The organism is Streptomyces sp. NPDC111520, assembly GCF_055635295.1.
This window is the reverse complement of record NZ_JBVKBW010000008.1, coordinates 112829-225447: the sequence shown is the minus strand read 5'-3', so window position 1 is coordinate 225447 and position 112619 is coordinate 112829. Positions and strand designations below refer to the sequence as shown.

102 protein-coding genes and 6 tRNA genes (1 of these 108 cut by a window edge) are annotated in these 112619 nt (G+C 73.9%); 70 read left to right on the top strand and 38 right to left on the bottom strand.

What is annotated here, in order from left to right:
* The 10 genes from pafA to ACZ7MY_RS20960 all read left to right on the top strand — a co-directional run.
* A protein-coding gene (pafA, locus tag ACZ7MY_RS21005) for a Pup--protein ligase (protein ID WP_431952161.1) crosses the window boundary here: on the top strand, window positions 1-717 show its 3' portion. Its footprint begins 645 nt before the window's first position; 717 of the gene's 1362 nt are visible here — the last part of the coding sequence; its start codon lies off the left edge, out of view; the stop codon is at window positions 715-717.
* A gap of 112 nt (window positions 718-829) precedes the next feature.
* Window positions 830-1816, top strand: a complete 987-nt coding sequence (locus tag ACZ7MY_RS21000; RefSeq protein ID WP_499603896.1) for an FKBP-type peptidyl-prolyl cis-trans isomerase — start codon at window positions 830-832, stop codon at window positions 1814-1816.
* Between the two features lie 39 nt (window positions 1817-1855).
* Window positions 1856-2227: an FKBP-type peptidyl-prolyl cis-trans isomerase gene (locus tag ACZ7MY_RS20995; RefSeq protein WP_499603547.1), complete on the top strand. Its 372-nt coding sequence runs from the start codon at window positions 1856-1858 to the stop codon at window positions 2225-2227.
* Window positions 2228-2422: 195 nt separating this feature from the next.
* Window positions 2423-3409 (top strand): helix-turn-helix transcriptional regulator, encoded by a 987-nt coding sequence (locus ACZ7MY_RS20990; protein WP_499603545.1) that lies wholly within the window; start codon window positions 2423-2425, stop codon window positions 3407-3409.
* An 18-nt stretch (window positions 3410-3427) separates the two neighbouring features.
* Complete coding sequence (locus tag ACZ7MY_RS20985; protein WP_499603544.1) at window positions 3428-4375, top strand: helix-turn-helix transcriptional regulator; 948 nt, start codon at window positions 3428-3430, stop codon at window positions 4373-4375.
* 26 nt (window positions 4376-4401) lie between these two features.
* Window positions 4402-4674, top strand: a complete 273-nt coding sequence (locus ACZ7MY_RS20980) for a hypothetical protein (RefSeq protein WP_499603894.1) — start codon at window positions 4402-4404, stop codon at window positions 4672-4674.
* A gap of 19 nt (window positions 4675-4693) precedes the next feature.
* The gene (locus ACZ7MY_RS20975) at window positions 4694-4894 is read left to right on the top strand and encodes a hypothetical protein (RefSeq protein ID WP_499603542.1); all 201 of its coding nucleotides are present in this window, start codon (window positions 4694-4696) and stop codon (window positions 4892-4894) included.
* A gap of 307 nt (window positions 4895-5201) precedes the next feature.
* Window positions 5202-5498 carry a Sec-independent protein translocase subunit TatA gene (gene tatA / locus ACZ7MY_RS20970; RefSeq protein ID WP_499603541.1) on the top strand — a complete coding sequence of 99 codons (297 nt, stop codon included), beginning with the start codon at window positions 5202-5204 and terminating at the stop codon, window positions 5496-5498.
* Window positions 5499-5610: 112 nt separating this feature from the next.
* Window positions 5611-6498 carry a twin-arginine translocase subunit TatC gene (gene tatC, locus ACZ7MY_RS20965; protein WP_499603539.1) on the top strand — a complete coding sequence of 296 codons (888 nt, stop codon included), beginning with the start codon at window positions 5611-5613 and terminating at the stop codon, window positions 6496-6498.
* A gap of 151 nt (window positions 6499-6649) precedes the next feature.
* On the top strand, window positions 6650-7543 hold the full coding sequence (locus tag ACZ7MY_RS20960) for a diacylglycerol kinase (protein ID WP_499603537.1): 894 nt from the start codon (window positions 6650-6652) through the stop codon (window positions 7541-7543).
* A gap of 27 nt (window positions 7544-7570) precedes the next feature.
* On the opposite strand, the gene ACZ7MY_RS20955 is transcribed toward ACZ7MY_RS20960, so the two are convergent.
* Both ACZ7MY_RS20955 and ACZ7MY_RS20950 read right to left on the bottom strand, forming a co-directional pair.
* The gene (locus tag ACZ7MY_RS20955; RefSeq protein ID WP_499603536.1) at window positions 7571-8773 is read right to left on the bottom strand and encodes a PucR family transcriptional regulator; all 1203 of its coding nucleotides are present in this window, start codon (window positions 8771-8773) and stop codon (window positions 7571-7573) included.
* Window positions 8770-10020 (bottom strand): helix-turn-helix domain-containing protein, encoded by a 1251-nt coding sequence (locus ACZ7MY_RS20950; protein WP_499603534.1) that lies wholly within the window; start codon window positions 10018-10020, stop codon window positions 8770-8772. Before ACZ7MY_RS20950 ends, ACZ7MY_RS20955 begins: the two co-directional genes overlap by 4 nt.
* Before the next feature lie 359 nt (window positions 10021-10379).
* On the opposite strand from ACZ7MY_RS20950, the gene ACZ7MY_RS20945 reads away from it, so the two are divergent.
* The 3 genes from ACZ7MY_RS20945 to ACZ7MY_RS20935 all read left to right on the top strand — a co-directional run bounded on the left by ACZ7MY_RS20945 (window position 10380) and on the right by ACZ7MY_RS20935 (window position 15679).
* Window positions 10380-11648 carry an ABC transporter substrate-binding protein gene (locus ACZ7MY_RS20945; RefSeq protein WP_499603533.1) on the top strand — a complete coding sequence of 423 codons (1269 nt, stop codon included), beginning with the start codon at window positions 10380-10382 and terminating at the stop codon, window positions 11646-11648.
* 156 nt (window positions 11649-11804) lie between these two features.
* Window positions 11805-14636 (top strand): DEAD/DEAH box helicase, encoded by a 2832-nt coding sequence (locus ACZ7MY_RS20940; protein ID WP_499603531.1) that lies wholly within the window; start codon window positions 11805-11807, stop codon window positions 14634-14636.
* Window positions 14637-15001: 365 nt separating this feature from the next.
* Window positions 15002-15679, top strand: coding sequence for a TetR/AcrR family transcriptional regulator (locus ACZ7MY_RS20935; protein WP_499603529.1), 678 nt, complete (start codon window positions 15002-15004; stop codon window positions 15677-15679).
* Window positions 15680-15700: 21 nt separating this feature from the next.
* Here the strand turns inward: ACZ7MY_RS20935 and ACZ7MY_RS20930 are convergent, their stop codons facing one another.
* The 3 genes from ACZ7MY_RS20930 to ACZ7MY_RS20920 all read right to left on the bottom strand — a co-directional run bounded on the left by ACZ7MY_RS20930 (window position 15701) and on the right by ACZ7MY_RS20920 (window position 17959).
* The gene (locus ACZ7MY_RS20930) at window positions 15701-16642 is read right to left on the bottom strand and encodes an ADP-ribosylglycohydrolase family protein (protein WP_499603527.1); all 942 of its coding nucleotides are present in this window, start codon (window positions 16640-16642) and stop codon (window positions 15701-15703) included.
* Between the two features lie 127 nt (window positions 16643-16769).
* Window positions 16770-16997: a DUF6011 domain-containing protein gene (locus ACZ7MY_RS20925; RefSeq protein WP_499603525.1), complete on the bottom strand. Its 228-nt coding sequence runs from the start codon at window positions 16995-16997 to the stop codon at window positions 16770-16772.
* A gap of 104 nt (window positions 16998-17101) precedes the next feature.
* Complete coding sequence (locus ACZ7MY_RS20920; RefSeq protein WP_499603523.1) at window positions 17102-17959, bottom strand: siderophore-interacting protein; 858 nt, start codon at window positions 17957-17959, stop codon at window positions 17102-17104.
* 165 nt (window positions 17960-18124) lie between these two features.
* Here ACZ7MY_RS20920 and ACZ7MY_RS20915 point away from each other — a divergent pair, with 165 nt between their 5' ends.
* Complete coding sequence (locus ACZ7MY_RS20915; protein WP_499603521.1) at window positions 18125-19483, top strand: cytochrome P450; 1359 nt, start codon at window positions 18125-18127, stop codon at window positions 19481-19483.
* Here ACZ7MY_RS20915 and ACZ7MY_RS20910 read toward each other — a convergent pair.
* Window positions 19452-20369 (bottom strand): 5'-3' exonuclease, encoded by a 918-nt coding sequence (locus ACZ7MY_RS20910; RefSeq protein ID WP_499603893.1) that lies wholly within the window; start codon window positions 20367-20369, stop codon window positions 19452-19454. The genes ACZ7MY_RS20915 and ACZ7MY_RS20910 overlap by 32 nt on opposite strands.
* Window positions 20370-20553: 184 nt before the next feature.
* Here ACZ7MY_RS20910 and ACZ7MY_RS20905 point away from each other — a divergent pair, with 184 nt between their 5' ends.
* The 3 genes from ACZ7MY_RS20905 (at window position 20554) to ACZ7MY_RS20895 (ending at window position 24368) form a co-directional block, all read left to right on the top strand.
* On the top strand, window positions 20554-21687 hold the full coding sequence (locus ACZ7MY_RS20905) for a quaternary amine ABC transporter ATP-binding protein (RefSeq protein WP_499603891.1): 1134 nt from the start codon (window positions 20554-20556) through the stop codon (window positions 21685-21687).
* The gene (locus ACZ7MY_RS20900; protein WP_499603519.1) at window positions 21680-23485 is read left to right on the top strand and encodes an ABC transporter permease/substrate binding protein; all 1806 of its coding nucleotides are present in this window, start codon (window positions 21680-21682) and stop codon (window positions 23483-23485) included. Before ACZ7MY_RS20905 ends, ACZ7MY_RS20900 begins: the two co-directional genes overlap by 8 nt.
* 106 nt (window positions 23486-23591) lie before the next feature.
* On the top strand, window positions 23592-24368 hold the full coding sequence (locus tag ACZ7MY_RS20895) for a helical backbone metal receptor (protein WP_499603517.1): 777 nt from the start codon (window positions 23592-23594) through the stop codon (window positions 24366-24368).
* Between the two features lie 78 nt (window positions 24369-24446).
* Here ACZ7MY_RS20895 and ACZ7MY_RS20890 read toward each other — a convergent pair whose 3' ends face one another.
* Window positions 24447-27542 (bottom strand): alpha-L-rhamnosidase-related protein, encoded by a 3096-nt coding sequence (locus tag ACZ7MY_RS20890; protein WP_499603515.1) that lies wholly within the window; start codon window positions 27540-27542, stop codon window positions 24447-24449.
* A gap of 953 nt (window positions 27543-28495) precedes the next feature.
* Here ACZ7MY_RS20890 and ACZ7MY_RS20885 point away from each other — a divergent pair.
* Window positions 28496-28948 carry a GNAT family N-acetyltransferase gene (locus ACZ7MY_RS20885; RefSeq protein WP_499603513.1) on the top strand — a complete coding sequence of 151 codons (453 nt, stop codon included), beginning with the start codon at window positions 28496-28498 and terminating at the stop codon, window positions 28946-28948.
* On the opposite strand, the gene ACZ7MY_RS20880 is transcribed toward ACZ7MY_RS20885, so the two are convergent.
* On the bottom strand, window positions 28932-29654 hold the full coding sequence (locus tag ACZ7MY_RS20880) for a gamma-glutamyl-gamma-aminobutyrate hydrolase family protein (RefSeq protein ID WP_499603512.1): 723 nt from the start codon (window positions 29652-29654) through the stop codon (window positions 28932-28934). The two genes, ACZ7MY_RS20885 and ACZ7MY_RS20880, sit on opposite strands and share 17 nt — an antisense overlap.
* A 104-nt stretch (window positions 29655-29758) precedes the next feature.
* Here ACZ7MY_RS20880 and ACZ7MY_RS20875 point away from each other — a divergent pair, with 104 nt between their 5' ends.
* From ACZ7MY_RS20875 to ACZ7MY_RS20860, 4 genes are read left to right on the top strand one after another with little or no spacing between them, the layout of a single operon-like run.
* A complete protein-coding gene (locus ACZ7MY_RS20875; protein ID WP_499603510.1) occupies window positions 29759-31183 on the top strand; it encodes a glutamine synthetase family protein in 1425 nt (474 codons plus the stop codon).
* Window positions 31184-31191: 8 nt separating this feature from the next.
* Window positions 31192-32598, top strand: coding sequence for an aldehyde dehydrogenase family protein (locus ACZ7MY_RS20870; protein ID WP_499603508.1), 1407 nt, complete (start codon window positions 31192-31194; stop codon window positions 32596-32598).
* An 8-nt stretch (window positions 32599-32606) separates the two neighbouring features.
* Complete coding sequence (locus ACZ7MY_RS20865; RefSeq protein ID WP_089229012.1) at window positions 32607-33395, top strand: 3-oxoacyl-ACP reductase; 789 nt, start codon at window positions 32607-32609, stop codon at window positions 33393-33395.
* A 53-nt stretch (window positions 33396-33448) separates the two neighbouring features.
* Entirely contained in the window at window positions 33449-34387 is a 939-nt protein-coding gene (locus ACZ7MY_RS20860; RefSeq protein ID WP_499603890.1) for a DUF2510 domain-containing protein, read from the top strand.
* 58 nt (window positions 34388-34445) lie between these two features.
* Here ACZ7MY_RS20860 and ACZ7MY_RS20855 read toward each other — a convergent pair whose 3' ends face one another.
* Window positions 34446-35648 (bottom strand): amino acid deaminase/aldolase, encoded by a 1203-nt coding sequence (locus tag ACZ7MY_RS20855; protein ID WP_499603506.1) that lies wholly within the window; start codon window positions 35646-35648, stop codon window positions 34446-34448.
* A gap of 147 nt (window positions 35649-35795) precedes the next feature.
* On the opposite strand from ACZ7MY_RS20855, the gene ACZ7MY_RS20850 reads away from it, so the two are divergent.
* Window positions 35796-37019: a hypothetical protein gene (locus ACZ7MY_RS20850; protein ID WP_499603503.1), complete on the top strand. Its 1224-nt coding sequence runs from the start codon at window positions 35796-35798 to the stop codon at window positions 37017-37019.
* Window positions 37016-38209 (top strand): type VII secretion-associated serine protease mycosin, encoded by a 1194-nt coding sequence (gene mycP / locus ACZ7MY_RS20845; RefSeq protein ID WP_499603502.1) that lies wholly within the window; start codon window positions 37016-37018, stop codon window positions 38207-38209. The genes ACZ7MY_RS20850 and mycP overlap by 4 nt, the downstream gene beginning before the upstream one ends.
* Here mycP and ACZ7MY_RS20840 read toward each other — a convergent pair.
* The gene (locus tag ACZ7MY_RS20840; protein WP_499603500.1) at window positions 38175-39152 is read right to left on the bottom strand and encodes a serine hydrolase; all 978 of its coding nucleotides are present in this window, start codon (window positions 39150-39152) and stop codon (window positions 38175-38177) included. The genes mycP and ACZ7MY_RS20840 overlap by 35 nt on opposite strands.
* A gap of 97 nt (window positions 39153-39249) precedes the next feature.
* On the opposite strand from ACZ7MY_RS20840, the gene ACZ7MY_RS20835 reads away from it, so the two are divergent.
* Window positions 39250-39984 carry an SseB family protein gene (locus ACZ7MY_RS20835; protein WP_499603498.1) on the top strand — a complete coding sequence of 245 codons (735 nt, stop codon included), beginning with the start codon at window positions 39250-39252 and terminating at the stop codon, window positions 39982-39984.
* Between the two features lie 53 nt (window positions 39985-40037).
* Here ACZ7MY_RS20835 and ACZ7MY_RS20830 read toward each other — a convergent pair whose 3' ends face one another.
* Window positions 40038-40415: a DUF1844 domain-containing protein gene (locus ACZ7MY_RS20830; protein WP_431960495.1), complete on the bottom strand. Its 378-nt coding sequence runs from the start codon at window positions 40413-40415 to the stop codon at window positions 40038-40040.
* A 339-nt stretch (window positions 40416-40754) separates the two neighbouring features.
* Between ACZ7MY_RS20830 and infC the strand changes: the two genes are divergently transcribed.
* From infC to ACZ7MY_RS20780, 10 genes are all read left to right on the top strand, one after another.
* The gene (infC, locus tag ACZ7MY_RS20825; protein ID WP_499603888.1) at window positions 40755-41450 is read left to right on the top strand and encodes a translation initiation factor IF-3; all 696 of its coding nucleotides are present in this window, start codon (window positions 40755-40757) and stop codon (window positions 41448-41450) included.
* Between the two features lie 119 nt (window positions 41451-41569).
* Window positions 41570-41764: a 50S ribosomal protein L35 gene (gene rpmI / locus ACZ7MY_RS20820; protein ID WP_319135076.1), complete on the top strand. Its 195-nt coding sequence runs from the start codon at window positions 41570-41572 to the stop codon at window positions 41762-41764.
* Window positions 41765-41862: 98 nt separating this feature from the next.
* Window positions 41863-42246 (top strand): 50S ribosomal protein L20, encoded by a 384-nt coding sequence (gene rplT / locus ACZ7MY_RS20815; RefSeq protein WP_018564305.1) that lies wholly within the window; start codon window positions 41863-41865, stop codon window positions 42244-42246.
* A 110-nt stretch (window positions 42247-42356) separates the two neighbouring features.
* On the top strand, window positions 42357-43190 hold the full coding sequence (locus tag ACZ7MY_RS20810) for a TrmH family RNA methyltransferase (RefSeq protein WP_499603496.1): 834 nt from the start codon (window positions 42357-42359) through the stop codon (window positions 43188-43190).
* Between the two features lie 45 nt (window positions 43191-43235).
* Complete coding sequence (locus ACZ7MY_RS20805) at window positions 43236-44360, top strand: sensor histidine kinase (protein WP_499603494.1); 1125 nt, start codon at window positions 43236-43238, stop codon at window positions 44358-44360.
* Between the two features lie 135 nt (window positions 44361-44495).
* The gene (gene pheS, locus ACZ7MY_RS20800) at window positions 44496-45629 is read left to right on the top strand and encodes a phenylalanine--tRNA ligase subunit alpha (protein ID WP_499603492.1); all 1134 of its coding nucleotides are present in this window, start codon (window positions 44496-44498) and stop codon (window positions 45627-45629) included.
* Complete coding sequence (gene pheT, locus ACZ7MY_RS20795) at window positions 45629-48130, top strand: phenylalanine--tRNA ligase subunit beta (RefSeq protein WP_499603490.1); 2502 nt, start codon at window positions 45629-45631, stop codon at window positions 48128-48130. The genes pheS and pheT overlap by 1 nt, the downstream gene beginning before the upstream one ends.
* 210 nt (window positions 48131-48340) lie before the next feature.
* Window positions 48341-49528, top strand: a complete 1188-nt coding sequence (locus ACZ7MY_RS20790; RefSeq protein WP_499603486.1) for a PP2C family protein-serine/threonine phosphatase — start codon at window positions 48341-48343, stop codon at window positions 49526-49528.
* 87 nt (window positions 49529-49615) lie between these two features.
* Window positions 49616-49909: a hypothetical protein gene (locus tag ACZ7MY_RS20785; RefSeq protein WP_499603478.1), complete on the top strand. Its 294-nt coding sequence runs from the start codon at window positions 49616-49618 to the stop codon at window positions 49907-49909.
* A gap of 565 nt (window positions 49910-50474) precedes the next feature.
* Complete coding sequence (locus ACZ7MY_RS20780; protein ID WP_499603476.1) at window positions 50475-53072, top strand: AAA family ATPase; 2598 nt, start codon at window positions 50475-50477, stop codon at window positions 53070-53072.
* On the opposite strand, the gene ACZ7MY_RS20775 is transcribed toward ACZ7MY_RS20780, so the two are convergent.
* Window positions 53063-53926: a 3-hydroxybutyryl-CoA dehydrogenase gene (locus tag ACZ7MY_RS20775; protein ID WP_499603474.1), complete on the bottom strand. Its 864-nt coding sequence runs from the start codon at window positions 53924-53926 to the stop codon at window positions 53063-53065. The two genes, ACZ7MY_RS20780 and ACZ7MY_RS20775, sit on opposite strands and share 10 nt — an antisense overlap.
* Window positions 53927-54362: 436 nt before the next feature.
* On the opposite strand from ACZ7MY_RS20775, the gene ACZ7MY_RS20770 reads away from it, so the two are divergent.
* Window positions 54363-55556 carry a glycoside hydrolase family 10-like protein gene (locus tag ACZ7MY_RS20770; RefSeq protein WP_499603886.1) on the top strand — a complete coding sequence of 398 codons (1194 nt, stop codon included), beginning with the start codon at window positions 54363-54365 and terminating at the stop codon, window positions 55554-55556.
* Between the two features lie 70 nt (window positions 55557-55626).
* On the opposite strand, the gene ACZ7MY_RS20765 is transcribed toward ACZ7MY_RS20770, so the two are convergent.
* The 4 genes from ACZ7MY_RS20765 to ACZ7MY_RS20750 form a co-directional block, all read right to left on the bottom strand.
* Window positions 55627-55830 carry a DUF1918 domain-containing protein gene (locus ACZ7MY_RS20765; RefSeq protein ID WP_329188854.1) on the bottom strand — a complete coding sequence of 68 codons (204 nt, stop codon included), beginning with the start codon at window positions 55828-55830 and terminating at the stop codon, window positions 55627-55629.
* 94 nt (window positions 55831-55924) lie between these two features.
* Window positions 55925-56668, bottom strand: coding sequence for a nucleotidyltransferase domain-containing protein (locus tag ACZ7MY_RS20760; RefSeq protein WP_499603472.1), 744 nt, complete (start codon window positions 56666-56668; stop codon window positions 55925-55927).
* A gap of 29 nt (window positions 56669-56697) precedes the next feature.
* A complete protein-coding gene (locus tag ACZ7MY_RS20755) occupies window positions 56698-58158 on the bottom strand; it encodes an aldehyde dehydrogenase family protein (protein WP_499603470.1) in 1461 nt (486 codons plus the stop codon).
* Window positions 58159-58654: 496 nt separating this feature from the next.
* Entirely contained in the window at window positions 58655-59113 is a 459-nt protein-coding gene (locus ACZ7MY_RS20750; RefSeq protein WP_499603468.1) for a DUF5997 family protein, read from the bottom strand.
* Between the two features lie 59 nt (window positions 59114-59172).
* Here ACZ7MY_RS20750 and ACZ7MY_RS20745 point away from each other — a divergent pair, with 59 nt between their 5' ends.
* Window positions 59173-59943, top strand: coding sequence for a LysR family substrate-binding domain-containing protein (locus tag ACZ7MY_RS20745; RefSeq protein ID WP_499603466.1), 771 nt, complete (start codon window positions 59173-59175; stop codon window positions 59941-59943).
* 127 nt (window positions 59944-60070) lie between these two features.
* Here the strand turns inward: ACZ7MY_RS20745 and ACZ7MY_RS20740 are convergent, their stop codons facing one another.
* Entirely contained in the window at window positions 60071-61729 is a 1659-nt protein-coding gene (locus ACZ7MY_RS20740; protein WP_499603884.1) for an FG-GAP repeat domain-containing protein, read from the bottom strand.
* Between the two features lie 476 nt (window positions 61730-62205).
* On the opposite strand from ACZ7MY_RS20740, the gene argC reads away from it, so the two are divergent.
* From argC to ACZ7MY_RS20710, 6 genes are read left to right on the top strand one after another with little or no spacing between them, the layout of a single operon-like run.
* Window positions 62206-63234: an N-acetyl-gamma-glutamyl-phosphate reductase gene (argC, locus tag ACZ7MY_RS20735; RefSeq protein ID WP_499603464.1), complete on the top strand. Its 1029-nt coding sequence runs from the start codon at window positions 62206-62208 to the stop codon at window positions 63232-63234.
* A complete protein-coding gene (locus ACZ7MY_RS20730) occupies window positions 63231-63419 on the top strand; it encodes a hypothetical protein (protein WP_499603463.1) in 189 nt (62 codons plus the stop codon). Before argC ends, ACZ7MY_RS20730 begins: the two co-directional genes overlap by 4 nt.
* Window positions 63416-64567 carry a bifunctional glutamate N-acetyltransferase/amino-acid acetyltransferase ArgJ gene (argJ, locus tag ACZ7MY_RS20725; RefSeq protein ID WP_499603461.1) on the top strand — a complete coding sequence of 384 codons (1152 nt, stop codon included), beginning with the start codon at window positions 63416-63418 and terminating at the stop codon, window positions 64565-64567. The genes ACZ7MY_RS20730 and argJ overlap by 4 nt, the downstream gene beginning before the upstream one ends.
* Entirely contained in the window at window positions 64564-65499 is a 936-nt protein-coding gene (argB, locus tag ACZ7MY_RS20720) for an acetylglutamate kinase (protein ID WP_499603459.1), read from the top strand. The genes argJ and argB overlap by 4 nt, the downstream gene beginning before the upstream one ends.
* Window positions 65496-66713, top strand: a complete 1218-nt coding sequence (locus tag ACZ7MY_RS20715; protein WP_499603457.1) for an acetylornithine transaminase — start codon at window positions 65496-65498, stop codon at window positions 66711-66713. The genes argB and ACZ7MY_RS20715 overlap by 4 nt, the downstream gene beginning before the upstream one ends.
* A gap of 7 nt (window positions 66714-66720) precedes the next feature.
* Window positions 66721-67257: an arginine repressor gene (locus ACZ7MY_RS20710; protein WP_499603455.1), complete on the top strand. Its 537-nt coding sequence runs from the start codon at window positions 66721-66723 to the stop codon at window positions 67255-67257.
* A gap of 79 nt (window positions 67258-67336) precedes the next feature.
* On the opposite strand, the gene ACZ7MY_RS20705 is transcribed toward ACZ7MY_RS20710, so the two are convergent.
* Genes ACZ7MY_RS20705 through ACZ7MY_RS20690 form a run of 4 tightly spaced genes read right to left on the bottom strand, consistent with a single transcriptional unit; the run spans window position 67337 to window position 70877 of the window.
* On the bottom strand, window positions 67337-68116 hold the full coding sequence (locus tag ACZ7MY_RS20705) for an SDR family oxidoreductase (protein WP_499603453.1): 780 nt from the start codon (window positions 68114-68116) through the stop codon (window positions 67337-67339).
* A 34-nt stretch (window positions 68117-68150) separates the two neighbouring features.
* Complete coding sequence (locus ACZ7MY_RS20700) at window positions 68151-68927, bottom strand: FAD:protein FMN transferase (protein ID WP_499603451.1); 777 nt, start codon at window positions 68925-68927, stop codon at window positions 68151-68153.
* A 2-nt stretch (window positions 68928-68929) separates the two neighbouring features.
* Window positions 68930-69484, bottom strand: a complete 555-nt coding sequence (locus ACZ7MY_RS20695) for an FMN-binding protein (protein WP_499603447.1) — start codon at window positions 69482-69484, stop codon at window positions 68930-68932.
* Between the two features lie 7 nt (window positions 69485-69491).
* Window positions 69492-70877 carry a ferredoxin reductase family protein gene (locus ACZ7MY_RS20690; RefSeq protein WP_499603883.1) on the bottom strand — a complete coding sequence of 462 codons (1386 nt, stop codon included), beginning with the start codon at window positions 70875-70877 and terminating at the stop codon, window positions 69492-69494.
* A gap of 282 nt (window positions 70878-71159) precedes the next feature.
* On the opposite strand from ACZ7MY_RS20690, the gene ACZ7MY_RS20685 reads away from it, so the two are divergent.
* The 4 genes from ACZ7MY_RS20685 (at window position 71160) to ACZ7MY_RS20670 (ending at window position 75969) form a co-directional block, all read left to right on the top strand.
* The gene (locus tag ACZ7MY_RS20685; protein ID WP_499603445.1) at window positions 71160-72353 is read left to right on the top strand and encodes an argininosuccinate synthase; all 1194 of its coding nucleotides are present in this window, start codon (window positions 71160-71162) and stop codon (window positions 72351-72353) included.
* 89 nt (window positions 72354-72442) lie between these two features.
* The gene (argH, locus tag ACZ7MY_RS20680; RefSeq protein ID WP_499603443.1) at window positions 72443-73870 is read left to right on the top strand and encodes an argininosuccinate lyase; all 1428 of its coding nucleotides are present in this window, start codon (window positions 72443-72445) and stop codon (window positions 73868-73870) included.
* 99 nt (window positions 73871-73969) lie between these two features.
* On the top strand, window positions 73970-74527 hold the full coding sequence (locus ACZ7MY_RS20675; protein ID WP_499603441.1) for a TetR/AcrR family transcriptional regulator: 558 nt from the start codon (window positions 73970-73972) through the stop codon (window positions 74525-74527).
* Window positions 74524-75969 carry an MFS transporter gene (locus ACZ7MY_RS20670; RefSeq protein WP_499603439.1) on the top strand — a complete coding sequence of 482 codons (1446 nt, stop codon included), beginning with the start codon at window positions 74524-74526 and terminating at the stop codon, window positions 75967-75969. The genes ACZ7MY_RS20675 and ACZ7MY_RS20670 overlap by 4 nt, the downstream gene beginning before the upstream one ends.
* Before the next feature lie 49 nt (window positions 75970-76018).
* Here the strand turns inward: ACZ7MY_RS20670 and ACZ7MY_RS20665 are convergent, their stop codons facing one another.
* The gene (locus tag ACZ7MY_RS20665; protein ID WP_499603437.1) at window positions 76019-76738 is read right to left on the bottom strand and encodes a hypothetical protein; all 720 of its coding nucleotides are present in this window, start codon (window positions 76736-76738) and stop codon (window positions 76019-76021) included.
* Window positions 76739-76886: 148 nt separating this feature from the next.
* On the opposite strand from ACZ7MY_RS20665, the gene ACZ7MY_RS20660 reads away from it, so the two are divergent.
* Complete coding sequence (locus ACZ7MY_RS20660) at window positions 76887-81305, top strand: tetratricopeptide repeat protein (RefSeq protein ID WP_499603435.1); 4419 nt, start codon at window positions 76887-76889, stop codon at window positions 81303-81305.
* Between the two features lie 66 nt (window positions 81306-81371).
* Here ACZ7MY_RS20660 and ACZ7MY_RS20655 read toward each other — a convergent pair whose 3' ends face one another.
* Complete coding sequence (locus tag ACZ7MY_RS20655) at window positions 81372-82028, bottom strand: lysophospholipid acyltransferase family protein (protein WP_499603881.1); 657 nt, start codon at window positions 82026-82028, stop codon at window positions 81372-81374.
* 301 nt (window positions 82029-82329) lie between these two features.
* Here ACZ7MY_RS20655 and ACZ7MY_RS20650 point away from each other — a divergent pair, with 301 nt between their 5' ends.
* The 3 genes from ACZ7MY_RS20650 (at window position 82330) to ACZ7MY_RS20640 (ending at window position 84771) form a co-directional block, all read left to right on the top strand.
* Window positions 82330-83523 carry a glycerophosphodiester phosphodiesterase gene (locus ACZ7MY_RS20650; protein WP_499603432.1) on the top strand — a complete coding sequence of 398 codons (1194 nt, stop codon included), beginning with the start codon at window positions 82330-82332 and terminating at the stop codon, window positions 83521-83523.
* Window positions 83524-83613: 90 nt separating this feature from the next.
* On the top strand, window positions 83614-84138 hold the full coding sequence (locus ACZ7MY_RS20645; protein ID WP_499603431.1) for a sigma-70 family RNA polymerase sigma factor: 525 nt from the start codon (window positions 83614-83616) through the stop codon (window positions 84136-84138).
* A gap of 123 nt (window positions 84139-84261) precedes the next feature.
* On the top strand, window positions 84262-84771 hold the full coding sequence (locus ACZ7MY_RS20640) for a GNAT family N-acetyltransferase (RefSeq protein ID WP_499603429.1): 510 nt from the start codon (window positions 84262-84264) through the stop codon (window positions 84769-84771).
* Window positions 84772-84778: 7 nt separating this feature from the next.
* On the opposite strand, the gene ACZ7MY_RS20635 is transcribed toward ACZ7MY_RS20640, so the two are convergent.
* Both ACZ7MY_RS20635 and ACZ7MY_RS20630 read right to left on the bottom strand, forming a co-directional pair.
* The gene (locus tag ACZ7MY_RS20635) at window positions 84779-85240 is read right to left on the bottom strand and encodes a hypothetical protein (RefSeq protein ID WP_499603428.1); all 462 of its coding nucleotides are present in this window, start codon (window positions 85238-85240) and stop codon (window positions 84779-84781) included.
* Window positions 85233-85601 (bottom strand): hypothetical protein, encoded by a 369-nt coding sequence (locus ACZ7MY_RS20630; protein WP_499603425.1) that lies wholly within the window; start codon window positions 85599-85601, stop codon window positions 85233-85235. The genes ACZ7MY_RS20635 and ACZ7MY_RS20630 overlap by 8 nt, the downstream gene beginning before the upstream one ends.
* 450 nt (window positions 85602-86051) lie before the next feature.
* On the opposite strand from ACZ7MY_RS20630, the gene ACZ7MY_RS20625 reads away from it, so the two are divergent.
* The 3 genes from ACZ7MY_RS20625 to ACZ7MY_RS20615 are packed head-to-tail and all read left to right on the top strand — an operon-like array spanning window position 86052 to window position 88673.
* Window positions 86052-87089, top strand: a complete 1038-nt coding sequence (locus tag ACZ7MY_RS20625) for a methionine ABC transporter ATP-binding protein (protein WP_499603423.1) — start codon at window positions 86052-86054, stop codon at window positions 87087-87089.
* Entirely contained in the window at window positions 87086-87805 is a 720-nt protein-coding gene (locus ACZ7MY_RS20620) for a methionine ABC transporter permease (RefSeq protein ID WP_499603421.1), read from the top strand. The genes ACZ7MY_RS20625 and ACZ7MY_RS20620 overlap by 4 nt, the downstream gene beginning before the upstream one ends.
* A 37-nt stretch (window positions 87806-87842) precedes the next feature.
* Window positions 87843-88673, top strand: coding sequence for a MetQ/NlpA family ABC transporter substrate-binding protein (locus tag ACZ7MY_RS20615; RefSeq protein WP_499603419.1), 831 nt, complete (start codon window positions 87843-87845; stop codon window positions 88671-88673).
* 34 nt (window positions 88674-88707) lie between these two features.
* On the opposite strand, the gene ACZ7MY_RS20610 is transcribed toward ACZ7MY_RS20615, so the two are convergent.
* Together ACZ7MY_RS20610 and ACZ7MY_RS20605 are read right to left on the bottom strand one after the other, a co-directional pair.
* On the bottom strand, window positions 88708-89094 hold the full coding sequence (locus ACZ7MY_RS20610; protein WP_499603417.1) for an MmcQ/YjbR family DNA-binding protein: 387 nt from the start codon (window positions 89092-89094) through the stop codon (window positions 88708-88710).
* A 42-nt stretch (window positions 89095-89136) separates the two neighbouring features.
* Complete coding sequence (locus tag ACZ7MY_RS20605; RefSeq protein WP_499603416.1) at window positions 89137-89904, bottom strand: class I SAM-dependent methyltransferase; 768 nt, start codon at window positions 89902-89904, stop codon at window positions 89137-89139.
* 213 nt (window positions 89905-90117) lie between these two features.
* Between ACZ7MY_RS20605 and ACZ7MY_RS20600 the strand changes: the two genes are divergently transcribed.
* The 5 genes from ACZ7MY_RS20600 (at window position 90118) to ACZ7MY_RS20580 (ending at window position 98707) form a co-directional block, all read left to right on the top strand.
* The gene (locus ACZ7MY_RS20600; RefSeq protein ID WP_499603415.1) at window positions 90118-90762 is read left to right on the top strand and encodes a GNAT family N-acetyltransferase; all 645 of its coding nucleotides are present in this window, start codon (window positions 90118-90120) and stop codon (window positions 90760-90762) included.
* 99 nt (window positions 90763-90861) lie between these two features.
* Window positions 90862-92076, top strand: coding sequence for a precorrin-6y C5,15-methyltransferase (decarboxylating) subunit CbiE (gene cbiE / locus ACZ7MY_RS20595; RefSeq protein ID WP_499603414.1), 1215 nt, complete (start codon window positions 90862-90864; stop codon window positions 92074-92076).
* Window positions 92077-92327: 251 nt separating this feature from the next.
* Window positions 92328-95576 carry a nicotinate-nucleotide--dimethylbenzimidazole phosphoribosyltransferase gene (cobT, locus tag ACZ7MY_RS20590; protein ID WP_499603413.1) on the top strand — a complete coding sequence of 1083 codons (3249 nt, stop codon included), beginning with the start codon at window positions 92328-92330 and terminating at the stop codon, window positions 95574-95576.
* A 1012-nt stretch (window positions 95577-96588) separates the two neighbouring features.
* The gene (gene cobA / locus ACZ7MY_RS20585) at window positions 96589-97842 is read left to right on the top strand and encodes a uroporphyrinogen-III C-methyltransferase (protein WP_499603412.1); all 1254 of its coding nucleotides are present in this window, start codon (window positions 96589-96591) and stop codon (window positions 97840-97842) included.
* 46 nt (window positions 97843-97888) lie between these two features.
* Complete coding sequence (locus ACZ7MY_RS20580) at window positions 97889-98707, top strand: TrmH family RNA methyltransferase (protein WP_499603411.1); 819 nt, start codon at window positions 97889-97891, stop codon at window positions 98705-98707.
* A 1-nt stretch (window position 98708) separates the two neighbouring features.
* Here ACZ7MY_RS20580 and ACZ7MY_RS20575 read toward each other — a convergent pair whose 3' ends face one another.
* From ACZ7MY_RS20575 to ACZ7MY_RS20565, 3 genes are all read right to left on the bottom strand, one after another.
* A complete protein-coding gene (locus ACZ7MY_RS20575) occupies window positions 98709-99833 on the bottom strand; it encodes an acyl-CoA dehydrogenase family protein (RefSeq protein WP_499603410.1) in 1125 nt (374 codons plus the stop codon).
* Window positions 99830-101014: an acyl-CoA dehydrogenase family protein gene (locus ACZ7MY_RS20570; protein WP_499603409.1), complete on the bottom strand. Its 1185-nt coding sequence runs from the start codon at window positions 101012-101014 to the stop codon at window positions 99830-99832. Before ACZ7MY_RS20570 ends, ACZ7MY_RS20575 begins: the two co-directional genes overlap by 4 nt.
* 882 nt (window positions 101015-101896) lie before the next feature.
* Window positions 101897-103135, bottom strand: coding sequence for a serine/threonine-protein kinase (locus tag ACZ7MY_RS20565; RefSeq protein ID WP_499603879.1), 1239 nt, complete (start codon window positions 103133-103135; stop codon window positions 101897-101899).
* A 207-nt stretch (window positions 103136-103342) separates the two neighbouring features.
* Here ACZ7MY_RS20565 and ACZ7MY_RS20560 point away from each other — a divergent pair, with 207 nt between their 5' ends.
* From ACZ7MY_RS20560 to ACZ7MY_RS20545, 4 genes are all read left to right on the top strand, one after another.
* Window positions 103343-103585, top strand: coding sequence for a DUF8836 family protein (locus ACZ7MY_RS20560; protein ID WP_037733380.1), 243 nt, complete (start codon window positions 103343-103345; stop codon window positions 103583-103585).
* A 264-nt stretch (window positions 103586-103849) separates the two neighbouring features.
* Window positions 103850-104053, top strand: a complete 204-nt coding sequence (locus ACZ7MY_RS20555; protein ID WP_499603408.1) for a hypothetical protein — start codon at window positions 103850-103852, stop codon at window positions 104051-104053.
* Between the two features lie 192 nt (window positions 104054-104245).
* A complete protein-coding gene (locus ACZ7MY_RS20550) occupies window positions 104246-105223 on the top strand; it encodes a phosphotransferase enzyme family protein (protein ID WP_499603407.1) in 978 nt (325 codons plus the stop codon).
* Window positions 105224-105230: 7 nt separating this feature from the next.
* Window positions 105231-105521: a TFIIB-type zinc ribbon-containing protein gene (locus ACZ7MY_RS20545; RefSeq protein WP_499603406.1), complete on the top strand. Its 291-nt coding sequence runs from the start codon at window positions 105231-105233 to the stop codon at window positions 105519-105521.
* 41 nt (window positions 105522-105562) lie between these two features.
* On the opposite strand, the gene ACZ7MY_RS20540 is transcribed toward ACZ7MY_RS20545, so the two are convergent.
* The 5 genes from ACZ7MY_RS20540 to ACZ7MY_RS20520 form a co-directional block, all read right to left on the bottom strand.
* Window positions 105563-105637, bottom strand: a tRNA-Val gene (locus ACZ7MY_RS20540).
* A 29-nt stretch (window positions 105638-105666) separates the two neighbouring features.
* A tRNA-Val gene (locus ACZ7MY_RS20535) sits at window positions 105667-105738 on the bottom strand.
* A gap of 46 nt (window positions 105739-105784) precedes the next feature.
* Window positions 105785-105856: transfer RNA gene (locus ACZ7MY_RS20530), tRNA-Val, on the bottom strand.
* A gap of 4 nt (window positions 105857-105860) precedes the next feature.
* Window positions 105861-105931: transfer RNA gene (locus ACZ7MY_RS20525), tRNA-Cys, on the bottom strand.
* A gap of 27 nt (window positions 105932-105958) precedes the next feature.
* A tRNA-Gly gene (locus ACZ7MY_RS20520) sits at window positions 105959-106031 on the bottom strand.
* Window positions 106032-106233: 202 nt separating this feature from the next.
* On the opposite strand from ACZ7MY_RS20520, the gene ACZ7MY_RS20515 reads away from it, so the two are divergent.
* The 3 genes from ACZ7MY_RS20515 (at window position 106234) to ACZ7MY_RS20505 (ending at window position 109046) form a co-directional block, all read left to right on the top strand.
* Window positions 106234-107301 (top strand): chorismate-binding protein, encoded by a 1068-nt coding sequence (locus tag ACZ7MY_RS20515; protein ID WP_499603405.1) that lies wholly within the window; start codon window positions 106234-106236, stop codon window positions 107299-107301.
* Window positions 107288-108151, top strand: coding sequence for an aminotransferase class IV (locus ACZ7MY_RS20510; RefSeq protein ID WP_499603404.1), 864 nt, complete (start codon window positions 107288-107290; stop codon window positions 108149-108151). Before ACZ7MY_RS20515 ends, ACZ7MY_RS20510 begins: the two co-directional genes overlap by 14 nt.
* A gap of 61 nt (window positions 108152-108212) precedes the next feature.
* Entirely contained in the window at window positions 108213-109046 is an 834-nt protein-coding gene (locus ACZ7MY_RS20505; protein WP_499603403.1) for a GNAT family N-acetyltransferase, read from the top strand.
* Between the two features lie 165 nt (window positions 109047-109211).
* Here the strand turns inward: ACZ7MY_RS20505 and ACZ7MY_RS20500 are convergent, their stop codons facing one another.
* Window positions 109212-109718, bottom strand: a complete 507-nt coding sequence (locus tag ACZ7MY_RS20500) for a DsbA family protein (RefSeq protein ID WP_499603402.1) — start codon at window positions 109716-109718, stop codon at window positions 109212-109214.
* A gap of 126 nt (window positions 109719-109844) precedes the next feature.
* Here ACZ7MY_RS20500 and ACZ7MY_RS20495 point away from each other — a divergent pair, with 126 nt between their 5' ends.
* Window positions 109845-110309: a hypothetical protein gene (locus ACZ7MY_RS20495; protein WP_499603401.1), complete on the top strand. Its 465-nt coding sequence runs from the start codon at window positions 109845-109847 to the stop codon at window positions 110307-110309.
* Between the two features lie 143 nt (window positions 110310-110452).
* Entirely contained in the window at window positions 110453-110587 is a 135-nt protein-coding gene (locus ACZ7MY_RS20490) for a hypothetical protein (RefSeq protein ID WP_499603399.1), read from the top strand.
* On the opposite strand, the gene ACZ7MY_RS20485 is transcribed toward ACZ7MY_RS20490, so the two are convergent.
* Together ACZ7MY_RS20485 and ACZ7MY_RS20480 are read right to left on the bottom strand one after the other, a co-directional pair.
* Entirely contained in the window at window positions 110566-111150 is a 585-nt protein-coding gene (locus tag ACZ7MY_RS20485) for a CGNR zinc finger domain-containing protein (protein WP_499603398.1), read from the bottom strand. The two genes, ACZ7MY_RS20490 and ACZ7MY_RS20485, sit on opposite strands and share 22 nt — an antisense overlap.
* A gap of 156 nt (window positions 111151-111306) precedes the next feature.
* On the bottom strand, window positions 111307-111720 hold the full coding sequence (locus ACZ7MY_RS20480; RefSeq protein WP_003959770.1) for an SsgA family sporulation/cell division regulator: 414 nt from the start codon (window positions 111718-111720) through the stop codon (window positions 111307-111309).
* Between the two features lie 190 nt (window positions 111721-111910).
* On the opposite strand from ACZ7MY_RS20480, the gene ACZ7MY_RS20475 reads away from it, so the two are divergent.
* Complete coding sequence (locus ACZ7MY_RS20475) at window positions 111911-112384, top strand: TIGR02611 family protein (protein ID WP_499603397.1); 474 nt, start codon at window positions 111911-111913, stop codon at window positions 112382-112384.
* Window positions 112385-112433: 49 nt separating this feature from the next.
* Window positions 112434-112505: transfer RNA gene (locus ACZ7MY_RS20470), tRNA-Val, on the top strand.
* The last annotated feature ends 114 nt before the right edge of the window (window positions 112506-112619 follow it).

Genomic DNA, 112619 nt, shown 5'->3' with positions numbered 1-112619 from the left:
TCCGAGACGACCATGCTGCTGAAGGTCGGGGCGACCGACCTGGTGCTGCGCATGATCGAGGCGGGCACGGTCATGCGGGACCTGACGCTGGAGAACCCGATCCGGGCGATCCGTGAGGTGTCGCACGACATAACGGGCCAGCGCAAGGTCCGCCTCGCCTCGGGCCGGGAGGCCTCGGCCCTGGAGATCCAGGAGGAGTACTACTCCAAGGCGGTGGACTTCTGCGACCGGCGGGGCATCCGCAGCGGTGTCATCGAGCAGGTCCTCGAACTGTGGGGCCGGACCCTGGAGTCGATCTCCAGCGGTGACCTGGACAAGATCGGTACCGAGATCGACTGGGTGATGAAGTACCGCCTGATCGAGCGTTACCGGGCGCGCGACAACATCACGATGTCGCACCCGCGCATCGCGCAGATAGACCTCGCCTACCACGACATCCACCGCCGCCGCGGGTTGTACTACCTGCTGGAGAAGCGGGGGCAGGCCAAGCGGATCTGCAACGACCTGAAGATCTTCGAGGCCAAGTCCGTGCCGCCGCAGACGACGCGGGCACGGCTGCGCGGCGACTTCATCCGCCGCGCCCAGGAGCAGCGGCGCGACTTCACCGTCGACTGGGTGCACCTGAAGCTCAACGACCAGGCGCAGCGCACCGTGCTGTGCAAGGACCCCTTCCGGTCGGTGGACGACCGGGTGGAGAAGCTGATCGCCGGCATGTAGCGGCGTCGGCGTGGACGACGCGGGGCCCCGTACGTGTTCGTACGGGGCCCCGCCCACGTCGTAGAGTGGCGCGCGGCCCAGAAAACGCAAGATCGACCTGATGGGGATCCCCGTGCGCCGACGCTCTCTTCTCCTCGCCGTCCCTGCCGGCCTGCTCACCCTCGCCGGCTGCGGTGACGACAAGTCCGGCAAGTCCGCGACCAGCGCCACCCCCTCGGGTTCGGCGTCCGCGACCGCGCCGGTGAAGATCGTGGACGGCCCGCTGCCGGACATCACGGCCGGTACGAAGTTCGGTGAGAAGCCGACGGTCGCCAAGGGCCCGGGTCAGCCGAGCAAGGACCTGGCCGTCAAGACGCTGGTCCAGGGCACCGGCACGACCGTCGCCGAGGGCGACTACCTCCAGGCGAACTACCTGGGCCAGGTCTGGGACACGGCGAAGGTCTTCGACAACTCCTGGGACCGGGGTGCCCCGGCCATCTTCCCGATCGGCGTGGGCCGGGTCATCCCGGGCTGGGACAAGGCACTGGTGGGCAAGAAGGTCGGCGACCGGGTCGAGCTGGCGATCCCGCCGAACCTGGGCTACGGCGCGCAGGGCCAGCCGGACGCCGGCATCAAGGGCACGGACACGCTGGTGTTCGTCGTCGACGTGGTGGACACCTTCAACGCCAAGAGCTCCGCCAAGGGCAAGGCCGTCCCGCAGAACGACGCGAAGCTGCCCAAGGTCGGCACCAACACCGACGGCGCGGCGCCCTCCGTCGAGGTGCCCAAGACGGCCGCGCCGACCAAGCTGGTCGCGAACTACGTCCTGGAGGGCGACGGCCGGCCGGTCAAGCCCACCGACACCCTGCTGCTGCAGTACAAGGGCGTGGTGTGGAACGGCGGCAAGGAGTTCGACTCCAGCTACAAGAACGGCCAGTTGGCACAGTTCCCGCTGCAGCAGCTGATCAAGGGCTGGCAGGAGGGACTGGTGGGCAAGAAGGTCGGCAGCCGCGTCATGCTCGTGGTGCCGCCGGACCTCGGCTACGGCGACAAGGAGCAGCCGGGCATCCCGGCCAAGTCCACCCTGGTGTTCAGCCTCGACATCCTCGCGGTGATGTAAGACTAGGCAGGTTGTCCGCACCTCTTTAGGAGCACGTACGTGAGCATCGAGAAGCCCGAGATCGACTTCCCCGGTGGCGAGCCGCCGGCCGAACTGGTGATCAGGGACATCTGGGAGGGCGAGGGCGCCGAGGCCAAGGCGGGCCAGAACGTCACCGTCCACTACGTCGGTGTCGCCTTCAGCACCGGCGAGGAGTTCGACGCCAGCTGGAACCGCAACTCGCCCTTCACCTTCCCGCTCGGCGGCGGCCGCGTCATCAAGGGCTGGGACCAGGGCGTGCAGGGCATGAAGGTCGGCGGCCGTCGCGAGCTGACCATCCCCGCGCACCTCGCCTACGGCAACCAGAGCCCGAGCCCGCTGATCAAGCCGGGCGAGACGCTGATCTTCGTGGTGGACCTGCTGTCGGTCTGACCGACCCGCCCGGCCCGGCCACGATCCGGAGCCCCCGCCGACCGGCACCGCCGGCCGGGCGGGGGCTCCGTCGTGCCGGGCGCCGGGGCGGGCGCGGTGGGGGGCGGTCACCGGAACCGGCCTTCGCTTCAGCCGCCGGGCCCGGCCGCGATAGGGTCCAGGCGGAGAGCTGAAGAAGGAAGAAGGTTGCGTCGAGTGGCGATTGCCAAGGCCGAGCGGCTGATGAACCTGGCGCTGTGCCTGATGAACACCCGGCGCCCGGTCAGCAAGCGGGAGCTGCGGGCGTCCATCGAGGCGTACCACGAGATCGGCTCCGACGAGGCGTTCAACCGCATGTTCGAGCGGGACAAGGACGACCTGCGCGAGCTCGGCATGGTCATCGAGACGGTGGAGAGCCTCGACGGCGAGATCGGCTACCTCGCCCGCCGCGACCGCAACCGGCTTCCCGAGATCGCCCTGGACGCCGAGGAGGCGGCCGCGCTGAGCCTGGCCGCCAAGGTCTGGCAGCAGGCGCGCTTCGCCGAGGCCGCCAGCGGCGCCCTGCAGAAGCTGCGGGCCGCGGGCGTGCCCTTCCACGACGAGGACGACGGTGACGGCGACGAGGACACCGTGCGGGAGCCGGCCGGGCACAGCGCCCTGGAGCCCCGCATCCCCACCCCGGAGCCGGCGTTCGAGCCGCTGATGGTCGCCACCCGGGAGCGCCGCGCCGTCGCCTTCGACTACCGCAAGGCCAACGCGGTGCGCCCCGAGCCGCGCCAGGTGGAGCCGTGGGCGCTGGAGTGCTGGCGCGGCCACTGGTACCTGGCCGGCTGGGACCGCGACCGGGGCGCCGTGCGGGTCTTCCGGCTCTCCAGGATCACCGGCCGGGTCCGTACCCGCGGCGGCGCGTTCACCACCGAGGTGCCCGACCACGTCGACGTCCGCGCCACGGTGGCCAGCTGGGCCGGCGAGGGCGCCACCGCGACCGCCAGGATCCGGCTGCGCCGCGACTCGGGGTACCCGCTGCGGGCCCGTGCGGTGGAGATACTCCCGGTCGACGCCGACTGGGACGAGCTGGAGATCCCGTACGGGCACGGACTGGACGCCTGGCTGGTGGAGTTCGGCCCGGACGTGGTCGTGCTGGGGCCCGACGAACTGCGGGCCGACGTCGTGGACCGGCTGCGCGCCGTCGCCAAGGGCTGAGCGGGGGAGTACGGAGAGATGGCCAACGCGATCGACCAGACACGCCGGATGCTGTCGCTGGTCACGTACCTGCGGGAGCGCCCCGGCGCCCGCGTGAGCGACGTGGCCCGCGCGTTCGGTGTCACCGAGGCCGAGCTGATCGGCGACCTGAACGTGCTGCCGCTGTGCGGCACGAGCTTCCGGGGCGGCGACCTGCTCGACATCGACACCGACGGCGAGCGGATCTGGTGGCACAACGTGGACGACGTCGCCCAGCCCCTGCGGCTGGCCGCCGACGAGGCCGCCGCGCTGCTGGTCGCCGCCCGCGCCGTCGCCAACCTGCCGGGACTGCGCGAGAGCGACCGGCAGGCGCTGCTGCGCGCCACCGCCAAGATCGAGGGCGCGGCCGGCGAGGCCGCCGGAGCGTCCTCCCGGCTGTCGGTGACCTTCGAGTCCGAGGGCAGCGTCTTCGCCGACGTCGACCGCGCCATCGCGGAGCGGCGCCGGCTGTGGATCCGCTACTACTCGCCGTCCCGCGACGAGCTCACCGAGCGCGAGGTCGACCCGATCCGCCTGTTCGCGGTCGGCCACACCTATTTCGAGGGCTGGTGCTACCTGTCGGAGGACCGGCGCACCTTCCGGCTCGACCGGGTCGCCGAGATCCGGCTGCTGGACCAGCCCAGCGACCCGCCGCGGGTCGAGCCGCGGGACCTGTCCCAGGGCCTGGTGCAACCGGCCGGCGACGACCCGGAGGTCGTCGTCGAGGTCGGCCCCGGCGGCCGGTGGGTGGCCGAGTACTACCCGCACGACCTCGCCGAGGAACTCCCCGACGGCGGGCTGCGGATCACCCTGCGCACCCCCGACCCGGGCTCGCTGCGCCGTCTCGCGCTGCGGCTCGGCCGCGACGGCCGCATCGTGTCCCCGGCCGACCTCGCCGGCAGCGCCCGGGACGCCGCCGCCCGGGCCCTCGCGGCCTACGGCGAGTGAGGGGCGCCCGCGTGGACGACCTCGACATCCTGGACACCCTCGGTGCGGTCGGCCGGGCCGGCGACCCCGCCGCGGAACCGCCCGAGGTGATCTTCCGGGCCTCCTGCCCTGAGTGCCGGACCAGCTTCGAGCTGTCCGCCGACGCCCTGCGGCTGGCCATCGGCGGCAGCCACCGCACGACCTTCTACTCCTTCACCTGCCCCGACTGCGGCGCCTCCGTGCGCAAGCCGGCCGGCGACCGCATCGTGGAGCTGCTCACCGACGGCGGCGTCCGCACGATGCGGCTGCACACCGGCTGAACCGCTACGCTCGGCTGCCATGTGGTGGCTCTACCTGTATGTCGGCCTCGCGACCGCCGGACTGCTCGTGCTCGGCGTCCTCGCCCTCCGCGTGTACGCCGAGGTGCGCGGCCTCGCCCGGCAGGTGGGGCGCAGCAGCGACCGCCTGCTGCGTGCCTCCGAGGACCTGCGGCGCGCCGCGGAGCCGCTGGCGCGCGGCGCCGGCGACCTGTCCCGCTGAGCACGGCCCCGCCGGGGGCGGCGTCCGGCCGGGCAGCGTCCGTCCCCGGCCGTACCGCCCCGGCGCCGGCGCCGGGAAACGCCGGGTAAGCGCTGTCCGGCGCACCCTCGTCGTTCCCCGTCCAGGAAGGTACGCTGCTGAGGTTGCCCCGGGAGAGCGCGGCGGGGGCGGCAACGGCAACGACGCCGGGGGATTGCCAGGCGTTTACCCCTGCACGTTACGATCGCTGCCAGAGCGGACACCGTGTCCACGGACCCGGGGTTCGCTGCTCAAGAACCCATGCCGCCTCGGTGAGAAGGTAAAGCTTATGTTCGGCAGGCTCGGCGCCCCTGAGATCATCCTCATCCTTGTCGTCGTTCTGCTGCTGTTCGGGGCCAAGCGTCTCCCCGACATGGCCCGCGGCCTGGGCAAGTCGATGCGCATCCTGAAGAGCGAGGCGAAGGCGATGAAGTCGGACGACGCCGCCGCCCCGCAGGCGCCGGCGCAGGCCGACGCTCCCACCGACGCGCAGGCCGCGCCGAGGACCATCCAGGCCGCGCCCGGTGACGTCAACAGCGCGCGTCCGGTCTCCGAGCCCCAGCAGCCGCGCCAGACGCAGAGCTGACACGACGGCACAGGTACGGGCCGCCGGCGGGGACGCCGGCCACCGCGTGAGATGAGGACCTGGGTTGCTCAAGTCTGCCCGCAGTAAGCCGTCGAAGGACCCCGAGGGGCGCATGCCGCTCGTGGAGCACCTGCGCGAGCTGCGCAACCGGCTCACCAAGAGCGTGCTCGCGATCGTCGTGGTGGCGATCGTGGCCGCGTTCTACAGCCAGCAACTCCTGGAGTTCCTGGCCTCCCCGGTGCCCAAGTGCGGTCCCGGGATCGTCAGCAGCGGCGGCAACTGCGCCATCGTCACGTTCGACTCGCTGACGGCGCCGTTCGCGCTCACGATGCAGGTCTGCTTCATGGCCGGCGTCATCGGCGCCAGCCCGGTCTGGCTGTACCAGCTGTGGGCGTTCATCGCCCCCGGCCTGCACCGTCACGAGCGCAAGTACACCTACGCGTTCGTGGGTGCGGCGCTCCCGCTCTTCCTGGGCGGCGCCTTCCTTGCCTACAAGATCATGCCGGTCAGCATCAAGGTGCTGATCAGCTTCACGCCCGAGGGCTCGTCCAACCTGCTGAAGCTGGACGGCGTACTGGACTTCACCATCCGCATGGTGCTGGTCTTCGGCCTCGCCTTCGAACTCCCCCTGCTGCTGGTCATGCTGAACATGGTCGGCATGGTCACCGGCCGCCGCATGGCGGGCTGGTGGCGCGCCGTGGTCATGGGCGTCTTCGTCTTCGGCGCCGTCGCGACGCCGACCACTGACCCGGTCAGCATGATCGCCCTGTCCGGCCCCATCGTCGTCCTCTACTTCGGCGCGGTCGCGTTCTCCCTGCTGAACGACCGCCGCCGGCGCTGGCGCAACCCCGACGCCGGGCTCTCCGACGACGAGGCCTCCGAGCTGGACCTCACACCGGAGCCGATCGGCCCCGGCGAGCGCGTCTCGGCCTCCGTGCCCGAGCAGGCAGGGCCCGTCGAGGACGGACGCCGCTCCGGCGACTTCGACGACGCGACCTGACACCGCGCGGCCCCCGGCGGGGCCCTGCCCGGACCTCCGGGCGGGGCCCCGTCGTCGTACGGCGCGGGCGTCCGGCGGCGCCGGCGGCCCCTCCGGAAGAAGGGGCGCCGGTGATCTCGACGCTCCGGCTACCGCACGGTAGGGTCCGCGCGTGACCAGCGAGATCACCATCGTCGCCAACCCCACCGCCGGCCGCGGACGGGGCGCCCTTGCCGCGGGACCGGCCGCCGACGCACTGCGCCGGGCGGGCTTCGGCGTGGGCACCGTCGTCGGCACCGACGCGGCGGACGCCCTCGCGCGAGCCCGCGAGGCCGTCGCCGAGGGCACCGGGGCACTGGTCGCGGTGGGCGGTGACGGCATGGTGTCGCTCGCCCTGCAGGCCGTGGCCGGCACCGGAACGCCGCTGGGCGTCGTCGCCGTCGGCACCGGCAACGACTTCGCCCGGGCGACCGGGCTGCCGGTACGCGAGCCCGCCGTCGCCGGGGAGGCCGTCGCCCGGGCGCTGACGCAGGGGTCCGTCCGCGAGATCGACCTCGGCCGCGTCGGCGACCGGTGGTTCGGCACGGTCCTCGCCTCCGGCTTCGACTCCCGCGTCAACGACCGCGGCAACCGGATGCGCTGGCCCAGCGGGCGGCTCCGCTACGACGTGGCGATGCTCGCGGAACTGGCCGCGCTGCGCCCCGTCCCGTACCGGATCACCCTCGACGACGGCACCGAGACGGAGGTCGAGGCCACCCTCGTCGCCGTCGGCAACGGCACCTCGTACGGCGGCGGCATGCGGATCTGCGCCGGCGCCGAACTCGACGACGGGTGCTTCGACGTCTGCGTGGTCGGGCCGTGCAGCCGCAGCACGCTGCTGCGGGTCTTCCCCCGGGTCTACCGGGGCACCCACCTCTCCCACCCCGTGGTGACCGTGCACCGGGCGGCCGCGGTCACCCTGGCCGCCGAGGGCGTCACCGGCTACGCCGACGGTGAGCCCCTCGGCCCCCTGCCGCTGACCGCGCGGACCGTCCCGCGGGCCCTGCGGCTGCTGACGCCCCGGTAGCGGGGGCGGCACCGTCGGCCCGGCCGCTCAGGCCGCGGGAGCGGAGCGGAACGCGTCGACGGCGAGGGCGAGGTCGACCAGTTCGCGGGGGCGGGTGAGGCGGCGGCCGGTGAGCAGTTCGAGACGGCGCAGGCGGTTGAGGACCGTGTTGCGGTGGCAGTCCATGCGTGCGGCGGCAGCGCGGGGCGAGCCGTCGCACTCCATCCAGGTGGCGAAGGTGCCCAGCAGGGACTCGCGTTCCTCGTCGGTGAGCTCCCGCAGCGGGCCGAGGACGCGCTCGGCCAGTTCGCCGGCGAGCCGCCGGTCCGCGGCGGCCACCACCGTCGGCATCCGCTCCTCCCACAGCGCCACCTCGCCGTCGGAGGCACACGTGGGCAGGGCCAGTTCGGCGAGCGTCAGTGCCCGGCGCAGCTCGGCCAGGCCGCGTACGACCGGGCTGACGCCCGCCCGCAGTCCGGGGACCGCGCCCAGGAGCGCGGCGAGCGCCCCGGGGGAGCGGTCGCCGAGCAGGACGACCAGGACCTCGCCCCTGCCGCGGGGCACCCGCAGCACCCGGCTGCCGGCGCCCACCGGGAAGGCGTCGTCGCCCGGTGTGCCGGAGGCCGAGGCCCGCACGCTGGTGACCGCGACGACGAAGCGGCCGTCGCCCGGCACGCCCAGGGCCTGGGCCGCCGCGCGCACGCCGAGGCTGTCGGTGCGTCCGTCCAGCAGCGCGCCGAGCACGTGGACGGCCTGCCCGCCGCCGGCGGCCCCGCCCTCGCCCAGGGTCTCCCGGTAGGCGTCCGCCAGGAGCGCCGTCGTGCGCTCCCGGAACCCCCACATGCGCGGGGCGACGTGCACCATGAGCGGGATGCCGGCGGGGTGGTGCGCGGCGACGGTGTCGACCAGCCCCTGCCACACGACCGCGCCGCCCACGGCGAAGACGTGCGTCAGCAGTTCCGGCGGCATGCCCCGCGCGGCCTGGCGCCGGCCGGCCTCGCGCACGGAGCGGGCCGCGTCGGCGTCCCGCTCCGGGTCGGCGAGCCGGTCCAGGTGCATGGTGATCATCCTCGCGAAGCCGTCCAGGGAGCAGTCGGGATCGTCGGCGTGGTCCACAAAGCCGGGGACCTCGGCGTGCAGCCGGGCCATGACCCGCTCCGACACCTCGCCGACCTGCTCCTTCATGCGCAGCGCCGCCGTCCGCAGCAGTTCCCGCACCGCCTCGTCCTGCCCCTGCGGGCGCGCCGTCACCGGGCCGCTCCCGGGTCGTGCGTCGTGCGGATCCGCTCGGCGTCCAGGGCGAGGGCCAGATGGACCACGTCCCGCGGGCGCGCCACGGAACGGCCGGTCAGCTCCTCCACCCGCCGCAGCCGCCGGCGCACGGTGTTGGCGTGGCAGAACAGGGCGGCCGAGGCCCGCTCGACGGAGCCGCCCGCCTCCACCCACGCCTCCAGGGTCTCCAGCAGCACGGTGGCCTCCGCGGCGTCGGCCTCGCGCAGGCCGCCCAGCACTCCGGCGGCGACCTCGCTCGCCACGTCCGGGCGGCGGGCGAGGAGCCCGGCCGGGTAGCGGCGGTCGAGGACGGCCACCTCGCCGTCCCGGGTGCAGGTGCGCAACGCCAGTTCGGCCAGTTCCCTGGCGTGCCCGACCTCGCCCAGCCGGTCCACCTCCGGGCTCAGTCCGGCCCGCGTCCCGGGGGGCACCTCCAGCGCCGCCGCGAAGTCGCCGACGGCCAGGTCGTCCAGCTCGGCGAGCAGCACCTCGCCGCCGGCCGGGAGCGACGCGCGGTGCACCCGTACCCGGGAGGGCACCGCGCTGCGGGGACGTGCGGGCAGCCGGACACCGGCGGCGGCGCGGACGACGGCGACCGCGAAGCGCCCGTGCCCGGGCAGGCCGAGGGCGTCCGCGGCCTCCGCGAGGCCCGGGGCGTCCAGCCGCCCGGCGAGCAGGGCCTCCAGCGCCCTGCGGCCGCGCTGCCGGTGGAACGTCACCTCGCCGCGGGCCCGCACATAGGCGTCGGCCATCAGCCGGCTGTCGCGCTCGAACAGGTCCCAGACCTCCGCCGCCGCGCGGGCGATCAGCTGCGTCCCCTCGGGACCCTGGCCCGACCCCGCCCGGACCAGCGCGAGCCACAGCGCGTCCCCGGCCGTACGGCAGGCGCCCATCATCGGCTCGAGCGGGAAGCCCTGCCAGGCCCGGCGCTCCCCCACCCAGGACAGGTACTCGGCGGACACCGCCGAGCGCCCGGGATCGGCGAGCGAGTCGAGGACGGCGGCCACCGACCCCTCGGTCTCCGCCAGGAACCCGGCCGGGGCCAGCGCGGGCTCCCGGTAGGCCGGGTGCCGGTCCCGGATCCGCTCGACGATGTGCTCCGCCACCGGCCCCACCTGCCCGCGCACCTGCGACGCGGCGGCCCTCAGCACCTCGTGGTGGCCCTGCCCGGGGGCGCCCGTGGCAGCCGCCGTGCTCACCGGACGCGTCGGCGCGGGCCTGGCCATCGGGTCTTCCTCTCGGCTCTCCGGGCGCGGGACGCGGAGCCCCGAGGTCGGCGGGCACCGCACCGGCATTCCTACCGGCTGGTAGGCGGGCCCGGAAGACAGGTGACGCAAACGTGACCGACATCCGGACGGAACCCTCACATCAGCGAACACGTGGCCGAACGGGACGGCGCGGGCGGTGCCGCTGCACAGCCCGGCGCCCGGGCCGTTGGGAACCGCGACCAGAAACGCCCCCACCCCTCGCCGAACCGGCCGTCATCTCTTCCCATGGAGCTCCCGCATCACCGGCCCCGGGCGATGGCCCCAGGCCGCGCCCGCGGCGGCCCCCCGCGGTCCCACCCTCCAGGAGCCAGCACACCGTGACCCGGAAACAGCGCCTCAGGCCCACCGTCGTCCTCACCACCGCCCTCGCCTGCGCCCTCACGGCCTGCGGCGGGGACACCGGCAACGTCGCCGACGACGGCCCGGTCGACGCGCACGGCGTGAAGATCGGGCCGGGCGTGACCGACTCCACCATCACCCTGGGCGTCCTCACGGACCTGTCCGGCCCGTACGGCTCCCTGGGCCGCTCCGTGCTGCAGGCCGAGAAGCTCTACGTCGACCAGGTCAACGCCAAGGGCGGGGTGTGCGGCCGCAAGCTCAAGCTGCTCGTCCGCAACCACGGCTACGACGTCGAGACGGCCGTCGTCCAGTACAACGGCATGGAGCCGAAGATCGCCGCGATGCCGGGGCTGCTCGGCTCGACGATCATCAACGCCCTGCTCGACCGCATCGAGGTCGACGACCTGATGACGACGTCGCTGGGCTACTCCTCGGTCCTGCTCGGCCAGGCCGCCCTGACGACGATCAACTCCACCTACGACGTCGACATGGTCAACGGCTTCGAATACCTGGCGGACACCCGGGGCTTCGGACCGGACGACAGGATCGGCATCCTCTACCTGGACGGCGACTACGGCGGCAACGCGCGGCGCGGGGCCAGGTTCGTCGCCGAGCGGCGCGGCATGGTGCTCGTGGAGAAGAAGGTCGGACCCACCCAGGAGGACCTGTCCGAGCAGGTGAAGGAACTCGCCGAGTCCGGCGTGAAGGCGGTCCTGATCAGCACCAGCCCCCCGCAGACCGCCTCGGCGGTCGGCACCGCCGCAGCGATCGGCCTCGACGTGCCGTTCCTCGGCAGCGCGGTCGGCTACGACCCGCAGCTGCTGAAGACCCCCACGGCCCCGGCGCTGCTGAAGATGCTGGAGCTCGTCGCCCCCACACCGGCGATGACCGGCGACTCCCCCGAGGCCGTCGAGCTCGTCGCGGAGTACCGGCGCCGCTACCCGGGGGCCCCGCTGGACCAGGGGCTGGAGACCGGGCACAACACGATGGCCGTCGCCGTCCAGGACCTGAAGTCGGCCTGCGAGGCCAAGGACCTCAGCAGGCTGGGCATCATCGCCGCCCACCGCGGGCTGAAGGGGTTCGACCCCGGGCTCGGCCCGGCCCTCGACTTCTCCGACCCGTGGCGGCCGAGCGCCACCCAGAGCTACATCGTCAAGCCGGCGCAGGGGGTGCCCGGCGGTCTGGCCGGGGTGAAGGACGCCTTCAAGGTCCCGTTGGTGGAGGAGTACATCGCCCGCATGATCTGAGCCGTCCGGGACGCGGGCGCGGGCGCGGCGCGGTGCCCGCGGCGTGGTGCGGGGCGGCGCCCGGGGCGCGACACGCCCGGGCCCCCGCGCGTGGGTTTTGCTTCGGCAAAAAGATCATGTCGACTGTCAGTGCGGCCCGGTAGTCTCGTTTTCAAGATGAACGACGAGATGTCTCCCGCCGAGCGTTACGCGGCGTCCCGGGTCCGCGCCGCCGAGCAGGCCACCGCTCTCGCGGGCTTCCGCGAGCTGTACGACTTCGGGCTGGACCCCTTCCAGATCGAGGCCTGCCGGGCCCTCGAGGACGGCAAGGGCGTGCTGGTGGCGGCACCCACCGGCTCCGGCAAGACCATCGTGGGCGAGTTCGCCGTCCACCTGGCCCTCGGCGAGGGCCGCAAGTGCTTCTACACCACCCCCATCAAGGCGCTGTCGAACCAGAAGTTCACCGACCTCGTCAAGCGCTACGGCGCCGAGCGGGTCGGCCTGCTGACCGGCGACAACAGCGTCAACGGCGACGCGCCGATCGTGGTCATGACCACCGAGGTGCTCCGCAACATGCTGTACGCGGGCTCCCAGGCGCTCGACGGCCTCGGCTACGTGGTCATGGACGAGGTGCACTACCTCTCCGACCGCTTCCGCGGCGCGGTCTGGGAGGAGGTCATCATCCACCTCCCGCAGTCCGTGACCCTGGTCTCGCTCTCCGCGACCGTCTCCAACGCCGAGGAGTTCGGCGACTGGCTCGACACCGTCCGCGGCGACACCCAGGTGATCGTGTCCGAGCACCGCCCGGTGCCGCTGTGGCAGCACGTCCTGGCGGGCCGCCGGATGTACGACCTGTTCGAGGAGAAGCAGGGCGCAGGCCCGGGGGCGCAGCGCGCCGTCAACCCCGACCTGGTGCGGCTGGCCCGGACGGAGAACCAGCGCGCCTTCAACGGCCGCGACCGGCGCGGCGGCAGGATGCGCGAGGCCGACCGCGAGCGGGAGCGCCGCCAGCAGCGCCGGATCTGGACGCCCAGCCGCGTCGAGGTCATCGAGCGGCTGGACGCGGAAGGGCTGCTGCCCGCCATCACGTTCATCTTCAGCCGGGCCGGCTGCGAGTCGGCGGTGCAGCAGTGCCTCTACGCGGGCCTGCGGCTCAACAACGACGAGAACCGGGCCAAGGTCCGCGCCATCGTCGAGGAGCGCACCAAGTCCATCCCCGACGAGGACCTCAACGTCCTCGGCTACTTCGAGTGGCTGGAGGGCCTGGAGCGGGGCATCGCCGCGCACCACGCCGGCATGCTGCCGACCTTCAAGGAAGTCGTCGAGGAACTCTTCGTGAAGGGCCTGGTCAAGGCCGTCTTCGCCACCGAGACGCTGGCACTGGGCATCAACATGCCGGCCCGCTCCGTGGTCCTGGAGAAGCTCGTCAAGTGGAACGGCGAGGCCCACGCCGACGTCACCCCCGGCGAGTACACCCAGCTCACCGGCCGTGCCGGACGCCGCGGCATCGACGTCGAGGGCCACGCGGTCGTGCTGTGGCAGCGCGCCTTCGACCCGGTCCACCTGGCGGGCCTGGCCGGCACGCGCACCTATCCGCTGCGCTCCTCCTTCAAGCCCTCGTACAACATGGCCGTCAACCTCGTCGGCCAGTTCGGGCGGCACCGCTCCCGGGAACTGCTGGAGACCTCCTTCGCACAGTTCCAGGCCGACCGCTCGGTGGTCGGCATCTCCCGCCAGGTGCAGCGCAACGAGGAGGGCCTGGACGGCTACCGCGCCTCCATGACCTGCCACCTCGGTGACTTCGACGAGTACATGTCGCTGCGCAGACAGCTGAAGGACCGCGAAGCCGACCTGTCGCGGCAGGGCGCCAACCAGCGACGGGCGGCCGCCTCCGAGGCGCTGGAGAAGCTCCGTCCCGGCGACATCATCCACGTCCCGGCCGGCAAGTTCGCGGGCCTGGCGCTCGTCCTCGACCCGGGCGTGCCCGCCGGCCGCAGCCCCGGGCACCACAACCGGCACGACCCGTTCCACCACGACGGCCCCCGGCCGCTGGTGCTCACCGCGGAGCGGCAGGTCAAGCGGCTCGGGCAGATCGACTTCCCGGTGCCGGTCGAGGCGCTGGACCGGATGCGCATCCCCAAGTCGTTCAACCCGCGCAGCCCCCAGTCCCGGCGCGACCTGGCCTCCGCCATGCGCTCCAAGGCCGGCACGGCCGGCATCGCGCCGCAGCGGCAGCGCCGCCAGCGCTCGGCCGCCGCCGACGACACCGAGATCGCCCGGCTGCGCACCGAGATCCGCTCGCACCCCTGCCACGGCTGCGACGAGCGCGAGGACCACGCCCGCTGGGCCGAGCGCTACCAGCGGCTGCAGCGCGACACCAAGCAGCTCGAGCGCCGCATCGAGGGCCGCACCAACACGATCGCCCGCACCTTCGACCGGATCTGCGCCCTGCTCACCGACCTCGGCTACCTCGAGGCCGACCAGGTCACCGCCGACGGCCGCCGGCTGGCCCGGCTCTACGGCGAGCTCGACCTCCTGGCCAGCGAGTGCCTCCGCGACGGCGTCTGGGACGGCCTCGGTCCCGCGGACCTGGCCGCCTGCGCCTCCGCGCTGGTCTACGAGTCCCGCTCCGCGGACGACGCCCTGCCGCCGCGGCTGCCGTCGGGCAGCGCCAAGCAGGCGCTCGGTGAGATGGTCCGCATCTGGGGCCGCCTCGACGCCCTGGAGGAGGACCACCGCATCAACCAGGCCGAAGGCGTCGGCCAGCGCGAGCCCGACCTCGGCTTCGCCTGGGCGGCCCACCGCTGGGCCTCCGGCCACGGCCTGGACGCGGTGCTCCGCGACGCCGACATGCCCGCGGGCGACTTCGTGCGCTGGACGAAGCAACTCATCGACGTCCTCGGCCAGATCGCCGACGCCGCGCCCGAGGGCAGCCCGGTGCGGCGCAACGCCCGCAAGGCTGTCGACGGGCTGCTGCGGGGCGTCGTGGCGTACTCCTCGGTGGGCTGACGCCCGCGGGGCGCGCCCGGCGCCGGTGCGGGGTCCCGGCGGGTGCGGGTGTCGGGGTCGGTTGTTCGGCTGTCCCGGCGTCTCGCGCCCTGCGGGCGCACAGCGCCGGCTGCGGACGGGGAGGGCGGAGGCGGGTTGTCGGCGGGGTGCGGCCCGGTGGGCGGCTGAAGTTCAGGCGCCGGAGCGGGGCCGGTTGTTCGTCCGGTTGCGGTCTCGTTGCCGTCCGCGGGTGCAGATGGCCGGTGACCGCGCCTACTCGCGGTCGGCGGCGCGTCCGCCGTAACAGCTTCCCCGGCACCGATCTCCGCCGGCGTGATGTCCGGTCGTCCGCGGACCCGAGCGGGGCCCTGTGCGAGGATCGGGGCGTGAGCACCACGGGACGGCGCGTCGGGCGCCCGCGTGCGCAGGCGAGGCCGGACAGCGGCATGACCGCCCGCGAGGAACTGCTGACCGCCGCGGCCGAACTCTTCACCACGCAGGGCTACGCGGCCACCACGACCCGCGCCGTCGCCGAGCGCGCCGGGATGCGGCAGGCCTCGATGTACCACTACTTCGGCGGCAAGGAGGACCTCCTCGCCGCGCTCCTGGAGGGCACCGTCCGCCCGTCCCTGGAGCTCGCCCACGCACTCGTCGCCCGCACCGACGCCCCCGCGGAGGCCCGGCTGTGGGCGCTGTGCCGGGCGGACGTCGCGCTGCTCTGCGACGGCCCGCACAACCTCGGCGCCCTCTACCTGCTTCCCGAGGTCCGTGCGGGGCGGTTCGCCGGCTTCCGTGCCGTCCGGGACGAACTGAAGGCCGCGTACACCGCCCTGCTGGCTGCGACGACCCCGGGCGCCGCGCTGCCCGCCGCCGAACTGGCCGTCCGCGCCGGCCTCGTCTTCGGCCTCATCGAGGGCGTGATCCTCATCCGGCGTGACGGCCCGGTCCCCGACCCCGCCGCCTTCGCCTCCGCGACCGCCGACGCGGCACTGCGCGCCGCCGGCTGCCCGGACGGCACCCTGCCCGCCCTGCACCGCGCCGCCGAGGCACTTCCGGCGCACTGACGCGGCCCGGCGGCCGTCCGTTCAGTCCCCGGCGAGCCGGACCGCCAGGGCGACCAGGTCCGCCCGGCGCAGCACACGACCCGGAGAGCCGGGCATCGGCACGTGCAGGGGAGCCGTCCAGCGTTCGGGTACGGCCGTGAGGCCGTACACCGCGCCGGCGAGGGTGCCCGTGACGGCGGCGACGGTATCCGTGTCGCCGCCCACGTCGACGGCCGCGCGCAGTGCGGCCTCGAAGTCACCGGTGGTCCGCACGGCCCAGACCGCGGAACCGAGGCAGGGCCACACGGCGCCGTTGAACTCGGTGGCCAGGTCCGGGTGCCAGCCGGGCGCGAGGACGGCCGCCCACCGCTCGTGGAAGGGTTCGGGCACCTGCGCCAGGGCGTCGGCCACGACGGCGGGCGCGACGGGGTCGGCGCCGTCGAGGGCGACGCGTACGAGGTCGTGGAGGATCGCGCTGCCCTCCCAGGCGGCGCGGTCGCCGTGGGTGAGGGCGGCCAGCCTGCGGGCCGCGTGGAGGGAGACCGCGCGTCCCCGTCCGGCGAAGTGGACGGCGGCGGGGGCGGCCCGCATCAGGGCGCCGTTGCCGGCTGCCCGGTGGTTCGTCTGGAAGTGCACCGCCGCCGCCAGGTCCCAGGGGTCCCCGGAGAGCAGGACCGCCTCGGTCTGCAGCCCGATGTCCTTGGGGTCCGCGGCCGCCCAGCGCACGAAGCGTGCGAAGACGTCGGGCAGGTCGAGGGTGCGCCGTTCCAGCAGGGAGTCGGCGACGAGCACCGCCATCTGCGTGTCGTCGGTGGCCTCCCCGGGGTCCCAGCCGCCGCCTCCGCACATCTCGTGACCCGTGCCGGGCTCCGGGAAGCGGGCGCTGAACGCGCCCGGCGGGCCGAACTCGAAGGGCGCCCCGAGCGCGTCGCCGACGGCCGATCCGACGACCGCGCCGGCCGCGCGTTCCCCACGGGGCGTCACTTCCCGCCTCCTGCGGTAGCGGTGAGCGGCGGCGAGGGCATGACGGCCGGGGCGACGCGGTTCCATGGCGTGGGGTGCACGGCTGAACCGTAGGCGGTCGCCGTGCCGTCCGGTGGGGCGGGGGCCTTCACGTGCCCGGCAGGCGGTCCTGTTCGACGTCGAAGCGTCCGACGCGGGGGGCCGTGCCGAGGCCGTGCTTGCGGCGGCAGCCGCGGCCGCGGCCCCACAGCCGGGCGTCGTGCGCGGTCAGCGGCCGGTGGCAGTCGGCGCAGAGGACACGCGGACGCTCCCCGGGCGGCTGCCCGTCGGTCATCAGGCCGGGGAGCGGGGAGGGTTCGGGTACGGGTGCGGCCATGGGGCCAGTGTGGCAGCGCAGGCGGCCGTGCGCGCGGGTGCCGCCCGCTTCGGGGCACTCACGTGCTCACGGCAGGACCGGGGTCGTAAAACGGTGACGGTGCGTCAGGAAGCCAGGGCCCGGGGCGGGTTCTCCTGCTCCTCCTCGATGCGGCGGTTCCACTCCGGCTTGGAGGCCTGCCAGCCGTCCTCGTCGTGCCCGGTGCGCCAGTAGCCCGAGATCGACAGCCGCTCGCGCGGCACGCCGAGTTCGACCCGCAGCAGACGGCGGAGCTGCTTGACGAAGCCCGCCTCGCCGTGGACGAAGGCCTGCACGTCGCCCGGCGGGAACTCCAGCCCCGCCACGAGCCGGACCAGGGCCTCGCCCACCCGGCCGGAGCCGCGGTGGACCCAGACGATCTCGGCGTCACCGGGCGTGGAGAGCTTCTGCTCCTCCTCCGGGCCGGAGACCTCGAGGAACACCCGGGCGGGCGCCCCTTCGGGCAGCCGCTCCAAGGAGGCGGCGATCGCCGGCAGCGCGCTCTCGTCACCCACGAGCAGATGCCAGTCGGCGGCCGCGTCGGGCGCGTAGGCGCCGCCGGGGCCGAGGAAGAGGACCTCCTCACCGGGCCGGACGCGTGCGGCCCACGGGCCGGCCAGGCCCTCGTCGCCGTGGTGGACGAAGTCGACCGTCAGCTCGCGGGTCTCGGCGTCCCACCGGCGCACCGTGTACGTCCGGATGCGCGGCCACTGTTCGCGGGGGAAGTCGGCGCGGATCCGCTGGATGTCGAAGGGCTCGGGGTAGTGCACGCCCTCGGCCGGGAAGAGCAGTTTGATGTAGTGGTCGCTGTACTCGCCGACGGGGAAGCCCGTCAGGCCCTCGCCGCCGAGCACCACGCGGATCATGTGCGGGGACAGCCGTTCCACGTGCTGCACCCGCGCGCGGTTGAGCTGCGGCTTCCTGCGCACCGGACGGTCTGCCATGAGCACACTCCTCGCATCAAGTTAGGCAAGCCTAACCCATTCGCCCCGTCCCGTGCAGCCCGGTCTCGGAAAGATCACGAGATCTTGGAACAGCGGTTCCGATCCGTCGTCCTGAGATTTTGATGGGACGGACGCGATCAGACGCTACCCGGGAGGCCCGCGCGCATGCGTTCCGACACCGCCACCGCGATCACCGCAGGACCGCGCGGACTGCCACTGCTGGGCAACCTCCCGCAGTTCGCCAAGGACCCGCTCACCTTCTTCACCGCGCTCCGCGAGTGCGGGGCCGGGCAGGTCACCTGGGCCATGGGCCGCACCCCCGCGCGCTTCCTCAATGATCCCGCACTCATCGGGGAACTGCTGTCGGCCCGCGAGTCCACCGTCTCCCTGCCCGACCTCGGCTGGTCCTTCCGCTACCTGATGGGCGAGGGCGTCGTCGTCGCCAAGGGCGCCGACTGGCGCCGCAAGCGCTCCCTCGTCCAGCCCTCGGTACGCCCCCGGCAGGTGCGGGCGTACGCGCGGACCATGGCCGACTGCGCGCGGGAGCTCGCCGACCGCTGGGACGGGGGCGAACGGATCGACGTCCGCCGCGAGATGACCGGCCTGACCCAGCGCATCGCCGTACGGACCGTGTTCGGCACCGACGCCGCCGCCCGCGAGGAGGTCATCGGCCGCTGCATGGACGTCGCGCAGCGGCAGATGGGCGCCGAGTTCCGCGGACTGGGCGCGATGCTGCCCGACTGGTTCCGCACCCCGGGCCGGATCCGCTTCAAGGCCGCCGTCGACACCCTCGACGCCGAGGTGGGCCGGATCGTCGCCGCACGCCGCGAGACCGGCGGTGAACGCGACGACCTGCTCGGCCGGTTGCTCGCCGCCGTCGACGAGGAGGGCGTCCCGCTCACCGACAGGGAGATCCGGGACGAGACCGTCACCCTCTACAACGCCGGCCACGAGACCACCGCCACCACCCTCACCTGGGCCTGGCACCTGCTGTCCCGCAACCCCGACGCGCGCGAGGCACTCACCGGGGAACTGCACCGGGTGCTCGGCGGCCGCACCCCCGGCTTCGACGACTACGCGGAACTGCGCTGGACCGAGGCCGTGGTGAAGGAGACCCTGCGCGTACGTCCCACGGTCTGGCTCAACCTGGCCGTCGCCGAGGAGGGCGCCACCCTGGGCGGCGAGCCCGTACCGGCCGGCACCCAGGTCTGGATCAGCCCCTGGGCCACCCACCGCGACCCGCGCTGGTGGCCGCGGCCCGAGGAGTTCCGCCCCGAGCGCTGGCTGGAGGGCGCACCCGACACGATCACCGACCACACCTGGTTCCCCTTCGGCGGGGGCACCCGGGCGTGCCTCGGGGCGCGCTTCGCGATGGTCGAGGCCGTGATCGTGCTGGCCACCCTCGGCAGCCGCTTCCACCTGGACACCGGCGACGAGGAGATCGGGCCGGCCGTCGGACTCACCCTCCAGCCCGACCGCGACGTGCTCGCCGTCACCCGGCCCGTTCCGGCCCCAGCACGCTGAGCAGCCGCTGCAGCGAGCCGCCCAGCCCCCAGCGTTCGGCCAGCGCGGCCAGCTCCTCGGGACGGCGCGGCTCGCGCGGCAGCTCCGGGGTGAACTCCGGCAGCGGCACGTCCGAGGCGACCCGCACCACCTCGGGCGCGACCGCCACGTACTCCCGGGCCTCCAGGAGGCGCTTGCGCTGCGCCGGGGTGACCTTCGAGGCGGGGTCGTGGGCCGCGGCCATGATCCCGGCCAGGTCGCCGTACGCCTCCAGCAGCTTGGCCGCCGTCTTCTCGCCGATGCCCGGCACGCCCGGCAGGCCGTCGCTCGGGTCGCCGCGCAGCAGCGCCAGGGTCGCGTAACCGGGGCCGTCCGTACCGTACTTGGCGCGCAGCCAGGCCTCGTCCACCGCGTCGAGCGCGCCCACGCCCTTGACCGGGTACAGCACCCGCACCCCGCGGGCGTCGTCCACCAGCTGGAACAGGTCGCGGTCGCCCGTGACGATGTCCACCGGGCCCGGCGCCAGTCCCGTCAGGGTGCCGATGACGTCGTCCGCCTCGTACCCCGCGACGCCCACCCGGGCGATGCCCAGCGCGTCCAGCACCGCCTCGATCACCGGGACCTGGGGCGAGAGGGTGTCCGGGACCTCCTCGACGTCCGAGCCGCCGGGCACCTCCTCGGCCACGCGGTGCGCCTTGTACGAGGGGATCAGGTCCACCCGCCACTGCGGCCGCCAGTCCGCGTCCATGCAGGCCACCAGGTCGTCGGGGGAGTGGTCGGAGACCAGGCGGGCGATGAAGTCCAGCAGCCCGCGCACGGCGTTGACCGGCGTGCCGTCCGGGGCGCGCACCGAGTCGGGCACGCCGAAGTAGGCGCGGAAGTAGAGGCTGGCGGTGTCCAGGAGCATCAGGCGTCGAGTCACATGCCGATGATGCCGCACGCCGCCGACACCCCGGCCGCCGTGACCTCCGTCACGGAACGGTTTGCTCCGCTTGCCTCGGGGCAGCCGCCGTCCCGGAGCGGGACAGGAGCGCTCCACGACCAGCGCGCGGGGGCAGCCGGTCGTCCTCCCTACGACACGTGAGGTGTATGTGTACAGGCTGCAGGCAGAGCATCTGTACAAGGTGTTCGGTGCCGACCCCGAGGACGGCGTGCGCCGTCTGGAGGCCGGTGCCGGACGCGACGAACTGCGCGGGAGCGGTACGACGGCCGCGGTGATCGACGCGAGCTTCGACGTCCGCGAGGGCGAGATCTTCGTCGTCATGGGCCTGTCCGGATCGGGCAAGTCCACCCTGCTGCGCACGCTCAACGGACTCAATCCGCCCACCGCGGGACGGGTGCTCTTCGACGGCCGGGACCTCACCGCACTCAGCCCCCGCGAACTGCGCCGGGTGCGCTCGCACGGCATCAGCATGGTCTTCCAGCACTTCGCGCTCTTCCCGCACCGCAGCGTGCTCCAGAACGCCGCGTACGGCCTGGAGGTGCAGGGCGTCGGCCGCAGGGAACGCGAGGAGCGCGCCGCGCGCGCCCTGGAACTCACCGGGCTGTCCGGCTGGGGCGACTCCTGGCCCGACGAGCTGTCCGGCGGCATGCAGCAGCGCGTGGGCCTGGCCCGCGCGCTCGCCACCGACGCCGACGTGCTCCTCATGGACGAGTCCTTCAGCGCCCTGGACCCGCTGATCCGCCGCGACATGCAGGACCAGCTGCTCGAGCTCCAGCGCGGCCTGAAGAAGACCATCGTCTTCATCACCCACGACCTCAACGAGGCCATGCGCCTGGGCGACCGCGTCGCCGTCATGCGCGACGGGCGCATCGTCCAGATCGGCACCCCCGAGGACATCCTGCTGCGCCCCGCCGACGACTACGTCAGCTCCTTCGTGCACGACGTCGACCGCTCCCGCGTGCTGACCGCCGGCACCGTCATGCGGCCGCCGCACCGCCCCGACGCGGGCGAGTGCCGCTGCGAGACGGTCACCCCGCGCACCCCGCTCGCCGACGTCCTGCCGGTCAGCGCGCGCGTCCCGCACCCCGTGGCCGTCCGCGACGAGGCCGGCGACGTGGTCGGCGTGATCGCCAAGGACCGGCTGCTGGCCGCCCTCGGCGACCACGACGGCCCGGTGACGCCCTGCACCGACGAACCGGTCCGGGCCGCCGGCCCCTCGCCCGCGAAGGGAGCCGCGCCCAGGGTGCCGGGCGGGCCGCGGAAGGAGGCGGCGCGTGCCTAGGCTGCCGCTCGGCGACTGGACCGACAGCGCCGTCACCTACCTGCGCGACCACTTCGGTCCGCTCTTCGACGTCATCAGCGCCGTCGTCTCCGGCATGTACGACGGCCTGGACGCCGTGCTCCAGGCCCCCGCCCCGCTGCTGCTCGCCGGCATGCTCGCGATCGTCGCGCTGTGGCTGCGCGGACTGACCGCGGGCGTGCTCGCCTTCGCGGGCCTGGCCCTCGTCGTCTCCGTGCAGCAGTGGGACGAGGCCATGGACACCCTGTCCCTGGTGCTGGTCGCCACCGTGATCACCATCGTGCTCGCCGTGCCGCTCGGCATCTGGTCGGCGCGCAACCGCACCGTCTCCGCGGCCCTGCGCCCGGTGCTGGACTTCATGCAGACGATGCCCGCCTTCGTCTACCTGATCCCCGGCATCTTCTTCTTCGGCGTCGGTCAGGTGCCCGGCATCATCGCCACCATCGTCTTCTCCCTGCCGCCGGGCGTGCGCATGACCGAGCTCGGCATCCGGCAGGTCGACGAGGAGCTCGTCGAGGCCGCGGAAGCCTTCGGCACCGCCCCGCGCAGCACCCTGCTGCGGGTGCAGCTGCCCCTCGCGCTGCCCACGATCATGGCGGGCGTCAACCAGGTGATCATGCTGGCGCTGTCCATGGTGGTCATCTCCGGCATGGTCGGCGGCGGCGGTCTCGGCGCCTCCGTCTTCACCGCCATCAGCCAGGTCGACATCGGCCTCGGCTTCGAGGCGGGCCTGTCCGTGGTCATCCTCGCCATGTACCTCGACCGCGTCACGGGCGCCCTCGGCACCCGCGTCTCCCCGCTCGGCCGGCGCGCCGTGGCCGCGGCCGCCGCGGCCTCCCCGCGCGGTCTGCAGCTGTGGAAGTACCGCCCGCAGACCTCCGTCGCCGTCGTCGGCATCGTCGCCCTCGCCCTGGTCGCGGGCGGGACGGGCGTCCTCGCCGGCGGCGACGAGGGCACCGCCGTCCCCGAGGCCGACGACGTCGGCAAGGGCCGCCAGGTCGACATCGGCTACATCCCCTGGGACGAGGGCGTCGCCTCCACCTACCTGTGGAAGGAACTGCTGGAACGGCGCGGCTACCGGCCGAAGGTCACCCAGTACGACGTCGGCGCCCTCTACACCGGCATGTCCGCGGGGCGGGTCGACTTCGAGACCGACTCCTGGCTGCCCGTCACGCACCGGTCGTACTGGGAGAAGTACAAGAACGAGCTGGACGACTACGGCTCCTGGTACGGCCCCACCTCGCTCGAACTGACGGTGCCCTCCTACGTCAAGGGCATCGACTCGCTGGCCGACCTCAAGGGCAAGGGCGAGCGGTTCGGCGGCCGGATCATCGGCATCGAGCCCGGCGCCGGGATGATGAAGATGCTCAACGACACCGTCCTGGAGAAGTACGGCCTGGAGGGCGAGTACCAGGTCACCACCGGTTCGACGGCGAGCATGCTCGCCCAGCTCGACCGCTCCATCAAGGCGAAGGAGCCCGTCGTCGTCACCCTGTGGTCCCCGCACTGGGCCTACGACGAGCACGGCCTGAAGAAGCTGAAGGACCCGCTCGGCGCCTGGGGCAAGGGCGACGGCATCCACACCCTCGCCCGCGACGGCTTCGCCGGCGACGAGCCGAAGGTCGCGAAGTGGCTGCGGGACTTCCAGCTGAGCGAGGAGGAACTGACCGGGCTGGAAGGCGCCGTGCACAAGGCCGGCCAGGGCCGTGAGCAGGACGGCGTCCGCGACTGGCTCGACGCCCACCCGGGCCTTGCGGACCGGCTCGCCCCGGTCGGCTGACCGGCCCCCCGCCCCGGACGGCGCGGCGCACGGCACTTCCCCTCCCTGGTGCCGGAGCCACGCCGTCCGGCCCTCCCCGCCCGGCGGGGATGGATACGGTGGAGACATGACCCGTCGCGACTCCGGACCCGCACGGCGTGTGGTCTCCCTCGTCCCCTCGCTCACCGAGGCGGTGGCGACCACGGCGCCCGCCCTCCTCGTGGGCGCCACCGACTGGTGCAACCAGCCGGCCGACCTGCGCGTCACACGGGTCCGGGGCACGAAGAACCCCGACATCGCGGAGATCGTCCGGCTCGCTCCCGACCTGGTCATCGCCAACGAGGAGGAGAACCGCGCGCCCGACCTCGCGGCGCTGCGCACGGCCGGGCTGACGGTGCTGGTCACGGAGGTGCGCAGCCTGCCGCAGGCCTTCCGGGAGCTGCACCGCGTGGTCGTCGAGGCCTGCGGGCTGCCGCGCCCGGCCTGGCTCGACGCGGCGGAGAAGACCTGGGCGTCGCTGCCGCCCGTCGCCCACCCGCGCACGGCGTTCGTCCCCGTCTGGCGCCGCCCCTGGATGGTGCTCGGCCGGGACACCTTCGCCGGCGACCTGCTGGCCAGGCTGGGCGTCGAGAACGTCTACGGCGGCCACCAGGAGCGGTACCCGCGGGTGCCCGTCGACGACCTCACCGGGAGCGGCGCGGACCTCGTCGTGCTCCCGGACGAGCCGTACCGCTTCACCGCGGACGACGGCCCCGAGGCCTTTCCGGACATACCCGCGGCCCTGGTCAGCGGCCGTCACCTCACCTGGTACGGCCCTTCCCTCGCCGAGGCGCCGGCCGTGCTCGCCGCCGCCCTCGCCCCACCGGCCCCCGCAGGCCCCGCCCCCGCCCGGCGCGGCGGCTGAGCCGGACGGCCCCCACCGCGGACGCACCCCGGCGTACGCGGGGCCGGAGCCACCGCGTACGCCGGGGAGCGGGCCGGGTCAGCCGTGCGACGCGGCCTTGAAGACGGTCCGGCCGGAACCGACCCGGTAGACGGCCCGCCCGTCCTCGACGCCCAGGTACGTGGCGTCGCTGCCGGCAACCGAGTAGTGGCCGCCGGCCACCACCGGCAGCGCGACCGTCGCCGTCACGTTGACCGGCACCTCGACCGTCGTGTCCACCCCGTGCCGGTTCCGCCGCCAGTCGACGCCGACGGTGCCGCGCTCCGTCCACTGGCTGCCCGAGGCGTGGCTCACGCCCGCGTCCGCCGGGGCGATCCGCACCGACGCGCCGCCCGGGCTGGTCACGGTGAGCCCGAGGACCCCCTCCAGCACCCCGACGACACCGGCGCCGCCCCAGCCGTGCGACATGCTCTCGCTGCTGCTCTGCGACACCTGGCCGGGCGCGCAGTCACTGCTCGCGCAGCCCGGTGTCCACTGCTCCCACAGGAAGGTGCCGCCCTCGGCGAGGACCTGCGCCGGCCCGTCCGCGGAGGGATCGGTGAGGATCCGCACCAGCGTGTCCGGCCGGTCGGTCACCCGCAGCGCCTCCAGCAGGGTCCGCAGCGTCATCGGCCCCTGCCGCATCCCCTGCCGGGACAGTTCCGCGCCCAGCGCGGCGTACTCGGCGGGCTCCGCGACGCCGTAGGCGACCGGGAAGCTCTGCGCGTGCTCGCCGCGGTGCGCGATCAGGGCGCCGTCCGCGGACAGCCCGTCCGACCAGAGCCCGGTGCCGTCCCGCAGGCGCTCGCGCATCGCCGCCGTCAGCTCGTCCGCGCGGCCGGCGTAGACGTCCCGGGTGGCGTGGTCGCCGAGCGCGTCGGCGGCCTCGGCGACCGAGCGCATCGCGCCGACGCCGAGCGCGTTGACGACGGTGCGGTTCACGTTGCCGTCGGTGACATAGCCGTACCGCATCGGCGAGGGCCAGTCGATGATGCCGTGCAGGTAGGCGCCGCTGCCGCCGGGCAGGTCGGCGACCAGGCCGCGGTCGTCCACCGCTGCGGAGACGTAGTCGGCGACGTTGCGCATCACGGGCAGGGCCCGGGCGAGCAGCTCACGGTCGCCCGTCGTGCGGTAGTAGCGCATCACCCACTCGGGGAACATCTCGGTGTAGTCGGGGATGTCCCGCTTGGCGTCGCCGTTGGGGTAGACGGAGTTCAGGGCGCCGTTCGGCCAGTAGCGCGCCTGGGAGTTCATGAAGGACACGATGGCTTGGCGGGTCAGGCTGCGCTCGCCCGACGCGGCCATCGTCGCGAAGGACTCGTCGACGGTGTCGCCGAGGAACTGGCCCTTCTCCCGGGTCGGCGTGTCCAGGAAGACGTTCTGCGCGGACTGCAGCGCCGAACGCTGCATCAGGGAGAAGACCTGGTCCAGGGTGTTGTCACTGCTGCGGAACGTGGCGGGGTGCGCCGCGTCGGTGTTCTGGACGACGGCGCTGACGTCGCGCGCGGTCAGCTTCTCGCCCGGATCGCTGATCTGCAGGTAGCGCCAGCCCCAGTAGGTGAAGGCCCGGGCGGTCTGCGGGCCGTCCTTCTCGGTGTAGAAGAAGCGCATGTTGCTGCCCTGGGTGTCCAGGCCCGACGTCCCCGCGCGGGAGTTCTCCACCCAGCTCGCGGCGGCGTGGTCCTCGCGCAGGGGACGGTCCAGGGTCACCGCCGTGCCGTCCACGGCCTCGACGGTGCGCGTCTCGGGACGCCCGGCGCCGTACCCGGTGGCGGGGGCGTCGACCACGATCTCGTCGCCCGCGTGGACGTTCGCCGTGTTCGCCAGCGTCACGGAGGTCTCCCCGGCGCGCACGGCTGCGGTCAGCGTGGAGTTGCTGCGGCGGTAGCTCGTGGTGAACGTCAACTGCCGGCCGGCGGTGCCGGAACGCAGCCGTACCGAGGGCACCGCGGCGTACACCTTCCCGAAGTCGGCCAGGACGGTGCCGTCGGGCAGGTGCAGCAGCGAGACCGGGTGGACGGTCTCCTGCGTGAGGTGCGCCTGCAGCGCCGACAGGTGGGTGAAGGCGCACGGGGACGAAGCGCCTTCGTAGGGCGCGCAGTTGTCCGGGTTCGGCCGCGGGTGGGCGCCGACGACGGTCGCGGGGGCCCAGGCGGAGTCGTCGTAGCCGGACGTGTTCCAGCCGGTCGGCTCGGCGGTGGCGTCGTAGTACTCCACGCGGTCGCCGGCGTCGCCGTTGCGGTAGGTCAGGGTGTCGACCCGCTGCGGCTCGTAGCGGTGGACCTTCCAACTGCCGTCGGAGACCGCGACGTCACGGGTGCCGTCCGCGTGCTCCACCACGACCTTGACCAGCAGGCCGGAGGGGCCCTCGGGGGCGTTCGGGCCGTTGGCCCGGCCCTGGCACTTGCAGGACCAGTAGTGCGTCAGCACGCCCACGGCCAGGTCCCGGCCCGCCTTGACGCCCTTGAGGGCGGCGACGTCGTAGAAGCCCTCGCCGGCGTACTCGTAGGACGAACTGCGCTGCATGGTCCTGCCGTCGACGTCGACCTGCCAGTCGCCGGAGGCCGCGACGTACACCCGGGCGCCGACCACGGGGCTGCCCGCGGACACCCGTACGACCTTGCGGGCCGCCGTCCACTCGTTGCTCGCGTCGTTGCCCGTCGCGGGACGGCGGATCCACTGGGCGCCGGACCAGTCCTGGTCCGTCAGGCCCGTGCCGAAGGAGGCGCCGGCCGAGTAGGGGGAGGCCTCGCCGGCCCGGTCCCAGGTCCGCACCTTCCACTGGTACACGGTCCCGGGCGCGAGCGCGTGCCCGCCGTACGGCACCCAGGACTGCTCGGAACCGCGGACCTTGCCGCTGTCCCAGACGGTGCGGCCGGCGGGGGTGCGCACGACGACCTGGTAGGCGGTCTGGACCTCGTCCGAGTCGGCGTCACGGGGCAGCCAGCCGAAGCGTGGTGCGCCGTCGAGGGCGAGCGGGTCGGTCCGGTCGTCCACCGTCAGGCCGGTGGGGGCGCCGGGGGCGTGGTTGCGGGGGGCCCGCGCGTGGTCGGCGAAGGCTTGGGGGGTGGCCGCGGCGAGGGTCAGGCCCAGGGAGAGGGCGAGCAGGGCGAGGCGGCGGGGGAGGGGACGGGGGAGGGGCGGACGCCGTTTCATGGGCACCTTTCGGCGAGGTTTAAACGTTTCAATCCGCGTGCGTAAGTTATTGATACGTTTCAATACTGTGAACGGCGAGCCTAGGGAGCCCTCCGGGCCACTGTCAATGTGCCGGCGTGTGGTTGCGCCCGGTGGTTGTGTGCGGGTCCGTTGCGGTTGCGCTGCGCTGTGCTGCCCGGTTGTTGTGTGCCGGTCCGTTGCGCCTGCGGCGGGCGTCCGCCCGCCCCCCCGCCCTCCCCCAGCCTTCGGCCGGGGGGACCCCCATCCGGCATGGTTGGTGCGGGCCTGCGCGGCTGTGCATGGGTGGGCCGGGGGCGGGGCCTCCGGGGTGGGCATTCTGTACCGCATATTTATGTGCATGGCGGGGAGCACTCGTCGGTGCCGTCTGTGCCGCACATCAAATACACGTCAGCGTCCAGAACGCCCACCCCTACGACCCCACCCCCTCCGTATCGACGGCGGCCAACGGCCGGTGGGTGGTCACGAGGCAGCCCGGGGCACCGCACCTGTCCGACGCATCCCCAACTGGACACCCTGCGCCCGCACAACAGGGAGGGGCGTGGCGGGGCGCTCCCCCTGTCAGAAGGCCGGGGAAGCGAGCTGCGGACCCGGTGCCGAATGATGCGGGCTGGACCCGTGGGGCCCCGTGGGGTCAGTGAGCGGTTCGGGGTCACCCAGGTTGCCTCACTGACCCCCAACCGGCCATTGTGCGCCCATACAGCGGGAGGGGGTGTGTCGGGGTGCTCCCCCTTGCCGAAGGCTGGGGGAGTGCGCCGGCGCGGCGCCGACCCCACAACGACGTGCGAGGCCCGCACCGATCGCGCCGGATGGGGGTCCCCCCGGCCGAAGGCTGGGGGAGGGCGGGAGGGTGGGAGACAGCCCGCCGCAGGCGCAAACAACCCGCACACAACCACCGGCGCCGCACACACCCCGGGCACACATACGCTGCACGCATGAGCGACCTCCACATCCGCCCCCTCACCCGCCCCGACATCCCCGCCGTCGTCGCGATGTTCGCCGACGACGGCCTCGGCCGGAACCGCGAGACCCCGGACGACCTGGAGCCGTACTACGCGGCGTACGAACGCGTCATCGCCGACCCCGGCCAGCACCTGGTCGTCGCGGAGCGGAACGGCACCCTCGCCGGCGTGCTGCAGCTCTCGGTGATACCGGGGCTGTCACGGCGCGGCACGACGCGCTCCGTCATCGAGGCCGTACGGGTGCACCGCGACGCCCGCGGGGACGGCCTGGGGACCCTGATGATCGAGTGGGCGGTCGAGGAGTCCCGCCGGCTGGGGTGCACGCTGGTGCAGCTCACCTCGGACCGGGCCCGCACCGACGCGCACCGCTTCTACGAGCGCCTCGGCTTCACCGCCTCGCACGTCGGCTTCAAACGTCAGCTCTGACCGCTGCCCCGCCCGCAGCCCTGACCGCCGCGGCAGCGACCAGCGCCCGCATCACCCGCTCGTCCGCGTCCATCTCGGGGTGCCACTGCACCCCCAGCACGAAGTGGTCGCCCGGCAGCTCCACGGCCTCCGGCGTGCCGTCCTCCGCGTGGGCGGCGACCACCAGCCCGCGGCCGGGGGCGTCCACCGCCTGGTGGTGGTACGTGGGCACCGTCATCGCCTCCGGCACCGCGTCCGCGTAGCGCGTGCCGGGGACCGGTTTGACGGTGTGGCCGCCGAAGACGCCCACCCGGGGGCCGCGGTGCCCGTCGACGTGCTGCACGAGCGTCCCGCCGAGGGCGACGTTGAGCAGCTGCATGCCCCGGCAGATGCCCAGCAGGGGCACCCCGGCGGTGAGGGCGGCGTCGATGAGTGCCAGTTCCCAGGCGTCGCGCTCCCGCGCGGGCGGGTCCGTGCGCGGGTCGCGCTCGGCACCGTACCGGGAGGGCTCGACGTCCGGGCCGCCGGAGACCACCAGCCCGTCCAGCCGGGCCACGGCTTCCGCGGCGTGGCCGGGGTCGTCCGGCGGGAGCAGCGCGGCGAGGCCGCCGGAACGCCGGACGAGCAGCGGGTACCCGGCGGGGAGCAGGGCGGCGGGCAGGTCCCAGCCGCCGAAGCGGGCCGAGTCGACCCAGTAGGTGCTGACACCGATCAGCGGACGGGCCACGGGAGCCTCCTGCGACGCGCGGATTTCTTCTTGCACCGTACCCAACTGGGCCCCGGGCCCGTACTTTTGGATCACCTGTCGGACGGTAGGAGAGGTGATCACCCGTGGTGCACCGAACAGCCCCGCTCAGCACCGACGACCTGCGACGACACGTCGACTCCGGCGAGATCGACACGGTGGTCGTCGCCTTCACCGACATGCAGGGGCGCCTCCAGGGCAAGCGCTTCGCCGCCCGGCACTTCCTCGACGACGTCCTGGAGCACGGCACCGAGGGCTGCAACTACCTGCTCGCCGTCGACGCCGACATGAACACCGTGGACGGCTACGCCCTGTCCTCCTGGGAGCGGGGCTACGGCGACTTCGCGATGCACCCCGACCTCCGCACCCTGCGGGTCACCCCCTGGGACGCCGCCACCGCGCTCGTCATCGCCGACCTGCGGCTGCTGGACCACGGGTCCACGCCGGTCGCCCCCTCGCCCCGGCAGATCCTGCGCCGCCAGACCGAGCGGCTCGCGGAGCGCGGCTGGTCGGCGTACGCGGGTACCGAGCTGGAGTTCATCGTCTTCAAGGACACCTACGAGCAGGCCTGGACGAACGGCTACCGCGACCTGACCCCCGCCAACCAGTACAACGTCGACTACTCCCTGCTCGGCACCGGCCGCGTGGAGCCGCTGCTGCGCCGCATCCGCAACGAGATGGGCGCCGCGGGGATGCGCGTGGAGTCCGCCAAGGGCGAGTGCAACCTCGGCCAGCACGAGATCGCCTTCCGCTACGACGAGGCCCTGGTCACCTGCGACCAGCACAGCGTGTACAAGACCGGCGCCAAGTCGATCGCCGCGCAGGAGGGATACGCCCTGACGTTCATGGCGAAGTACGACCACCGCGAGGGCAACTCCTGCCACATCCACCTCTCGCTCCGCGACGAGGACGGGCAGCCGGTCTTCGCGGACGACGGGGCGGGCGGCGGACCCGGCGGCGGAGCCCACGGCGGCCCCGGCGGCGAGCCGGGCGGCATGTCGGAGACGATGCGGCACTTCCTGGCGGGGCAGCTCGCCGCGCTGCGCGACTTCTCGCTGCTGTACGCGCCCAACATCAATTCCTACAAGCGCTTCCGGCCCGGCTCCTTCGCGCCGACCGCCGTCGCCTGGGGCCCGGACAACCGCACCTGCGCGCTGCGCGTCGTCGGCCACAGCCCCTCCGCGCTGCGCCTGGAGAACCGTGTCCCGGGCGGCGACGTGAACCCCTACCTCGCCGTCGCCGGGATGATCGCCGCCGGCCTGCACGGCGTCGAGCAGAAGCTCCCCCTCCCCGAGCCCGTCACGGGCAACGCCTACGTCAGCGACGGCGTGGCACACGTGCCGGCCACGCTGCGCGAGGCCGCCGAGCTGTGGGAGGCCAGCCCGATCGCCCGCGCGGCCTTCGGCGACGAGGTCGTCGAGCACTACCTGAACATGGCCCGCGTCGAGCAGGACGCGTACGACACCGCCGTGACCGACTGGGAGCGCTACCGCTCCTTCGAACGCATGTGAGGCAGCGAGTGCCCGAAGCACCCCCCGAACCGCTCGAAGCACCCGAACCGCTCGAAACGCTGGACGTGCTCAACCCGGCCACCGAGGAGGTGATCGCCACCGTCCCCGCCGCGGGCCGGGAGGACGTGGACGCGGCCGTCACCCGCGCGGCCCGCGCCCAGACGGCCTGGGCGGCCCTGGCCCCGGCCGACCGGGCGCGGCTGCTGCGCCGTTTCGCGTCCGCCGTGGACGCCCACGCCGAGGAACTGGCCGCCCTGGAGGTCCGCGAGGCGGGGCACACCGTCGGGAACGCCCGCTGGGAGGCCGGCAACGTCCGCGACCTGCTCGACTACGCGGCGGGCGGGGTCGAACGGCTCAGCGGCCGGCAGATCCCGGTGCCCGGCGGGATCGACGTCACCTTCCTGGAACCGCTCGGGGTCGTCGGCGTCATCGCGCCCTGGAACTTCCCCATGCCCATCGCCGCCTGGGGGACCGCCCCGGCGCTCGCGGCGGGCAACGCGGTGATCCTCAAGCCCGCCGAGACCACGCCGCTGACCGCGCTGCGCCTGGCGGACCTGGCGCTGGAGGCGGGCCTGCCCGAGCACCTCTTCCAGGTGCTGCCGGGCGAGGGCCCCGTCGCGGGGGCGGCCCTGGTCGAGCACCCGGGCGTCGCGAAGATCGTCTTCACCGGGTCGACCCGCGTCGGCAAGCAGATCATGGCCACGTGCGCGGGCACGCTCAAGCGGGTCACCCTGGAGCTCGGCGGCAAGTCGCCCAACATCGTCTTCGCCGACGCGGACCTGGAGAAGGCTGCCGCGACGGCCCCCATGGCCTTCCTCGACAACGCCGGGCAGGACTGCTGCGCCCGCACCCGCGTGCTGGTCCAGCGCCAGGTCTACGAGCGCTTCATGGAACTGCTGGAGCCCGCCGTCCTGGCCGTCGGGGTCGGCGACCCCGCCGACCCCGCGACCGACATGGGCCCGCTCGTCTCCGCCGTGCAGCGGGAGCGGGTCCGCGCCTACGTGGCGCCGGACGCGCCCGTCGCGATCCGCGGCACGGCCCCCGAGGGCAAGGGCTTCTGGTACCCGCCGACCGTGCTGACCCCCGCCGACCCGGCCGAGCGCGTCGCGGTGGAGGAGGTCTTCGGCCCGGTCGCCGTCGTCCTGCCCTTCGAGGACGAGGCGGACGCACTGCGCCTTGCCAACGCCACCCCCTACGGACTGTCGGGCTCGATCTGGACCCGGGACGTCGGCCGCGCCCTGCGGCTGGCCCGGGGCACCGCCGCCGGCAACCTGTCGGTCAACTCCCACAGCTCGGTGCGCTACTGGACACCGTTCGGCGGCTTCAAGCAGTCCGGGCTCGGGCGCGAGCTCGGCCCGGACGCGCTGGCCGCCTTCACCGAGACCAAGAACGTCTTCATCAGCACGGAGGAGTGATCCCGGCAATGACGCAAGCAGAAGCAGTGGTGTGCCGCCGCCTGGTGGGCCGGACGGCGGTGGTCACCGGCGCCGGCAGCGGCATCGGGCTCGCCTCGGCCCGCCGGCTCGCCTCCGAGGGCGCGAACGTGGTGTGCGCCGACATCGACGAGGCCGCGGGCAAGGCGGCCGCCGAGGAGACCGGCGGGCTGTTCGTCGAGGCAGACGTCACCGACGCCGGGCAGGTCGAGGCGCTGTTCAAGGCGGCGTACGACACCTACGGCTCGGTCGACGTCGCCTTCAACAACGCGGGCATCTCGCCCCCGGACGACGACTCGATCCTCACCACCGGCATCGACGCCTGGCGGCGCGTCCAGGAGGTCAACCTCACGTCGGTCTACCTGTGCTGCAAGGCCGCGCTGCCCTACATGCAGCGCCAGGGCAAGGGCTCGATCATCAACACCGCGAGCTTCGTCGCCGTCATGGGCGCGGCGACCTCGCAGATCTCGTACACCGCGTCCAAGGGCGGCGTGCTGGCGATGTCCCGCGAGCTGGGCGTGCAGTTCGCCCGGGAGGGCATCCGCGTCAACGCGCTGTGCCCCGGGCCGGTGAACACCCCGCTGCTGCGGGAGCTGTTCGCCAAGGATCCCGAGCGCGCCGCGCGCCGCCTGGTGCACATCCCGGTGGGCCGCTTCGCGGAGGCGGAGGAGATCGCCGCCGCAGTGGCCTTCCTCGCCAGCGACGACGCGTCCTTCATCACGGGCGCGGAGTTCCTGGTCGACGGAGGGATCGCGGGGGCGTACGTGACCCCTCTGTGACCGGTGGTCTGACGGGAATCTTAAGGTCGGGGCCTTAGGGTGACGCCGTGACGATGACGACCCCGCCCGGCTGGTACCCAGAACCCGGGCAGACTGGCAACGGGCCCGCCCTGGAGCGCTGGTGGGACGGGACCGAGTGGACCGAGTACACCCGCACCGCCCAGCCCCCGGCGTTCGGCGCCGGGGCGCCGGGCCTCCCGCAGTACCCCGGCGCGTTCCCCCCGGCCCCCCGCAAGCGGCGCGGCGGCCTGATAGCCATCGCGGTGGTGGCCGCGGTGGTGGTGGCCGGCGCGGTGGTCGGAGGCGTCGTCGCCCTGGGCAGGAGCAGCGGCGGCAGCACGGACTCGGCCCGCCCCGCCCCCTCCGTCACGGCCCCCGGGCCGGACCGGGAGGGCGAGGACGCGGGCCCGGACGGCGGGGGCCCCGGCGACGGCGGCCTGCCGGACGTGCCCAAGAGCGAACCCGGCTTCGCCCTCGACCTCGTCGACGGCATCAGCCTGCCCGTGCCCGACGGCTGGAAGGGCGCCACCAGCCGGTACGGGCTCGCGGAGCTCACCGTTGGCGCGTACGCCTGCCCCGGCGACCCCTCGAGCAACTGCCTGCGCGGCGGTGTCTTCTCGATGCCTGCCGCGTCGGTGAAGCTGAAGTCCACCACCGCCGAGGCCGCGGCCAAGGAGGACATCGCCGGCAACGCCGAGGGCGCCTACGGCGGCAAGATCTACGGCGACATCACCTCGCACACGCAGCTGCTGTCGAAGAAGGTCAGCGTCGCGGGCGAGCAGGGCTACCTGGTGCGCTGGAAGGTCGTCACCCAGCGGGGCGACGACGGCTACGTCCAGTCGCTGGTGTTCCCCTCGCCGGCGGACCCGGACAGGCTCGTCCTGGTCCGCTACGGCTTCGACATCAACCCCAAGGCGCCCGGTCCCGACGTGATGGACGACATCACCGAGGGCATCAAGGCCGCGGGCTCCGGCGGCGGCACCGGCGTGTGACCGCGCTCCCCGCCCACGGGCGCCCCGGTCCGGTCCGTCCGGCCGGGGCGTCCGCGCGTCACAGGAACGTTTTGCCTTCGCCGCGGTAGGTCGGCACGCTCCGCACCACCCGGTCGCCCTCGACCAGTTGCAGTGTGTCGAAGCGCTCGCACAGTTCGCCCGCCTTGGCGTGCCGGAACCACACCTTGTCGCCGATCAGCAGGTCGTCAGCGGCCGACCCGATCAGCGGCGTCTGCACCTCGCCCGGGCCCTCCTGGGCGTCGTAGCGCAGCCCCTCCGGCAGGTAGGGGACGGGCAGCCGGTCCCGGCCCGCCGCGCCGGAGGCCGGGTAGCCGCCGCCGAGGACGGTGACGACGCCCACCCCGGGGCGCCGCACCACGGGCTGCGCGAACAGCGCCGCCGGACGTCCCCGGAAGGAGGTGTAGTTGTCGAAGAGCCGCGGCACGTACAGGCCCGACCCGGCGGCGATCTCCGTCACCGCGTCCTCGGCGGCCGTGCTCTGCACGCTGCCCGTGCCGCCGCCGTTGACGAACTCCAGCCCGGGCGCCACCTCCCGCACCGCCCGCACGACCTCCGCGCGCCGCGCCGCCAGCTCCCGGCGCGCCGTCGCCTGCATCAGCCGCACCGCGCGCGAGCGCAGCGGCCGGCCGTCGATCGCGTCGCCGACGCCGGCCACGTGCCCCTCGTACGCCATGATCCCCACCAGCCGGAAGCCGGGTCGCCGGGACACCTCGCGGGCCAGCGCCGCCATCTGCTCCGGCTGGTGGAGCGGGGAGCGCAGCGCCCCGATGCGCAGCCGGCCCCCCAGCATCCTCAGCGAGGTGTCCAGCTCCAGGCAGACCCGGACGATCTCGGAGCCGCCCGCGCGCGAGGAGTCGACGAGGTCGAGCTGCGCCACGTCGTCGACCATGACGGTCACCGCGGCCGCCAGTTTCGGGTCCGCGGCCAGCTCCGCGTAGCCGGAACGATCCGCCGACGGGTACGCCAGCAGGACGTCGTCGAAGCCCGAGCGCGCCAGCCACAGCGACTCGGCGAGGGTGAACGACATGATCCCCTCGAAGCCGTCCCGCTCCAGCACGCGCTCCAGGAGCGCACGGCAGCGGACCGACTTGGACGCCACCCGGACCGGCTTGCCGCCCGCCCTGCGGACCAGGTCGTCCGCGTTGGCGTCGAACGCCTCCAGGTCCACGATCGCCACCGGCGCGTCGAGGTGGGCGGTGGCCCGGTCGTACCGGGCGCGGGCTGCTCCGCGATCAGACATGCGCGAAGCTTGCCAGAATGCCCCTACCGAGCGGTAGGGGCAAGTGATCCGTACTGACGCGTCGTGAGGTCGCCGCGCCCAGTAGAGTGACGCCGCAGTCCATCGCGTGAACGGGCCGTCCGCCGTGCGGCCGTGAGGGGGCACCGGGTGAGCGCCGGTTTCGACAGCGGGGGAGCGACCCCCCGGCCGAGCTGGTCCCCACCGCGCCCGATACCGCCGCCCCACGCCCCCGTCCCGCACACCTCCGCGCCCGCCCACCGGTCCGCCGGCGCCGCCCCCGGCCGCGCGGCCGCGCCCTGGGCCGCCGCGGGCCCCGCCGCCGGCGGCGAGCCGGAGGGCGGGCTGCCCCCGGAGCTGTACGGCACCGTCCCCGCGCCGGCGGCGCCGTACCCGCGTCCCGCGGGCGAACGGGGCCCCGTCGGCGTCGCCTACCCGGCCGGGCCCGTGCCGCCCCCGCCGGCCGCCGCCGTTCCCGGTGTCCCGCCCGCGCCCGCGCACCCCCCGGCCGCGGCCTGGACCTCGCCCGTACCGCACTCCGCGCCGCCGCCGTACCCGCCCCGGCCGCCGCACACCCCCTCGCACGCCGCCCAGGCGCGGCCCCGCACGGCCGCCGCCGCCCTGTGCCTGGTGCTGGGCCTCGGCCTCCTCGGCGGCGCTGGGGCCGGCGTGTGGATCAACCACGAACCGGCCGCCCCCACGCCCACGGCGGCGGAGGCCGGCAGGCGCGACTTCGCCCTCGCCCGCGGCCTGTGGCACAGCACGCCCGTCGACACGCTCTTCCCGCCCACCCTGCACGGCAAGGGGCTCGGCCCGGGAGGCGCCGAACGCACCTGGACGCGGGTCGGCGTGGCACCGGCCGGCGACTGCCGGGAGGCCTTCGACCCGCTGCTGGCGAAGGTGCTGGCCCCGGCCGGCTGTGTGAAGCTCCTGCGCGCCACCTACGCCGACGCCACGTCCAGCGCCGTGACCACCGTCGGCCTGCTCGTCACCAAGGCCGACGCCCCCGCGATGCGTAAGCTGCACGACCGCTGGACCACCGAACGCCTCGGCTCGCGCGGGGATCTGATGCCCCGTCCGGTGGCGTTCCCGGGCACCGTCTCGGACGGCTTCGGCGACCGCCAGCGCGCCAGCTGGACGGTCGGCGTCGCCGCCGACCTGCCCGTCGTCGTGTACGCGGTGAGCGGCTTCGCCGACGGCCGCGAGGTCGCCGTCCCGCAGCCCGCCGCCTCGGCCGTCACCGCGGGCGCCACGGCCGCGCCCGCCCAGGCCGGGCTCGGTCACGATGCGGACGCGCTGGCCGACGCCGTCGAAAGCCGGGCCCGCGCCGCCGCGCGCTCGCTGACCGCCACCCCGACGGGAGGTTCCGGATGAGGCGCGTGGCCACCGCCGCGGCCGCCGCGGCCCTCGCCCTGCTGCCCGTCGTCCCGGCCCACGCCGACGCCGTGCGCGACGCGGACTGGGCGCTGGACGCCCTCCACGCACAGGAGGCCTGGCAGCGGACGAAGGGCGAGGGCGTCACCGTCGCCGTCCTCGACACGGGCGTGGACGCCACCCACCCGGACCTGTCGGGGCAGGTCCTGGAGGGCAAGGACATGGTCGGCTTCGGGGCCCGCCGCGGGGACGCCGCATGGGCCCGGCACGGCACCGGCATGGCCGGGATCATCGCCGGCCACGGCCACGGCCCCGGCGGTTCCGACGGCGTGCTGGGCATCGCCCCCGAGGCCCGGATCCTGCCGGTGCGGGTGATCCTGGAGGACAAGGACCCGCAGCGGAAGAAGGCCCGCACCACCCGCGGCAGCGCCCTGGCCGACGGCATCCGCTGGGCCGCCGACCACGGCGCCGACGTCATCAACCTCTCCCTCGGCGACGACAGCCGCACCGCCCACCCCGAGGCGCAGGAGGACGACGCCATCCAGTACGCCCTGCGCAAGGGCGTGGTCGTCGTCGCCTCCGCCGGCAACGGCGGCGAGCAGGGCAACCGGGCCTCCTACCCCGCGGCCTACCCGGGCGTCATCGCGGTGGCCGCCGTGGACCGCTACGGCTCCCGCGCCGCCTTCTCCACGCGCCGCTGGTACGCGACGGTCGCCGCGCCCGGCGTCGACGTCGTGATCGCCGACCCCAACCGCCGCTACTACGAGGGCTGGGGCACGAGCACCGCCTCCGCGTACGTCTCGGGGACGGCCGCCCTCGTCCGCGCCGCCTACCCCCGGCTCAGCCCCGCGCAGGTGAAGCGGCTGCTGGCGGACACCGCCCGGAGCACCCCGGCCGGCGGCCGCGACGACGCCGTGGGCCACGGCCTGGTGGACCCCGCGGCCGCGCTGAAGGCGGCGGCGAAGCTGAAGCCCGAGGGGACCGTGCCGAGCGCCGTCCCGTCCACGCGCAAGTACTTCGGCGCCGGTCCCGACGCGGCGAAGACCACCGCGGCCGCCGACGGGGACACCCTGGGCGACGGCATCGCCGTGGCCTTCGCGGTCGCCGGCACCGGACTGGTCGGGGCGGCGGCGCTGTTGTGGCTGCGGCCCCGGCTCACGAACGCCCGGAACGGCCGGCGGCGCGGCTGAACGCGGCCACCGCCGCCCGCGCGGCCCTCTCCACCAGCGTGATGCCCGCGGCCTGCGTCGTACTGCCGCGGGAGACCACGGCGACCAGGTACGTCCGGCCGTCCGCCCGGACCCGCCCGATGCTGTTGACGACCCACAGCCCGGTCGTACTCCGCTGCAGCCAGCCGTTCTTGACCTCGTAGGAGCCGTCGTCGGCCGCGGTGGGCACGCCCCAGGCCTGCGCCGCCGTCACCCGGCCCATCAACCGCCGCACGTAGGCACGGGACGCCTCGTCGAGGGCGCCGCCGGTGCCGAACACCCGCTGCAGCAGCGTGAGCTGATCGGCGGCCGTGGTCCGGGTCAGCCCCCACAGGAGCCCGCTGCCGGCGGTGGTCGCGGTGAGCCCGAGGCGGCGGTTGGCGGCGTCCAGCCCGGGGCCCAGGCCGATCGCCTGCCACAGCACACTGGCCGCCGCGTTGTCACTCTCCTCGATCATCACCGCGGCCAGGGACTCCTCCCGGGCCGTCAGCTCCCGGCCCGCGTCCCGGGCCCTGAGCAGCAGCGCCGCCAGGATGTCGACCTTGACGATGCTCGCCGTGTCGTACGGCCCGTCGCCGTGCACCGCCCTGGCGCCCGTCGCGGTGTCCAGGACCGCCACCGAGTAGCGCGCCCGGGGGTCCCCGGACACGTCCCGCAGCGCCGTCGCCAGCACCTCGCTCCACACCACCCGGGGCTCCTCGCTCACCCTTCCCACCGCCGCCTGCGCCGCCTGGCCGGCCACGAACGGGGTCACCGCCGCCGTGCGCGGCGGCGCCCCGGCCCCGTACGTCACCGTGCCGAGCACGGCGCACGCCGGCAGCGCGGTCGCGGCCGCACCGCGCACGACGCCGCGCGGCGCACGGTGGACACGGCCGGGGACGCCCGCACGGCCGGGAGGCCGTGCGGCGGGGTTCTCGGATGCCATGCCCAGGGAAGCCAGGGACGGAAACTGCGCGGCCGGTGAGAAGCGGATGAAGGGGGCGTGAGAAGTCGCCGCCCGGCACCCCCGATACCCTCGGGAGGTGGCTCCCAAGAACATCCCCGACCCCGGCTTCTCCGACGACGACGGCAGCGCCGACCCCCGGCTCGCCGCGGCGCTCGCCGCCTACGACGCCGACCCGTCGGCCGAACCCGAGGTGCTGGCGGCGCTGCCGGGCGCGCGCTTCCTGGTGCCGGTGGTGGCGCTGCTCGGTGAGGTCGAGGAGGGCCCGGACGGACTGCGCCGCGAGAAGACCAGCGACATGGCCGTGCCCACCATCCAGGCCGCCGACGGCCGCAAGGCGCTCCCCGCGTTCACCTCCACCGAGGCCCTCGCCCGCTGGCGGCCGGACGCGCGGCCGGTGGCCGTGCCCCTGGGGCAGGCGCTGCAGGCGCTGGCGCACGAGAAGGCCGGCACGCTGCTGATCGACATGGCCGGGCCCGTGCCGTACGCGCTGACCGGCGCCGCGCTGCGCGCCGTCGCGTCGGGGCGGGCGGGTACCGACCCGCTGGCCGACCCCGCGGTCCGCGAGGCCCTGCGGTCCGCGGCCGGGGCGGCACCGGAAGTCGTCCGCGCGCACCTCGTGCCCTCCGCGGACGCGGACGGCACGCTGGGGCTGGTCCTGGACGCGGACGCCGACGTGCGCCAGGTGGCACAGCGCGTCTCGGCGACGCTCGCGGCGGACGAGGTGCTGCGCGGCGCACTGGTGCGCGGCATCGAACTGGCGCTGCTCCCCGCCGACACCCGGCTCCCCGGCGAACCGCTCTTCACGCGCTGACGGCGCCGCCCCACCGGGGCGACGCCGTCAGCACGCGAACGGGCGCGGGGGTCCTATCCGTGGACGGGACCGGTGAACTTCTCGCCCGGTCCCTCGCCCGGGGCGTCGGGGACGACGGACTCCTCCCGGAAGGCGAGCTGCAGCGACTTCAGGCCGTCCCGCAGCGGGGCGGCGTGGTAGGAGCCGATCTCGGTCGCACCGGCGGTGACCAGGCCGGCCAGCGCGGTGATCAGCTTGCGTGCCTCGTCGAGGTCCTTGTGCCGCTCGCCGTCCTCCGCGAGGCCGAGGTTCACCGCCGCCGCGCTCATCAGGTGCACCGCGACCGTGGTGATCACCTCGACCGCCGGGACGTCCGCGATGTCGCGGGTCAGCGTGTCGAAGTCGGGGCGGTCCGCGGAAGGGGACTCGTGCTGGGGGCTGGCGTCACTCATGCATCACACGATAGGCCCACGTCGTCCGATTACGGTCTGCGGTCGGACACTGGTATGCTTGACGATCGACCGGCTGGACACCCCGTGGACGTCATGGAAACGGAGCGCTCCAGCCCACAAGTGGAGGCTCCGATCTCCCACCTTGCCGGCCCCTCCGAGGGCGGCGGGTCACCGGTCAGGTGCCGTGTCCCCGGACGAGGACGCGGCTCCCGACGCGCCCCGCGGGAATTCCGCGGCGGTGCTCCCGGTTGTGAGGAGCATCCGCCTGTGACCCGTATGGGGCGTTTTTTCACGCCTCCTCACGGGCCGGACCAAGTTTCAGACGTTGCGCGGCTGTCGATCCAGTCAGTCGCGTGGTGCTACCGAGGAGGCCCCATCAGCGCCGAGCCCCGCATCAACGACCGGATTCGCGTCCCCGAGGTGCGACTCGTCGGTCCCAGTGGCGAGCAGGTCGGCATCGTGCCGCTTGCCAAGGCACTGGAGCTTGCGCAGGAGTACGACCTCGACCTGGTCGAGGTGGCGGCGACCGCACGCCCGCCGGTCTGCAAGCTCATGGACTACGGCAAGTTCAAGTACGAGTCGGCCATGAAGGCCCGTGAGGCGCGCAAGAACCAGGCGCACACGGTCATCAAGGAGATGAAGCTCCGGCCGAAGATCGATCCGCACGACTATGACACCAAGAAGGGTCATGTCGTCCGGTTCCTCAAGCAGGGCGACAAGGTCAAGATCACGATCATGTTCCGCGGTCGTGAGCAGTCGCGCCCGGAGCTGGGCTTCCGACTGCTGCAGCGGCTCGCCGACGACGTCCAGGACCTGGGCTTCGTGGAGTCCTCGCCGAAGCAGGACGGCCGCAACATGATCATGGTTCTCGGTCCGCACAAGAAGAAGACCGAGGCGATGGCCGAGGCCCGCGAGGCGCAGGCCGCCCGCAAGGCCGGTCGCCTGCCGAAGGACCCCGACGAGCAGGAGCAGGAGCACGAGCTCGGGGACGACCTCGAGCACGACGAGCAGGACGCTCCCGCCGATGCCAGCTGACGCCGTCTGACGGCGTTGCCAGGACCCGGAGTTCCCCTCCGGGTGACGCAATGAAGGACTGACGCTCTCCGTCCGCCCCCGGGCGGACGGGAGGGCCAGCGACGAGGAGACTACGGCGCATGCCGAAGAACAAGACCCACAGCGGTGCGAGCAAGCGATTCAAGATCACCGGCTCCGGCAAGGTGGTCCGCGAGCGCGCCGGCAAGCGCCACCTGCTTGAGCACAAGCCGTCGACGAAGACCCGTGCCCTCACCGGCACTGTCGTCCTGGCCAAGCCCGACGCCAAGAAGATCAAGAAGCTTCTCGGCAAGTGACGTCACGCCCCCTCCCCAGGGGGCGCGATGCTGGACCGGGACCCATTCGTTTTCGGGCCGTGTGAGCACCCCCACGGTCCCTTAGAAGGAGTTATCTAGTGGCACGCGTCAAGCGGGCAGTCAACGCCCAGAAGAAGCGCCGGGCGATCCTCGAGCAGGCCAGCGGTTACCGCGGCCAGCGGTCCCGCCTGTACCGCAAGGCGAAGGAGCAGGTCACCCACTCCCTCGTCTACAACTACAACGACCGCAAGAAGCGCAAGGGCGACTTCCGTCAGCTGTGGATCCAGCGCATCAACGCCGCTGCCCGCGCCAACGGCATCACCTACAACCGCTTCATCCAGGGTCTGAAGGCCGCCAACGTCGAGGTGGACCGCAAGATCCTCGCCGAGCTGGCCGTGAACGACGCCAACGCGTTCGCCGCGCTGGTCGAGGTGGCCCAGAAGGCCCTGCCGAGCGACGTCAACGCCCCCAAGGCGGCCTGACCCACGCTCCTCCGGACCCGCAGGCCCCGTGCCTGCGGGTCCGTGCTGTGTTCCGGAGCGCCGCCGCCGCGCTTCCGGCCGGACCACGACCGAAGTGAGTGCACCCCGCCATGCCCGGCCCCGAGCTGACCTCCCTGCGATCCCCCCGCGTCGTCGCCGCGCGGCGCCTGGCCAGGCGCAGCTTCCGCGGCAAGGAGCGGCGCTTCCTCGCCGAGGGACCGCAGGCCGTGCGCGAGGCGATGGCCCACCTGGTCGAGGTCTACGTCACCCCCGAGGCCGCCGCCCGGCACGAGGGGATCGTCGCCGCGGCCCGCGCCGCCCGGGTGCCCGTGCTCACCGCGACCGACGAGGTCGTCGCCGAGATGTCGGACACCGTTACCCCGCAGGGGATCATCGGCCTGTGCCGCTTCCTGGACACCCCGTTCGACGAGGTGCTGCGCGCCCGGCCGAAGCTCGTCGCCGTCCTCGCCCACGTACGCGACCCCGGCAACGCCGGCACCGTGCTGCGCTGCGCGGACGCCGCCGGGGCGGAGGCGGTGGTCCTCACCGACGCCTCCGTCGACCTGTACAACCCCAAGGCCGTGCGCGCCTCCGTCGGCAGCCTCTTCCACCTCCCGGTCGCCGTCGGCGTCCCCATGGAGACCGTCGTGGACGGCCTGCGCGCGGCCGGTGTGCGGCTGCTCGCCGCCGACGGCGCGGGGGAGCGCGACCTCGACGCCGAACTCGACGAGGGCACCATGGGCGGGCCCACCGCCTGGATCTTCGGCAACGAGGCCTGGGGCCTGCCGGAGGAGACCCGCGCACTCGCGGACGAGGTGGTGCGCGTCCCCATCCACGGCCGCGCCGAGAGCCTCAACCTCGCCACGGCCGCCGCCGTGTGCCTCTACGCCTCCGCCCGCGCGCAGCGTGCTCCCGGAGGGTGCCGCTCCGTGACACTGAGCTAGTAATGTGACGCCCTCGGGGACCGCCCTGGAGAGGGGGTTACGGGGATGGACGTCAGGACGACCGGCGGTACGCCGCCGAGCGCGCCGGAGGGCTGGCCGACTGTCCTGACCGAACTCGGCGTCACGGCCGACGAGCTGCCGGACGGCCTCGTCGTCGCCGACGAGCGGGGCCTCGTGCGCTGCTTCAACGCCGCCGCCGCCCGGATCACCGCGCTCGACCCCGCCGACGTCCTCGGCCACCCCATCGAGCAGGCGCTGCCCCTGGAGGACCTGGACGGACGCCGCTGGTGGCAGCTGACCGACCCGTACCGGGGACTGGCCACCCGCACCGGGCAGCCCGAGCGCAACCTGCTGCTCCCCGGCGGCCGCGAGGTGCTGGTCTCCGCCCGGTACGTCCGCGAGCACCCCACCGGGCCGGTGCGCCGGCTGGTCGTCGCGCTGCGCGGCACCGAGGCGCGGCGGCGCACCGAGCGCAGCCACGCCGAGCTCATCGCCACCGTCGCGCACGAGCTGCGCTCCCCGCTCACCTCCGTCAAGGGCTTCACCGCCACCCTGCTGGCGAAGTGGGAACGCTTCACCGAGGACCAGAAGAAGCTCATGCTGGAGACCGTGCACGCCGACGCCAACCGCGTCACCCGGCTGATCGCCGAACTGCTCGACATCTCCCGCATCGACTCCGGCCGCCTGGAGGTGCGCCGCCAGCCCGTCGACATCGCCGCGGCGGTGCGGCGCCACGTGGACGCCCTCGTCGCCGCCGGACAGCCCGCGGACCGCTTCGCCGTACGGGTCACGGGGGCACTGCCGTCGCTGTGGGCCGACCCCGACAAGGTCGACCAGATCCTGGGGAACCTGCTGGAAAACGCCGTGCGCCACGGCGAGGGAACTGTCACCATTGACGTAGCACCCTCGTCGTCGCCGCGCGAGCGCGGATGGTCCGGAACGGCGGTGACCGTGAGCGACGAGGGACCCGGCATCCCGGAGGAGTCCATGAACCGCGTCTTCACCCGCTTCTGGCGGGGCAGCAAACGCGGTGGCACGGGCCTGGGGCTCTACATCGTCAAGGGCATCGTCGAGGCCCACGGCGGCACGATCACGGTGGGCCGCGCGCCCGGCAAGGGCGCCCAGTTCCGATTTACCCTGCCCGTCGGGGCGCCGGCCTTCACGGCCTGAGCATCGCGTGGTGATCCACCGGCCCCGACGGGCGTGACCAGCCTTTCCCCGTGGCCCCGATAGACTCGACCCTTGGCATTCAGCGGTCGGGCAGGCAGGTCGGCCACGCCACCACCCACATCGGAACGGGAAGAAATGTCGGCACCGAACAAGTCGTACGACCCTGTCGAGGTCGAGGCACTGAAACCGGAAGAGATCGAGCGCCGGCGCGACGAGGCGCTCGCCGCGATCGCCGAGGCCGCCGACCTCGACGCGCTGCGCGAGGTCAAGGTGGCCCACACCGGGGACCGCTCGCCGCTCGCCCTCGCCAACCGTGAGATCGGCGCACTGCCGCCGCACGCCAAGGCGGACGCCGGCAAGCGCGTCGGCCAGGCCCGCGGCGCGGTCAACCAGGCGCTCAAGGCCCGGCAGGAGGTGCTGGAGGGCGAGCGCGACGAGCGCGTGCTGGTCGAGGAGGCGGTGGACGTCACGCTGCCGTACGACCGTGTCCCGCGCGGCGCCCGGCACCCGCTGACCACGCTCTCCGAGCGCATCGAGGACGTCTTCGTGGCCATGGGCTACGAGGTGGCCGAGGGCCCCGAGGTCGAGGCGGAGTGGTTCAACTTCGACGCCCTCAACATCTGGGCGGACCACCCGGCCCGCACCATGCAGGACACCTTCTTCGTCGAGGGCGACAAGCCCGCCGGCTCCGGCCCGGAGGAGAGCGGCGTCGTGCTGCGCACGCACACCTCCCCGGTGCAGATCCGCTCCCTGCTCGACCGCGAGCCGCCGGTCTACGTGATCTGCCCCGGCCGGGTCTACCGCTCGGACGAACTGGACGCCACGCACACCCCGGTGTTCAACCAGGTCGAGCTGCTCGCCGTCGACGAGGGCCTGACCATGGCGGACCTCAAGGGCACCCTGGACCACATGGTCCAGTCGCTCTTCGGCGAGGACATCACCACCCGGCTCCGCCCGAACTACTTCCCCTTCACCGAGCCGTCCGCCGAGATGGACATGGTCTGTTACGTCTGCCGCGGCGAGTCCGTCGGCGACCCGGACCGCCCCTGCCGCACCTGCGGCAGCGAGGGCTGGATCGAGCTCGGCGGCTGCGGCATGGTCAACCCCCGGGTGCTCACCGCCTGCGGCGTCGACCCGGAGAAGTACAGCGGCTTCGCCTTCGGCTTCGGCATCGAGCGCATGCTGATGTTCCGTCACAACGTCGAGGACATGCGAGACATCGTCGAGGGTGACGTGCGCTTCACCCTTCCGTTCGGGATGGAGATCTGATGCGGGTCCCGCTTTCTTGGCTGCGGGAGTACGTCGACCTGCCCGCCGGCGTGTCCGGCCGCGACGTCCAGGCCAAGCTCATTTCCGCCGGTCTCGAGGTCGAGACCGTTGAGCAGCTCGGCGCCGGCCTCAAGGGCCCGCTGGTGGTCGGCAAGGTGCTCACCATCGAGGAGCTGAGCGGTTTCAAGAAGCCGATCCGCTTCTGCACCGTCGACGTCGGCACCGCCAACGGCACCGGTGAGCCGCAGGAGATCGTCTGCGGCGCGACCAACTTCGCCGTCGGCGACAAGGTCGTCGTCATCCTCCCCGGCGGCGTCCTGCCCGGGAACTTCGAGATCTCCGCGCGCAAGACCTACGGCCGCAACTCGCACGGCATGATCTGCTCCGCCCGCGAGCTCGGCATGGGCGACGACCACGACGGCATCATCGTCCTGCCGCCGGAGCACGAGGCCGGCACCGACGCCGTCGAGCTGCTCGAACTGGTCGACGAGGTGCTCGACATCGCGGTCACCCCCGACCGCGGCTACTGCCTGTCGATGCGCGGCGTCGCCCGCGAGGCCGCCATCGCCTACGGTCTGCCGCTGCGCGACCCGGCGCTGCTCGACGTGCCCGGCCCGAACTCCTACGGCTACGAGGTGAAGGTCTCCGACCCCGTCGGCTGCGACCGCTTCACCGCGCGCACCGTCACCGGGCTGGACCCGGAGGCCGGCTCCCCGATCTGGCTGCAGCGCAGGCTGCAGAAGGCCGGCATGCGCCCGATCTCGCTCGCCGTGGACGTCACCAACTACGTGATGCTGGAGCTCGGCCAGCCCCTGCACGCCTACGACCGGCACCGCATCGAGGGCGCCATCGGCGTCCGCCGGGCGCAGCCGGGCGAGAAGCTGACCACGCTCGACGGCCAGGTCCGCGTCCTCGACGCCGAGGACCTGGTGATCACCGACAACCGCGGGCCGATCGGCCTGGCCGGCGTCATGGGCGGCGCCAACACCGAGATCGACGACACCGGCGCCTCGACGACCGACGTCGTCATCGAGGCCGCGCACTTCGACACGGTCGCCATCGCCCGCACCGCGCGCCGCCACAAGCTCTCCTCCGAGGCGTCCAAGCGCTTCGAGCGCGGTGTGGACCCGCAGGCCGCGGCCGCCGCCGCGCAGCGCACCGTCGACCTGCTGGTGCTGCTCGCGGGCGGCACCGCCGACGCGGGCGTCACCGAGGTCATCGCGCCCTCCGCGCCGCACACCATCACCATCCCCGCCGACCACCCGGACAAGGTGGCCGGCATGGCGTACGGCCGCGAGACCGTGGTGCGCCGGCTGCAGCAGGTGGGCTGCGACGTCTACGGCGCCGACGAGCTGATCGTCACCGTGCCGTCCTGGCGGCCCGACCTGCGCGACCCCAACGACCTCGCCGAGGAGGTCATCCGGCTGGAGGGCTACGAGAACCTGCCCTCCACCCTGCCGAACCTGCCCTCGGGCCGCGGTCTGACCGAGTCGCAGAAGCTGCGCCGCCGGGCCGGCCGGGCGCTCGCCGGGGCCGGCTACGTCGAGGTGCAGAACTACCCGTTCCTCGGCGAGGCCGTCTTCGACCAGCTCGGCCTCGACGCGGACGACCCGCGCCGCATCACGGTCAAGCTGGCCAACCCGCTGTCGGACGAGGAGCCCGCGCTCCGCACGACCATGCTCCCCGGCCTGCTCGGCGCCCTGCGCCGCAACGTCGGACGCGGCGCGCACGACCTCGCGCTCTTCGAGACCGGCCTGGTCTTCCGCCCCAGCGGCGAGGAGCCCGCACCCCCGCGGCTGCCCGTCGACCGGCGCCCGACCGACGCCGAGATCGCCGCGCTCGACGCCGCCCTGCCGCGGCAGCCGCGGCGCGTCGCGGTCGTCCTGGCCGGTGCCCGTGAGCAGGCCGGCTGGTGGGGGCAGGGCCGCCCCACGCAGTGGGCCGACGCCGTCGAGGCCGGACGGCTCGTCGCCGGCGAGGCCGGGGTCGAGCTGATCGTCCGCCAGGACCAGCAGGCCCCCTTCCACCCGGGCCGCTGCGCCGCGCTCCTCGCGGTCGTCGACGGCGAGGAGGTGCTGGTCGGCAACGCCGGCGAGCTGCACCCCCGGGTGATCAAGGCACTTCACCTGCCGGAGCGCACCTCCGCCATGGAGATCGACCTCGACCGCCTGGAGCGCGCCTCCGGCGGCCCGGTCGTCGCGCCCCGCGTGTCCGCCTTCCCGGTGGCCACCCAGGACGTCGCCCTGGTCGTGGACGCCGCCGTCCCGGCCGCCGAGGTGGCGGGCGCCCTGCGCTCCGGCGCCGGCGAACTGCTCGAATCGCTGCGGCTGTTCGACATCTTCACGGGTGAGCAGATCGGCGCGGGCAGGAAGTCGCTGGCGTACAGCCTGCGGTTCCGCGCCCCGGACCGCACGCTCACCGCGGAGGAGGCCTCCGCGGCCCGGGACGCGGCCGTCGCCGCCGCCGCGGAGCGCACGGGAGCGGCCCTGCGCGGCGCCTGAGCCCTCGCCTCGCTCGTGGGGCGTCCCCGGTCCGCCGGGGGCGCCCCTTTGGCGTTCCGGCGGTCACGTAGTCCGATCGGGTGAAATGATTCCGCTGGGTATCGGGTTCGTCGCGCCGAGTCGCCACAATCGATCGGAACCAGGGCCCACTCGACGCGGGGGCTGTGTCGTCGCCCACCGCGTCAACGGCTTCAGGGGGAGCCCCGAGGCATGATCCGACCCAGGGCGGTGATCCGCCGGAGCGGCAACAGGGCACGGGGGCTGGCGATCCTGTCGCTTCCCGGTCTGTGGGTGGCCGCGGTGCTGGGTCTGGTGTACGCGATGCCCGGGGGAGTCCAGTGGGCGCCCGCCGCGGTCGCGGCCCCCGTGATCGCCTGCGCCGGCACGGGACGCCGCCGCTGCGTCCTCGCCGGCGGCGGTCTCGCCGTAGCGGCCGTCGCGGTGCCGGACACCGGGCAGCGGCTCGGCACCGAGGTCGCCGTCCTCGCCGTCCTGGCGGTCTCCTTCCGGCTCGCCGACCGCAGGGGCCGCCTCGCCGCCGAACTCGACCGCACCCGGGAGGTCGCCGTCGCCGCCCAGCACGTCCTCCTGCCCCCGCTGCCGTCACGCGTCGGCGGCCTCGCGGTGGCCGGCGACCACCTCTCCGCCAGCCGCGGCGCCCGCGTCGGCGGCGACCTGTACGAGGTGCTCGCCACGCCCTACGGGACGCGGGCGGTCATCGGCGACGTACGCGGCCACGGCCTGGAGGCCATGGGCACCGTCGCCGCGCTGCTCGGCAGCTTCCGCGAGGCCGCGCACGACGAACCGGAACTCGGTGGCGTGCTCCGCCGTCTGGACCGCGCGCTGCACCGGCACCTGCTGGGGCGGCCGCACGCCGCCGAGGAGTTCGTGACCCTGATGCTGCTCGAACTGGACGAGGACTGCGGCGTCCAGGTCATCAACTGCGGCCATCCGCAGCCGTACCGGCTCTGCCCCGACCGCCCCGGGCAGCCGAGCGCCCTTCCGCTGGAGGCCGGCGAACCGTTCCCGCCGCTCGGCCTGTTCGACCCCGGTCCCGACGCGAAGGCCGCCCCCTGCGGGGAACTCCTGCCCGGCCAGGCGCTGTTCCTGCACACCGACGGCGTGATGGACGGCCGGGACGGCGCCGGCGAGTTCTTCCCCTTGCTGCCGGCCCTCGAAGGGGCCGCCCGGACGACCTCCCGCGGCGGCGCGTTGTCGGCGCGTGCCCTGGTCGACGCCGTGCGCGCCTCGTTCCTGCGGCACACGCGGGGGCGGCTCACCGACGACATGGCGCTGCTCGTGCTCCACCGGGACGCCCCGAGGGCGCCCGCCCAGGCCTGCGTTCAGGCCGACCCCGTCCGTACCCCAACCGGGGTTCCCGGAGTGCCGCGCCCTTGATGCCGCCCAATCCTTGGTAAACCTGGATCGACTCCGAGCAAAACACCCATTGCTCGTATACCGGCCAGAACGAGGAGAGGGGCAGGCATGGCAACCCCCACCGTCACCGGAGCCGAACTGTCCACGCCCACCGGAGAACTCATCGCCGTGGTCGGGCCGCCGGGGCCGCAGCGGTCCGCGCTGCAGCTCGCCCTCAACAACGCGCCGTGGAGCCGGGGCCCTTCCGTCACGACGACCGTCATCAGCCGCGGCGCGTGGAGCGAGCTGCGGCGTGTGGCGGCGGCGGGGATCACGGTCGTCGCGGCGTGCGACAGGGGGGTGGGTGCGGGGGTGGAGGCGCACCGTGTGGTGCTCCTGCCCGACCCCGGCGGGGTTGCCTGACCCGGGGTCCCTTGGTTGCGGCCTGTTGTCGTGTGCGGGTGCGTTGCGCCTGCGGCGGGCGTCCGCCCGCCCTCCCCCAGCCTTCGGCCGGGGGGACCCCCATCCGGTACGGTTGGTGCGGGTCTCGCACCTCGTTGTGGGGTCGGGGCCGCGCCGGCGCACTCCCCCAACCTTCGGCCGGGGGGACCCCCAGAACGCTCGCGGTTTACGTCTACATTCTTGGGCGCCGCGTTCGCCGCTCGTCTCCCCCAGCCTTCGGCCGGGGGGACCCCCAGGGCGCACCCCGCCACACCCCCTCCGGCCGGTTTGCGCGCACAACGGCCGGTGGGGGGGTGCTCCCCCTGGCCGAAGGTTGGGGGAGACGAGCGGTTAAGTGCGGCGGCCGAGGATGTTGGGGTGAACCGCGAGCGTTCTGGGGGCCCCGGCCGAAGGCTGGGGGAGGGTGGGAGGGTGGGGGAACCCCCAACAGAAACCACGACGCACCCGCACACAACCACCGGGCGGCGCGGCGCAGCCGAACACGCGGCCATTGACAAGGCAGTTGGGCAAACGTTGTCATGAGCATATGCCGTCCCTCATCGGGCGTCGGGAGATCCTCGACCATGCCCGGACACAGCTGACCGCGGGTCCGGGCGTACTGCTCCACGGAGCGGCCGGGATCGGCAAGTCCGCCCTGCTCGCGGTGCTGGCCGACGAGGTCCCGCCGGAAGGCTTCGCGCTGCGGGCCGTCCCCGTCGAGGAGGACGCCAAGCTGCCCTTCGTCGCGTTGATGGACCTCTTCGCCCGCGTGCCGGAGGCGTACGTCGACGCCCTGAGCGCGGGCCCCCGTGCCGCGCTGCGGGCGGCGCTGCTGCGGGGGCACGAGCCGGTCGCGACGCAGAGCCGGCTCGCCGTGCGCGACGCGGCCGTGGAGCTGCTGCGGGCGCTCGCGGCGGCCGGACCCGTGCTGATCGTCGTCGACGACCTCCAGTGGCTCGACACGCCGAGCGCCGAGGTGCTGTCGCTCGCGCTGCGCCGCCTCCCGCCGGGCGAGGACGTACGGTTCCTGGCCGCCGAGCGCGTCGTGGAGGGCGAGGAGCCGCTCGGGTTGCGGTGCTGCCCGCCGGGCACCGCGGCGCTGCCGGTGCCGCCGCTGTCCGACGGGGACGTGGCCGAGCTGCTGCTCGCGCTGGACGGCGCCGGGGCGGAGCTGCCGGAGCGCGCCGTGCGTGCCGTCCAGGACACGGCCGCGGGCAACCCGCTGTACGCGCTGGAGCTCGGCCGCGCCCTGCTGCGGGACGGCACGCCGTTCGAGGCCGGGGACGTGCTCTCCGTGCCGCCGCGGCTGCGCGACCTGCTGCTGGACCGGGTACGGCTGCTGCCCGCCTCCGCGCGGCAGACGCTGCTGGTCGCCAGCGCCGCCGCCCGCCCCACGCTGCCGCTGCTCGCGGCCGCGGGGGTCCCGGACCCGGAGGGCGACCTGGGCACCGCGGAGACCCTGGGGGTCGCCGTGGCGGACGCCGAGGGAACGATTCGCTTCCAGCACCCGCTGATCCGCGCCGCCGTGTACACCGACGCCCCCGAGCACGGCCGGCGCACCGCGCACAAGCTGCTGTCCAAGGTCGTGCCCGAGCCCGTGGAGCAGGCCCGGCACCTGGCCCTGGCCCACCCGCACGCCGACGAGACCACCGCGGCCACGCTGACGGCCGCCGCAGGCTCCGCGCGCCGCCGCGGCGCCCCCGCCACCGCCGCGGAGCTGGCCGCCCTGGCGGCCCGCCGTACCCCCGAGGACCGGCCGGAGGAGCGCGCCGACCGGCTGCTGGCCGCCGCCGCGTACGCCAGCGACGCCGGCCTGCGGGGCGACGCCGACCGCGCCGCGGAGACCGTGCTCGCCGAGGCCGCCTCGCCACGGCAGCGCGTGCTCGCCCGGCTGACCATGCTGGGCAACGCCGGTCAGGCGCTGGCCGCCGCGGGCCGTCTCATCGCGGACGGCCTGGTGGAGGCCGAGGGCCATCCCGAACTGGAGGCCCGGCTGCACCAGTGGGCCGCCCTGCGCCACCTCATCGGCGGCCGGCCCGCGCAGGCCTCCGCCCACGCCCGTCGCGCCGCCGACATGGCGGTCCGGGCGGACGCCGTCGACACCCGGGTGGCCGCCCTGGCGCTGCTCGCGCGGCTGCACGCGCTGCACGGCGAGGCGGAGTCCGCCGAGGCCGCGCTCGGCGAGGCGTTCGCGCTCCCCGTGCCGCCCGACGGGCCCGGCGCCCGCGAACTGGTGCGCACCCGGGCGATCCTGGCGGCCGACGCCGACCGCATCACCGACGCCGAAAACGAGATGGCCGGTCTCCTCGGCAGGACCGGCGAGTACGCCTCCGTCGAGGAGACCGCCGCGACGCTGGTGGCGCTGGTCCGCATCCAGGTGCGGTCCGGACGGTGCCGCGAGGCCCTGGACAACGTCGCCCGCTGCGCCGTGCTGCCCGTCCGGGCCGGGAACGACTCCCCGCCCGTGCTGTACGCCGCCGCGCTCGCCGAGACCGCCGGGGGGCGCCTGGAGCGCGCGCTGGAGCTCACCGACCGTACGATCCGGGCCTGCATGACCGACGGGGACCAGCTCTTCCTGCTGCGGGCCCTGGGCGTCCGTGGGCGGGCCCAACTCCTGGCCGGGGGGCGGGAGAACACCGCGTCCGCGGTCGAGACGCTGCGTCAGGTGCGCAGGCTGGGGGAGACGATGGGCATCGCCGACCCGGTGATGCTGCGCTGGTACGGGGACCTCGCCGAGGCGACCGTCATCCTCGGCGACACGGACTCGGCCGCCGAGGTCCTGCGGGCGGCCCGCCGCCGTGCCGGGGTGCGGCCCTCCGCGAGCGTGCTGTCGGCGCTGGACCGTGCCGAGGGGCTGCGGGACTGCGTACTGGGCCGTTCCAAGCGGGGCGTCACCCGCATCCAGGCCGCCGCGGAGCGGCTGCGCGGCCGTTCGCTGCCCATCGACCTCGCCCGCACGCTGATCGTGCTGGGCGCCGCCGAGCGCCGTCCGCGGCGGGCGGCGGCGGCCCGGGGCGCCCTGGTCGAGGCGCTGGAGATCAGCTCCGCCGTCGGCGCCGCCCCGGTCGAGGCCCGGGCCAGGGCGGAACTGGCCCGGCTCGACGCGCGGCGGGAGACGACGGCGCGGACGCCGAACTACACGTAGTCGTAGAAGCCGTGGCCGCTCTTGCGGCCCAGCCGGCCCGCGTCGACCATGCGCTGGAGCAGCGGGGGAGCGGCGTACAGCGGCTCCTTGAACTCCTCGTACATCGACTCGGCGACCGAGGCCACGGTGTCCAGCCCGATCAGGTCGGAGAGCTTGAGCGGCCCCATCGGGTGGGCGCAGCCCATCTCCATGCCGTTGTCGATGTCCTCACGGCTGGCGATGCCGGTCTCGAACATCCGGATCGACGACAGCAGGTACGGGATGAGCAGCGCGTTGACCACGAAGCCCGCGCGGTCCTGGGCCCGGATCGGGTGCTTGCCCAGCACGTCGGTGACGAGCTTCTCGGCGCGCACCAGCGTCTGGCCGTCCGTGGTGAGGGCGGGGATCAGCTCGACGAGCTTCTGCACCGGCGCCGGGTTGAAGAAGTGGATGCCGATGACCTGCTCCGGGCGGGAGGTCGCCACGGCGAGCTTCACCAGCGGGATGGAGGAGGTGTTCGAGGCCAGGATCGCGTCGCGCCGGGTCACCACCTGGTCGAGTACCTGGAAGATCTCGGTCTTGACCTGCTCGTTCTCGACGACGGCCTCGATGACGAGGTCGCGGTCGGCGAAGTCGCCCAGGTCGGTGGTGAAGGTGAGGCGCTCCAGCGTCGCGTCGCGCTCCTCCTCGGTGATCTTGCCGCGCTCCGCCGCCTTGTGCAGCGAGTTCGTCAGCCGGGTGCGGCCCAGCTCCAGCGCCTCGCCGGTGGTCTCGGCCACCCGGACGTCCAGTCCGGCCCGGGCGCACACCTCGGCGATACCCGCGCCCATCTGGCCACAGCCCACCACACCGACACAACGGATGTCGTCGTTCAACGCCCAGCCTCTCCCTGATCGCGAGATGGAGACCCGGACCGTCGTGAGGTCCGGACCAGCCCGCTCGACATTACACCCGGCCGGCCTACCGGTCCGGGTCCCCGCGAGGGCCGCCCGGCCGGCCCCGGACGCCCGCTGACCGGGTCCCGCGCCGCCCGGTGACACCCGTGTGCCGGAGGCGACGCGGGAGCCGTACGGGACGGACGCGTCCGCCGCGCGCCCGGCCCCTTCCGGCTCCGGGTAGGTTGCCGGACGGGCCGGTTCGACCCAGTATCGGCCCAACATGGATATGACGGGGAATCAGGGGACAGCCGTGCGCCGACTCTCACGCAGGACCTTCGCCGCGGGCGCCGCCGGGGCGATCGGCACCGTGGCCGCCGGCGGGGCCGCGCGGGCGGCGGAGGGAACGGCCGGGAGGGCAGGGACGGCCCGTGCCGTGCCCGCGGTTGCCGGGGCGCGGGCCGCGGCGGCGGGCGGTCCCGGCGCGCCGGCGCAGTTCCGCGGCATGTGGCTGGCGACGGTCGCCAACCGCGACTGGCCCACCGCCCGCGGGCTGTCGGCCCGTCAGCAGCACGCCGAACTCCTCGGTTACCTCGACCTCGCCGTCGAGCGACGGCTGAACGCCGTCGTCATGCAGGTCCGGCCGACCGCCGACGCGTTCTGGCCGAGTCCGTACGAGCCGTGGTCGGAGTACCTGACCGGGGTCCAGGGGCGCGACCCCGGCTGGGACCCGCTCGGCACGGCCGTCGCGGAGGCGCACGCGCGGGGGCTGAAACTGCACGCCTGGTTCAACCCGTTCCGCGTCGCCACCCACGACGACCCGGGACGCCTCGCCCCGGACCATCCGGCCCGCCTCAACCCCCACTGGACCGTCGCGTACGGCGGCAAGCTCCACTACAACCCCGGGCTCCCCGAGGTCCGTCGCTTCGTGCAGGACGCCATGCTCGACGCCGTCCGCCGCTACCCCGTCGACGGCGTGCACTGGGACGACTACTTCTACCCCTATCCCGTCGCCGGGCAGTACTTCGACGACGACGACGCCTTCGCCCGGTACGGGGCGGACTTCGCCGACCTCGCGTCCTGGCGGCGCGGCAACATCGACCTGCTCGTCAGCGAGACCGCCGCACGCGTCCGCGAGCTCCGCCCCGCCACCCGTTTCGGCATCAGCCCCTTCGCCGTCTGGCGCAACCGCGGCACGGACCCCCGCGGCTCCGCCACCCGCGGCGGGGTCCAGACCTACGACGACCTCTACGCCGACACACGCGGCTGGGTCCGCGAGGGCTGGATCGACTACGTCGTGCCGCAGGTGTACTGGCACATCGGCTTCGACGTGGCCGACTACGCCACGCTCGTGCCCTGGTGGGCCGACGTCGTCGACGGCACGGGCGTCCAGCTCTACATCGGCGAGGCCCTGTACCGGGCGGGTGGCGCCGGCGAGGCGGCGGCCTGGCGGGACCCGGGGGAGCTCTCCCGCCACCTCGACCTGGACCGCGACCATCCCCAGGTGCTCGGCAACGTCTTCTTCTCCGCCAAGGAGGTCGCCGCCGACCCCATCGGGGCGATGTCCCGGGTCGTCGCCGACCACTACCCGACGCGCGTCCGCACCCCCGGCCGGGGGCCGGGGGCGTAGGCGCGCACACCTGTGGCCGCGGCCGCGCGGAGCGACGGCCGCGGTCCGGCACGATCGCGTACGGGACGACTCAGCGGGTGGGGGCCGCGCCCCGCCCGTGCTCCACCGTCGAGTCCGGTCCGGGGGACAGGATGCACTCGTGCCCGTCGTCGTAACGGACCCGGTACGGCGGCTCGCCGCCCTGCCCCATGACCTCGACGATCTCGGCCACCTTGTCGTGCTGGCCGACGACCCGCCCGTGCTGCCTGACCCGGTCACCCTTGTTCGCGTGCATCGGTCGACCTCCTGAGAACTCGGCGGTCCGCAGCCCTTGCCCCTCCAGTCTAGGTTCGGGCGTCCGCTCCGCACCCCCGGGAACGGGCCGGGGCTCAGGCCGGCCGCAGGCCGAGTTCCGCCAGTACGCGCGGGTCCGGGGTGCGCCGGTAGCCCGCCCACAGCGGGCCGCCGCAGGCGTCCAGCACCACGTCGACCACCGCGGCGAACTCCTCGGGCGGGCCGCCGCGGACGAGGTGGCGGTAGCCGCCGAGCAGCACGCCCGCGAGTTCGGGGTCGGCCTCGCGCAGCCGGCGGGGCAGCCACTTGCCGCCACCGCGCCAGTGACCGCGGGTGACGAGCAGGAGCTCGGCGGCACCGTCGAGGAGGGCGGCGGCCACGGCGAGGAGCTCGTCCTCGTCCCGCGCGCCGAGCAGGTCGTCGCGCAGGTCGGTGACGGAGTAGCGCCGGTGGTCGCGCGCCGCGTCCGGGACCGCCGGCGGCCCGGCGGCGAGGATCCGTTCCGCGGCGTCGCGCAGCCGGGCGGCGGTCCCGTCGCGGTCGAGCAGGACGGCGCCCCGCGCGCACATGAACGCCATCGTGCCGCTGCCGCGGTCGCGGTCCCAGCCCATGAAGGCCCGGGCCGACTCGGGGGTGTGCACGAAGAGCTCGACCGGCCAGGAGCCCCACACGAACGACTCCGCGTGGCACCCGGCGGGCGGGCCGAGGACGACGACCACGTCCAGGTCGGACGTCGCCGTCCCCTCGCCGCGGGCGGTCGACCCGCCCAGGAAGCCGGCGAGGGCGTCGGGGAAGCGGTCGGCGAGAAGGGCGCGGGCCGCGCCGAGCGGATCTTCCATGCGCGGACCCTACGCCCTTCGCCGCGGGTTCAGAACGGGTAGTGCGCCTGCTGGGTGGCCAGGGTGACCCAGCGGGTGTTGGAGAAGGCCTCCAGGCCCCAGCGGCCGCCGAAGCGGCCGTAGCCCGAGGCCTTGAAGCCGCCGAAGGGCGCCTGCGGTTCGTCGGCCACCGACTGGTCGTTGACGTGCACGATGCCGGTGCGCAGCCGCCGGGCGACGGCCAGCCCGTGGGTACCGTTCTCGGTGATGACACCCGCGGTCAGACCGTGGTCGGTGTCGTTGGCCAGGGCCACGGCCTCGTCGTCGTCGGCGAAGGAGGTCACGGTGACGACCGGGCCGAAGGCCTCGCCGTAGTAGATCTCCGCGTCCTTGGGCACGTCCCGCAGCACGGTGGCCGGGTGCACCGCGCCGTCCGGCTCGCCGCCCCCGGTCAGCACGGTGGCGCCCTTGGCGACGGCGTCCCGTACCAGCGCGGCGACGCGCCGCGCGGAGGCCTCGCTCACCAGCGGCCCGATGACGGTGTGCGGGTGCGAGGGGTCGCCCGAGGACAGCGTGCCGACCTTGGCGGCGAACTTGGCCGTGAACTCCTCGGCGAGGCTCTCGTGGACCAGGACGCGGTCACCGGACATGCAGATCTGCCCGGAGTTGAGGAAGACGCCGAAGACGGCGGCGTCGACGGCGTAGTCCACGTCGGCGTCGTCGAGCACGACGATCGCGTTCTTGCCGCCGAGCTCCAGCACGGCGGGCTTGAGGTGGCGCGCCGCGTGCGTGCCGATGATCCGGCCGACCTCCGTCGACCCGGTGAAGTTGACGACGCGGACCCTCGGGTCGGCGATCAGCGCCTCCGCGACCTCGGCGGCGTCCTCGCGGGCGTTGGTCACCACGTTCAGCACGCCGTCCGGCAGCCCGGCCTCGCGCAGCACGTCCGCGACGAACAGCCCGCAGGCCACCGGGGCGTCCTCGCTCGGCTTCACCACGACCGTGTTCCCCGCCGCCAGCGGAGCGGCGACCGCGCGCACCCCGAGGATCAGCGGGGCGTTCCACGGTGCGAAGGCGCCGACGACGCCGACCGGCTCGCGCACCGCCATGCCGAGGACGCCCTCCTCCTGCGCGCTCAGCACCTCGCCGCGCGGCGCGGTGATGGCGGCGGCCACCTCGCGCAGGATGTTGGCGGCCAGCCCGACGTTGAAGTACGCCCAGGGACGCGTCCCCCCGGCCTCGTGCGCCATGATCCCGGCGGCCTGCTCCGTGCGGGCCTCCAGGAGGTCGGCGGCAGTGAGGAAGATCTTGCGCCGCGCGAACGGGCTGAGCGCGGCCCATTCCGGGAACGCGGCCTCGGCGGCGTCCACCGCCCGCGTGACGTCCTCGGCGCCCCCGGCGGCGACGGTCGCGTACACCTCCCCGGTGAAGGGGCTGACGTCCTCGGCCGTGCGTCCGGAGACGGCCGGGACGTCCTTGCCGCCGATCAGCAGTTCGCGGGAGATGGTCATGGCTGCCCCTGTTCTGGCGCGCGAACCTCTGCGTTCGCACAGTGAACTATCGTTCATCGACCGTTCGGGCACTGAGTCTGCGACGCGCCCTCCGCCCTGTCAACGGACCGGGACACGCTTTGTGCACGGGGTGCGGGGGTGCGGGGGAGCCGGGGGAGGGAGTGCGGGGCGGCGGTCGCGGGCTCTGGTGCCGGGCCCGGCCGCTGTGCCCCGAGTCCGGGGGCGGCGTGCCCTCTGCTCGTCGGTCACGCCGACGCCTGCGGCGACGCCAAAGCCTCGCCCCACAGCGTGCGGGAGGCGGCGCGAGGGACCGCCGGCGTCTGCGGCGCCGTGCGCGACGGACGGCTGCGTGCCGGTGCCGGCGCTGCAGGGCGTCGGCGTGTCCGCGAAGCCGCACTGATCACCGCGCGGCACCGCACGCCCGGCGGCACACGGCGGCCCGCCACCCTGCGTGCGCTGCCGCTTCCGGCTCCGAACGGCCGCCGCGCCCGGCACGTCACCAAGGAGCGGACGAAGCGTCGCCGCGCCCAGGTGACGGCCTGCGGTGTCGCGGGGGCGTCAGGCGTCGTTGCGGAGGGCGCGCTCGGCGTCGCGCTCCCTTGAGGCGGGCGGTCTCCTTGCGGACCTCGGCCTGGGTGGCGCGCTCCTTCTGCAGCCACTCCGGCGCCTCCTGCTTCAGCGCCTCGATCTGCTCCGTGGTGAGCGCCTCGGTGACCCCGCCGCGGGCGAGGCCGGAGATGGAGACGCCCAGCTTCGCGGCGACCACCGGGCGCGGGTGCGGGCCGTCGCGGCGGAGCTCCCGGAGCCACTCGGGCGGGTCGGCCTGGAGCGCGTTCAGCTCGTCGCGCGAGACGACGCCTTCCCGGAACTCGGTGGGGGTGGCCTCGAGGTACACACCCAGCTTCTTCGCCGCGGTGGCGGGCTTCATGGTCTGGGTGGAGTGGTGCGACGTCATGCCCCAAGGATATCGAGCGCCGGCGCGGCCCCCGACCGGCGCCGGGGTAGCCTGGCCGGATGACCGGCTCGGTAGCTCCCTCCTCGTTCCGCCTCGCCTACGTCCCGGGTGTGACCCCCGCCAAGTGGGTGCGGATCTGGCAGGAGCGGCTGCCGGACGTCCCGCTGGAGCTCGTGATGGTCACGGCCGCCGAAGCCCCGGGGAAGCTCCGCGGCCTCGACGCGGACGCGGGCCTGGTACGGCTGCCGATCGACCGGACGGACCTCAGCGCCATCCCCCTGTACACCGAGACGACGGTGGTCGTCGTGCCCAAGGACCACCTTGTGGCGGCGGCCGAAGAGGTGTCCCTGGCGGACCTGGCCGAGGACGTCGTCTTCCACCCCCTCGACGACACCCTGGACTGGGCGGAGTCGGCGTTCCCCGGGCGGCCCGCCGTCGAGCGGCCCGCCACGACCGGGGACGCGGTCGAACTCGTCGCGGCGGGCGTGGGGCTGCTGGTCGTGCCGCAGTCGCTGGCGCGCCTGCACCACCGCCGGGACCTCACCTACCGCCCGGTGAGCGACGCCCCGCAGTCGCGGGTGGCCCTGTCCTGGCGCGAGGACACGACGACCGACCACGTCGAGGACTTCATCGGCATCGTGCGCGGCCGCACCGTCAACAGCACGCGCGGCCGCACGCAGGCGGCGGCGGAGCCGAAGAAGAAGGCCGACGAGGGCGCCGCCCGCCGCAAGCCCGCCGCGGGGAAGCCCACGTCCGGCAGGTCCGCCGGCCGTACGTCCGCGAAGACCCCCCGCCCCGCGAAGCGCGGCAAGCCCCGCCGCCGGTCGTAGCCGGCCCGTACCGCGTCGCACCTCCCGCCGGCGGTCGCGGGAACACCGGTTGTCCCGGCGCCGGCACGCAGGAACGCCCTGCCACCGGAAGACCGGCGGCAGGGCGCTCTGTGTGGTGCGGTGTCGCTCAGTACAGGTTGCGGTAGGTGTTCCAGCCGGGGCCGATACGGACCTTCGCCGCGAACTTGCCGGTTCCGGTGGAGGAGTAGCGGTAGAGGTCGCCGGCGGAGTTCACGCCGACGATGTCGCCCTTGCCGTCACCGTTGATGTCGCCGGGAGCGGCGAGCTTGCTGTAGGTGTTCCAGCCGCCGCCGATGGAGACCCGGGACTTGAACGGGGCGGAGGCGTCGCCCGTGCCCGCGTACAGGTAGAGGGTGCCGCCGGTGGTGCGGGCCAGGAGGTCCGTGCGGCCGTCGCCGGTGTAGTCACCCGCGCCGAGGAGCTTGTTGTAGACGCCCCAGCCGGAGCCGACCTTGGTCCGCTTGGCGAACGCGCTGCCCGTGCCGTTGCCCCGGTACAGGTAGAGGACGCCGGACTTGTCCCGCGCCAGCAGGTCGCCCTTGCCGTCACCGCTCAGGTCGCCGGGACCGACGAGGCTGTTGTAGATGCCCCAGCCGCTGCCGATCGTGTAGTCGCCGTTGTACAGCGTGCCGTCGTAGATGAGCGGCAGGTCGGCCTGGCCGTCCTTGTCGAGGGACGAGACCAGCGTGAGGTTGACGCCCGACCAGAGCTCTTCGATGAACTCGCGCGGGCTGAGCAGCCCGTTGTTCTTCGAGTAGTACCAGTACAGGTTGTTCTTGGTGTCCAGCCCCATCAGCTCGTTCTTGCCGAAGTCGGGGTTCCCGCCCGCTCCGAGGAACAGCGATACGGCGTTCCAGCCCGTGCCGACGTCCGTGCGGTCGAGGAAGGTGCCCTGCCCGGTCGACGCGAAGAAGTAGGTCGTGCCGTCCTCGGTGCGCACCATGAGGTCGCCCAGGCCGTCGCCGTTCTGGTCGTCGACAGCGACGAGCTGGTTGTACGCGTTCCAGCCGCTGCTGACCTTGACCCGGCCCGCGAACGGGGCCGCGGCGTTGCCGGTGCCGGCGTAGAAGTACAGGTCGCCGGCGGTCGTACGGGCGACCAGGTCGCCGATGCCGTCGCCGTTCATGTCGTTCGCGCCGACGAGCTGGTCGTACACGCCCCAGCCGGTGCCGACCTTGGTCCGCGCGGAGAGCGGGTTGCTGTCGACCGCGCCGTTGGACGTGTAGAGGTACAGCTCTCCCGCGGGCGTACGGGCCAGGACGTCGCCCCGGCCGTCGCCGTTCAGGTCTCCGGGAGAGAAGACCTTGTTGTAGATCTGCCAGCCGTTGCCGGACCAGGTGGCGTAGCCGGTGCTGTCCGCGCCCCAGCTCTGGAAGAGCGAGAGCTTGCCGGTCGCCGACAGGGTGAAGAACTCGGGACCGCCGCCGCCGTCGAGGTCGCCCGGCGCGATGATGTCCTTGTACTGCTCTTCGTAGTCGCCGTTGATCGTGTAGACGTGGGCTTCCCCACTGCTCGCCGGCTGGACGTAGACCTGTCCGTCGATGGCGCGGTACATCAGGTCGGTGTACCCGTCGCCGTCCACGTCCTGACGCGGCTTCGCGGGGACGACCGCGGCGGCCGCGCCCGCGACGCGCGAGGACTTCGCGGCGGTGCGCTTCGGCAGCGTGAGCGTCGGCAGCCGGTCGAGCCGGGGCTGCGCGGGCCGCTCCAGGGCCGGGGCGTGCGGTATGGATGCGTCGGCCGAAGCCGGGGCGGCCAGCAGCATGCCGGCCGAGAGAGCGAGAGCGGTGCAGGCCGCGATGCGGCGCGCGCGCTTCGGGCGCGCCGGGACGGACCAGGCGCGTTCCAGAGGTGACAAAGCCCCCCCAGGGGTCAGTGGTAGAACCGGTTCGAACGAGTTCACAGAGGTTTTACATGCATGGTGAACCGTTCCCGGGATGGGCACAGACTCTACATCCGCGACGGGCGTGACTGAAGTGGTTTAACGATGATCATGCGGGGTTCCTGCTGCTCGGAGCGGCGGTGCGCGGCACGAAGGCCGCAGAAGCCGCGGACGCGGCAGCGGTGCGGGGCCGGGTGGGCGCCCGCTCCGCTCCGGCACCCCGTACCGTCCCCCTTGTCGTCGGTGGTGCGCACACGCACTCCCGGGGTCCGCCGCCGACGGCGGCGTCCACGGCGGGGCCGAAGCTTTGCATAAAAGTTCCGAGAGCCGTATAGTCATGCCATCGAAGAGGAGGGTCCATGGCATTCCGGGCAGCGGTGGCGGGAGCGAGCGGGTACGCGGGCGGGGAGATCCTGCGCCTGTTGCTGAACCACCCCGAGATCGAGATCGGCGCGCTCACCGGGAACTCCAACGCCGGGCAGCGCCTCGGCGGCCTGCAGCCGCACCTGCTGCCGCTGGCAGACCGCGTCCTGGAGGCCACCAGCGCGCAGGCGCTGGCCGGCCACGACGTCGTCTTCCTCGCGCTGCCGCACGGGCAGTCCGCCGCCGTCGCCGAGCAGCTCGGCGACACGGCGCTCGTCGTGGACTGCGGCGCCGACTTCCGGCTGAAGGACGCCGCGGACTGGGAGCGGTTCTACGGTTCCCCGCACGCCGGCACGTGGCCGTACGGCCTCCCGGAACTGCCGGGTGCCCGTGCCGCGCTGGAGGGGTCCAAGCGCATCGCGGTGCCCGGTTGCTACCCCACCGCGGTCTCGCTCGCGCTGTTCCCGGCGTACGCCGCGGGCCTGGTGGAACCCGAGGTCGTGGTCGTCGCCGCGTCCGGTACCTCCGGCGCCGGCAAGGCGGCCAAGCCGCACCTGATGGGCAGCGAGGTCATGGGCAGCATGAGCCCGTACGGGGTCGGCGGCACGCACCGGCACACCCCCGAGATGGTCCAGAACCTCTCCGCCGTGGCCGGCGAGCGGGTCTCCGTCTCCTTCACCCCGACGCTGGCGCCGATGCCCCGCGGCATCCTTGCCACCTGCAACGCCAAGGCCACGCCCGGGACCACCGCCGAGGCCGTCCGCGCCGCCTACGAGAAGGCGCTGGCCGACGAGCCGTTCGCGCACCTGCTGCCGGAGGGCCAGTGGCCCGCCACCGCCGCCGTGTACGGCTCCAACGCCGCGCTGATCCAGGTGGCCTACGACGAGGCCGCCGGCCGGGTCGTCGTCGTCAGCGCCATCGACAACCTCACCAAGGGGACCGCCGGCGGCGCCGTGCAGAGCATGAACATCGCGCTCGGCCTCCCCGAGGGGCTGGGCCTGAGCACCGCGGGGGTCGCACCATGACGCCCCGCTCCGCCGCCCGCGCCCGCCGTGCCGTCGCCGAACTGCTCACGCGGGCCGCGCCCTGCGACGCGGGCGCCGACGGGCACGGCACGGCCCCGGTGACCGGCCCGCACACCGACATCACGGCGAAGGCCGCGCCCCTGCGGTGCGCCGGCCCAGAAGCGCACAAGGAGACGACACAGTGAGCGTCACGGCAGCACAGGGGTTCACGGCGGGGGGCATCGCCGCCGGGATCAAGGAGAACGGCAACCCGGACCTCGCCCTCGTGGTGAACAACGGTCCGCGGCTCGCCGCGGCCGGCGTCTTCACCTCCAACCGCGTCAAGGCCGCCCCCGTCCTGTGGTCGGAGCAGGTGGTCAGTGGCGGCCGGGTCTCCGCCGTGGTCCTCAACTCCGGTGGCGCCAACGCCTGTACGGGCCCGCTGGGCTTCCAGGACACCCACGCCACCGCCGAGGCCGTCGCCGACGCCCTCGGGCACAGCGCGGGGGAGGTCGCCGTCTGCTCCACCGGGCTCATCGGCGTGCGCCTGCCGATGGACAGGCTGCTGCCGGGCGTCGCCAAGGCGGCGGCCGAACTCTCCGCCCACGGCGGCGAGAAGGCGGCCATCGCCATCAAGACCACCGACACCGTCCACAAGACCGCCGTGCACGAGGGCGAGGGCTGGACCGTCGGCGGCATGGCCAAGGGCGCGGGCATGCTCGCCCCGGGCCTGGCCACCATGCTGGTCGTCCTGACCACCGACGCCGACCTGGACTCCGCCGCCCTGGACGGGGCGCTGCGCGCCGCCACCCGCACCACCTTCGACCGGGCCGACTCCGACGGCTGCATGTCGACCAACGACACGGTGCTGCTGATGGCCTCCGGCGCCTCGGGCGTCACCCCCGCCGCCGGGCCCTTCGCCGCCGCCGTGGAGCAGGTGTGCGCCGACCTCGCCCGGCAGCTGATCCGCGACGCCGAGGGCGCGTCCAAGGACATCAAGATCGAGGTCGTCAACGCCGCGACCGAGGACGACGCCGTGGAGGTGGGCCGCTCCATCGCCCGCAACAACCTCCTCAAGTGCGCGATCCACGGTGAGGACCCCAACTGGGGCCGGGTGCTCTCGGCGATCGGCACCACCTCCGCCGCCTTCGAGCCGGACCGCCTCAACGTCGCCATCAACGGCGTGTGGGTCTGCAAGTCCGGCTCCGTCGGCGAGGACCGCGCGCTGGTCGACATGCGCTACCGCGAGGTCCACATCACCGCCGACCTCGCCGCCGGCACCGAGACGGCGACCATCTGGACCAACGACCTCACCGCCGAGTACGTCCACGAGAACAGCGCCTACAGCTCATGAGCGCCCGCAAGCACACCGCCCTGCCGAAGGCGCAGATCCTGATCGAGGCGCTGCCCTGGCTCACCCGGCACCACGGCAAGACCGTCGTCATCAAGTTCGGCGGCAACGCGATGGTCGACGAGGAGCTCAAGGCGGCCTTCGCGCAGGACGTCGTCTTCCTGCGGCACGCCGGCCTCAAGCCGGTGGTCGTGCACGGCGGCGGCCCGCAGATCAGCGCGCAGCTCGACAAACAGGGCCTGGTCAGCGAGTTCAAGGCGGGCCTGCGGGTCACCACCCCGGAGGCCATGGACGTCGTCCGCATGGTGCTCGCCGGACAGGTGCAGCGCGAGCTGGTCAACCTGCTCAACCAGCACGGTCCGCTGGCCGTCGGCCTGACCGGCGAGGACGCCCACACCATCAGCGCCACCCGGCACCGCCCGATGATCGACGGGGAGGCCGTCGACATCGGCCGGGTCGGGCAGATCACCGAGATCGACACCGGCGCCATCCGGGCCCTGCTGGACGACGGCCGCATCCCGGTCGTCTCCTCCATCGCCCGCAGCGCCGACGACGGCCACATCTACAACGTCAACGCCGACACCGCCGCCGCGGCGCTCGCGGCCGCGCTCGGGGCCGAGACCCTGATGGTCCTCACCGACGTGGAGGGCCTGTACGAGGACTGGCCGCACAGCGACGAGGTCATCAGCCGGCTCACCGCGAGCGAGCTGGAGAAGCTGCTGCCCGAGCTGTCCAGCGGCATGGTGCCCAAGATGGAGGGGTGCCTGTTCGCGGTGCGCAACGGCGTCCACACCGCCCGGGTCATCGACGGGCGGGTCCAGCACTCCATCCTGCTGGAGATCTTCACCGACGAGGGAATCGGCACCATGGTGCTGCCCGACAGCGCCGACGCGGCGCGCGGCACCACATCGCGCAACGGAGGGGGACGGGCATGACCGGCACCGGCAACCAGGGGAACGAGGCGCTCACACGGCGCTGGCAGGACTCCCTGATGGACAACTACGGCACCCCGCGGCTGCCCCTGGTCCGCGGCGAGGGCGCCCGGTACTGGGACGCCGACGGCAACGAGTACCTGGACTTCCTCGGCGGCATCGCCGTCAACGCCCTCGGCACCGCGCACCCGGCGGTCGTCCGTGCCGTCTCCGAGCAGATCGCGACGCTCGGCCACGTCTCGAACTTCTTCATCGCCGAACCCACGGTCGCCCTCGCCGAGCGGCTGCTCCAGCTGTCCGGCCGCCCCGGCCGCGTGCTGTTCTGCAACTCCGGCGCCGAGGCCAACGAAGCCGCCTTCAAGATCGGCCGTCTGACGGGCCGCACCCACATGGTGGCCACCGACGGCGCCTTCCACGGCCGCACCATGGGTGCGCTCGCGCTCACCGGCCAGCCCAAGAAGCAGGAGTCCTTCCGCCCGCTGCCCGGTGACGTCACCCATGTGCCGTACGGCGACGCCGACGCCTTGCGCGCCGCCGTCACCGAGGAGACGGCGCTCGTCGTGCTCGAGCCCATCCAGGGCGAGAACGGCGTCGTCGTGCCGCCGGCCGGCTACCTGGCCGCCGCGCGGGAGATCACCCGCGCCACCGGCACCCTGCTCGTCATGGACGAGGTGCAGACGGGCATCGGCCGCACCGGCCACTGGTTCGAGCACCAGGCGCAGGGTGTCGAGCCGGACGTCGTCACCCTCGCCAAGGCGCTCGGCGGCGGACTGCCCATCGGCGCCACCCTCGCCTTCGGCCCCGCCGCCGACCTCCTGACGCCCGGTCAGCACGGCACCACCTTCGGCGGCAACCCGGTCGCCTGCGCCGCGGCGCTCGCCGTCCTGGACACCATCGCCCAGGAGGGCGTGCTGGAGAACGTCAAGCGCCAGGGCGAGCGACTGCGCCAGGGCGTCGAGGCGCTGGGCCACCCTCTGGTCGATCACGTGCGCGGTGCGGGCCTCCTGCTGGGTATCGTGCTCACCGGGCCGTTCTCCGCGCAGGTGCAGAAGGCGGCCCAGGACGCCGGACTCCTGGTGAACGCCGCCGTACCCGACACGGTACGGCTCGCCCCGCCGCTGATCCTCGGTGACGCCGAGGTGGACGCGTTCCTGAGGGCGCTGCCGGGTGTCCTCGACGCCGTACACGCCGCAGAGGAACCGCGATCCGGAGAATGACACGACGATGAGCGAGGCGCAGCAGCAGGCCGGCGGGGGAGCCGCCGCCGTACCGCAGACCCGGATGGCACGCCACCGGCGGATCGTGGACATCCTGAACCGGCAGCCGGTGCGGTCCCAGAGCCAGCTCGCCAAGCTGCTCTCCGACGACGGGCTGAGCGTCACCCAGGCGACGCTCTCCCGCGACCTCGACGAACTGGGCGCGGTGAAGATCCGCACCAACAACGGCGAGCTGATCTACGCCGTGCCCAGCGAGGGCGGCTTCCGCACCCCCATGGCGCCGCTCGGGGAGTCGGTGAAGGAGGAGCGGATGCGCCGCCTCGCCGGCGAGCTGCTGATCTCCGCGGAGGCCTCGGCCAACCTCGTGGTCGTCCGCACGCCGCCCGGCGCCGCGCAGTTCTTCGCGTCCGCGATCGACCAGGCCGAGGTGTACGACATCCTCGGCACCATCGCGGGCGACGACACGGTCATGCTGATCAGCCGCGACCCGTCCGGCGGGCAGGCGGTCGCCGACCACCTGCTGCGCCTGGCAGCGGGCAGCTAGGCCGGCCCCGGGGCGTACGGCGGTTCCCCCGGCCGGAAGCCGGGGGAACCGCCGTGTCCGGGGGCTCCCCGGGGTGCGGTCAGACGACGGGGCTCAGGCCGCCGTCGAAGTTGATGCCGGTGCCGGTCACGTAGCCGGCCCGGTCGGACAGCAGGAACGCCACCAGGTCGGCGAACTCCTCGGCGCGGCCCACCCGGCCCAGCGGGATGCCGGAGTCGCGGCCCATCGTGGCGTACAGCTCCTCGAGGGGGATGCCGCGCTCCTCGGCCTGCCGGGTCCACTGGCCGCTCTCCACCAGGCCGACGAGGACGGCGTTGACGCGGATGTTGTCCGGCCCCAGTTCCTTGGACAGCGCCTTGGTCAGGGCGAGTCCGGCCGCGCGGGAGACGGAGGTCGGCGTGCTGCCGGCGCCGGGCGCCTTGGCCGACACGGCGAGGGTGTTGACGACGCCGCCGCCGCCCGCGGCGCGCAGGTGGGGGAGGGCCAGCCGGGTCAGCCGTACCGCGGCGTGCAGCTTCAGTTGCAGGTCCTCCTCCCACACCGAGTCGTCCTGGCGCTCGAAGAATCCGGCCGCGCTGCGGCCCGCGTTGTTGACCACGGCGTCGATGCGTCCCCAGCGCCCGTCGGCGGCGGCGACGAAGCGCTCGAGGTCCTCGGGACGGGTGACGTCCGCGGGCACGCCCAGCACGTCGGCGCCGCCGGCGCCGAGTTCCTTCACCACGTGCTCGATGCGTTCGGGGTCACGTCCGCACAGCGCCACCTTGGCGCCCTCGGCGGCCAGCCGCCGGACAAGGGCCGCGCCGAGTCCGTCGGACCCTCCGGTGACCAGCACGACCTTGCCGTTCAGTTGCAGATCCATGTGACGCATTCTTGCCACTGGGAACAGCTGATCGTCAAGCGCTCAACTTCGCCACGAAACGCCCGAATCCCGTGGTGTGCCAGGTCGTGCCGTCGGGGACGACGGCGAAGGCCTCCACATCGGGGAGTGCTTCCAGCCACTCGCGGGCCCGGCCGCCCATGGCGTACCCGGCCGTGGCCCAGGTGTCGGCCTCGGTGAGGGAGGCGCTCACCACGGTGAGCGAGGCGAGTCCTCCGGCGGGCGGGGCGCCGGTGTGCGGGTCGAGGATGTGGCAGCCGCGCTCGGCGGGCCCGGAGGTGGCGACGGCCAGTCCGCCCTCCGCCTCGACGACGGTGGCCAGTCCGCCGGGCCGCAGCGGGTCGGCGATGCCGACCCGCCAGGGGCCGCCGGTCAGCTGGACGTCGCCGCCGCCGTTGAGGCAGACCTTCCCGGCGCCCGCCTCCGCGAGCGTCCGGACGGCCCGCTCCACCGCCCAGCCCTTGACCAGGCCCGTGGGGTCGGGCGCGGCGCCGGGGCCGGCGTAGCGCGGGGTGAACCAGCCACCGGTGCGGCGCTCGGCGTCCTCGCACAGGCCCAGGACCTCCCGCACCTCGGGGGAGCAGTCGGCGAGGGCGAGTTCATCGCGGCCGAGCCGGCTGACCTCGCTGTCGGCGCGGAAGGTGGAGAACACCGCGTCGACCGCGTGCAGGCCCGCCACCGCCGCGTCCAGGGCGGTCCGGACGCGCGGGTCGCGGGCGCCGCGCACGTCGAAGGAGAACACCGTCCCCATGCAGTGCTCCACGTGCCGCAGGCGCGGCGGGTTCTCGGGCATCGTCAGGCACCGGCCCTGTCCAGCGCGCTCTGCAGCGACTTCCGGTAGCCCTCGCTGGTGAAGGAGGCACCGGAGACGGTGTCGATCTGCGCGCTCTGGGCGGTGACCGCGGCCTGGTTGAGTTCCGGGACGGCGGTGGCGGTCAGCTGGTCGCTGGTGGGGGTGCCGGCGGGCGCCCGGACGGCGGCCGCCGAGACGATCCGCCCGCCCTCGACGGTGATCTTCACCTGGACGGGCCCGTAGCTGGTCTGCGCGACGTCGCCGGTGACGGTCCTCCGCGCGGGCGCGCCGCCCTGCCCGTCCTGCCCGCCCGGCTTCCGCGCCCCGCCGTTGCCGCCGGAGCCGCCGCCGTCCGCGGGGGCCGAGGCCACCGGGACCGACGGGTCGGGGCCGGCGGGCGAGGGGGCCGCGGACACCGGCGGCAACGGCTGCGCCGGGCCGCCGGCCTGCGAGGTGAAGGGCGCCGTCGTCGGCTTCAGGGCGAGCAGCAGCACGACCCCGGAGACGGTCGTCACGCTGCTCAGGAGGATCCGGCGCAGCGGGTGCTTCTTCTTCACTCGGACCTCACATCTCGAAGGACTCGTGGTGGATGCGGCGTTCCGGCACGCCCGCATCGCGCAGCGCGGAGTACGACTCCTCGGCCAGCCCCGGCGGGCCGCACAGGTACACGTCGTGCCGGTCGATGTCCGGCAGCATCCGCCGCAGTCCCTGGGCGGTGATCTCCGGGCGGGCGCCGTCGGGTCCGTTCACCGCGTACACCAGGCGCGCGCCGCGTTCGGCCGCGATCTCCTCCAGCTCGGCCCACAGCGCGAGGTCCTGCCGGCTGCGGGCCCGGTAGAGCAGGGTGAGGTCGCCGGGCGCGGCCGGCAGCGTCTCGAACAGCGCCCGCAGCGGGGTGATCCCGGCGCCTCCCGCCAGCAGCAGCACCTTGCCACCGCGGCGGCGGGAGGCCGTCATGGCGCCGTAGGGGCCCTCCGCCCACACCCGGGTGCCGGGTTCGAGCGAGGCGAGCGCGGAGCTGTGGCCCCCGACCGCCTTGACGGTGATCCGCAGCAGGTCGGGCCGCGGCGGCGCCGACAGGGAGTACGGGTTGGCGCTCCAGCGCAGCCCCGGGGCGAGGAAGCGCCAGCGGAAGAACTGGCCGGGCTCGGCGCCGAGGCGGTGCAGCCGGCGTCCCGTGATCAGCACCGAGACCACGCCCGGCGCCTCCTCCACGGTCTCCGCGACCCGCATCCGGTGCCGCATGTTGAGCCGGACCGGCACCAGCACCCGGTACCAGAGCACCAGCGCCGTCACCGACCCGTACAGCGCGTACCAGATGCCGCGCGCGGTGGCGCTGCCCGCGAACTCGGCGCCGGTGGCGAGCTGGTGCCAGAAGGTCAGGTAGACGGCGGCGTAGGTCAGCAGGTGCACGTAGTACCAGGTCTCGTAGCGCATCCGGCGACGCAGCGCCCCCGCCGAGACGAAGCCGACGACCAGCAGCAGCGCGGTGCCGGCGGTCGCCTCGATCATCCGCGGGTAGTCCATGACCACCGCGACCGACTGCTGTGCGATCGGCTGCCCCGACTGCTCGGAGTAGCCCCACAGGATCAGCGCGACGTGGACGACGACCAGCGAGACGGCGTAGCGGCCGCTCATCGCGTGCCAGCGGGCCACCCGGTCGCTGCCCACGCGCCGTTCCAGCGCGGGGACCCGGGCCATCTGCAGGACGACCAGGGCGATCGCGTAGCCGCCGAGCAGCCCGGTGATCCGGCCCGCGGCGGTGAGCCGGCCGGCCGCGGTCGGCTGGACGTAGGGGGTGTTGCCCCACCACAGCCACACGACCCCGGCGGCGCCCGCCCAGGCCAGGAGGAGCAGCGGGATCGCGGGGGAACGGCGGGGCCGGATCCGGCGCATGGCCTGCCGCCTGCCCGCCCTGCTGTTGTGGATCATCGTGGTCGTGGCCGCCATGCGCATGGGTACGCGCGGCCCCGCGCCGCTGCTCAAAGCCCGGGTTCTCCCCATGTGGCGTGCGCTGTTGTGGTATTGCCGCGCGCAGCGGGGAGCGGCCGTGCCGGGGCGGTCGGCGGCGTCCTTGGCGCGGCTGCCGCGACCGGCCGCCGACACGCCGGTGACCTGCGAGGACACCGCCGATTGACGAAGCATGCAGAGGAGTGCATACTTATACCCAACAGCGTATGCATCATCACCGCCGCCATACGCACTCGACCTCGCGCACCAAAGGAGAGACCCGTGACCGAGCGCGTCGTACTCGCCTACTCGGGCGGACTGGACACCTCCGTCGCCATCGGATGGATCGCCGAGGAGACCGGCGCCGAGGTCATCGCCGTGGCCGTGGACGTCGGCCAGGGCGGCGAGGACCTTGACGTCATCCGCAAGCGGGCGCTCGCCTGCGGCGCGGTCGAGGCCGAGGTCGCGGACGCCAGGGACGAGTTCGCCGACGAGTACTGCCTCCCGGCGATCAAGGCCAACGCCCTCTACATGGACCGCTACCCGCTGGTCTCCGCGCTCTCCCGGCCGACCATCGTCAAGCACCTGGTGGCGGCCGCCAAGAAGCACGGCGCCTCGATCGTCGCCCACGGCTGCACCGGCAAGGGCAACGACCAGGTCCGCTTCGAGGCCGGCATCTCCTCCCTCGCCCCCGAGCTGACCTGCATCGCGCCGGTCCGCGACTACGCGATGACCCGGGACAAGGCGATCGCGTTCTGCGAGGAGAAGAACCTCCCCATCGCCACCACCAAGAAGTCCCCCTACTCGATCGACCAGAACGTCTTCGGCCGCGCCGTCGAGACCGGCTTCCTCGAGGACATCTGGAACGCCCCGATCGAGGACGTCTACGAGTACACCCAGAACCCGGCCACGCCCCGCGAGGCCGACGAGCTGGTCATCAGCTTCGAGCGGGGCGTCCCGGTCGCGATCGACGGCAAGCCCGTCACCGTGCTGCAGGCGATCCAGCAGCTCAACGAGCGCGCGGGCGCCCAGGGCGTCGGCCGGATCGACATGGTCGAGGACCGCCTGGTCGGCATCAAGTCCCGCGAGGTGTACGAGGCCCCGGGCGCGATCGCCCTGATCACCGCCCACCAGGAGCTGGAGAACGTCACCGTCGAGCGCGAACTCGCCCGTTACAAGCGGCAGGTGGAGCAGCGCTGGGGCGAGCTGGTCTACGACGGCCTGTGGTTCTCCCCGCTCAAGCGGGCCCTGGACGGCTTCATCGAGGAGGCCAACCAGCACGTCACCGGCGACATCCGGATGACCCTGCACGGCGGCCGCGCCGTCGTCACCGGCCGCAAGTCCGCCGAGTCCCTGTACGACTTCAACCTGGCGACCTACGACACCGGCGACACGTTCGACCAGTCGCTCTCCAAGGGCTTCATCGAGATCTTCGGCATGTCGTCGAAGATCGCGGCCAAGCGCGACCTGGCCTAGCCCGTAGCCTCGATCACGGCAGCCCGCCTCCCCGCCCACGTGGCGGGGAGGCGGCCGCACATCCACCCCCGACGGAAGCGAGCAGAGCAGTGACCACCAACAGCGGCGACGTCCGGCTCTGGGGCGGGCGTTTCGCCGACGGCCCCGCGGAGGCGCTGGCCAAGCTCTCCGCGTCCGTCCACTTCGACTGGCGGCTCGCGCCGTACGACATCGCGGGCTCCCGCGCCCACGCGCGCGTGCTGCACAAGGCGGGCCTGCTGAGCCAGGTCGAGCTGACCCGCATGCTCGCCGGCCTCGACCAGCTGGAGTCCGACGTCGCCGACGGCTCCTTCACCGGGACCATCGCCGACGAGGACGTCCACACCGCCCTGGAACGCGGACTGCTGGAGCGCCTCGGCCCCGACCTCGGCGGCAAGCTGCGCGCCGGCCGGTCCCGCAACGACCAGGTCGCCACGCTCTTCCGGATGTACCTGCGCGACCACGCCCGGATCGTCGGGGGCCTGATCGCCGAGCTGCAGCAGGCCCTGGTCCGGCTGGCCGAGACGCACAGGGACGTCGCCATGCCCGGCCGCACCCATCTGCAGCACGCCCAGCCGGTGCTCTTCGCCCACCACGTGCTCGCCCACGTCCAGGCGCTGTCCCGGGACGCCGAGCGCCTGCGGCAGTGGGACGCGCGCACCGCCGTCTCGCCGTACGGCTCCGGCGCGCTCGCCGGCTCCTCGCTCGGGCTGGACCCGGAGGCGGTCGCCAGGGACCTCGGCTTCGAGCACGGCTCGGTGGCCAACTCCATCGACGGCACGGCCTCGCGCGACTTCGTCGCCGAGTTCGCCTTCATCACCGCCATGATCGGCGTCGACCTCTCGCGGATCGCGGAGGAGGTCATCATCTGGAACACGAAGGAGTTCTCCTTCGTGACCCTCCACGACGCCTTCTCCACCGGTTCGTCGATCATGCCGCAGAAGAAGAACCCGGACATCGCCGAACTCGCCCGCGGCAAGTCCGGGCGGCTCATCGGCAACCTCACCGGGCTGCTCGCCACGCTGAAGGCGCTGCCGCTGGCGTACAACCGCGACCTGCAGGAGGACAAGGAGCCGGTCTTCGACTCCTGCGACACCCTCGAGGTCCTGCTGCCCGCCTTCACGGGGATGATGGCCACGCTCACCGTCAACCGGGAGCGCATGGAGGAACTCGCCCCGGCAGGCTTCTCGCTCGCCACGGACATCGCCGAGTGGCTGGTGAAGCAGGGCGTGCCCTTCCGCGTCGCGCACGAGGTCGCGGGGGAGTGCGTGAAGGTCTGCGAGGCCGAGGGGATCGAGCTGGACCAGCTCACCGACGAGCAGTTCGCGAAGATCTCGCCCCACCTCACCGCCGAGGTGCGCACCGTGCTCGACGTCCCCGGCGCGCTGGCCGCCCGCGACGGCCGCGGCGGGACCGCGCCGTCGGCGGTTGTCGTCCAGCTCGCCGAGGTCAAGCGGGACCTGGCCGTCCAGTTCGCCTGGGCACAGGCCAAGGGCTGATCCCGCAGGCGGGGAGCCCGGCCGGGTCCGTCCACCCGGCCGGGCTTCTTCGTCCTCTCGAATGAGACATTAATGTCTCATTCGGGTTACCCTTGTCTCATGAGCTTCGATCGTGAGCAGGTCCTGCGGGACGCGGCCGACCTGCTGTCGCGGCGCGCCACCGCCTCCATGGACGAGATCGCCAAGGCCGCCGGCGTCAGCCGCGCCACGCTCCACCGGCACTTCCCCGGCCGGGACGCGCTCGTGCGGGCCCTCGGTCTGCTCGGCATCGAGCAGACCGAGGAGCGCCTGGACGCGGCGCGGATCGAGGAGGGCGACCCCGTCGAGGCCGTCCGCCGGCTCATCGCCGAGGCCGGGCCCGTCTCCGGCTTCCTCGCCTTCCTCTACGGCGAGAACCAGATCTACGACTTCGCCGAGATCAACGAGGGCTGGGCACGTATCGACGCCCGGGTCGCCGCCCTCTTCCGGCGCGGCCAGGAGACCGGCGCCTTCCGCTACGACCTGACCCCCGCCTGGCTCGTCGAGGCGCTGTACGCGCTCATCGCCGCCTCCGCCTGGTCCGTCCAGGACGGCCGCACGGCCCGCCTCGACTCCGCCCGCATGGTCACCGAACTGCTGCTCGGCGGCATGCTGCGCCACCCCCGGAGCGAATCATGACCACCGCCGCACCCGTCACGGGCGCGCGCCACGACGACCGCGGCCACCCCGCCCGCTGGCTCGCCCTCGGCGTCCTCACCCTCGCGCTGCTGCTCATCGCCGTCGACGCCACCGTGCTCGGTCTCGCCGTGCCCTTCCTCAGCGCGGACCTGCGGCCGACCTCCACCCAACTGCTGTGGATAGGCGACGTCTACTCCTTCGTCATCGCCGGACTGCTCGTCTCCATGGGCGGCCTCGGCGACCGCATCGGCCGCAAGCGGCTGCTGCTCACCGGCACCGCCGCCTTCGGCGCGCTCTCGGTGTTCGCCGCGTACGCTACGAGCCCCGGCATGCTCATCACCGCCCGCGCCCTCATGGGCGTCGCGGGCGCCACCCTCATGCCGTCCACGCTCGCACTGATCCGCACCCTCTTCCCCGACCCGCGCGAACGGAGCTTCGCCATCGGCGTCTGGGGCGCCGTCTCGACCGCGGGCGCCGCCCTCGGACCGGTCGTCGGCGGGATCCTCCTCGAGCACTTCTGGTGGGGCTCGGTCTTCCTCATCAACCTGCCCGTCATGGCACTGCTGCTCGTCGTCGGCGCCCGGCTGCTGCCCGAGTCCCGTGACCCCGCGCCCGGCCCCTGGGACCCGCCCAGCGTCCTGCTCTCGCTGGTCGGCATGTTCGGCGTCGTCTACGCCGTCAAGCAGCTCGCCGTGCACGGCCCCGGCCCCGGCGCGGCCGGCGCCGGCCTGCTCGGCGCGGCCTGCCTGCTCGCCTTCGTCCGCAGGCAACTCGCCCTGCCCAAGCCGCTGCTGGACGTACGGCTGTTCCGGCACCGCGGCTTCTCCGGCGCGGTGCTGGCCGACCTGCTCACCGTGCTCGGCCTCGCCGGAAGCGTCTTCTTCCTCTCCCAGTTCCTCCAGCTCGTCCAGGGCCGCTCCCCGCTCCAGGCGGGCCTGTGCGAACTGCCCGCGACCCTCGGCGCCGCCGCCACCGGTCTCGCCGCCGGCGCCGTGGCGCGCCGCTGGTCGGTCCGCGTGGCCGTCGCCGGCGGACTCGTCGCCACCGGACTCGCCCTGCTCGCGCTCCTGGCCCTGCGCCCCGGCACGGGGTACCTCCTCCTCGGCGCCGCGCTGCTGGTCGTCGGCGCCGGAGCCGGGCTGTCGTTCACCGTCACGGCCGACGTCATCCTCTCCAGCGTCCCGCCGCAGCAGGCCGGTGCCGCCTCGGGCGTCTCGGAGACCGCGTACGAACTCGGCGCGGCCCTCGGCATCGCCCTCCTGGGCTCCGTCGTCACCGGCATCTCCGGCGGCCCCGCCGCGGCCGACCCCGCCGCCTTCACCGACGGCCTGCGCGCCGCGTCCGGGGCCGGCGGCGCCGTCCTGCTGCTGGCCGCCGGCGCCGCCTGGCGCCTGCTGCGCGGCCAGCGGCTTGCCGAGCGGCGGGTCCCGGTGGGCCCCTGAGGGCCGGGCGGCCCCCGGACGGCGCCGCCGCTCCTTGCCCGGGTCCGGCTCAGCCGCCGCCGGGGTCGTCGAGGGTGAAGACCGTCAGCCACTGCCCGCCCGCGGGCGTGTAGCCCAGGTCCATCAGCGCCGTGGTCACCGCGCGCATGTGCGCCGCGCCGTACAGGATCCCGGCCGTGAACGGCTCGGTACGGCCGGCGCGGGAGCGGTGCAGGTGGGTCACGGCGTCGATCAGCAGGCGGTCGCGCTGGTGCAGCACCAGGTCGTCCGTCCGGAGCTCCGTCTCCTCCTCCTCGTCGTCGTCGACCGGCAGGTCCTCCAGCCGCATGTGCCGGGCGAGGAAACGGCGGGTGCCCAGCAGCCGCATGCCCGCGACGTAGGCGGGCACGAGCGCGGCAATCGCCGCCCGCTCCCGCAGCGGCAGCCGCCGCCACCGCTCGTCGAACTCCTCGCCCCTCATGTCCGGGCAGATCACCGGCACACCGAGCGTCGTGAAGTCGATGTCCTGGACGACCAGCCCGAGACGCTCGCTGCCCGAGAGGCTGCGGTAGGACCGGGTCAGGGCACGCGTCACCGTGCTCCCCCGGACGCCCTCGGCGATCACCAGGTCGCACGTGGCGCGCAGACGGGCCGTCACCGCCTCGTAGAAGGCCGGCTCCGCCAGGTGGATCATCGGGTACAGCTCGAAGACCAGCGCCGTCCCGCGGCTGCGGAAGCGGATGACCGCCGACCGTACCCCCGCCAGCTCCGTGACCTCTATGTACTGCACAGGTCCCCCCCGCCCCGGTGGATCCGTCACCCGGGAGGACGCTCCGCGCCGGTCGGCGGGTTGCGGCGGCCGCCGGCCCCGACTCCGGCCGCACGGCGCCCGGTCGACTCCGTATGCTGCCGGTACCCGCCGCGGGGGAGGGAGCGCCATGAGCACGGACGCACAGCCCGGTCAGGACACCGACGCCCTGGCCGTCCTGAGGGAGTTCACCCTCGACTGCCGCTACGAGGACGCCGAGGCGCTCATCGGCGCCGAACTCGCCCGCGCGGAGGGCGACCCGGCGCGGACGGGCCGACTGCACGTCGCCCGGGGCCGGTTGCGGCTGCGGCGCCACGAACACCGGGCAGCGCTGGCCGAGTTCGCCGAGGCCCTGCGCCACGACCCGGAATGCGGCCCCGCCGCGGGGTGGCGCGTCGCGGCGCTCGACCGCATGGGCCGCCGGGACGAGGCCCTGGCCGAGGGCACGGCGGCCGCGGCGCGGCTCCCGGAAGCCGCGGACGTCCACACGGCGCTCGGCTGGCTGCACCACCGGGCATGCCGCTGGGACGAGGCACTGGCGGCCTTCGAACGGGCCACGGCCGCCGGACCGCGCCAGGCGGAGGGCTGGATCGGCGCCGCGTGGACCCGCGTCGAACTCGGCGACACCGCGGCCGCCCTGCGCGGCCTGGAGGACGCCGAACGCGCCCTCGCCGACCCCGTCGAGGTCCGCTGCGCCGCCGTACGGATCGCGGCGGGCCGGGGCGGGAACGAACTCGCCGACGCCAAAATGGCCTCCGCCCGCTCCCTCGACACCGACGACATCGCCGTGCTGACGGCGCAGGTCCGGTACGAGAGCGGCCGCGGAGACGCCCGGGCCGCGCTGGAGGCCGCCGAGCGCCTCGTCGCCCGCTACCCGCGGCGGCCCGAGGCGCACGTCGAACACGCCCGCCGCCTGATCGGCCTCGGACGCACGGACGAGGCGGTCGCGGCCTGCGACCGGGCGCTGGCGCTCGCGCCCCGCGCCGACCTCGCGTGGGAGTGCCGCGCCGAGGCCCAGCGACGGGGCGGCGACCCGCAGGCCGCACGCGAGACCGGACGGCGGGCGGTGCGGGAGTGCCCGTACGCGGCCGACGTCCGGCTGGAACTCGCCCTCGCCGAACTGGCCGTCGGGGCGCTCGACCGCGCCCTCGCCCTCACCGACGAGGCCCTGGCACTCGACCCGTGCTCCCGCTGGGGGCTGAGCGTCCGGGCCGAACTGCTCCTGCGCGGCGGCGACGTGGACGGGGCGGTCGCGGTCGCCCGGCACAGTGCCGCGCTGCGGCCCGCCGACCCGGAGGAACTGGCCGCCCTCGCCGGGGTCCTGGGCGCGGCCGGCCGGTACGACGAGGCGCTGGCCGCCGTCACGCGCGCCAGGGAACTCGACCCGTCCGACACCTCCCTGATGGAGCGTGCGCTGGCCCTGCTGCGCGGCGCCCACCGCTGGGACGACGCGGCGGAGTCGATCGCCGCTCTGCGCGCCGCCGACCGTACGGGACGCCTGGAGGGGCTGCTCCTGGAGGAGCAGGCCTGCCTGTCCTTCGCGCGGCAGCATCACGCCCGGGCCGTGGAGGAGTGCGAGGCCGCACTGCGGGCGGAACCGGGACGCGCTTTCACGGCCCGCCTGCGCGTCCGTTCCCTGCACGCCCTCGGCCGGCTCGCCGACGCGGAGGCCGCCGCCCGGGAGGGCGTCGACGCCGCCGCCGACGACCCCCGGGCGCACGCGCTCCTGGCGACGGTCCTGTTCGCCGCCGAGCGCACCGAGGAGGCATTGGCGGCCGTGGACCGCGCCCTGCGTCTCGACGCCCACGCGATGGAGCCCCACGTCGCCAGGCTCGACGGCCTCCGGGCGGCGGCACGCTGGAGCGAGGCCGAGGACGCCCTGGAGGAGGCCGCACGCCGGGGCGTGCCCGCCGACGTGGTGGCCGTCCAGCGCGCCAGGACGGCCCTGGGCCGGGACGACCACGACGCGGCCCTCGCCGCGGCCGAGGAGTGCCTGCGCCTGCGCCCGGACGACGACGAGGCGCTGGAGCTGATCGCCACGGCGCACGTCGGCCGTGCCGACTGGCCCGCGGCCGAGGCGGCCGCCCGCCGGGCCGCCGCCGCGGCGCCCCGCTCGGGGGCGGGGCCCACGCTGCTCGCGCAGTGCTTCGGCGAGCAGGACCGCAGGGCCGAGGAATGCGAGGCGTACGAGGAGGCACTGCGGCGCGAGCCGGACCACCGCGACGCGCTGCTCGGCAGGCTCGCCGCCCTGCGGGCGCTCGGGCGCTGGGAGGAGGCCGAGCGGGCCGCCGGGGACGCCGCCGGGCTCCGGCCCGACGACCCCGAGGTGCTGATCGCTGTCGGCCGGCTCCACGCCGCGATGGAACGCCCCGGCGAGGGCCTGCCGTTCGCCCGGCGCGCCGCGGAACTCACCGACGACGGCCCCGACGCCGTCGACCTGCTGGGGTGGCTGCTGCGCCGGTCACGGCGCTGGGACGAGGCGGAGCGGACGCTGCGGCGCGTCGCCGACCGGCGTCCCACGGCGCCGGACGCCCACATGGACCTGGCCTACTGCCTCTGGGACCAGGACAAGGACACGGAGTGCCTGAAGAGCGTGGACCGCGCCCTCGCCCTGCAGCCCGACCGCGTCCGTACGCTGACCTTCAAGGTGGAGGTGCTGTGCTCGCTGCGGCGCTGGAGCGAGGCGGAGGCCGTCGCCCGCCAGGCGCGCGGCAGCCGTCCGGAGATCGCCGCCGCGCACGTCGCGACCGCCCAGGTGCTCGCCGACACCTTCCGCCGCGAGGAGGCCTTGCCGCACCTGAGACGGGCCCTGCAGCTCGAACCCCGGCACGAGTGGGCGACCCGGCTGCTGGTCGACACCCTCGCCGCGCTGGGCCGCTTCGAGGAGGCGGAACAGGCCGCGGAGGCGCTGCTCGGCAGGGTCCCGGACGCGACGTCCGTGCGGTGCCGGCTCGCCGCCGTGCTCCGCGCCCGGCACCGGTACGACGAGGCACTGGCCCAGTGCGAACGCGCCGTGGCCGACGCCCCGTACAGCGTGGCCGCCCACGAGCAGCACGTCACCACCCTGCGCGAATGCGGCAGCCTGGACGAGGCCGAGAGCCGCGCCGAGGAGTTCACCCGCGGCCGCCCGCACCTGGTGTCGCTGCGGTTCCAGCTGGCCGCGGTGCACGCGGAGCGCGGCGACCACGACGCGGCCCGGCAGGTGCTGGACGAACTCCTCGAATCCGCCTCCGGCCCCCTCGGGCGGGCGGAGGCCCGGGCCGCGACCGGCTGGGTCGCGCTGATGGACCAGCAGCCGCTGGAGGCGGCGGACGCCTTCGCGGAGGTCCTGCGGGAGTGGCCGCACGACCACGACTTCCGGATCGGCCGCGCCTGGTCGCTGGTACGACTGGCGGACCTCGGCCCCGGCACCCCCGAGGCGCAGGCGCGCCTGGCCGACGCCACCGCCCACTGCCGCGCGGTCGCCCGGGAGGACCCGCGCAGCGCCGCCGCCCACACCTGCCTCGGGCTGATCGCGCACCGGCGCGGCGAACCGGCCGCGGCCGAGCGGCACTTCACCCGCGCCGTCGAGCTGGACCCGTACGGGCGCCCGCACACCGAACTGGGCGCCCTCCTCGTGCAGCTCGGCCGGTACGCGGAGGCGGAGACCGTGCTGCGCCGGGCCGTCGGGCTGGACTGGTACGACGTCCAGGCCCACGTCGAACTGGGCAGCCTCGCGCTGCACCGGGCCCGGGAGGGCGGGGGCGCGGCGGCGACGGCCGAGGCGGCCGGCGAGTTCCGCCGGGCCGTCGCGGTCGACCCGGACAGCGGCAGCGCGGCCCTCGGGCTCGCCGTCGCACTGGCGGAGGGCACCGGTGACCTCGGCGCCGCCGAGGAGGAACTGCGGCGGGTGCTCGCCCGGCCCGGGGTGCGGGACCAGCCGGCCTGGCAGTTGCGGCTCGCCCTCGCGCGCCTGCTGGTGCAGGCCGGCGACGCCGAGCAGGACGCCGACCGCTACCGCGACGCCGGCCAGGAGGCCCGCGCCGCCATCCGGCTGGCCGAGCGCGAGGCCGAACCGCACTTCGTGGCGGGCGTCGTGGAGCAGCGCCTGGGCACGCAGACCGTCGACGTCCGGCTGAAACTGCTGCACCGGCGCCGGGCCCAGCGCTTCCTGACCCGCTGCCGCCGTCTCGACCCGGCGCACCAGGACGCGCAGCGGGCGCTGCGGCTGCTGGAGGAGGACGCCAGGGCCGCCCGGGGGAGCCGGCTGAGCAGCGCGGTCCTGGTGCTGGTGGCGACCGCCGTGCTCGGCGCGGCCTGGGTGGACTTCCTGTGGAAGCACCACGTCACCGCCGTGATGCTCACGACGCTCACCCCGGTGCTGGCCGGCCTCATCGCGGTGGGCTTCCTGCTGCCGGTGCTGATCCGGCTCAAGCTGCCCGGCGGGATGGAGGCCGACCTGTCCGCGAGCATCGGGCAGATCTCCCGGGGCCCGCGCGGAGAGGTCGCGCTCACCCCGGCGCGGACACCCGCCGGCAACGGGCCGGCCGGCCGGATGCCGCGTCTGTGAGTGGGGGAGGGGGCGGTGCGGTCGCGCGCGAGGGTGAGGCGGAGGGGAAGCCGGAAGGGCAGACGGCTACGCCGCCGTCGCGTGGTCCCCGGCCTTGGTCGCCTTTGCCTTCGTCGCGTAGATGTCGACGTACTCCTGGCCGGACAGCCGCATCACATGGCTCATCACCTCGTCGGTGACGGCGCGCAGCACGTAGCGGTCGCGGTCCATGCCCTCGTAACGGGAGAACTCCAGCGCCTTGCCGAACCGGACGGTGAAGCGGTGCAGCCGCGGGACGCCGGCGCCGCCGGGCTGGATGCGGTCGGTGCCGACCATCGCGAACGGGACGACCGGCGCCCCGGTCATCAGCGCCAGCCGTGACACGCCCGTACGGCCGCGGTAGAGGCGGCCGTCGGGGGAGCGGGTGCCCTCGGGGTAGATGCCGAAGACCCGGCCCTCGTCGAGGATGCGACGGCCGGTCATGAGCGCGGCGACCCCGCCGTGCCCGCCGTCGCGGTCCACGGGGATCATGCCGACCGAGGTGAAGAAGGCCGCCATCAGCCGGCCCTTGACCCCGGGGGTGGTGACGTACTCGTCCTTGCCGATGAAGAAGACCTGACGCTTCACGACCAGCGACAGGAACATCGAGTCGATGAAGGTGACGTGGTTGCCGGCGAGGATCACGGGTCCGTCGCCCGGGATGTGCTCCGCGCCCTCGACCCTGGGGCGGAACAGTACGCGCATCAGTACTCCGAGCAGTGCCTTGAGGATGATGCGGAACAACGGGTCCTCCGGTCGTGGTCGGCGGGAGTCGGCCGGACGCCCGCGGGGTTTCGCTCACCAGTGTGCGCCTCCCCCGGTGAGGACGATACTTCCGCCACGGCGCGACACGCACACCGGGTTCACACGACCGGTACGCATTGTTGACGTGCGTTCCCGTCACGTTCCGTCGCTCGCCGCCCGGGGGCAACACGGGCCCGCCTACGATGCGCCCGTCGCTTGGCAGGTTCCGGACGGACGTTCGGCCCGACACGAGGGAGCGCACATGACGCACGAGCAGCAGGCCGGCCGGGAGCAGGGCAGGGGGCCCGGGCGCCGGGCGCTGATCGGGGCCGCGGCGCTCGGCGCCGGCGTCACCGTGCTCGGAGGCGCGGGCACCGCCGCGGCCGGCGAGCGGAACTCCTCGCACGGCTCCTCCCACGGATCCGTCCCCGTCCTCCCGCTGCCGGTCCCGACCGTCGTCGGCCACCGCGGCGCGAGCGGCTACCGCCCCGAGCACACCCTCGGCTCCTACCAGCTCGCCCTGGACCTCGGCGCCGACGTCATCGAGCAGGACGTCGTCCCCACCAAGGACGGCCACCTCGTCTGCCGCCACGAGCCGGAGATCGGCGGCACCACGGACGTCGCCGACCACCCCGAGTTCGCCTCCCGCCGGACCACCAAGACCATCGACGGGGTCGCCACCACCGGCTGGTTCACCGAGGACTTCACCCTCGCCGAGCTGAAGACCCTGCGCGCGGTCGAGCGCCTGCCCGCACAGCGGCAGCACAACACCCTCTACAACGGCCACTTCGAGGTGCCCACCTTCGAGGAGGTGCTGCGCTGGGCCGACGAGCAGGGCCGCCGCCGCGGCAAGGCGGTGTGGCTGCACGTCGAGACCAAGCACCCCACCTACTTCCGCGGCATCGGCCTCGGCCTGGAGGAGCGCCTCGCCAAGCTGCTGCGCCGCTACGGCCGCGACAAGCGCAACTCGCCGCTGTTCCTGCAGTCCTTCGAGCCCGGCAGCATCCAGCGGCTCGGCGCGCTCGGCCTGCGCAACCCCAAGGTCGTCCTGCTGGACGCGGCGACCACCCGCCCGTACGACTTCGTCGCCGCCGGTGACCCGCGCACCGTCGCCGACCTGGTCACCCCGGCCGGCCTGAAGTGGATCGCCGGTTTCGCGCAGGGCATCGGTCCCACCCTGAACCTGATCATCCCGCGCGACGCGGCCGGCAAGCTCGGCACGCCCACCACCCTGGTGCGCGACGCCCACAAGGCCGGGCTGATCCTGCACCCGTACACGATGCGCAACGAGAACAGCTTCCTGCCCGCCGACTTCCGGGTCGGCACGGACCCCAACGCCTACGGCGACGCCTTCGGCGCCTTCAAGGTCTACTTCGAGCAGGGCATCGACGGCATCTTCTCGGACAACTGCGACACCGCGCTCCTGGCCCGCGCGGAGTTCCTGGCCCGGAGGTGATCGTCAACACCGGGTGATCCTCCTCCCGCGCACGGGTGGTTCCCCCGTCAGGGGGCAACCACCCGGCGCGGCACGGGTGTCCCGGCGGGCATGACCCCGCGCGTACGCCACGAAGAACTGACCGCCATCCGCCCGCTGCTCGCCGCCGAGGCCGCGGCCGAGGCGGTCCCCGCCTGCGTCGAGGCGGCCGATCTCGAACAGTCGGTGTGGCTGCGGCTGCTGGAGCTCCCCGAGCCGCCCGCCGACCCCGCCCGCTGGCTGCGCCGGGCGGTGCGGGCCGAGGCCCGCCTGGCCGTGCGCCGCGCCCGCCGGGAGACGCCGTACGGCCCCGGCCGCCACCTGGCCGCCGAGGCCCTGCCGAGCACCGAACAGCAGGTGCTCGCCGCCGAGCAGCGCCGCACGCTGCTGGCCGCCGCGCGCCGGCTGCCCGGCCGCTGCCCGGAACTGGTGTCCGCGCTGATCTCCCGTTCCGACCCCACGTACCGGGAAATCTCCCGGGAGTTGGGTATCTCACAGGGCAGCCTCGGCCCGATGCGTTCCCGGTGCCTGAGTTGCCTGCGTACGATCCTCGGAACCGGGGTTGCATCACCCGTACGACGGGGTAATGCACCGTAAACAGTCGGCGTATGGACGCTTGTGCACGGCCGCGCCGCCTTCCGGAAACGATTCAGGGCAACGTCCCGCGCCGCACCCTCACCCCCCGCGGCTCGGGCGGACTCGAAGGAGAGGCCAGCGCACATGGGCATGAGCGTGACCATCTCTGCGGCTACCGGCGACGACGCCGAGAAGATCCTCAAACTGCAGTACCTCTGCTACCAGGACGAAGCCGCACTGTACGGGGACTACGGCATAGAACCGCTGACCCAGACCCTCGAGGCGCTGCGCGCCGAACTCGAGGGCGGGATCGTGGTGGTGGCCCGGCTGGGCGAGGAGGTGGTGGGTTCGGTCCGCGGTTCCGTGGACGAGGACGGCACCGCGCGGATCGCCAAGCTGATCGTCCACCCCCGCATGCAGCGGCACGGACTCGGCGGCCGTCTGCTGCGGGCCATCGAGGAGCGCCTGGCCGAGGAGAGCGAGGCCAAGCGGTACCGGCTGTTCACCGGGCACCGCAGCGAGTTCAACCTGCGGCTGTACCGCAAGCTGGGGTACGCGCAGGTCGGCAGCGTCGAACCGGTCACCCGGCAGCTGAGCCTGGTGCACATGGAGAAGCCGGCCGCCCGGCCCGAGACCTACGCCGCGAGCGCCTGACCTCGCGTCAGGACGCGGGGTCCTGCTCGGAGGCCTGCTGTGGCCGCGCCTGCCGGCGCAGCCACAGCAGGCCGGTCACCGGCACGACGACGGGCAGGAACAGGTAGCCCATGCCGTAGTCGGACCACACGGTCTGGTCGGGGAACGCCCCGGAGTCGACCAGCGTCAGAGTGCCCACCGTCAGCACACCGGCCAGTTCGAGCGCGCAGCTGACCAGCGCCACCTTCCGCGCACCCTCGCCACCCCGCCACAGGGCCACCGTGATCACCGCGTAGAGGACGCCCGCCAGCAGGGAGAGCAGGTAGGCCAGCGGCGCCTCGTCGAACTGCATGCTGATCTGCACGATCGCGCGGGAGAGCGCGGCGACGGTGAAGACGCCGTACAGGGAGAGCAGCAGCCTGCCCGGTCCGCGGCCGATGCCGGGCCCGGCGGTCGCGGGCGCGGTGGTGTCCTTCGTGCTCTCAGGCACTGACGCCTCCCCAGATGTCGTGGAGCCGCACCTCCAGCACGGCCAGGATCACCCCGCCCGCGGCCACGATCGCCGAACCCCAGCGGGTGCGCTCGGTCAGCGACATGAAGCCCGCCGCCGGGACGGTGCAGGCGGCGCCGATCAGGTACGCCACGAAGATCGTCGTGCCGTCCACCGGCTTCTCGCCGCCGGTGAGCTTGACCACACCTATCACCAGCTGGACGAGCGCGAGCACCGCCACCAGGACCATGCCGATGAAGTGCCAGTCCTTGGTCGGCTGGTCGCGGAAGGCCGCGAAGCCGCACCAGGCGGCCAGGAGCAGCGCCGTGGCCGAGACCACGATCGTGAGCGCGTCGAGCATGGCGCGACTCTATTACGGGCCGGAACCGGCGGTCCGCGGCCCCCTGGCTGTCCACATTCCGGACTGCCGGACCGGATATTGGTACACCGCTCGGCCGTCTGCTTTACTGGGCCCATGACCACGACGAACCGCCGCTGCCGCGCGACCGAGGCGATGACGCCCGGTGTTCGTCGTATGTGTCGAATGTGTGCACGCTGAGGGCCCACGCCACCTGAGTCTCGTGCCCCGAAGCGAGACCCGCCCCTCCTGCAACGGACCGCACACCCCCATGCTCACGGAATCGCAGCAGACCTTCCGCCGCTGCCGGCTGGCGCACGACCCCCAGCCGCCCGGCACCCACTGCTGACCTCCTCCCGCCCCCCCCGAGGGGCGGAGCCATGCCATGTCCGCGGTCCATACGCCCCGTGTGCGGCTTTCGTCCGCCGCGCACTCGACAGTGACGGAAATCCAGTGATCACCACAACGGGCCTGACCAAGGTCTACCGTTCCCGTGACCGGGAGACGGTGGCCCTCGACGGCGTCGACCTGCACGTCCGCGAGGGCGAGGTCTACGGCGTCGTCGGACGCAGCGGCGCGGGCAAGAGCACGCTCATCCGCTGCGTGAACCTGCTGGAGCGGCCCACCTCGGGCACCGTCGAGGTGGCCGGCCGTGACCTGACCGCGCTGGCCGGCCGCTCCGACCGCGCCGGCTCCGCCCTGCGCACCGCCCGCACCGGCATCGGCATGGTCTTCCAGCACTTCAACCTGCTGTCCTCGCGCACCGTCCGCGACAACGTCGAACTGCCCCTGGAGATCCTCGGGGTCAGCGGCCGCGAACGCCGCCGCAAGGCCCTCGAACTGCTCGACCTGGTCGGCCTGGCCGACAAGGCCCGCGCCTACCCGGCGCAGCTGTCCGGCGGCCAGAAGCAGCGCGTCGGCATCGCCCGCTCCCTGGCCGGCGACCCCAAGGTGCTGCTCTCCGACGAGGCCACCTCCGCGCTCGACCCCGAGACCACCCGCTCGATCCTGCAACTGCTGCGCGACCTCAACCAGCAGCTCGGCCTGACCGTCCTGCTCATCACGCACGAGATGGACGTCGTCAAGGCCGTCTGCGACTCCGCCGCGCTGATGAAGGGAGGCCGCATCGTGGAATCCGGCAAGGTCACCGACCTGCTCGCCACGCCCGGCTCCGAACTGGCCCACGAACTCTTCCCGGTCGGCGGCGAGCCGTCCGGCGAGGGCCGCACCGTGGTCGACCTCACCTTCCACGGGGAGGCCGCCACCGAACCCGTCATCTCCCAGCTCTCCCGCACCTACAACATCGACATCTCCGTGCTGGGCGCCGCCCTGGAGACCATCGGCGGCCGCCAGGTCGGCCGGATGCGGATCGAGCTGCCCGGCGCCTTCGAGGACAACGTGGTGCCGATCGGCTTCCTCCGCGAGAAGGGCCTCCAGGTCGACGTCGCCCCGGCCGCCGGGCACGAGCTGGTCGAGGAGGCCGCGAAGTGACCTGGTCGCAGATGCAGCCGCTGCTGTCGCAGGCCTGTTGGGAAACCCTGATCATGGTCGGCTGGTCCACGCTGATCGCGCTGGCCGGGGGACTGCCGCTGGGCGTCCTGCTGGTACTGACCGACCGCGGCGGACTGCTGCGCAACGCCCCGGTCAACAAGGCCGTCGGCGCGGTCGTGAACCTCGGCCGCTCACTGCCCTTCCTCATCCTGATGATCTCCGTGCTGCCCTTCACCCGCTGGGTGATCGGCACCACCATCGGCGCCGAGGCCATGGTCGTCCCGCTCTCCATCGGCGCCATACCGTTCCTCGCGCGGCTGGTGGAGACCTCCGTACGCGAGGTCGACGGCGGACTCGTCGAGGCCGTCCAGGCCATGGGCGGCAGCACCTGGACCGTCGTCCGCAAGGCCCTGCTGCCCGAATCGCTGCCCTCCCTGATCGCCGGGCTCACCACGACCGTGATCGCGCTCATCGGCTACTCCGCCATGGCCGGCACCATCGGCGGCGGCGGCCTCGGCGACCTCGCCATCCGCTACGGCTACCAGCGGTTCGAGACCTCGCTGATGCTCGTCACGATCGGCGTGCTGATCGTCATCGTGACCGTCGTCCAGCTCGCCGGCGACCTCGCCGCCCGCGCCGCCTCGCACCGCGGCCGCACCTCCACCGCGCCCCGGCTGCGCCTCCTGCGCCCGGCCGCGACCCCCGAAGCCTCCTGACACCGCAAGGCAACACCGTTCCAGAAAGGCACTTTTCGTGCGTACCAGCATCAAGATCACGACCGCCGTCCTCGCCGCCGCCGGCCTCACCCTCGGCCTGACCGCCTGCGGCGGGGACTCCGGCACCAAGAAGGACAGCGCGAGCGATCCGCTCGTCGTCGCCGCGAGCCCCGTCCCGCACGCGGAGATCCTCAACTTCGTCAAGGACAACCTGGCGGCCAAGGCCGGGCTCAAGCTCGAGGTGAAGGAGTTCAGCGACTACGTGACGCCGAACACCGCCACCGAGGACGGCTCGGTCGACGCCAACTACTTCCAGAACCAGCCCTACCTGGACGACTTCAACAAGAAGAAGGGCACCCACATCGTGCCCGTCGTCACGGTGCACCTGGAGCCGCTGGGCCTGTACTCCGACAAGCTGAAGTCCGCGGACGCGATCAAGAACGGCGCCACGATAGCCGTCGCCAACGACGCGGTGAACGAGGCCCGCGGCCTCAAGCTGCTCGCCGCCAACGGCCTGATCACCCTCAAGGAGGGCGTCGGCAACGAGGCCACCCCCGCCGACATCACCGGCAACCCCAAGAACCTGAAGTTCAAGGAGCTCGAGGCCGCCCAGCTGCCGCGCTCCCTCCAGGACGTCGACGCCGCTGTGATCAACGGCAACTACGCCATCTCCGCGGGGCTCAAGCCTGCCCAGGACGCCCTGGTGCTGGAGTCCGCCGACAACAACCCCTACGGCAACTTCCTCGCCGTCAAGGAGGGCAACGAGAAGGACCCGCGTGTGCTGAAGCTGAAGAAGCTGCTCACCACGCCCGAGGTGAAGAAGTTCATCGAGGACACGTACGCCGGCTCCGTCATCCCCTCCTTCTGAGCCACCGGGCCCCGGCGGGGGCCGGACAGCGCGCTCACCGCGCCCCGTCCCCCGCCTCCCCGGGCCAGTCCAGCCGCAGCCGCTCCGCGCGCGGCAGCCGCGCCACCACCAGGTCGTAGGAGTCCTCGACCAGCTCCCGCACCATCGCGTCGGGCAGCGAACCGTCCAGCGTCACCGTGTTCCAGTGGCGCTTATTCAGGTGCCATCCCGGCACGATCGCCGCGTGCTCCGCCCGCAGCCGCACCGCGAGGTCGGGGTCGCACTTCAGGCTCACCTTCAGCGGCTCGCCCCCCAGCGCGCTGATGGCGAAGATCCTCCCGCCGGCCTTGAAGACGGTCACCTCCGGGTCACGGGGGAAGGGGTTCTCCGCCACGGCGCCGTTGAAGGCGAGGCAGAGATCCCTGAGCCGGTCCGCGTCCATGCGCCCATTCAACCGGGCGCCACCGACAGCGGGGGCGACCACTCAGCGGCGCCGCACCCAGTACACGTCCGTGGTGTACGGCATCTCCACGGCGTCCTTGCCGCGCGTGGCGTCGTGCCCGGCCAGCACCGCCTCGACCTCGGCCCGCACCCGCTCCTGCTCGGCCGGGTCCATCACCGCGATGTGGCTGGAGGACGTCATGCGCTCCACCACGTCCGTCACCGTCGTCGAGTGCAGGTTCGGCCAGTGCCGCTCGTGCATCCGCGACCAGCCCGCGCGGCCGGTGAAGGCCTTGCGCCAGCCGCCGTCCAGCGGGCTCGGCAGGTCACGCGGCGCCAGCCGGAAGACGATGTCCTGGTAGTCGCGCACCCACGGGACCGAGGTGTCGTAGGTGTTCCACACCAGCGCCAGCGAACCGCCCGGCCGCAGCAGCCGCTCGACCTCCGCCAGGGCCTCCTCCTCCTGGAACCAGTGCCAGGACTGCGCCGCCACCACCGCGTCCGCGCACCCGTCCGGCAGGCCCGTGGCCTCGGCCGTCCCGCCCGTCACGCGCACCCCCGGCAGCAGTTCCGCGAGTCGCTCCCGCATCTCCGCCACCGGCTCGACCGCGATCACCTCCGCGCCCGTCAGGGCCAGCAGACGGGTGAACTTGCCGGTGCCGGCGCCCAGGTCGACCACCGTACGGCCCGCCTCGAGGGGCAGCGCGTCCGCCAACTCGGCCAGGGCCGCCATGGGGTACGAGGGCCGCGACCGCTCGTACACACCCGCGGCCCGCTGATATCCGACTCCTGCTGCGTGGTGCACCGTCACGCGGGCAGACGGTAGCAGGACCCCATGACCACGGGCGTGGCGGACCTGCGGAAAAGCCGGGGAACAGCACACCAACTGCTCCCGTCGTGCGGATGGTTGGACGTACCCTGGGGCGACGGCCGCGCAGGCCCCCGCAGCGACCCGGTCCTGCGGGTGAACCGGTGGATGCTGCATGCTGTGCACTTCACACATGCCCTGGCTACGGAGCGTCGAATGACCAGCTTCCCGGAGATCTCCATCAGTACGGAGCGGCTGGTGCTGCGCACGTACGAGGAGTCCGACATCCCCGCCCTGGCGGAGATGATGAACGACGAGTCCGTGATCGCCTGGACCTCCGTGCCGCACCCGTACACCGAGGCGGACGCCCGCTCCTTCATCGCCGAGTTCGCCCCCGCCGAGCGCGCGGAGGGCCGGGGCATCGTGCTCGCCGTCACCGAGTTCCTCACCCAGCGGCTGGTCGGCACCGTCCACCTGCAGCGTACCGACTGGCGCATCCGCAGCAGCGAGGCCGGCTACATGATCGCCCCCTGGGCACGCGGCGAGGGCTACGCCGCCGAGGCCGTGCAGGCCACCGCCCAGTGGCTCTTCGACGACCAGAAGTTCGAGCGCCTGGAACTGCGCACCGCCGCCGACAACGCCGCCTCGCAGCAGGTCGCGCAGAAGATCGGCTGCATCAGCGAGGGAGTGCTGCGAGGCGCCGGCCTGGTCCGCATCCGGCCGGAGGGCGAGACCGACGGCCGCTGGGAGGAAGTCCGCACCGATCTCATCGTGTGGAGCCTGCTCCCGGAGGACCTCGACGGCCTCGCGGAGGAGTCCGCCGACGGCTCCGACTACGCGGCGTACGCCGACTGGCAGTGAGCACCCGCTAGCGCAAGATCCTGGCCGGGGTACTGTGCACACCCCGGGATCACTCCACCCGGGCACCACACCGCGACGCGCCCAGGAGGCAGGACGACGATGGCCGACCGTGTCACGGTGATCGGGTGGGACGGCTCACCACCCGGCGAGGCGGCGCGCTCCGCGCTGTCGGCCGCCACGCTGGTGGCCGGGACCCGGCACCACCTGGCACTGCCCTTCGTGCCGGAGGACGCCGAGCGGATCGTGCTGGGGAGCATCGACCTGGCCGCTCGCCGCATCGCGCGGCACCGCGGCACCGCGGTGGTCCTCGCCGACGGCGACCCCGGATTCTTCGGAGTCGTTCGCGCCCTGCGCACCCCCGAGTACGGGCTGGAGGTCGAGGTCGTCCCCGGCGTCTCCTCGGTCGCCCAGGCCTTCGCCCGGGCCGGGATGCCCTGGGACGACGCCCGGGTGGTCGTCGCGCACACCCGCACCCTGCGCCGGGCCGTCAACGTCTGCCGTGCCCACCCGAAGGTCGCCGTGCTGACCGCGCCCGGCGCGGGACCCGCCGAACTCGCCCTGCTCCTCGGCGACGAGCACCGCACCTTCGTGATCTGCGAGGCCCTCGGCACCGAGCACGAGCAGGTCACCGTGCTCACCTCCGACAAGGTGGCCGACCACACCTGGCGGGACCCCAACGTCGTCCTCGTCGTCGGCGCCGCCCCGGCCGCCGGCCCCGTGCCCGTCCCGGCCACCGCGCGGTCCGCCTGGCTGGCGGGCGGGGACCCCGACTCGTCCGACCGCGTACGGGGCTGGGCGCTGCCCGCCGAGCGCTACGCGCCCGAGGACGGCCCCGCGCAGCTGCGCGCCCTGCAACTGGCCCGGCTCGGGCCGCGGGCGGGCGACCTGCTCTGGGACATCGGCGCCGGCGGCGGGGCCGTCGCCGTCGAGGCGGCGCGCTTCGGTGCGGCCGTCATCGCGGTCGAGGCCGACGCCGCGGCGTGCGAGCGGATCGAGGACACCGCACGGGACTTCGGGGTGCAGGTGCGCGTCGTCCACGGCCGTGCGCCGCACGTGCTGGAGGACCTTCCGGAACCGGACATCGTGCGCATCGGGGGCGGCGGAGCGGAGGTCGTCGCGGCCTGCGCCGCACGCCGGCCGGAGCGAATCGCCGCGAGCGCCGCGAACCGGGACGAGGCCGAAGCCGTCAGCCGCGCCCTGGACGAGGGCGGATACACCGTGGAACGCGCGTTGTTGCAGGCAGTGGAGCTGGACGACCAGTGGTCCGAGCGGGAGCGCACGGTGGTCTTCGCGCTCCTCGGACACCGCAGGTGAGCCGGTGGGTTGCGCCCGTATTGGCACCGGTTTGAGGTGAACCCCCCTGGGCGCGCGCGGGCACACGCACGGTAGGCTGACTGACCGCTGTGCCGTCGTCGCGCATTGACGTCGCGTGAGGGCTGATCAGTAATGATCAGTACCGGTCAATCGCCGTCGTCGTGCCGGTTGCCGCCCACGCTCGTTCTCTCTGTGGGCAGTGTGCTCGGCGCAGCGATGGAAGGAGCGAAACCGATGGGCGAGGGGCACGCATGACTGACACCGGCCAGGTCCCGGGTGAGGGACTGCCGGAGAACGCAGGCGAAGAAGCGGTTCTGCAGCCGCACGCCGACCTTCCCGGCAGTGGCGCGCAGCAGCATTCCGTCCCCTCGTGGGACGTCGATCCGCTCACCGCGCCGGTTCCTCCCGAGTACCAGTACCTCGACCAGCCGTCCGGCGTCCTGCCGGTCGACGAGGACGAGGAGATGCTGCTGATGCCGGGTCTGCAGGGGTCCTGGGCCGACCCGCAGCCCGTCCCGCCGCCGGTCCAGGTCGCCGCACCCGTTCCGGCTCCCGCTCCGCCGGCCCCGCCCGTGCCGGTCCCGGCGCAGGTCCCCGCCCCCATCGCCGTTCCGGTCGAGCACACCCCGCACGGGATGCCCGCGGCGCCCGTGGGTGTCGAGCACGACGCCCACGAGAGCGGCGGCCGCGACTCCGTCTCCCTCGACTACTCCGCGGTCCGTACCGAGGTGCCGCTCGTACCGGGGGCCCCGGTACCGGAGCAGGCGCCGGCCGAGCAGCCCGCGCCTCCGCAGCCCGCGCCCTTCGCGGCGGAGCAGACGGTGCCGGAGCAGACGGTGCCCGTGGCGGCGGAGCCCTTCGCCCAGCCCGCGCCCGCCGAGGACCCGGTCCTGGAGGCCGAGCCGGCCCCGCAGCCCCATGTGCCCGCGCAGGCACAGGTGCAGGAGGCCGCCCCCGTACCGCCGCGCCGCCCCCTCCACATGGGCCCCCCGATCCCGGACCCGTCCAACGGCGGCGGCATCGTCCGCTCCCTGGCCGACCGCGGTCCGGCCACCCCGGCCACCCCCACGCCCGTGCCGCAGCCGGTCGCCGCGCCCCTGCGCCAGTCCGGGCCGCCCACCGTGGGCCCCGAGTACCTGGACATCCCCCGCGGCGAGGCGCCGGCCGCGCCCGAGACGCCGGCCGCGCCCGAGGCGCCGGCGCCCGAGGTCGTCGCGCCCGCAGCCGCGGCGCCCGAGGCCGTCGCCCCGGAGCCCGAGCCGGTCGCCGTCGAGCCCGGACCCGAGCCGGTGGCCGTCGAGCCGGTGGCCGTCGTGGCCGCGCCGGAGCCGGTGGCCGTGCCGGAATTCGAGCCGGTGGCCGTGGCCGTGTCCGTGCCGCCGCTGGAAACCCCGGACGAGCCCCTGCCGTTCGGCATGGAGCCGGCCGCCGAGGTGCCCGCGGCAGCGGTCGTCCCGGAGGTGCCCGCGCCCGTCGTGGCGCCGGAGCCGGTCGTGGTGCCCGAGCCCGTCGTCGAGGCCCCGGTGGAGCCCGTCGCGGTGCCCGAGGAGCCGGTCGCCGTCGAACCGGTCGCCGAACCCGAACCCGAACCCGCCCCCGCCCCCGTCGCGGTCGTGGTGGAGGAGCCCCCGGCTGTCGCCGCCGAGCCGCAGCCCGAGCCCGAGCCCGAGGCGCAGGCGGCGCCCGAGGAGCCCGCGGAACCGCAGGCCGCCGAGGAGCCCGAGGCGCCGCAGGCCGAAGAAGAGCAGGACCCGGAGCCGCTGCTGCCCGCCGCCGAGGGCTACGACCCCGCGGTCCGGGACGCCGTGCACCGCGTCATCCGCGAGCGCCGCGACATCCGCAACGGCTTCCGCAAGGACCCGATCCCGCACGAGGTGCTGATCCGCGTCCTGGAGGCGGCCCACACGGCGCCGAGCGTCGGCCACTCCCAGCCGTGGGACTTCGTCGTCATCCGCTCCGCCAAGACCCGGGAGCGCATGCACGAACTCGCCATGCAGCAGCGCGACGCGTACGCCAAGTCCCTCCCCAAGGGCCGCGCCAAGCAGTTCCGCGAGCTGAAGATCGAGGCGATCGTCGACACCCCGGTCAACATCGTCGTCACCGCCGACCCGACCCGCGGCGGCCGCCACACGCTGGGCCGCTACACCCAGCCGCAGATGGCCCCGTACTCGTCGGCGCTCGCCGTGGAGAACCTCTGGCTGGCCGCCCGCGCCGAGGGCCTCGGCGTCGGCTGGGTCAGCTTCTTCGACGAGCGCGAGATGGTCCGCGAACTCGGCCTGCCCGAGCACCTCGAGGTCGTCGCGTACCTCTGCGTCGGCTACGTCGACGAGTTCCCCGAGGACCCCGAACTGGTGCAGTCCGGCTGGTCCAAGCGCCGCCCGCTGTCCTGGGTCGTCCACGAGGAGGAGTACGGCAACCGGGCCCTGCCCGGCGAGGAGCCGCACAACCTCCTGGAGGAGACCCTGCGCGGCATCCGCCCGCTGGACGCCAAGGCGCTCGGCGAGGCCTGGGAACGGCAGAAGCGGATGACCAAGCCGGCCGGCGCGCTCGGCATGCTGGAGATCATCTCCGCGCAGCTCAGCGGTCTGTCCCGGCAGTGCCCGCCGCCGATCCCGGAGCCCGCGGCCGTCGCGATCTTCGCGGGTGACCACGGGGTGCACGCCCAGGGCGTCACCGCCTGGCCGCAGGAGGTCACCGGCCAGATGGTCGCCAACTTCCTCGGCGGCGGGGCCGTGTGCAACGCCTTCGCCAACCAGGTGGGCGCCGAGGTGTGCGTGGTGGACGTCGGCGTCGCCTCCGACCTCCCCAGCACCCCCGGTCTGCTGCCCCGCAAGATCCGTCCCGGGACCGCCGACATGACCGCCGGGCCCGCCATGTCGCGCGAGGAGGCGCTGCGTGCGATCGAGGTCGGCATCGAGACCGCCCGCGACCTCGTCGCCGCGGGCAACAAGGCACTGCTCACCGGGGAGATGGGGGTCGCCAACACCACCGTCTCCGCGGCCCTGATCTCCGTCTACACCGGGGTCGACCCGGCGGAGGTCACCGGGCGCGGCACCGGCATCAACGACGAGATGCACGCCCGCAAGATCGACGTCGTGCGGCGCGCCCTCGAACTCCACCGGCCCGACCCGTCCGACCCGATCGAGGTCCTCGCGGCGATCGGCGGCCTCGAGCACGCGGCCATGGTCGGCCTGCTGCTCGGCGCGGCCTCCCTGCGGACCCCGGTCATCCTCGACGGCGTCAGCGCCGGCGCGGCCGCCCTGGTGGCCCGGGCCATCGCCCCGGAGGTCCTCGCGGCCTGCATCGCCGGCCACCGCAGCGCCGAGCCCGGCCACCGGGCGGCGCTCACCAAGCTGGGCCTGCGGCCGCTGGTCGAGCTCGACCTGCGGCTCGGCGAGGGCACCGGGGCGTTGCTGGCGCTGCCGCTGGTGCAGAGTGCTGCGCGGGCGATGCACGAGGTGGCGACGTTCGACTCTGCCGGGGTCACCGAGAAGTCCTGACGCGGGGGGTCGTGGTGGGCGTAGGTTTTTTCGCCCACCCTCCCGCCCTCCCCCAGCCTTCGGCCGGGGGGACCCCCATCCGGCATGGTTGGTGCGGGCGTGCGCTCTGTGCATGGGTGGGCCGGGGGCGGGGCCTCCGGGGTGGGCATTCTGTACCGCATATTTATGTGCGTGGCGGGCAGCACTCGTCGGTGCCGTCGCTGCTGCACATCACATACACGTCAGCGTCCAGAACGCCCACCCTCCCCCAGCCTTCGGCCGGGGGTGCCCCCACCTCCCCGACCCCCTCCCTATCGACGGCGACCAACGGCCGGTGGGGGGTTCGAAGGCGGTCCGGCGTACCCCAGTTCCCCAACTGCCCCCGACCGGGGAGACGGGCAGCGGGGCTGTGCGTTCGCAGGGCGGTCCGGGGTCACCCCGGTCGCCCTACTGACCCCCCACCGGCCGTCCTGCGCCCATACGACGGGAGGGGGTGTGTCGGGGTGCTCCCCCCGGCCGAAGGCTGGGGGAGACGAGCGGCGGACGCGGTGCCGAATGACGTTGGCGTAAACCGCGAGCGTTCTGGGGGTCCCCCCGGCCGAAGGCTGGGGGAGTGCGCCGGCGCGGCGCCGACCCCACCACAACGTGCGCAGGCCCGCACCAATCGCGCCGGATGGGGGTCCCCCCGGCCGAAGGCTGGGGGAGGGAGGGCGGGAGACAGCCCGCCGCAGGCGCAAACAACCCGCACACGAGAACCGGCCGCAAGCAAACGACCCGCACACAACAAGCGGGCATCCCGGCGCAGCCGCCCGCAGGCTAAAACAACTCGTACACAACAACAGGCCGCAACCACGAACCCCGGGTAGCGCCGCAGGTGTGATCTTGGGCGCTGCGCCCCAGCCCCACCGCACCGTAGGGTTGGTGCGGGGCAGGGTCGCCCCGCAACCCCACCCCGTCACGCCGCGAGGCAAACGCCGCAAGGCACACGCCGCAAGGCGAACGCCGCGAGGCACACCCTAGGAGCCGCACCGCCATGACAGCCGCCGAGGACCGCAACGACCCACCCGCACCCGCCTACCCCGTCGGACTGCGCCTCACGGGCCGGCGCGTGGTCGTCCTCGGCGGCGGCCAGGTGGCCCAGCGCCGGCTGCCCCCGCTGGTCGCGGCCGGGGCCGACGTCGTCCTGGTCTCCCCGTCCGCGACGCCGTCCGTGGACGCGATGGCCGCCGCCGGCGAGATCCGCTGGGAGCGCCGCCGTTACCGGCCCGGCGACCTCGCGGACGCCTGGTACGCGCTGATCGCCACCACCGACCCCGAGGCGAACGCCGCGGCCTCCGCGGAGGCGGAGGAGCGCCGGGTGTGGTGCGTCCGCAGCGACGACGCCGACGCGGCGACCGCGTGGACCCCGGCGACCGGGCGGACCGAGGGCGTGACGGTGGCCGTCCTGACCGGCCGGGACCCGCGGCGTTCCGCGGCCGTGCGGGACGCGATCGTGGAGGGCCTGCGCGACGGCTCGCTCGCGGCGCCGCAGCACCGGGGGAGGACCCCGGGGGTGGCGCTGGTGGGCGGCGGCCCGGGAGACCCGGACCTGATCACCGTGCGCGGCCGCCGGCTGCTCGCGGAGGCGGACGTCGTCATCGCCGACCGCCTCGGCCCGCGCGACCTGCTCGACGAACTGCCCCCGCACGTCGAGGTGATCGACGCCGCCAAGATCCCGTACGGCCGGGCGATGGCCCAGGAGGCGATCAACGCGGCGCTGATCGAGCACGCGAAGGCCGGCAAGGCGGTCGTGCGGCTCAAGGGCGGGGACCCGTACGTGTTCGGGCGCGGCATGGAGGAGGCGGAGGCGCTGGCCGAAGCCGGCATCCCCTGCACCGTGGTGCCCGGGATCTCCAGCTCCATCAGCGTTCCGGCCGCCGCCGGCATCCCGGTCACGCACCGGGGCGTGGCCCACGAGTTCACGGTGGTCAGCGGTCATGTGGCGCCGGAGGACCCGCGTTCGCTGGTGGACTGGGCGGCCCTCGCCCGGCTGCGCGGCACGCTGGTGCTGCTGATGGCCGTGGAGCGGATCGGCCCGATCGCGGCCGCGCTCGTGGAGCACGGCCGGGGCGCGGACACCCCCGTCGCGGTGGTCCAGGAGGGCACGACGGCGGCCCAGCGCCGGATCGACGCGACGCTCGCGACGGTGGGGGAGCGGGTGGCCGCGGAGGGCGTCCGGCCGCCCGCGGTGATCGTCATCGGCGAGGTCGTCGCCGTGGGCGATCGCGTAACCGGCGGTAACCAGTGACGTCGGTGCCGTTGGCACCGCACTTCGGACAAGGCAGTATCACCCTGTGGCTGAGCTCATCACCATCGACGATCCCGACGACCCGCGCCTGCGCGACTACACGTCCCTGACGGACGTGGAGCTGCGCCGGCGCCGCGAGCCCGCCGAGGGACTGTTCATCGCGGAGGGCGAGAAGGTCATCCGGCGTGCCCGGCAGGCCGGTTACCGCATGCGCTCCATGCTGCTGTCGGCCAAGTGGGTCGACGTCATGCGGGACGTCATCGACGAGGTCCCGGCGCCGGTGTACGCGGTCAGCCCGGAGCTCGCCGAGCAGGTGACCGGCTACCACGTGCACCGCGGCGCCCTCGCCTCGATGCAGCGCAGGCAACTGCCCGTCGCCGCCGACCTGCTGGGTGACGCGCGGCGGATCGTCGTCATGGAGTCGGTCAACGACCACACCAACATCGGCGCCATCTTCCGCAGCGCGGCGGCCCTCGGCATGGACGCCGTCCTGCTCTCCCCGGACTGCGCCGATCCGCTCTACCGCAGGTCGGTGAAGGTCTCGATGGGCGCCGTCTTCTCCGTGCCGTACGCCAGGCTGGAGAACTGGCCCCGGGACCTGGAGACGGTCCGGGAGGCGGGCTTCAAGCTGCTCGCGCTGACCCCCGACGAGAAGGCCGCCGACATCGACGAGGCAGCCCCGCACCGGCTGGAGCGCGCGGCGCTGATGCTCGGCGCCGAGGGCGACGGCCTGTCGACCCGTGCCCTGGTCGCCGCCGACGAGTGGGTGCGCATCCCGATGGCGCACGGGGTGGACTCGCTGAACGTGGGGGCGGCCGCCGCCGTCGCGTTCTACGCGGTGGCGACCGGCCGCCCCCGGGACTGACTCAGCCCGCCGCGGCCGGCAGGTCCACCAGCGCGGCGAGGGCGGCCCGGTGGCGGCCGGGCGTGCCCAGGGCGATCTCGTCGGCCTTGGCGCGCTTGAGCCGCAGGTGGGCCGGGTGCTCCCAGGTCATGCCGATGCCGCCGTGCAGCTGGACGCACTCCTCCGCGGCCCGCACCGCGACCGGGGCGCAGAACGCCTGCGCCACGGCGACCGCGACCGGGGCGTCCGCGCCGTCGCCCGCGAGCGCGTCAGCGGCGTTGCGCGCGGCGGCGCGGGACTGGACGATCTCCAGCCACAGGTCCGCCAGCCGGTGCTTGAGGGCCTGGAAGGAACCCACGACCCGGCCGAACTGGTGACGCTCCTTCAGGTACGCCACCGTCTCGTCCAGGCACCGCTGGGCCAGGCCCAGTTGCTCCGAGGCCAGCAGTCCGGCACCCGTCAGCAGCGCCCGTTCCACGGCCGCCGCGGCCGTCGCGGGCCCGGCGACCCGGCGGGCCGCCGCCCCGTCGAAGGCGACGTCGGCGATCGGCCGGGTCAGGTCGAGCGGCACCGGCACGGACAGGGCGACGCCGGGTGCGTCGGTGGGTACCTCGTACAGCCCGGGCCCGTCGGGACCGGTCGCCGGCACGATCAGCACGTCCGCCGCGGTCGCGTCGGCGACGCTGGTCACACGCCCGCGGAGGACGCCGTCCGCGTCGGCACGCACCGCCCGGCCGAGGTCCGCACCCGGCGCCGAGGGCAGCGGCACGGCCAGCGCCGCCGTCCGCTCCCCCTCCGCCAGCCGGGCCACGAGGGCGTCGGCCTCCGAGGTGCCGCTCGCCAGCAGCGCCGTGGTGGCCAGCACGGCACTGCCCAGGAAGGGCACGGGCGCCACGAAGGCCCCCAGTTCCTCCAGCACGACCGCGGCCTCCCGCGCGGAGGCCCCCTGGCCGCCCAGCTTCTCCGGCACCAGCAGCCCGGCGACCCCCACCTCGCGGGCCAGGGTCCGCCACAGCGCGGCGTCGTACGGCTCCGAGCCCTCGCAGCGCGCCAGGACGTCCGCCGGCGCGCACCGGTCGGTGAGCAGAGCGCGCACCGCGGCGCGCAGGTCGTTCTCGACGTCGGAGTAGAGCAGGTCGGAACTCATCGCGGCAGGTCCTTCCAGGGGACGTCCTTGTCCGTACGGGGCTCGGAGGGCAGGCCGAGGACACGCTCGGAGATGATGTTGCGGAGGATCTCGGACGTCCCGCCCTCGATCGAGTTGCCCTTGGCCCGCAGGTAGCGGTAACCGGCGTCGCGGCCGTAGAAGTCGACGATCTCCGGGCGGGTCATCGTCCAGTCGCCGTAGCGCAGTCCGTCCTCGCCGAGCAGCTCGACCTCCAGGCCGCTGATGCGCTGGTTGAGCGAGGCGAACGCGAGCTTCATGCCCGAGCCCTCGGGGCCCGGGGCGCCCAGCGCGAGCTGCTGCCGCAGCCGTTCGCCGGTGAGACGGGTGACCTCGGCGTCCACCCACAGCCGCAGCAGCCGGTCGTGCAGGTCCGGCGTGCGCAGCCCGGGTTGCTCCCGCCACGTGGCGGCGACGGTGCCGATCATCCCGCCCTCGCGGGGGAGCGCCGTGCCGCCGATGGCGACCCGCTCGTTCATCAGCGTCGTCTGCGCCACCCGCCAGCCGTCGCCGACCTCGCCCAGGCGGTGTGCGTCGGGGATCCGCACGTCCGTCAGGAAGACCTCGTTGAACTCGGCCTCTCCCGTGATCTGCCGCAGCGGCCGCACCTCGACGCCGGGGGCGGTCATGTCGCACACGAAGTACGTGATGCCCTGGTGCTTGGGGACGTCCGGGTCGGTGCGGGCGATGAGGATCGCCCAGCGCGCGTTGTGGGCGTTGGACGTCCACACCTTCTGGCCGGTCACGATCCAGTCGTCGCCGTCGCGTACGGCCCTGGTGCGCAGGCCCGCCAGGTCCGAGCCGGCGCCGGGCTCGCTGAACAGCTGGCACCAGACCTCCTCCCCGGTCCACAGCGGGCGCAGGAAGCGGGCCTTCTGCTCCTGCGTGCCGTACCGGAGCACGGTGGGGGCGGCCATCCCGAGGCCGATGCCGATCCGCCGCGGCTCGTTGTCCGGCGCCCCGGCGGCGCTCAGCTCGGCGTCCACGACCCCCTGCATCGCGCGGGGCGCGCCCAGGCCGCCGAGGCCCTCCGGGTAGTGCACCCACGCCAGCCCGGCGTCGAACCGGGCCCGCAGGAAGTCCGGGCGGGCCGTCGCCGCCGGATCGTGAGAGGCCAGCAGCGCGCGCACGCGCTCGCGCAGCACCTCCGGTGTGACCGTCATGCGAATGCGTCCCTCCGCGTATGGGTAGCCTAAGCAAGCGCTTAGAAATTAACCCACGGGGCGCACTTTCGTCACCCCCCCCGGGACGTTGTGTGCGGGTGCGTCGTGGTTTCTGTTGGGGGTTCCCCCGCCCTCCCGCCCGATTGCCCGGCACGGTTGGTGCGGGCCTGCGCACTGTGCATGGGTGGGCCGGGGGCGGGGCCTCCGGGGTGGGCATTCTGTACCGCATATTTATGTGCATGGCGGGCACCTGCGCTTGGTCACCCGGGATGCCGCACATCAAATACACGTCAGCGTCCAGAACGCCCACCCCTACGACCCCACCCCCTCCGTATCCGTGGCGGCCAACGGCCGGTGGGTGGTCAGAAGGCAGTCCGGGGGTACCCCGGTTGCCCATCTGACCCGCACCGAGGAGACGAGCAGCGGAGGTGTGGGGTCAGAGAGCGGTCCGGGGTTTGCGCACGTGCCTATCTGCCCCCCACCGGCCGTTGTGCGCCCATATGGCGGGAGGGGGTGTGTCGGGGTGTGCCCATGGGGGTCCCCCCGGCCGAAGGCTGGGGGAGACGAGCGGCGGACGCGGTGCCCAAGGATGTGGACGTGAACCGCGAGCGTGTGGGGGTCCCCCCGGCCGAAGGTTGGGGGAGTGCGCCGGCGCGGCCCCGACCCCAGACGAACTTGCGCAGGCCCGCACCAATCGCGCCGGATGGGGGTCCCCCCGGCCGAAGGCTGGGGGAGGGCGGGAGGGTGGGAGACAGCCCGCCGCAGGCGCAGACAACCCGCACACAACAACGGGACAGCCCGGCGCAGCCGCCCGCAGGCGCAAACAACCCGCACCCAACAACCGGCCGCAACCACAACCCCCCGCCCCCACGCGGAGCCCCGCTACGGCACGTGCGGCACGCTCGCCCCGCCCCCCGGCCCCGGCAACAACCCGATCCCCCGGCTGGGCCCCTGGCACCCCTGCGCCGCGGCGATGCCGAGCGCGACGAGGAGCGTCACGGTGACGAAGACGATGAGCCGCTGCCGCAACAGCCTCCGGTCGGCGCCCGGTCGGCGGCCCGCGGGAGTGCGGGGGGCCGGGGTGCGCCCCGAGGGCGTCCGGGCCGGGGTACGGGGCGCGGCGGGCGTCCGCGGGGAGGCCGGGGCGCGCGGCGGGGGCGCCGCCGGCGTGCCCGTCGCCGTCCGCCGCTCGGTCTGCTGCTCCGCGTACGCCTGCGCCCGCGGCCCCGTCGGCCGCTCAGGACGCGGACCGGACGCCTTGGGCACGATGTCGCGCCGGCCGGTCACCGCGCCCAGGCCGCGCGCCTCCCGGGCGGCGATCTCGGCCAGCCGCTCGGAGAGTTGGACGGTGCTGGGCCGCTGCTCCGGGTCCTTGGCGAGGCACGCGTACACCAGCGGGGCCAGTGAGTCCGGCACCCCGGTGAGGTCCGGCTCCTCGTGGACGACCCGGTAGAGCATGACCTCGGAACTGCCCTGCCCGAAGGGCGAGTCGCCCATCGCCGCGTACGCCAGCGTCGCACCGAAGGCGAAGACGTCGGTGGCCGGGGTGACCGCCGCCCCGCGCACCTGCTCCGGCGCGAGGAAGCCGGGGGAGCCGACGGCGGTGCCCACGTGGGTGAGGGTGCTCGCGCCGGTGGACCAGGCGATGCCGAAGTCGATGATCCGCGGGCCCTTGGGCGACAGCAGGATGTTGGAGGGCTTCAGGTCGCGGTGGACGACCCCGGCCTCGTGGACGGCGACCAGTCCCTCCGCCAGGGCGGCGCCGATGGTGGCGGTCTCCGCCGCCGGGAGCATGCCGTCCCGTGCGACCTTGTCGTGCAGCGAGGGCCCGGGCACGTACTGCGTGGCGAACCACGGGCGGTCCGCCTCCAGGTCGGCGGCGACCAGCCGGGCCGTGCAGCCGCCGCGGATGCGTCTCGCGGCGGACACCTCGCGGGCGAAGCGGGAGCGGAACTCCTGGTCCTCGGCCAGTTCGGGGCGGATGACCTTCAGCGCGACCCGCTGGCCGCGCTTGTCGGCGCCCAGGTAGACGACGCCCATGCCGCCCGCGCCCAGCCGGCGGTGCAGCCGGAACGAGCCGACGACACGCGGGTCCTCGCGCCGGAGCCGCATCATCGCCATGTCGTCCATCCCCGCTGCCTGCCTGGCCAGTCTGACCCCGACAGCTTACGGACTGACCGACCGTCGCGCCGCGAGGCCGCGCCCGCGCGGGGCGGCGGATTGTCAGTGCCGGATGGGATCCTTGAAGAGTGGGGAAGCTTCCGGGCGCTGACGGCCCGGAATTTCGTCATGCCGTCAACAGTCCGTCGGGCAAGGGGGATTGACGCCATGAAGGGTGATCGAGTGGAGATAGTCGTCGACGCCGGCGACACGACAAGGACGTACGAAGTGGTCGCCACCAGGGCGGGCCGCAGGGTCGAGACCGCGGTCCGCCGAGGGGTGGTGGAAGTGAGCGAAGTCACCCGGTCCGGCTCCGTGGTGCGCACCGCGCGCTTCATGGCCACCCGGGTCCTCGCCCTGGTCGAACAGCCCATGCCGACCGGCGACGCGGAGGACGAGGAGCGGGCCTGACGGGTCCCGGCCGCAGCCGCCCGGGGGATCCCCTCGGGGATGTCCCGGGGGTGCGGCCGGATCCCTCCACCCAGGGGAGTACGCGGCCGGTCCCCGAGTCATCCTCGGGGAGGCCAGGGAAGCGGTACGAGGGCATGACGACCGTTGCCCTCCCCGCGCCTAGTGTTGAGGTCAAGCGGCGGGCGGAGCACTCGTCCCCCGAGGTCAAACGCCCGCCGCCCCGACAACTGTGCATGATCACGGACCACGACCCGGGAGAGGGCCATGGCGAACACGGTGAGCCGTACGGTGCGGCCGACGCGCGGCCGCAGGATCGCCGCCTTCGGCATACGCCCGTCGGGCACCCGGCATCCGCTGGTGGCGGTGGCGATGGTGCTGCCGCTCGCGGTGCTGCTCGCGGTGGCCTTCGGCGGCTGGGACGCGGTGGTCACACAGGCGTCGTCCGTAGCCGGTCTGATGGGGCGCTGACAGACGCCCCGCGGCCCCGGATGAGCGGTCCGGGTCCGTGAGGACCGGTGAACAACCCCGTGGGGACGGGGGTACGGCGGACGGCACGAATGCCCGGGTACCTGTGGCGGTACCCGGGCATCGCACCCGGCATTGCCAGTGGGCGGCGCGCTGCCGCACAGTGGGCCGGTGACACGGGCGGTGGGGGAGGAAGTGAGCAGCAGCGGAGCACCGCTGACGCACGCCCTGGGGGCGGTCGCGGCAGCGGCCTCGCGTGTGCCCGGCCAGGTGGGTTCCGACGTCCTCGCCGAACGGCCCGACGTCACCGTCGTCCGCGGTGGCCGGCTCGTCGCCAAGGCGCACGCCCCGGGCACCGATCCCGGGGAACTCGCCCTGCGGCTGCGGGTGGCCGCCGATCCGCTGCTGCACGATGTCCTGCTGGCCCCGGCGCCGCTGCCCGACCACGGGGGCGCGCTGAGCACCGTGCTCCTGGGCCGCACCGTGAGCCTGTGGCCCCTCGGCGAGCCCGTCGCCCACGACGACCCGGACTCCGCGCCCTGGGCCGAGGCCGGCGCGCTCCTGGCCCGGCTGCACACGGTGCCGCCGGCCCGGTTGCCCGGCCCGCTGCCGTGGATGCGCGGCCCGGTCAGGGCGGCCCGTGCGGTCGCCAGGATGCTCGCGGCGGGCCCCGGCGACCCGGCGGTGCTGGCCGCCTGGCAGGGCCTGCCGCCCTGGGCCCGCGGCGAGGCCCCGCAGCCCCGGCAGGTGCTGTGCCACGGCGACCTGCACATGGGCCAACTGGTGCGCCACCCGGCCCCCGACGGCCCCTGGTGCCTGATAGACGTGGACGACCTCGGGCTCGGCGAGCCCGCCTGGGACCTGGCCCGGCCCGCGATGTGGTTCGCCGCCGGGCTGCTCGACCCCGCCGACTGGGGCCGCTTCCTCGGCGCGTACCGCGCCGGCGGCGGCCCCGCCGTCCCCGCGGACGGCGACCCGTGGCCGCATCTCGACGTGGCGGCACGGGCGTTGGCCGTACAGACCGCGGCGACAGCCGTCGCCAAGGCCGCGCAGGAGGGCCGCGTGCTCGACGGGACGGAACAGTCCGTCCTCGACACGTGCCGCCGAATCGCGGAAGTAAAGTGCAGTTCTACGCCGGGGGACGACCCCCGGCCGGCGCGAACGAGGAGATGAGCCGACGATGCTCTGTCCCAAGTGTCATGGCCCGATGCAGACGTTCACCCGCAGCGGCGTCCAGATCGAGCAGTGCGGCAACTGCCGGGGGATCTTCCTGGACTACGGGGAGCTCGAGGCGCTGACCCGCATGGAGGGGCAGTACGCCCAGCCCGCCCCGCCGCCCGCGGGCTACCCGCAGGCGTACCCGCAGCAGCACGCCGCACCGGCCTGGGGTGCCCCGCACGGCGGCCACCACGGCGGTCACCACGGCCACCACAAGCAACAGAGCTGGGCCCACATGCTCTTCTCGTCGTGAAACGACCGAGGGCCGGAGCGAACGCTCCGGCCCTCGGGTGCTGGTGGACGATACTGGGATTGAACCAGTGACCTCTTCCGTGTCAGGGAAGCGCTCTCCCGCTGAGCTAATCGTCCTCGGTACTGCGGGTGGTGCTGGTGCAACGTGCGCGATACTGGGATTGAACCAGTGACCTCTTCCGTGTCAGGGAAGCGCTCTCCCGCTGAGCTAATCGCGCTCGGGCCCCCGTGCCGAAGCGCTGGGGAAGGCCCTTCCGGGCCCAGTGGACGATACTGGGATTGAACCAGTGACCTCTTCCGTGTCAGGGAAGCGCTCTCCCGCTGAGCTAATCGTCCTCAGAGGTGGAGACGGGATTTGAACCCGTGTAGACGGCTTTGCAGGCCGTTGCCTCGCCTCTCGGCCACTCCACCAGCGCGGGGGCGGTGACCCCCACTTCGAGCGGACGACGAGATTCGAACTCGCGACCCTCACCTTGGCAAGGTGATGCTCTACCAACTGAGCCACGTCCGCAGCGTCTCCCCCGGAGCTCGCACCCGGGCGGGACCTCCGCCGGTGCGCTTCCGCGTCCCGGCGACGAGTTGAACTCTAGCGGATTACGGCTCCGCCACCAAAACGCGTTTGCGCAGCGTGCCGGGTCGGTGACCAGCGCATCTGGTCCGTCGCCGCCGACTTAGACTCGCACTCGCCCCTCCGGACCGACCTGGGAAGCCCCGTGCCCGACCTCGAGCCCCTCGCCAGATTCGGCGGCCTCGTCGCCTCCGACCTGCGGGATGTCACCACCGACCCGGCCGCGCTGGACTCCTCCGGCTTCTGGGCCGTCGTCGCCGGATTCGAGGGCGGTACGGTCTGCGCGCGCTTCGGGAACGTGCGGCGGGAACCCGCCGCGGCGCCGCCCCGCCGGCTCTGGAAGGGCCCCGCGCGTGGCGACTGGACGTCCTCGCTGGACCGCGCCGGGTACACCGCCGGAGTGCGCCGGGTCCGCGAGTACATCGCGGCGGGCGAGGTCTACCAGGCCAACCTCTGCCGGGTGCTCACCGCGCCCCTGCCCGACCCGGACGCCGACATCGACGCCCTCTCCGCCGTCCTCGCCCGCGGCAACCCCGCCCCGCACGCCGGGACGGTCCGGCTGCCCGCGCACGGCATAGAGGTGGCCAGCGCGTCCCCCGAACTCTTCCTGCGCCGCCGGGGCGAGGTGGTCGAGTCCGGTCCGATCAAGGGCACCGGCCGCACCGAGGCCGACCTGCTGCCCAAGGACCACGCCGAGAACGTCATGATCGTCGACCTGGTCCGCAACGACCTCGGGCAGGTCTGCGCCACCGGCACCGTGACCGTCCCCGAGCTCTGCGTCGTGGAGAAGCACCCCGGTCTCGTCCACCTCGTCTCCACGGTGCGCGGCGAACTGCGCGAGGGCGTCGGGTGGGCCGCGCTGCTGGACGCGGCGTTCCCGCCGGGCTCCGTCACCGGCGCGCCCAAGTCCAGCGCCCTGCGCGTCATCGCCGAACTGGAGACCGCCCCCCGCGGTCCCTACTGCGGCGGCATCGGCTGGGTCGACGCCGACCGCGGTACCGGCGAGCTCGCCGTGGGCATCCGCACCTTCTGGATCGACCGCGCCGCCCCCGGCGGCCCCGTGCTGCGCTTCGGCACGGGCGCCGGGATCACCTGGGGCTCCGACCCGGAGCGGGAGTGGGGCGAGACGGAACTGAAGGCATCCCGGCTGCTGGCGGTAGCGTCGGGTACGTACGACTCGAACGAAGGCGAACGGAACCATGGGGCAGAGTGACACCGTGAGCACGACCACCGCCGGCGCGATCTGGGTCAACGGCGCGCTGCGCGAGACCGACGAGGCGTCCGTGTCCGTCATGGACCACGGCCTGACCGTCGGGGACGGCGTCTTCGAGACGCTCAAGGCCACCGGGGGCAGTGCCTTCGCGGTGGACCGGCACCTGCGCCGGCTGGCCCGCTCCGCGCGCGGACTCGGCCTGCCCGAGCCCGACCTGGACGAGGTGCGGCACGCCTGCGAGGCGGTCCTCGCCGCGAACCCGGTGGCCCACGGCCGGCTCCGCGTCACCTATACCGGGGGCACCTCGCCGCTCGGCTCCGAACGCGGCACCACCGGCCCCACCCTGGTCGTCGCCCTCGGCGCCGCGACCGTCCGCCCGGACACGACGGCCGTCGTCACCGTCCCCTGGACCCGCAACGAGAAGGGTGCGCTCGCCGGGCTGAAGACCACCTCGTACGGGGAGAACGTCGTCGCGCTGGCCCGCGCCCACCAGCACGGCGCCTCCGAGGCGCTGTTCGCCAACACGCAGGGACGCCTCTGCGAGGGCACCGGCTCCAACGTCTTCGTCGTGCTCGGCGGCACGCTCCTCACCCCGCCGCTCGCCTCCGGGTGCCTCGCCGGGATCACCCGCGAACTGGTCGTGGAGTGGGCCGGCGCCGAGGAGGCCGACCTGCCGTTCGAGGTGCTCGCCGAGGCGGAGGAGATCTTCGTGACCTCCTCGCTGCGCGACGTCCAGGGCGTCCACCGGGTCGACGACCGCGAACTGGCCACCGGGGCCCGTCCCGGCCCGGTCACGGCCAAGGCCATGCGCGTCTTCGCGGAGCGCTCGGCGGAGCACCCCAACCCCTGAGCGTGGGCCCGCGTGGCCGAACCCGTGACGTGACCGCGGCGACCCGGTAGAACTCCACACCATGACCACCACCCTGCGCCCGGCCGAGCCCGAGCAGCGCTGGCGCGGCGGAGCACGCGCCCGCCGTTTCCACGTCTGCGTCAACGGGCGGCCGGTGGGGGAGACCACCCTGTCCACCGACGCCCGGTTCGGGCCCGCCGCCGGGCGCATCGTCGCGTTGCGCGTCGACCACGAACAGCAACGCCGCGGCCGCGGCACGGTCGCGGCGCTCGCCGCGGAGGAGGTCCTGCGCGGCTGGGGCTGCCGCCGCATCGAGGTCTCGGTGCGGACGCAGGACACGGCCGCGCTCCGGCTCGCGGGCGTGCTCGGCTACGTCGTCCGCAACCGCACCATGCTCAAGGCGCTGCCCGACGCGCCGCCGGCGCTGCCGGAGGGCAGTGTCGTGCGGCCCATGACCGAGGCGGAGTACCCGGGGTGGGCGGCCCGCAAGCGGGACGAGTACGTACGGTCCTGGACGCGGCACGGTGTGCCGCAGACGGAGGCCCTCGCCAAGGCCGACGCGGACGACCGGGCCGCCCTCCCCGAGGGAGTCGCGACGCCGGGCGCGGTGCTGAGGGTGCTGGAGGCCGGCGGGACCGGGGAGGCGGTCGGCGACCTGTGGGTGGGGCGCAGGGACGAGGACACGGGGTTCGTCCTCCACGTGCACGTCGCCGAGGCGCACCGCCGCCGGGGCCACGGGCGCACCCTCATGCTCGCCGCCGAGCGGGAGTGCGTGGCCGCGGGCCTGGAGTGGCTGGGGCTGAACGTCTTCGCCGGGAACGAGGCGGCGCAGGCGCTCTACGGGGCGCTGGGGTACGCGGTGACGGAGGTGCACCTGGCGAAGCCGCTGCTCTGAGCGGCGGTGGGTGTGGCTGCGGCGCGTTGTCGCGTGCGGGTGCGCCGCGCCTTCGGGCGGGCATCCTCCACCCCCCTCCGGTGCGGTCGGCGCTGCCCCACGTCATGCGGCACAGGCCCGCACCCCCTCCGGCCCTCCGGCGGCCGGACGAGGCGCGCGGGACGGTCAGCGCCCCAGGGCGGCGTCCGCGAGGGATTCGATGCGGGCGCGGAGGCCCTCCTGCGACGTGCCGCCGTCGAGGCGTTCGCCGGAGATGACGTAGGTGGGGGTGCCGGTGACGCCGATGGCCTTGCCCTCGGCGTGGTCGGCGTCGACGACGAGGAGGTGCCGTCCGTCGACGAGCGCCGTGTCGACCTCCTCCGCGTCGAGCCCCAACCCGGCCGCGATCTCGACCAGCAGCGCCTCGCCCCGCTCGCCCAGGTCCTCGGTGCGGGCGAGGACCGCCTCGGCGTACTCCCAGCCGCGGCCCTGGGCGAAGGCCTCCTCCGCGGCCTGGGCGGCGGCGTAGGCGTGCTTGTGCTTCTCCAGGGGGAAGTGCCGCAGCTGGATCTCCAGGGCGTCGCCGTAGCGCTCGCGCAGGGCGTGCAGATCGGTGAGCGCGGTGGCGCAGTCGGGGCACTGGAGTTCGCACCAGTACTCGAGGACGACGGTGCGGGGAGTCGCTTCGTTCATGGGGTCAGTCTCCCACCGGGGGAGGAGCCGTCCCGGAGATCACCCTGAGGTTGCCGCCGGGCCGTGGCCCGCCGGCGGGGAACGGGTGCACGATGGAGCGAGCAGACCCTTTCGGAGGAGCTCCGCATGCTGACCTCGACCGTGTGTGTCGCGCTGTCCGCGGCGGGCCTGGCGATCGCCCTGCTCACCGCGTACCGGCGCAGGTTCCGCAGGGCGACGATGATCGCGGCGGTGGCGCTGCTGCCCGTCGGCCTGTACATGACGGGCCTGGTCTCGCTGGCCGGGACCGTCGTCCGGGCCGTCGCCGACTGGGCCGTGGACCTGGTGTTCAAGCCCTCGGTGTGGGCGGGCTTCGGCGTGCTCGCCCTGTCGGTGGTGCTGTACGTCCTCGCGCGGGTCGCCGGGCGCCGCAAGGGCGTCGCGGAGCCGAAGGCGGGCCGGTCGGTCACGCCGGGTGCGGGGGCCGGTGCGGGGGCGGGGGCGCCCGCTCTGGCGCACGGGAAGAAACCGGTCCCGAAGACGGCGAAGACCGATCCCGACCTGGCCGAATTCGGTGAGATCGAGGAGATCCTCAAGCGCAGGGGCATCTGAGCGGCGTGTTGGTGGCAGGGGGTGGCGACGTTGCGTCATCATCGCCGTGGCGGACCTCAACTACCGCCCCCTGAGCGGGATTTGGCATGTCCGGGGGCGTACGGTTGTGCGAGTTCGCGTCCCTCCCAGCACACCGTAAGGCCATGGAAGCCGAAGCAGACGACGACGAGCCCCGCGGTTGCCTGTTCGCGCTCTCCCAGCCGCCGCTGATGCTGTTCCTGACCGTGATCGGCGGTCTGCTCGCCCTGGGCGGGATCTACGACCTCTGGCCGTTCTGAGCCGGCACGGCGACGGCCTCCCGGCGGCGCGCCCGGTACGCGGCGACGTGGAGCCGGTTGCCGCAGGTGCGGCTGTCGCAGTAGCGGCGCGAGCGGTTCCGTGACAGGTCGACGAAGGCGCGCCGGCAGTCCGGGGCGTCGCAGCGGCGCAGCCGCTCCCGCTCCCCGGCCACGAGGAGGAAGGCCAGGGCCATCCCGCAGTCGGCGGCCAGGTGCTCGGCGAGGGAGGCGCCCGGGGCGAAGTAGTGCACGTGCCAGTCGTAGCCGTCGTGGTCGGTCAGCCGGGGCGTGGTGCCGGCCTCGGCGACGAGCGAGTTGATCAGTGCCGCGGCCTCGGGCGTGCCGGGCGCGGAGAAGACCTGGGCGAAGAGCTGCCGGACGGCGCGTACCGCGACGAGGTCGTCCTCGTCGAGCGTTCCCACCTCGCTGACCTCGTTGCGCTCCACGAAGGCGCGCAGCGCCGCGAGGTCGGCCAGACCCTCGCGCCCGTCACTCTCCGGAGTGGTGTTGATGAGATCCACCACGCAGTCGAGTGCGCACCTGGTGTCATGGTTGATCAGCACGGGATCGCTCTCTCCCTGGCCTGGTGGGTCGGGCGTTCCGGTGACTGTAGCGCGAGAGCCGTCGTCGTGGAGCGTGCTGCTCCCCGACGACGGCTCCGGCAGGTCGGGTCCGCGCCGTACCCCCGAGATGCGTACGGCGACGGACGGTCGGTGGACTCAGCTCTCGGCGAGGATGTGCGAGAGCTCGGTGTCCAGGTCGAAATGGCGGTGTTCGGTGCCGGGGGGCACCGCGGCGTCGGTCCGCTTGAGGAACGACTCCAGGGCCCGCGCCGGGGCCTCGAGCAGCGCCTCCCCCTCCGGAGAGCTGAGGGCGATGCACACGACGCCCTGGCCGTGACTGCGGGACGGCCAGACCCGGACGTCGCCGGTGCCGGTGGGCCGGTGCAGACCTTCGGCGAGCAGGTCGCGGGCGAACACCCATTCGACTGTCTCCTCGGCACCGGTGTGGAAGGTGGCGTGCACGGCGTAGGGATCGGCCGTGTCGTACCGCAAGCCCGCGGGTACGGGCAGTGACGATTCGCTCGACACAACGAGGCGCAGGTGCAGCTCGCAGCTGACCGTGGTGTTCATAAGCGCCAGGGCCTTTCGCTCAGTGTGCGCTCGGGGATTCGCACGTCGGCGAAATCGACATGCCACCTGCGGGGACGTTGTAAACCCCTCTGACGGGTTTGTGAGGGTTCCGGTACCTCGTCCGGCCGAGTTCTTTTCCTCCCCGGCGAGCCATTCCGGTGACGAGGTGGCTTCGGGTAAGTTTGGGAACATGACTGCGGAGAGTGACGAGCGGGAGGTGGCTGTGGCCATGGATCCCGCGGCCGTCGACAACGGGGACGGCGGGGACACGGAGCCCGAGGGCTCCGAGCGCCCGCTGGGGTCGAGGGCGCCGCGTTTCATCCGGCGCTCCCGCGCACTGCACGTGAGCTGGCAGGTCGGGGTCTTCCTGGTGGGTCTGGCGATCGTCGGGGCGGGCGTCGTCCTGCTCCCGCTGCCGGGGCCCGGCTGGGTGGTGATCTTCGCCGGCATGGCGGTCTGGGCGACCGAGTTCGTCTGGGCCCAGCTGGTCCTGCGCTGGACGAAGCGGAAGGTGACGGAGGCGGCACAGAAGGCGCTCGACCCGAAGGTGCGGCGGCGGAACGTGACGCTGACCGTCATCGGGCTGGTGATCATCGGTGTGCTGCTGGGGTACTACGTGTGGCGCTTCGGCTTCGTGATGCCCTGGAAGGCCGACCTGCACTGAAGGTGGTCGGGGGCACCCGCTGACATGCGGTAATGTTGTCCCCGCACCGGGGCGATTAGCTCAGCGGGAGAGCACTTCGTTCACACCGAAGGGGTCACTGGTTCGATCCCAGTATCGCCCACCCCGACCGAGGGCCCGGAAGCCGGCAACGGCTTCCGGGCCCTCGTCGTGTGTGCGCCGGCGAGCACTCGGCGACGCCCCGGGCCGCCGCGGACCGTCCCGCCGGGGAAGCGGC

Bases quoted from the DNA above. Each gene is read 5' to 3' on its own strand.
- ACZ7MY_RS20985 (WP_499603544.1), top strand. From the start codon at position 3,428: ATGGCCAACGCGATCGACCAGACACGCCGGATGCTGTCGCTGGTCACG.
- ACZ7MY_RS20975 (WP_499603542.1), top strand. From the start codon at position 4,694: ATGTGGTGGCTCTACCTGTATGTCGGCCTCGCGACCGCCGGACTGCTC.
- tatA (WP_499603541.1), top strand. From the start codon at position 5,202: ATGTTCGGCAGGCTCGGCGCCCCTGAGATCATCCTCATCCTTGTCGTC.
- tatC (WP_499603539.1), top strand. From the start codon at position 5,611: ATGCCGCTCGTGGAGCACCTGCGCGAGCTGCGCAACCGGCTCACCAAG.
- ACZ7MY_RS20950 (WP_499603534.1), bottom strand. From the start codon at position 10,020: ATGGCCAGGCCCGCGCCGACGCGTCCGGTGAGCACGGCGGCTGCCACG.
- ACZ7MY_RS20940 (WP_499603531.1), top strand. From the start codon at position 11,805: ATGAACGACGAGATGTCTCCCGCCGAGCGTTACGCGGCGTCCCGGGTC.
- ACZ7MY_RS20925 (WP_499603525.1), bottom strand. From the start codon at position 16,997: ATGGCCGCACCCGTACCCGAACCCTCCCCGCTCCCCGGCCTGATGACC.
- ACZ7MY_RS20920 (WP_499603523.1), bottom strand. From the start codon at position 17,959: ATGGCAGACCGTCCGGTGCGCAGGAAGCCGCAGCTCAACCGCGCGCGG.
- ACZ7MY_RS20915 (WP_499603521.1), top strand. From the start codon at position 18,125: ATGCGTTCCGACACCGCCACCGCGATCACCGCAGGACCGCGCGGACTG.
- ACZ7MY_RS20910 (WP_499603893.1), bottom strand. From the start codon at position 20,369: ATGCTCCTGGACACCGCCAGCCTCTACTTCCGCGCCTACTTCGGCGTG.
- ACZ7MY_RS20895 (WP_499603517.1), top strand. From the start codon at position 23,592: ATGACCCGTCGCGACTCCGGACCCGCACGGCGTGTGGTCTCCCTCGTC.
- ACZ7MY_RS20890 (WP_499603515.1), bottom strand. From the start codon at position 27,542: ATGAAACGGCGTCCGCCCCTCCCCCGTCCCCTCCCCCGCCGCCTCGCC.
- ACZ7MY_RS20885 (WP_499603513.1), top strand. From the start codon at position 28,496: ATGAGCGACCTCCACATCCGCCCCCTCACCCGCCCCGACATCCCCGCC.
- ACZ7MY_RS20865 (WP_089229012.1), top strand. From the start codon at position 32,607: ATGACGCAAGCAGAAGCAGTGGTGTGCCGCCGCCTGGTGGGCCGGACG.
- ACZ7MY_RS20860 (WP_499603890.1), top strand. From the start codon at position 33,449: ATGACGACCCCGCCCGGCTGGTACCCAGAACCCGGGCAGACTGGCAAC.
- ACZ7MY_RS20855 (WP_499603506.1), bottom strand. From the start codon at position 35,648: ATGTCTGATCGCGGAGCAGCCCGCGCCCGGTACGACCGGGCCACCGCC.
- mycP (WP_499603502.1), top strand. From the start codon at position 37,016: ATGAGGCGCGTGGCCACCGCCGCGGCCGCCGCGGCCCTCGCCCTGCTG.
- ACZ7MY_RS20840 (WP_499603500.1), bottom strand. From the start codon at position 39,152: ATGGCATCCGAGAACCCCGCCGCACGGCCTCCCGGCCGTGCGGGCGTC.
- ACZ7MY_RS20830 (WP_431960495.1), bottom strand. From the start codon at position 40,415: ATGAGTGACGCCAGCCCCCAGCACGAGTCCCCTTCCGCGGACCGCCCC.
- rpmI (WP_319135076.1), top strand. From the start codon at position 41,570: ATGCCGAAGAACAAGACCCACAGCGGTGCGAGCAAGCGATTCAAGATC.
- ACZ7MY_RS20810 (WP_499603496.1), top strand. From the start codon at position 42,357: ATGCCCGGCCCCGAGCTGACCTCCCTGCGATCCCCCCGCGTCGTCGCC.
- ACZ7MY_RS20805 (WP_499603494.1), top strand. From the start codon at position 43,236: ATGGACGTCAGGACGACCGGCGGTACGCCGCCGAGCGCGCCGGAGGGC.
- pheS (WP_499603492.1), top strand. From the start codon at position 44,496: ATGTCGGCACCGAACAAGTCGTACGACCCTGTCGAGGTCGAGGCACTG.
- pheT (WP_499603490.1), top strand. From the start codon at position 45,629: ATGCGGGTCCCGCTTTCTTGGCTGCGGGAGTACGTCGACCTGCCCGCC.
- ACZ7MY_RS20790 (WP_499603486.1), top strand. From the start codon at position 48,341: ATGATCCGACCCAGGGCGGTGATCCGCCGGAGCGGCAACAGGGCACGG.
- ACZ7MY_RS20785 (WP_499603478.1), top strand. From the start codon at position 49,616: ATGGCAACCCCCACCGTCACCGGAGCCGAACTGTCCACGCCCACCGGA.
- ACZ7MY_RS20780 (WP_499603476.1), top strand. From the start codon at position 50,475: ATGCCGTCCCTCATCGGGCGTCGGGAGATCCTCGACCATGCCCGGACA.
- ACZ7MY_RS20765 (WP_329188854.1), bottom strand. From the start codon at position 55,830: ATGCACGCGAACAAGGGTGACCGGGTCAGGCAGCACGGGCGGGTCGTC.
- ACZ7MY_RS20760 (WP_499603472.1), bottom strand. From the start codon at position 56,668: ATGGAAGATCCGCTCGGCGCGGCCCGCGCCCTTCTCGCCGACCGCTTC.
- ACZ7MY_RS20755 (WP_499603470.1), bottom strand. From the start codon at position 58,158: ATGACCATCTCCCGCGAACTGCTGATCGGCGGCAAGGACGTCCCGGCC.
- ACZ7MY_RS20750 (WP_499603468.1), bottom strand. From the start codon at position 59,113: ATGACGTCGCACCACTCCACCCAGACCATGAAGCCCGCCACCGCGGCG.
- ACZ7MY_RS20745 (WP_499603466.1), top strand. From the start codon at position 59,173: ATGACCGGCTCGGTAGCTCCCTCCTCGTTCCGCCTCGCCTACGTCCCG.
- ACZ7MY_RS20740 (WP_499603884.1), bottom strand. From the start codon at position 61,729: ATGCTGCTGGCCGCCCCGGCTTCGGCCGACGCATCCATACCGCACGCC.
- argC (WP_499603464.1), top strand. From the start codon at position 62,206: ATGGCATTCCGGGCAGCGGTGGCGGGAGCGAGCGGGTACGCGGGCGGG.
- ACZ7MY_RS20730 (WP_499603463.1), top strand. From the start codon at position 63,231: ATGACGCCCCGCTCCGCCGCCCGCGCCCGCCGTGCCGTCGCCGAACTG.
- argB (WP_499603459.1), top strand. From the start codon at position 64,564: ATGAGCGCCCGCAAGCACACCGCCCTGCCGAAGGCGCAGATCCTGATC.
- ACZ7MY_RS20715 (WP_499603457.1), top strand. From the start codon at position 65,496: ATGACCGGCACCGGCAACCAGGGGAACGAGGCGCTCACACGGCGCTGG.
- ACZ7MY_RS20710 (WP_499603455.1), top strand. From the start codon at position 66,721: ATGAGCGAGGCGCAGCAGCAGGCCGGCGGGGGAGCCGCCGCCGTACCG.
- ACZ7MY_RS20705 (WP_499603453.1), bottom strand. From the start codon at position 68,116: ATGGATCTGCAACTGAACGGCAAGGTCGTGCTGGTCACCGGAGGGTCC.
- ACZ7MY_RS20700 (WP_499603451.1), bottom strand. From the start codon at position 68,927: ATGCCCGAGAACCCGCCGCGCCTGCGGCACGTGGAGCACTGCATGGGG.
- ACZ7MY_RS20690 (WP_499603883.1), bottom strand. From the start codon at position 70,877: ATGGCGGCCACGACCACGATGATCCACAACAGCAGGGCGGGCAGGCGG.
- ACZ7MY_RS20675 (WP_499603441.1), top strand. From the start codon at position 73,970: ATGAGCTTCGATCGTGAGCAGGTCCTGCGGGACGCGGCCGACCTGCTG.
- ACZ7MY_RS20670 (WP_499603439.1), top strand. From the start codon at position 74,524: ATGACCACCGCCGCACCCGTCACGGGCGCGCGCCACGACGACCGCGGC.
- ACZ7MY_RS20660 (WP_499603435.1), top strand. From the start codon at position 76,887: ATGAGCACGGACGCACAGCCCGGTCAGGACACCGACGCCCTGGCCGTC.
- ACZ7MY_RS20655 (WP_499603881.1), bottom strand. From the start codon at position 82,028: ATGCGCGTACTGTTCCGCCCCAGGGTCGAGGGCGCGGAGCACATCCCG.
- ACZ7MY_RS20650 (WP_499603432.1), top strand. From the start codon at position 82,330: ATGACGCACGAGCAGCAGGCCGGCCGGGAGCAGGGCAGGGGGCCCGGG.
- ACZ7MY_RS20645 (WP_499603431.1), top strand. From the start codon at position 83,614: ATGACCCCGCGCGTACGCCACGAAGAACTGACCGCCATCCGCCCGCTG.
- ACZ7MY_RS20640 (WP_499603429.1), top strand. From the start codon at position 84,262: ATGGGCATGAGCGTGACCATCTCTGCGGCTACCGGCGACGACGCCGAG.
- ACZ7MY_RS20630 (WP_499603425.1), bottom strand. From the start codon at position 85,601: ATGCTCGACGCGCTCACGATCGTGGTCTCGGCCACGGCGCTGCTCCTG.
- ACZ7MY_RS20610 (WP_499603417.1), bottom strand. From the start codon at position 89,094: ATGGACGCGGACCGGCTCAGGGATCTCTGCCTCGCCTTCAACGGCGCC.
- ACZ7MY_RS20600 (WP_499603415.1), top strand. From the start codon at position 90,118: ATGACCAGCTTCCCGGAGATCTCCATCAGTACGGAGCGGCTGGTGCTG.
- cbiE (WP_499603414.1), top strand. From the start codon at position 90,862: ATGGCCGACCGTGTCACGGTGATCGGGTGGGACGGCTCACCACCCGGC.
- cobT (WP_499603413.1), top strand. From the start codon at position 92,328: ATGACTGACACCGGCCAGGTCCCGGGTGAGGGACTGCCGGAGAACGCA.
- cobA (WP_499603412.1), top strand. From the start codon at position 96,589: ATGACAGCCGCCGAGGACCGCAACGACCCACCCGCACCCGCCTACCCC.
- ACZ7MY_RS20575 (WP_499603410.1), bottom strand. From the start codon at position 99,833: ATGAGTTCCGACCTGCTCTACTCCGACGTCGAGAACGACCTGCGCGCC.
- ACZ7MY_RS20570 (WP_499603409.1), bottom strand. From the start codon at position 101,014: ATGACGGTCACACCGGAGGTGCTGCGCGAGCGCGTGCGCGCGCTGCTG.
- ACZ7MY_RS20565 (WP_499603879.1), bottom strand. From the start codon at position 103,135: ATGGCGATGATGCGGCTCCGGCGCGAGGACCCGCGTGTCGTCGGCTCG.
- ACZ7MY_RS20560 (WP_037733380.1), top strand. From the start codon at position 103,343: ATGAAGGGTGATCGAGTGGAGATAGTCGTCGACGCCGGCGACACGACA.
- ACZ7MY_RS20555 (WP_499603408.1), top strand. From the start codon at position 103,850: ATGGCGAACACGGTGAGCCGTACGGTGCGGCCGACGCGCGGCCGCAGG.
- ACZ7MY_RS20545 (WP_499603406.1), top strand. From the start codon at position 105,231: ATGCTCTGTCCCAAGTGTCATGGCCCGATGCAGACGTTCACCCGCAGC.
- ACZ7MY_RS20510 (WP_499603404.1), top strand. From the start codon at position 107,288: ATGGGGCAGAGTGACACCGTGAGCACGACCACCGCCGGCGCGATCTGG.
- ACZ7MY_RS20505 (WP_499603403.1), top strand. From the start codon at position 108,213: ATGACCACCACCCTGCGCCCGGCCGAGCCCGAGCAGCGCTGGCGCGGC.
- ACZ7MY_RS20500 (WP_499603402.1), bottom strand. From the start codon at position 109,718: ATGAACGAAGCGACTCCCCGCACCGTCGTCCTCGAGTACTGGTGCGAA.
- ACZ7MY_RS20495 (WP_499603401.1), top strand. From the start codon at position 109,845: ATGCTGACCTCGACCGTGTGTGTCGCGCTGTCCGCGGCGGGCCTGGCG.
- ACZ7MY_RS20490 (WP_499603399.1), top strand. From the start codon at position 110,453: ATGGAAGCCGAAGCAGACGACGACGAGCCCCGCGGTTGCCTGTTCGCG.
- ACZ7MY_RS20480 (WP_003959770.1), bottom strand. From the start codon at position 111,720: ATGAACACCACGGTCAGCTGCGAGCTGCACCTGCGCCTCGTTGTGTCG.
- ACZ7MY_RS20475 (WP_499603397.1), top strand. From the start codon at position 111,911: ATGACTGCGGAGAGTGACGAGCGGGAGGTGGCTGTGGCCATGGATCCC.